At 44.3% G+C, this 115,343-nt stretch carries 85 protein-coding genes and 1 tRNA gene (2 of these 86 cut by a window edge); 40 read left to right on the forward strand and 46 right to left on the reverse strand.

Translation table 11 applies throughout. The features are described from left to right. Window positions 1–1,143, forward strand: partial view of a RagB/SusD family nutrient uptake outer membrane protein gene (locus tag AC1DFM_RS24295; RefSeq protein ID WP_477079363.1) — the 3' portion only. Its footprint begins 459 nt before the window's first position; the window shows 1,143 of its 1,602 coding nt (coding positions 460–1,602); its start codon lies off the left edge, out of view; it ends in the stop codon at window positions 1,141–1,143. Further along, window positions 1,130–2,611 carry a sialate O-acetylesterase gene (locus AC1DFM_RS24300; RefSeq protein ID WP_477079364.1) on the forward strand — a complete coding sequence of 494 codons (1,482 nt, stop codon included), beginning with the start codon at window positions 1,130–1,132 and terminating at the stop codon, window positions 2,609–2,611. Before AC1DFM_RS24295 ends, AC1DFM_RS24300 begins: the two co-directional genes overlap by 14 nt. A 69-nt stretch (window positions 2,612–2,680) precedes the next feature. On the opposite strand, the gene AC1DFM_RS24305 is transcribed toward AC1DFM_RS24300, so the two are convergent. The 5 genes from AC1DFM_RS24305 to AC1DFM_RS24325 all read right to left on the reverse strand — a co-directional run bounded on the left by AC1DFM_RS24305 (window position 2,681) and on the right by AC1DFM_RS24325 (window position 8,396). Continuing rightward, entirely contained in the window at window positions 2,681–3,130 is a 450-nt protein-coding gene (locus AC1DFM_RS24305; protein ID WP_477079365.1) for an SRPBCC family protein, read from the reverse strand. A 101-nt stretch (window positions 3,131–3,231) separates the two neighbouring features. Then, the gene (locus AC1DFM_RS24310) at window positions 3,232–4,959 is read right to left on the reverse strand and encodes a hypothetical protein (protein WP_477079366.1); all 1,728 of its coding nucleotides are present in this window, start codon (window positions 4,957–4,959) and stop codon (window positions 3,232–3,234) included. Between the two features lie 127 nt (window positions 4,960–5,086). After that, complete coding sequence (locus tag AC1DFM_RS24315; protein ID WP_477079367.1) at window positions 5,087–5,497, reverse strand: hypothetical protein; 411 nt, start codon at window positions 5,495–5,497, stop codon at window positions 5,087–5,089. A gap of 23 nt (window positions 5,498–5,520) precedes the next feature. Then, complete coding sequence (locus tag AC1DFM_RS24320; RefSeq protein ID WP_477079368.1) at window positions 5,521–5,934, reverse strand: hypothetical protein; 414 nt, start codon at window positions 5,932–5,934, stop codon at window positions 5,521–5,523. 65 nt (window positions 5,935–5,999) lie between these two features. After that, window positions 6,000–8,396 (reverse strand): ABC transporter permease, encoded by a 2,397-nt coding sequence (locus AC1DFM_RS24325; RefSeq protein ID WP_477079369.1) that lies wholly within the window; start codon window positions 8,394–8,396, stop codon window positions 6,000–6,002. 228 nt (window positions 8,397–8,624) lie between these two features. On the opposite strand from AC1DFM_RS24325, the gene AC1DFM_RS24330 reads away from it, so the two are divergent. Beyond that, window positions 8,625–9,557 (forward strand): hypothetical protein, encoded by a 933-nt coding sequence (locus AC1DFM_RS24330; protein WP_477079370.1) that lies wholly within the window; start codon window positions 8,625–8,627, stop codon window positions 9,555–9,557. Window positions 9,558–9,672: 115 nt separating this feature from the next. Here the strand turns inward: AC1DFM_RS24330 and AC1DFM_RS24335 are convergent, their stop codons facing one another. The 4 genes from AC1DFM_RS24335 to AC1DFM_RS24350 form a co-directional block, all read right to left on the reverse strand. Next, window positions 9,673–10,866, reverse strand: coding sequence for an exo-beta-N-acetylmuramidase NamZ family protein (locus AC1DFM_RS24335; protein ID WP_477079371.1), 1,194 nt, complete (start codon window positions 10,864–10,866; stop codon window positions 9,673–9,675). Window positions 10,867–10,956: 90 nt separating this feature from the next. Then, window positions 10,957–11,316: a hypothetical protein gene (locus tag AC1DFM_RS24340; RefSeq protein WP_477079372.1), complete on the reverse strand. Its 360-nt coding sequence runs from the start codon at window positions 11,314–11,316 to the stop codon at window positions 10,957–10,959. Between the two features lie 134 nt (window positions 11,317–11,450). Then, complete coding sequence (locus AC1DFM_RS24345) at window positions 11,451–11,819, reverse strand: hypothetical protein (protein WP_477079373.1); 369 nt, start codon at window positions 11,817–11,819, stop codon at window positions 11,451–11,453. Window positions 11,820–11,829: 10 nt separating this feature from the next. Beyond that, window positions 11,830–12,102, reverse strand: a complete 273-nt coding sequence (locus tag AC1DFM_RS24350) for a hypothetical protein (RefSeq protein ID WP_477079374.1) — start codon at window positions 12,100–12,102, stop codon at window positions 11,830–11,832. Between the two features lie 107 nt (window positions 12,103–12,209). On the opposite strand from AC1DFM_RS24350, the gene AC1DFM_RS24355 reads away from it, so the two are divergent. Beyond that, window positions 12,210–12,734: a DUF4240 domain-containing protein gene (locus tag AC1DFM_RS24355; protein WP_477079375.1), complete on the forward strand. Its 525-nt coding sequence runs from the start codon at window positions 12,210–12,212 to the stop codon at window positions 12,732–12,734. Between the two features lie 79 nt (window positions 12,735–12,813). Here the strand turns inward: AC1DFM_RS24355 and AC1DFM_RS24360 are convergent, their stop codons facing one another. Beyond that, complete coding sequence (locus AC1DFM_RS24360; protein WP_477079376.1) at window positions 12,814–14,190, reverse strand: alpha/beta fold hydrolase; 1,377 nt, start codon at window positions 14,188–14,190, stop codon at window positions 12,814–12,816. Between the two features lie 74 nt (window positions 14,191–14,264). On the opposite strand from AC1DFM_RS24360, the gene AC1DFM_RS24365 reads away from it, so the two are divergent. Further along, the gene (locus AC1DFM_RS24365) at window positions 14,265–14,936 is read left to right on the forward strand and encodes an ArsR/SmtB family transcription factor (protein WP_477079377.1); all 672 of its coding nucleotides are present in this window, start codon (window positions 14,265–14,267) and stop codon (window positions 14,934–14,936) included. Between the two features lie 62 nt (window positions 14,937–14,998). On the opposite strand, the gene AC1DFM_RS24370 is transcribed toward AC1DFM_RS24365, so the two are convergent. After that, window positions 14,999–15,718, reverse strand: a complete 720-nt coding sequence (locus AC1DFM_RS24370; protein WP_477079378.1) for a LytR/AlgR family response regulator transcription factor — start codon at window positions 15,716–15,718, stop codon at window positions 14,999–15,001. A gap of 12 nt (window positions 15,719–15,730) precedes the next feature. Continuing rightward, on the reverse strand, window positions 15,731–16,786 hold the full coding sequence (locus tag AC1DFM_RS24375; RefSeq protein WP_477079379.1) for a sensor histidine kinase: 1,056 nt from the start codon (window positions 16,784–16,786) through the stop codon (window positions 15,731–15,733). A gap of 288 nt (window positions 16,787–17,074) precedes the next feature. Between AC1DFM_RS24375 and AC1DFM_RS24380 the strand changes: the two genes are divergently transcribed. The 7 genes from AC1DFM_RS24380 (at window position 17,075) to AC1DFM_RS24410 (ending at window position 23,388) form a co-directional block, all read left to right on the forward strand. Next, window positions 17,075–17,980, forward strand: coding sequence for a hypothetical protein (locus tag AC1DFM_RS24380; RefSeq protein WP_477079380.1), 906 nt, complete (start codon window positions 17,075–17,077; stop codon window positions 17,978–17,980). A gap of 118 nt (window positions 17,981–18,098) precedes the next feature. Then, window positions 18,099–19,157: a hypothetical protein gene (locus AC1DFM_RS24385; protein ID WP_477079381.1), complete on the forward strand. Its 1,059-nt coding sequence runs from the start codon at window positions 18,099–18,101 to the stop codon at window positions 19,155–19,157. Between the two features lie 118 nt (window positions 19,158–19,275). Continuing rightward, window positions 19,276–19,845, forward strand: coding sequence for a Crp/Fnr family transcriptional regulator (locus AC1DFM_RS24390; RefSeq protein WP_477079382.1), 570 nt, complete (start codon window positions 19,276–19,278; stop codon window positions 19,843–19,845). Window positions 19,846–19,926: 81 nt separating this feature from the next. Then, window positions 19,927–20,433, forward strand: a complete 507-nt coding sequence (locus tag AC1DFM_RS24395) for a cupin domain-containing protein (protein ID WP_477079383.1) — start codon at window positions 19,927–19,929, stop codon at window positions 20,431–20,433. A gap of 212 nt (window positions 20,434–20,645) precedes the next feature. After that, window positions 20,646–21,644, forward strand: coding sequence for a hypothetical protein (locus AC1DFM_RS24400; RefSeq protein WP_477079384.1), 999 nt, complete (start codon window positions 20,646–20,648; stop codon window positions 21,642–21,644). A gap of 130 nt (window positions 21,645–21,774) precedes the next feature. Next, window positions 21,775–22,968, forward strand: coding sequence for a macrolide family glycosyltransferase (locus AC1DFM_RS24405; protein WP_477079385.1), 1,194 nt, complete (start codon window positions 21,775–21,777; stop codon window positions 22,966–22,968). A 39-nt stretch (window positions 22,969–23,007) separates the two neighbouring features. Beyond that, window positions 23,008–23,388, forward strand: coding sequence for a nuclear transport factor 2 family protein (locus AC1DFM_RS24410; RefSeq protein WP_477079386.1), 381 nt, complete (start codon window positions 23,008–23,010; stop codon window positions 23,386–23,388). A 102-nt stretch (window positions 23,389–23,490) separates the two neighbouring features. Here AC1DFM_RS24410 and AC1DFM_RS24415 read toward each other — a convergent pair whose 3' ends face one another. The 5 genes from AC1DFM_RS24415 to AC1DFM_RS24435 all read right to left on the reverse strand — a co-directional run bounded on the left by AC1DFM_RS24415 (window position 23,491) and on the right by AC1DFM_RS24435 (window position 30,331). Further along, window positions 23,491–24,717: a hypothetical protein gene (locus AC1DFM_RS24415; protein ID WP_477079387.1), complete on the reverse strand. Its 1,227-nt coding sequence runs from the start codon at window positions 24,715–24,717 to the stop codon at window positions 23,491–23,493. Window positions 24,718–24,739: 22 nt separating this feature from the next. Continuing rightward, window positions 24,740–25,186, reverse strand: coding sequence for a hypothetical protein (locus tag AC1DFM_RS24420; protein ID WP_477079388.1), 447 nt, complete (start codon window positions 25,184–25,186; stop codon window positions 24,740–24,742). A gap of 329 nt (window positions 25,187–25,515) precedes the next feature. Further along, on the reverse strand, window positions 25,516–28,656 hold the full coding sequence (locus AC1DFM_RS24425; protein WP_477079389.1) for an efflux RND transporter permease subunit: 3,141 nt from the start codon (window positions 28,654–28,656) through the stop codon (window positions 25,516–25,518). Window positions 28,657–28,735: 79 nt separating this feature from the next. Further along, entirely contained in the window at window positions 28,736–29,866 is a 1,131-nt protein-coding gene (locus tag AC1DFM_RS24430; RefSeq protein WP_477079390.1) for an efflux RND transporter periplasmic adaptor subunit, read from the reverse strand. Between the two features lie 177 nt (window positions 29,867–30,043). Next, window positions 30,044–30,331, reverse strand: coding sequence for an ArsR/SmtB family transcription factor (locus tag AC1DFM_RS24435; protein ID WP_477079391.1), 288 nt, complete (start codon window positions 30,329–30,331; stop codon window positions 30,044–30,046). A 452-nt stretch (window positions 30,332–30,783) separates the two neighbouring features. Between AC1DFM_RS24435 and AC1DFM_RS24440 the strand changes: the two genes are divergently transcribed. The 8 genes from AC1DFM_RS24440 (at window position 30,784) to AC1DFM_RS24475 (ending at window position 46,694) form a co-directional block, all read left to right on the forward strand. Next, the gene (locus AC1DFM_RS24440; protein ID WP_477079392.1) at window positions 30,784–33,939 is read left to right on the forward strand and encodes a SusC/RagA family TonB-linked outer membrane protein; all 3,156 of its coding nucleotides are present in this window, start codon (window positions 30,784–30,786) and stop codon (window positions 33,937–33,939) included. Window positions 33,940–33,981: 42 nt separating this feature from the next. Further along, the gene (locus tag AC1DFM_RS24445) at window positions 33,982–35,868 is read left to right on the forward strand and encodes a RagB/SusD family nutrient uptake outer membrane protein (RefSeq protein WP_477079393.1); all 1,887 of its coding nucleotides are present in this window, start codon (window positions 33,982–33,984) and stop codon (window positions 35,866–35,868) included. A gap of 24 nt (window positions 35,869–35,892) precedes the next feature. Continuing rightward, a complete protein-coding gene (locus AC1DFM_RS24450; protein ID WP_477079394.1) occupies window positions 35,893–37,080 on the forward strand; it encodes a DUF5000 domain-containing lipoprotein in 1,188 nt (395 codons plus the stop codon). Window positions 37,081–37,104: 24 nt separating this feature from the next. Beyond that, a complete protein-coding gene (locus AC1DFM_RS24455; RefSeq protein ID WP_477079395.1) occupies window positions 37,105–37,785 on the forward strand; it encodes a DUF4998 domain-containing protein in 681 nt (226 codons plus the stop codon). Window positions 37,786–37,888: 103 nt separating this feature from the next. After that, on the forward strand, window positions 37,889–39,880 hold the full coding sequence (locus AC1DFM_RS24460) for a family 20 glycosylhydrolase (protein ID WP_477079396.1): 1,992 nt from the start codon (window positions 37,889–37,891) through the stop codon (window positions 39,878–39,880). A gap of 21 nt (window positions 39,881–39,901) precedes the next feature. Beyond that, window positions 39,902–41,776 carry a family 20 glycosylhydrolase gene (locus AC1DFM_RS24465; RefSeq protein WP_477079397.1) on the forward strand — a complete coding sequence of 625 codons (1,875 nt, stop codon included), beginning with the start codon at window positions 39,902–39,904 and terminating at the stop codon, window positions 41,774–41,776. A 9-nt stretch (window positions 41,777–41,785) separates the two neighbouring features. Further along, entirely contained in the window at window positions 41,786–44,545 is a 2,760-nt protein-coding gene (locus AC1DFM_RS24470) for a glycoside hydrolase family 78 protein (RefSeq protein ID WP_477079398.1), read from the forward strand. A 190-nt stretch (window positions 44,546–44,735) separates the two neighbouring features. Beyond that, window positions 44,736–46,694 (forward strand): Kelch repeat-containing protein, encoded by a 1,959-nt coding sequence (locus AC1DFM_RS24475; protein ID WP_477079399.1) that lies wholly within the window; start codon window positions 44,736–44,738, stop codon window positions 46,692–46,694. Window positions 46,695–47,201: 507 nt separating this feature from the next. On the opposite strand, the gene AC1DFM_RS24480 is transcribed toward AC1DFM_RS24475, so the two are convergent. From AC1DFM_RS24480 to AC1DFM_RS24520, 9 genes are all read right to left on the reverse strand, one after another. Continuing rightward, window positions 47,202–49,955 carry a family 78 glycoside hydrolase catalytic domain gene (locus tag AC1DFM_RS24480; RefSeq protein WP_477079400.1) on the reverse strand — a complete coding sequence of 918 codons (2,754 nt, stop codon included), beginning with the start codon at window positions 49,953–49,955 and terminating at the stop codon, window positions 47,202–47,204. Then, window positions 49,955–51,874, reverse strand: coding sequence for a family 20 glycosylhydrolase (locus AC1DFM_RS24485; protein WP_477079401.1), 1,920 nt, complete (start codon window positions 51,872–51,874; stop codon window positions 49,955–49,957). The genes AC1DFM_RS24480 and AC1DFM_RS24485 overlap by 1 nt, the downstream gene beginning before the upstream one ends. A gap of 72 nt (window positions 51,875–51,946) precedes the next feature. Beyond that, the gene (locus AC1DFM_RS24490) at window positions 51,947–53,971 is read right to left on the reverse strand and encodes a family 20 glycosylhydrolase (RefSeq protein ID WP_477079402.1); all 2,025 of its coding nucleotides are present in this window, start codon (window positions 53,969–53,971) and stop codon (window positions 51,947–51,949) included. A 42-nt stretch (window positions 53,972–54,013) separates the two neighbouring features. Then, entirely contained in the window at window positions 54,014–55,102 is a 1,089-nt protein-coding gene (locus AC1DFM_RS24495) for a DUF4998 domain-containing protein (RefSeq protein ID WP_477079403.1), read from the reverse strand. A 28-nt stretch (window positions 55,103–55,130) separates the two neighbouring features. After that, window positions 55,131–56,324 (reverse strand): DUF5000 domain-containing lipoprotein, encoded by a 1,194-nt coding sequence (locus tag AC1DFM_RS24500; RefSeq protein WP_477079404.1) that lies wholly within the window; start codon window positions 56,322–56,324, stop codon window positions 55,131–55,133. 26 nt (window positions 56,325–56,350) lie between these two features. Then, a complete protein-coding gene (locus AC1DFM_RS24505) occupies window positions 56,351–58,234 on the reverse strand; it encodes a RagB/SusD family nutrient uptake outer membrane protein (RefSeq protein WP_477079405.1) in 1,884 nt (627 codons plus the stop codon). A gap of 14 nt (window positions 58,235–58,248) precedes the next feature. Beyond that, on the reverse strand, window positions 58,249–61,404 hold the full coding sequence (locus AC1DFM_RS24510; RefSeq protein ID WP_477079406.1) for a SusC/RagA family TonB-linked outer membrane protein: 3,156 nt from the start codon (window positions 61,402–61,404) through the stop codon (window positions 58,249–58,251). A 749-nt stretch (window positions 61,405–62,153) separates the two neighbouring features. Next, complete coding sequence (locus AC1DFM_RS24515) at window positions 62,154–62,609, reverse strand: SMI1/KNR4 family protein (protein ID WP_477079407.1); 456 nt, start codon at window positions 62,607–62,609, stop codon at window positions 62,154–62,156. Window positions 62,610–62,871: 262 nt separating this feature from the next. Continuing rightward, window positions 62,872–63,606, reverse strand: a complete 735-nt coding sequence (locus AC1DFM_RS24520) for an SDR family oxidoreductase (protein WP_477079408.1) — start codon at window positions 63,604–63,606, stop codon at window positions 62,872–62,874. Between the two features lie 124 nt (window positions 63,607–63,730). On the opposite strand from AC1DFM_RS24520, the gene AC1DFM_RS24525 reads away from it, so the two are divergent. Beyond that, window positions 63,731–64,051, forward strand: coding sequence for a winged helix-turn-helix transcriptional regulator (locus AC1DFM_RS24525; RefSeq protein WP_477079409.1), 321 nt, complete (start codon window positions 63,731–63,733; stop codon window positions 64,049–64,051). Between the two features lie 142 nt (window positions 64,052–64,193). Here AC1DFM_RS24525 and AC1DFM_RS24530 read toward each other — a convergent pair whose 3' ends face one another. Both AC1DFM_RS24530 and AC1DFM_RS24535 read right to left on the reverse strand, forming a co-directional pair. After that, entirely contained in the window at window positions 64,194–64,766 is a 573-nt protein-coding gene (locus AC1DFM_RS24530) for a hypothetical protein (RefSeq protein ID WP_477079410.1), read from the reverse strand. Window positions 64,767–64,924: 158 nt separating this feature from the next. After that, window positions 64,925–65,545, reverse strand: coding sequence for a hypothetical protein (locus tag AC1DFM_RS24535; RefSeq protein WP_477079411.1), 621 nt, complete (start codon window positions 65,543–65,545; stop codon window positions 64,925–64,927). 1,301 nt (window positions 65,546–66,846) lie between these two features. Between AC1DFM_RS24535 and AC1DFM_RS24540 the strand changes: the two genes are divergently transcribed. The 9 genes from AC1DFM_RS24540 (at window position 66,847) to AC1DFM_RS24580 (ending at window position 77,669) form a co-directional block, all read left to right on the forward strand. Further along, window positions 66,847–67,032 (forward strand): hypothetical protein, encoded by a 186-nt coding sequence (locus AC1DFM_RS24540; protein ID WP_477079412.1) that lies wholly within the window; start codon window positions 66,847–66,849, stop codon window positions 67,030–67,032. 89 nt (window positions 67,033–67,121) lie between these two features. Next, window positions 67,122–68,108 carry a grasp-with-spasm system ATP-grasp peptide maturase gene (gene gwsG / locus AC1DFM_RS24545; protein ID WP_477079413.1) on the forward strand — a complete coding sequence of 329 codons (987 nt, stop codon included), beginning with the start codon at window positions 67,122–67,124 and terminating at the stop codon, window positions 68,106–68,108. Between the two features lie 237 nt (window positions 68,109–68,345). Further along, window positions 68,346–69,392: a grasp-with-spasm system SPASM domain peptide maturase gene (gene gwsS, locus AC1DFM_RS24550; RefSeq protein WP_477079414.1), complete on the forward strand. Its 1,047-nt coding sequence runs from the start codon at window positions 68,346–68,348 to the stop codon at window positions 69,390–69,392. Between the two features lie 48 nt (window positions 69,393–69,440). Continuing rightward, entirely contained in the window at window positions 69,441–70,304 is an 864-nt protein-coding gene (locus tag AC1DFM_RS24555) for a DUF6624 domain-containing protein (RefSeq protein WP_477079415.1), read from the forward strand. Window positions 70,305–70,323: 19 nt separating this feature from the next. Further along, entirely contained in the window at window positions 70,324–71,439 is a 1,116-nt protein-coding gene (locus AC1DFM_RS24560; RefSeq protein WP_477079416.1) for a glycoside hydrolase family protein, read from the forward strand. A 16-nt stretch (window positions 71,440–71,455) separates the two neighbouring features. After that, window positions 71,456–73,171: a hypothetical protein gene (locus AC1DFM_RS24565; RefSeq protein WP_477079417.1), complete on the forward strand. Its 1,716-nt coding sequence runs from the start codon at window positions 71,456–71,458 to the stop codon at window positions 73,169–73,171. Between the two features lie 3 nt (window positions 73,172–73,174). After that, a complete protein-coding gene (locus AC1DFM_RS24570; protein ID WP_477079418.1) occupies window positions 73,175–75,388 on the forward strand; it encodes a peptidase domain-containing ABC transporter in 2,214 nt (737 codons plus the stop codon). Between the two features lie 12 nt (window positions 75,389–75,400). After that, a complete protein-coding gene (locus AC1DFM_RS24575; RefSeq protein ID WP_477079419.1) occupies window positions 75,401–76,744 on the forward strand; it encodes an HlyD family secretion protein in 1,344 nt (447 codons plus the stop codon). A 13-nt stretch (window positions 76,745–76,757) separates the two neighbouring features. Next, a complete protein-coding gene (locus AC1DFM_RS24580; RefSeq protein WP_477079420.1) occupies window positions 76,758–77,669 on the forward strand; it encodes a glycosyltransferase family 2 protein in 912 nt (303 codons plus the stop codon). Between the two features lie 3 nt (window positions 77,670–77,672). Here AC1DFM_RS24580 and AC1DFM_RS24585 read toward each other — a convergent pair whose 3' ends face one another. Continuing rightward, a complete protein-coding gene (locus AC1DFM_RS24585; protein ID WP_477079421.1) occupies window positions 77,673–78,545 on the reverse strand; it encodes a beta-1,6-N-acetylglucosaminyltransferase in 873 nt (290 codons plus the stop codon). A 239-nt stretch (window positions 78,546–78,784) separates the two neighbouring features. On the opposite strand from AC1DFM_RS24585, the gene AC1DFM_RS24590 reads away from it, so the two are divergent. Then, the gene (locus tag AC1DFM_RS24590) at window positions 78,785–81,991 is read left to right on the forward strand and encodes a reprolysin-like metallopeptidase (protein ID WP_477079422.1); all 3,207 of its coding nucleotides are present in this window, start codon (window positions 78,785–78,787) and stop codon (window positions 81,989–81,991) included. A gap of 288 nt (window positions 81,992–82,279) precedes the next feature. Here AC1DFM_RS24590 and AC1DFM_RS24595 read toward each other — a convergent pair whose 3' ends face one another. Then, entirely contained in the window at window positions 82,280–82,708 is a 429-nt protein-coding gene (locus AC1DFM_RS24595; RefSeq protein ID WP_477079423.1) for a nuclear transport factor 2 family protein, read from the reverse strand. Between the two features lie 513 nt (window positions 82,709–83,221). Between AC1DFM_RS24595 and AC1DFM_RS24600 the strand changes: the two genes are divergently transcribed. From AC1DFM_RS24600 to AC1DFM_RS24610, 3 genes are all read left to right on the forward strand, one after another. After that, a complete protein-coding gene (locus tag AC1DFM_RS24600) occupies window positions 83,222–87,073 on the forward strand; it encodes a hybrid sensor histidine kinase/response regulator transcription factor (RefSeq protein WP_477079424.1) in 3,852 nt (1,283 codons plus the stop codon). Between the two features lie 392 nt (window positions 87,074–87,465). Next, entirely contained in the window at window positions 87,466–90,651 is a 3,186-nt protein-coding gene (locus AC1DFM_RS24605; protein WP_477079425.1) for a SusC/RagA family TonB-linked outer membrane protein, read from the forward strand. A gap of 24 nt (window positions 90,652–90,675) precedes the next feature. After that, the gene (locus tag AC1DFM_RS24610) at window positions 90,676–92,280 is read left to right on the forward strand and encodes a RagB/SusD family nutrient uptake outer membrane protein (RefSeq protein ID WP_477079426.1); all 1,605 of its coding nucleotides are present in this window, start codon (window positions 90,676–90,678) and stop codon (window positions 92,278–92,280) included. 842 nt (window positions 92,281–93,122) lie between these two features. Here AC1DFM_RS24610 and AC1DFM_RS24615 read toward each other — a convergent pair. Continuing rightward, on the reverse strand, window positions 93,123–93,836 hold the full coding sequence (locus AC1DFM_RS24615) for a Crp/Fnr family transcriptional regulator (RefSeq protein WP_477079427.1): 714 nt from the start codon (window positions 93,834–93,836) through the stop codon (window positions 93,123–93,125). A gap of 95 nt (window positions 93,837–93,931) precedes the next feature. Between AC1DFM_RS24615 and AC1DFM_RS24620 the strand changes: the two genes are divergently transcribed. Genes AC1DFM_RS24620 through AC1DFM_RS24640 form a run of 5 tightly spaced genes read left to right on the forward strand, consistent with a single transcriptional unit; the run spans window position 93,932 to window position 97,405 of the window. Continuing rightward, window positions 93,932–94,336 (forward strand): biotin/lipoyl attachment domain-containing protein, encoded by a 405-nt coding sequence (locus AC1DFM_RS24620; RefSeq protein ID WP_477079428.1) that lies wholly within the window; start codon window positions 93,932–93,934, stop codon window positions 94,334–94,336. Between the two features lie 12 nt (window positions 94,337–94,348). After that, window positions 94,349–94,945 (forward strand): methyltransferase, encoded by a 597-nt coding sequence (locus AC1DFM_RS24625; RefSeq protein ID WP_477079429.1) that lies wholly within the window; start codon window positions 94,349–94,351, stop codon window positions 94,943–94,945. A gap of 39 nt (window positions 94,946–94,984) precedes the next feature. Further along, the gene (locus AC1DFM_RS24630) at window positions 94,985–95,269 is read left to right on the forward strand and encodes a hypothetical protein (protein WP_477079430.1); all 285 of its coding nucleotides are present in this window, start codon (window positions 94,985–94,987) and stop codon (window positions 95,267–95,269) included. Next, entirely contained in the window at window positions 95,269–95,685 is a 417-nt protein-coding gene (locus tag AC1DFM_RS24635; RefSeq protein ID WP_477079431.1) for a DUF983 domain-containing protein, read from the forward strand. The genes AC1DFM_RS24630 and AC1DFM_RS24635 overlap by 1 nt, the downstream gene beginning before the upstream one ends. Window positions 95,686–95,728: 43 nt before the next feature. Beyond that, a complete protein-coding gene (locus AC1DFM_RS24640) occupies window positions 95,729–97,405 on the forward strand; it encodes a SulP family inorganic anion transporter (protein ID WP_477079432.1) in 1,677 nt (558 codons plus the stop codon). 671 nt (window positions 97,406–98,076) lie between these two features. Here the strand turns inward: AC1DFM_RS24640 and gcvT are convergent. The 3 genes from gcvT to AC1DFM_RS24655 form a co-directional block, all read right to left on the reverse strand. Continuing rightward, entirely contained in the window at window positions 98,077–99,168 is a 1,092-nt protein-coding gene (gcvT, locus tag AC1DFM_RS24645) for a glycine cleavage system aminomethyltransferase GcvT (RefSeq protein WP_477079433.1), read from the reverse strand. A gap of 71 nt (window positions 99,169–99,239) precedes the next feature. Further along, window positions 99,240–99,614: a glycine cleavage system protein GcvH gene (gene gcvH, locus AC1DFM_RS24650; RefSeq protein ID WP_477079434.1), complete on the reverse strand. Its 375-nt coding sequence runs from the start codon at window positions 99,612–99,614 to the stop codon at window positions 99,240–99,242. Between the two features lie 165 nt (window positions 99,615–99,779). Further along, entirely contained in the window at window positions 99,780–100,397 is a 618-nt protein-coding gene (locus AC1DFM_RS24655; RefSeq protein WP_477079435.1) for a methyltransferase domain-containing protein, read from the reverse strand. Between the two features lie 165 nt (window positions 100,398–100,562). Between AC1DFM_RS24655 and AC1DFM_RS24660 the strand changes: the two genes are divergently transcribed. Next, a complete protein-coding gene (locus AC1DFM_RS24660) occupies window positions 100,563–101,270 on the forward strand; it encodes a Crp/Fnr family transcriptional regulator (protein WP_477079436.1) in 708 nt (235 codons plus the stop codon). A 27-nt stretch (window positions 101,271–101,297) separates the two neighbouring features. Here the strand turns inward: AC1DFM_RS24660 and AC1DFM_RS24665 are convergent, their stop codons facing one another. The 12 genes from AC1DFM_RS24665 to AC1DFM_RS24720 form a co-directional block, all read right to left on the reverse strand. Then, window positions 101,298–102,050 (reverse strand): YoaK family protein, encoded by a 753-nt coding sequence (locus AC1DFM_RS24665; RefSeq protein WP_477079437.1) that lies wholly within the window; start codon window positions 102,048–102,050, stop codon window positions 101,298–101,300. 54 nt (window positions 102,051–102,104) lie between these two features. After that, on the reverse strand, window positions 102,105–102,365 hold the full coding sequence (locus tag AC1DFM_RS24670; RefSeq protein WP_477079438.1) for a hypothetical protein: 261 nt from the start codon (window positions 102,363–102,365) through the stop codon (window positions 102,105–102,107). 39 nt (window positions 102,366–102,404) lie between these two features. After that, window positions 102,405–103,001 (reverse strand): class I SAM-dependent methyltransferase, encoded by a 597-nt coding sequence (locus tag AC1DFM_RS24675; protein ID WP_477079439.1) that lies wholly within the window; start codon window positions 102,999–103,001, stop codon window positions 102,405–102,407. Window positions 103,002–103,429: 428 nt separating this feature from the next. Next, window positions 103,430–104,230 carry a class I SAM-dependent methyltransferase gene (locus AC1DFM_RS24680; protein ID WP_477079440.1) on the reverse strand — a complete coding sequence of 267 codons (801 nt, stop codon included), beginning with the start codon at window positions 104,228–104,230 and terminating at the stop codon, window positions 103,430–103,432. A gap of 31 nt (window positions 104,231–104,261) precedes the next feature. Beyond that, window positions 104,262–104,696, reverse strand: coding sequence for a SufE family protein (locus tag AC1DFM_RS24685; RefSeq protein ID WP_477079441.1), 435 nt, complete (start codon window positions 104,694–104,696; stop codon window positions 104,262–104,264). Window positions 104,697–104,725: 29 nt separating this feature from the next. Continuing rightward, window positions 104,726–105,991: an aminotransferase class V-fold PLP-dependent enzyme gene (locus tag AC1DFM_RS24690; protein ID WP_477079442.1), complete on the reverse strand. Its 1,266-nt coding sequence runs from the start codon at window positions 105,989–105,991 to the stop codon at window positions 104,726–104,728. Between the two features lie 1,402 nt (window positions 105,992–107,393). Beyond that, window positions 107,394–107,750, reverse strand: coding sequence for an Arm DNA-binding domain-containing protein (locus AC1DFM_RS24695; protein ID WP_477079443.1), 357 nt, complete (start codon window positions 107,748–107,750; stop codon window positions 107,394–107,396). A gap of 260 nt (window positions 107,751–108,010) precedes the next feature. Next, a tRNA-Lys gene (locus tag AC1DFM_RS24700) sits at window positions 108,011–108,086 on the reverse strand. An 87-nt stretch (window positions 108,087–108,173) separates the two neighbouring features. Beyond that, complete coding sequence (locus AC1DFM_RS24705; RefSeq protein ID WP_477079444.1) at window positions 108,174–110,630, reverse strand: glutaminase family protein; 2,457 nt, start codon at window positions 110,628–110,630, stop codon at window positions 108,174–108,176. A gap of 344 nt (window positions 110,631–110,974) precedes the next feature. Further along, complete coding sequence (locus AC1DFM_RS24710; protein ID WP_477079445.1) at window positions 110,975–112,267, reverse strand: hypothetical protein; 1,293 nt, start codon at window positions 112,265–112,267, stop codon at window positions 110,975–110,977. Window positions 112,268–112,397: 130 nt separating this feature from the next. Further along, window positions 112,398–114,698 (reverse strand): family 20 glycosylhydrolase, encoded by a 2,301-nt coding sequence (locus tag AC1DFM_RS24715; protein WP_477079446.1) that lies wholly within the window; start codon window positions 114,696–114,698, stop codon window positions 112,398–112,400. Window positions 114,699–114,822: 124 nt separating this feature from the next. Then, window positions 114,823–115,343: the 3' portion of a pseudouridine synthase gene (locus AC1DFM_RS24720; protein ID WP_477079447.1), read on the reverse strand. Its footprint extends 85 nt past the window's final position; the window shows 521 of its 606 coding nt (coding positions 86–606); its start codon lies off the right edge, out of view — the gene reads right to left on this strand; it ends in the stop codon at window positions 114,823–114,825.

Here is a 115,343-nt window from a genome sequence, read left to right on the forward strand (position 1 = left end):
CTGCATTTAGTTACTTTATGGGGAGATGTACCACTCTATACCGATTATCAAACCACCCTTCACAACAACTACTTGTCACGCAGCGCCGCCGCTGATGTATGGAAGCAAATTGAAAAAGACCTGACAGAAGCCGAAGCCACCACAGAATTACCCACCGTATACCCCACCGCAGAATTGGGCCGCGCTACCAAAGGCGCCGTGATTGCGCTGCTTGGCAAAACCTATCTGTACCAGAAAAAATGGGCGCAGGCACAAGCCTCGTTTGAAAAGCTGATGGGATCACCGTATGCATACAAACTGGACCCTTCCTTCGATAACGTTTTCAGTACCACCAATCAGAACACACCGGAAAGTATTTTCCAGATCATGAATCAGCAATGGACGGATTGGGGTGTTGGCTCTCCCTACTACATGTTTGGCAATGGCGCAGAACAGGTAGGTAAACAAACACATACCGGCCGCGCCATGGAATACGGCTGGAACGACTGGAAAAACGTATACATCAGCAATGCAGCAGTGAAAGCATTCACCTATGCCAGCCCTGTTGATGGATTACCTTATACTGATCCCCGTGCCCAATCTACCTTCTATGGCACTGCTGCCTCCGGCGGTGAAACCATGTATTGCCAGCAATGCGCTACCGGTGCAAAGCCCTATCCTTTTGATGCCACCGATCCACAAGGTGATTATCGTTGGAAGAAATATGAATATTATAACCTCGTAGAAAAATATGGTGATCCTAAAAGTCCGATTAACGGACAAGTGATCCGTTTGGCGGATGTGATGCTGATGCTGGCAGAAGCATATATCCAGCAAAACAATACCGGTAACGCTCCACTGGCACTGATAGATAGTGTACGTTCCCGCTCCCATGCCCTCCTGTATACTACGCTGGGCGATAAAAACAACGCGATGAAAATATTAATGCGCGAACGGCAGCTGGAATTATGCGGAGAACAAAGCCGGTATTTCGACCTGCTGAGATGGGGCATTATCAAACAAACCATCAATGCGGAAAAAGGCGCAGAACCCGGCACAGGCACACAACCTTTCGAGGATAAAAACGTACTGCTCCCTATACCGGATATCGAGAAAAACTACAATCCTAACGTTGCGAAAGACATCAAAAATGGCTGGAACTAATTCTTTCTTCAAAAAAGCAAGCCTGTTACTGGCGGTGGTATTTTACACCACAGCAACAGCAGCGGAAATAAAACTGCCACACCTGTTTTCAGATAACATGGTATTACAACGGAACGCGCCTATCCCCATCTGGGGGTGGGCGGCTGCCGGTGAAAAAATCACCATCCGGTTTAATAAGCAGGTAAAAACGATTAAAGCCGGAAAGGACGGCAACTGGCAACTACAACTCCACGCAGAAGCAGCCGGCGGCCCTTACGAATTGGTTGTAAAAGGCAACAATGAATTACTGGTAAAGAATGTGCTGGTGGGTGAAGTATGGGTATGCTCCGGCCAGTCGAACATGGAATTTCCACTCAGGAATGCCCAGAATAATGCGGAAGAAATTAAAGCAGCGAACTATCCCGAAATCAGGGAAATCACGGTACCAAAAAATACGGCCCTGACCCCACAGGCAGATATCCTGCCTGCCACATGGAAGGTATGTAGTCCGGATACAGCCGGCTCATTCAGTGCAGTAGCTTATTTCTTTGCCCGCARATTACAGCAGGAGTTGAAAGTGCCCATAGGCCTCATTCACAGCAGCTGGGGCGGTACCAATGTAGAAACGTGGACCAGCCAGGAGGCCTTATCCACTGATCCCGACTTCAAAGAACTTCCCGCCATTGCAGCCGATAAATTAAAAGTGGGCCTTCCATCCAAAGCAGCCCCGAATAGCTTTCCATCGCTGTTATTTAATGCGATGTTGTCGCCCTTGATTCCCTATGGCATCCGGGGAGCGATCTGGTACCAGGGAGAAGCCAACTGCGAACGTGCCTTTCAATACCGCCGCACGTTTCCGCTGATGATTGCCGACTGGCGGCAACGCTGGCACCTGGGCGATTTTCCGTTTTATTTTGTTCAGTTATCTTCCTTCAATCCCAGTCGCCAGATGCGATTAACCGGCAGCGCCTGGGCGGAATTAAGAGAAGCACAGCTACTTACGCTATCCGTTCCTCATACAGGCATGGCCGTTACTACGGATATCGGTAATCCCGCAGATGTACATCCTACCAACAAGCAAGACGTAGGCCTTCGGTTAGCGCTCAATGCATTGCAGCAAACCTATGGCATGAACGTAGTGCCAGGGGGGCCGTTGTATGCATCCATCTCCCTAAAAGATGCTACAGCAGTACTACATTTCACCAATACCGGTGGCGGGCTTACGATACAAAACCGATATGGTTACCTCCAGGGATTTCAGATAGCTGGCGCTGATCAGCAATTTAAATGGGCAAAAGCATATGTACAAGGCGATAGTGTAATGGTATACAACGAAACTATTTCCCATCCCGCAGCAGTGAGATACGGCTGGACAGACGACGCCATGGAAGCCAATTTATACAATAAAGAAGGCTTACCGGCAGCGCCCTTCCGAACAGATCATTGGGAAGGAGTCACCACCGCCAAAAAGTATATTATCGTAAAATAAATAAGGATACTATTACAAGAAAGCCCGCGTTGATCGCGGGCTTTCTTGTAATAGTATTATCTGATGGTACTAGTTCCAGTTGTCGATTTTAACATCATTTGGAGAAGGCTGTCCTTTTCCTGTTTCTATCAAAGACTTCAGACTCATTAAAAACAGGGCCCATTTAGTGCTGCAGTGATGTATAAACTCCACAGGCTCTGCCCAGCCAAGGTTTCTAAAGAGTACGATGACATAGTCGCCGTCCTGTTTCAGCTCAAAGCTGATGGTGGTAACCAGCCACTCCTGCGGACCTTCTACTACCTGCCATTCCACAAATTTAGATGGTTCCAGCTTATTTACTTTCATACCAATGTTTCCGTTTTCTCCAAACCCGAATGTAATGGTATTACCCACCTGATTACCTTCTCCTGTTGTGTCGGAAGTCCACCAGCCTGCAAGCCCTTTCTCTGTGGTCAATGCGCGGTATACCTCATCTATTGAGGATGTTTTAATTCCAACCCGATGTAAGATATTTGCCATAACTATTTATTTTTTTCAAAAGTACTCGCTAATATAGTGTTTCACCCGGTGCGCATTGGACAAGATAAAGGGGGGAATTGGACAATTTATACTGCAGACATTTACTGAGGAGTATGCAGTACGGACGATGAGGTGAGCTCCATATCTGCATAACGCCACGCGGCATCAAATGCAGACTTCGCCTGTTGTGCCTCCGCGATTTTATGCTGCGCTATCAGGGATTTGTAGAGTCCCATCAATGCCCATCCATTATTTCTCCATGTCTGCAAATCCTTTCGGTACACGGTTTCCGCGTCGCTGAATTTATCCGCATCCAGGAGTACCGCACCCAGATAATGTCTGACAGAAAAAAACCAGTCGGGTGGTTCATTATAATTCAGTTTATCTTCCATGGCCACCGCCTCCTGCAGCAAGGTAATAGCAGCATCAGTATGTTGTTGTTGCGCCGCCATTCCTGCGGATAATACTTTCAGGGCTATTTGCACCAGGTCGGCAGTGGTGTTGATATTCCAGATAGTGAGGTGGCGAAGGGTCGTGTCCGATGCCAGTGTTTTCAAAGTAGCCAGTTCCCTTTCTGCATCTGCTACCTGATGCTTTCCCAGGAATGCCATCCCTCTTGCGTAACGCCAGATAGCCTGCAKATACACCAGGTCTTCCGCCGGGGAAGGAATGGCCAGAATAGTATCCCACATGCCTAATTTCACCGCCACGTAATAGGGTATTGTATAGTAATGCTGTAAGGTGCCCCAGCCCGGTAAACGCATGATATCAGCGGAGGTATGCTCCTGCAATTTTTTCGCCGCCTTCCACGCCAGCGCAGAGTCGCCCTCCAACGTAGCAGCTGCCGCCAGGAAATGATAATTGTGCGGAGAATAGCCCAGTGGGTAAGCTCCCTGCGCATGACAGGTTACCGCGTAATTACTATCCACCTCCACTGCACGTATATTCGCTAACGTAGCCAGGTGATAGTCGCCGGTATTGATATAGATATGCGACGGCATGTGTAGTAAATGTCCTGCTCCCGGTATCAGCGTATCCAGCAGCCGCGCACTTGCCAATCCCTTTTCCGGCGTGGCAGACGCCTCTACAGCATGAATATAGTAATGATGTGCACCCGGATGTTTGGGATTCACTTTAATCAGGTGTTCCAGTACCGCCAGTAACGCCGGTGTCCAGGCACGGGGTTGTTTTGTTTTCATGTCATACAGATCCCATGGATGAAGATCCATCAACGCCTCTGCATACAATGCGCCAATATCCGGGTCAGTAGAATATTGATCATATACTTCCTTCATTGCGGCGGCAAAGGCAATATCCAAGGGCTTCCTATCCGCTGGCGCCGGCATTGCATAACGGGCGGCCAATGCCTGGATGAGCGCCTTTTCCTTTGGTGTACATCCGGCACTTAACGACTTTGCTTTCACCACAGCATCATAGGCCCGCTGGAAGTTGTCTTCTTCCATACCTGCATTATAATTAGGCCCCAATACATATCCATATCCCCAGTAAGCCATGGCACAAGTGCTGTCCAGGCGGGAGGCTTCATAAAAAGACCGCGCCGCCTCTGCATGATTGAAACCATACATTAGCATCATTCCCTGGTTGAAATATTCCCGCGCGGCTGGATTATTTGTTGACACCGGGAAATCGATCCCTTTCAGGCCGGTTAATTTGGGCGCTTTTTTACCGGAGGAGTACCAGGCTTTATCCGTTGTTTTAGCTACATAACAGCGGAGGTCCGGGGTTTTCTTATCAGTGCCTGTTTTAGCGTTGTTATTACACGCCAGCAGGAATAAAATAGCAATAAGTGACAGGTAGTTCGTTTTCATCAGCAGCTTATTTGATTGATTATTATTCAATAAGCTCTGCATTACCTGGAGCGCGTGATGACAGAATAGGTTGTGTATTTTTTAGCCTGTTACTAATGTACGAAATCTGGAGGAAAATGAATATCGCTCAGCCATTAAAATATCCGCTCAAAAGAAAATAGCCGGTACCAATTACCAACAGATCTGCTCCTAGCACCATCAGGGTTAATGGCCACGCAAAGAACTTCCCATAGCTAAGATGCCATACTGTTTCGGGCTTGCCCGGAATGAAGACAAAATTTCTGGTGGCACCAATCTTCCATGTCGGAAATGCCGACCCACCTGTATGCTTATACGTAATTTTTTTCCGCTGACTGGTATAAATCTCAAAAACGGGATAGTAAAACGCTCCGTCCTCATCTTCTCTCTTTTCCAATTCAACAACAGTTCCCTCCACCCGTTCTCCTTTCTTTAAAAAGGCCAGCCTGTTCTTCATCCCCGCTATGGCAGCGGCCAACAACAAACTACCAACGATGATAAAAATGGAATAAATAATCATCTGCTTAGATTTTCCTGATTGCTTTAGAAATAACTTTCATTGACCTCCTTTATTCGTGGCTGGAGAATAAAATATCCTCCGCCAACAATCAATAAAGGAATGGCAAGTGCCATCAGGACTATGGTCCAGTTGAAGAGCCAGAAATAACTCATCATCCGGACTTCTTCCGGGTTCTCCCGATCATACAAAAAAGTGGCCTGTTCTCTTATATCCCATGCCGGAGGATTACTGGCCGCGGGAAGTTCATAAACGACCGGGAGATGTTCTTTTATTTTTATTTCAAAAACAGGAGAATAGGCTCCGTCATCTGCTTCCAATGAAACGACTGTGCCAATGGCTTTTTCACTTTTACCGATGAAATTAATAGTCTGCTTTAACAGGCTTAATGATATCACCAATAAAATAAGACCAGTTAACAAATATAGCTTGTACCACATAGGTTATATTGAACTACCCGTACAATTTGATAATGAGTAATTCCAATCCAAGATAACACAATATCTTATTCCATCTTCAAACTCTTCACCGGATTCGCTACTGCTGCTTTTACTGCCCGGTACCCCACCGTGAGCCACGCAATCATCTCTGCTATCAAAATAGTAGATAAGAAGAGACCTACACCAATATGTATTCTATAGGCGAAGTGCTGTAACCATTGATGCATGAAGTAATAAGCCAGCGGGGCCGCGATTAAAAATGCTATACCAATAAGTACAGTAAATTCTTTAGAGATCAGATAAACAATATTTGCAACGGAAGCCCCCAGTACTTTCCTCACACCTACTTCTTTGGTACGTCGTATTACCATAAACGTAACAAAGCCGTACAAACCAAGACAGGAAATAAATATAGCGATGCCCGCAAATACCTTATACAATTGAGAGAGCTGATTTTCCTGTTCGTAAAAGCTGGCAATCTTATCATCCATAAACTCGTACTCAAAAATAAAATCGGGATAGGCTTTCGTCCAAATCCGCTCAATGGTGGCCAGGGCTTCTTTTGTACGTTGCGGTTGTATTTTAATATTAATTAACCGATACACCATTTTGAAAGAACCCAGTACGATAGGTGTCATTTCTGTTTTCAATGAATTGCCGTTAAAATTCTTTACTACCCCCACAATAGGCGCCACCATATCACCATCAAAAAAAGTTATTTTTTTCCCGATGATGTCTTCAGGATGATGAAATCCTAATTTTTTCATCATCAGCTCATTTATCACAAATCCATTGACGGAATCAGCGCGTTGATAGGGCGCACCGCCAATAAACTGAATATGATAGGTGTTGAAGTAGTCTGCGTCTGCCCATTTAAACTCGGTTTTGAAGCCTGATTTCTTCGAGGCATTATCGAATTTAAAATCACTGTCCCATCCTGCTTTATCTATCGGACTGAACGCGCTTAAACTCACATTTTCTATTCCGGTCTGTTGTAATAGTTCCAGCTTTAGTGCATCCATTTTGGACTTCGGAGCGCCATCATTTGCCATGGGCACTGTAACGATGGCGGCTTTGTCGAAACCCATCGGCGCATTATGGAAAAAGTTCATCTGGCTTACAACAACTAACGTCCCCATTATTAACGCCTGTGTTGTTGCAAACTGAAAAACCACCAACACTTTTCTTACCGCAACTCCACCTACTTTGTTGCTGGTAAATTTACTTTTCAGTGCAGTAATGGGGTCAAATCCTGATAGTACCATTGCTGGATATATACCGGATAACAGCGTAACAGCTATCAATACACTACATAAGAATGTTATCAAAGAAAAACCGGGTTGTATTTCCAGTGGTGTTTGTAATAGATCATTCAAAAACGGCAATGTTATATACGCGAGCAAAACTGCCATCACAACGGAACACATGGTAATTAGCAATGTTTCATTCAGGAATTGCATCACTAATTGTTGTTTACTACTACCCAATACTTTTCTGATCCCTACTTCTTTTGAGCGACTTACTGACTGTGCTGTTGCCAGGTTGATAAAATTTATACAGGCTACCAGCAACAGAAACAGGCCGATTAAACTTAAGGCAGTAATCAATTCTTTGCTGAATGTACTACGTCTGTAAGTACCAAACTCGCCTTCGTAGTGTATTCCATTCAATGGCTGTAATATATAGCCCTGATTAGCATATTCAACTGGGCTATGTTTCTTTACAAAAGTGCTGAGGTCATTGTTAAACTGGGAGGCAGTGGTATTTTTCGGGAGTACGAGGAAGGTGTTTAATGATCCGTCGAGGCCCGCCCAATCGGTTAACATATCTTCGTGATTGGCGCTTTTAAAAGAAAACACTACGCCCAGAGGGAAATCTGTATTGGCAGGAATATCCTTTAGGATGCCCGTAACTCTACAGAGCTGTCCTTCCTGTTGAATGAATTTGCCTACGGCGGTATGCCAGTCGCCGAAATATCTATTGGCTGTTGCCTGCGTCAGTACTGCAGTATTGGGCTCCGACAAAGCCGTTTTCGGGTTTCCTTCCACGAAAGGGAAATTGAATAGGTCGAAAAATTCGGGCTCCGCAAAGAATACATTCTCCTTAAACTTTTTCTGCGACGCGTTTCCTTTATCATTCGGCACAGTAATTTGTCTATTCTCTCTTCCATATATACGGGCCACGTGTTCCAGTTGGGGATAGTCGAGCCGCAAAGCATCGGCTACCGGAAAAGCGCTGGCTTTCGAATAATTCATCCCTTCCGGCGTTTTTACGGCCGATACCACTCTAAAAATGCGCTCCTTATTTTGATGAAAATTATCAAAGCTGGTTTCATATTGAATGAGTAAATAGATAAGCAAACAGGCAGCAATGCCTACTGCTAACCCAATACTATTAATGGCAACATAGGACTTATTATTACGTAAATTTTGCCAGGCGGTTTTCAAATAGTTTTTCAACATAACAGGTGAAATATTAAAGTTGAGCAAGAACGACGGGCAAGGCGCCAAGAAAAATGCCACTTACTTAATTTTCATATAATCAATTATATATAGATAAATATAAATAAAACGTGTACGTTTTTGATACAGCAATTGTTCACTTATGTTATCAATTCGTTAATCCAATTCTTATAATACCGATCACACGAATCAAAATACTATTCAAGCGTTATTTAGCATAAAAAATAAATGGATACATTTCTAGGTACTTTGGCAGGAATAATTTTTGGCGGATTCATTTCATTTTGTGTAAGTCGGTTTTATTACAAAAAAAGTATTAAAAAGAAGCAGATCTCTTGTTTCGTAGACTTTTTAAGCGAAATATTAACAGACATAGCTCCCGATATCAAGCAAAAACTAGTCGTTGACTACGCGGGTCAGAAAGTAGAAAGCCTTTACCAGGTGCAGTTCATCATAGCCAATGACGGTGATTATTCCATAAAAGATATTATAAAACCGTTGACGCTTAAAATACCAGACAAAGCGGTAGTACTAGATGCTAATATTTTAAGTATTGAGCCCGGTGGACGACAGGTAAACCTGGAGGTCATTCAAAATAACAATGGATTTGAAGTCGAATTTAATTTTCCTTTGTTGAACTCGGGAGAGTATTTCATTGCCAAACTTCTCATAAAAGGCAATATACCCAGACAAATGGGAACCAAAGAGGGAATTGAAAAGAGGTTTCTATCTCCTCAATTCTTTGAATTTTTGCCATATGATCCATTTATCTTCACTATTACCGCAGATGAGCTACCTCCGGAAATAATAAGTAAACGGCTTCCATCTGATTATATAGAAACTTCTCATACGGGAATTGATAAATCAATTTTTGTTTGTATCGCTATTATTGGAACGATGGCGTCTACTTTAGGTTATCTCTTATATAGTTTAAAAAATCTGCAACCAGATTTATTTCTATTCTCTATCAGTAGTTTTTTATCCAATTTTTCTTTACTGAAATTCTGTATAATAATTTACTGGATTATAGCCCTGGTACTTGCTGTGCTTACCGTAGCTATCCCTGTATGGGAACTTGGGAATGTAAAACTGAAAAGGCAAAAGAAATTCAAGGTCTCCAGAAAAATAGGAACTTACAAGCCTATGCATCTGTTAGATTAACATCAGTGTCCGAGGAAAACTATTAAAAAAACAATCAAATAACCATGTAATTATCTACCGTGGGAAATGACCAGCCGGGTGGAAGTATATGTTTATGATTTTTAGACAGGAAATACTAATACAGTAAATAAGGCATGATCCGCTCCTGCCAATCCTCCGGATTCGTATAGCGGGGAATGTCTTCATTCCCGTTTTGGCCTCCCCCCAACACCAGAGCCTCCGCCTCTCTTAATCCTGTTAGCAGATCAAGATGCCGGCCCCCGCTATGATTTACATAGGTAGGGTAAGATGCCCAGGCAAAGGAATCAGGATGCAGCTGTTGAATAAGACGAATCAGTAACCAGCCATATGCCACCGGTTTGAAAACAGCCGGATCAGTTACATGCACCATGATTCCCTGACATTTTTGCCCCGCATACTTTCCTTCTGCCGGCTTAAAATGGATCGGCCGGGCCAATGCACCTTCGGGATATAATTCATTTAAACGTATAGCCGTGTGGGTACCATCCATCCAGGGAGCGCCCGCCACGCGGAATGGGGTTGCGGTTCCTCTCCCCTCGCTCACATTAGTGGCCTCCAGCAATCCCAGGCCTGGGTATAGTAATGCTGACTCAAAATCTGGTATAGCCGGAGAAGTAGGCACAAAGGAAGACGCCCATTGCGGATAGAATAAACTCCGCTCCCAGTTGTGACAATGGATGATCTCTAACCGGAGCGTATTTTCGTGTAAGATCCCGTTATTCCGGGTTGATTTAAAATACAACGCCAACTCCGCCAGTGTGCAGCTATGCCTGATGGGAATACTCCATCTGCCTATAAAGCTACTGCAATGCTGTTCATCCAGCAATGGACCTTCTGCCAGATTTAACCTACCTGATAAAGGATTGGGCCTGTCGGCGATGACCAACTGCTTACCATGTAGCGCGCAGGCTTCCATTACATGGGTCATCGTCCATAGATAGGTATAGAAGCGGCAACCGATATCGGGGATATCAAATAGTACGATGTCTAACTCCGCCAGATCTGTTTGATCAGGCGCCAGCTTACCACCATACAGACTTGTAACCGGAAGACCTGTTAACAGATCGGTTTCATCCTTCATTTCAGCTCCATCTACACCAGTTGTATCCAGGCCATGTTCCGGAGAAAATAATCGGGTGACCCCGAAACCCGCTTCCAGCAATGCCTGCCGCACAGGTTTGAAATTTACCGTACAAGCAGCATGATTTGTTACCAAACCAATCCTGCTGTTTTTCCATGCAGGTGGATGCGCCAGTAATATATCGATACCTGATAGCACTGTGTTCATTGATTATTTAAATGATGGATTAAAGCCAGCTAAATCTTCGGATTTAATGTATTCCCTGCAAATGAAAACAACTACATCTCTAAAAAATATTTATAAAATACCTGGAAAATCTACCTTAATTTTCTCCAGCAATATACGATAACGTTCATAGGGAAACTCTTCTTCCCGTTCTTTCGCAAAACCTTTCTGCGTCAACAAATGGTATGCTTTTTTCAGCTGATAAAATAGCGTCACCAGCAGTTGCTTCAGTTGAATTTCAAAGGTTACTATTTTTTTATAGCCGGCACCGTACTGATCGTCGGCGCTCCCTAATTCCATAGAGATGATATGCCGTTCGGTTTTTTCTCTTGTTACCCGAAGGATACTCCAGCCGGGCTCTTCAAACCATTCCAGGATGATTTCATCTTCATTATTTAATAATGCCAGCAACATATTTGTGATGTCGTACATAGGGCTGCTCAATACACTCGATATAACAATCCTATGACTTACGCCATTAATGTCAAGCAAAAAATCAGTCCACCCATGCTTGCGTAGCGTCAGCAAAAAATCAATATTATCTTCCATATTAGTTTGAATATACATCAATAGTTTTCCATCTCCCATTCGCGGTCAATCCGATCTATATCTACATCCTGATACTTAATCAATTCCTTGTCAAAAACCCTGTTCTCAGGGTCCAGGATGGTACAAAGTGTATCATCTATTTCAGTGATGTTTTCCTTAATAACTGAATTTAATTTATGCTGTAAAAACCAGCCATAATGCAGTGCTACAGAAAATCCCTCCAACATTCCGGTAACGGGAAAAGTGGCATTATAGATCTCTTGCCTATACCCGAACAGATTCTGGAACAACCAACGAACATCAAAACGTTTTAAACGACTGTCAGATAAATCGGAGTAATCAGGAAGCACTAATGCAAGTGCTTTATCCTGTAATCCTTTATACAATTCAGCCGGCTTATCTTGTGTGAATTCCCCTAGAGATAAATACTGAAAATCGGTATACTTTTTTAAATAGTTTATCCTGCTGCTTTCCTGCCATCATCAGTTGCATCATTTTTAACGGATTCACCGATTTCTTTGAAACCCCAAATGCTTCTGCTAATACCCGTATCTGATCCAGCCTGGTTTGGGCTGGTTTGCTGTCAATCCTGTCGGGGCCATTCCATAAATGTCCGTAATCGAGTATTTTATAAAGGAGATCCCTGGCCGTAATAGTTGTATTTTCCATATACAATGATAAAAAAATTACACTATGTTTTGTAAATCCGTCTGTCTTACATTTAACAACCCCTAAAAATATTTCCTACATTCGACAACAAAGAAATATAGATGATCATGGAAAGAAAGACCTTCTGGGAAATCATTGAGAAATCCTTGCTAGTAGCATCAGAACAACAGGAAAATGAAATTCAAAAATTACTTTTGGCGTTTTCCTTAGATGATATTGTTCAGTTCGAAATCATTTTAAGAGAGTTAATCAATGAACTCGATGACTATAAAGTAATGGGGATTCTGAAAATTATGGATGGCTATGTGAGCGACGATTCTTACATATATTTTAGATGCTGGCTAATTGGCAGCGGCAAAAAAATATTTGATATCGCGCTGGAAAGTCCTGACGACATCGCTGCTTTTGTTGATCAATCCACCTTTCCGGACTTTGAGAGTCTTCTCTATGTTGCTGACGAGGCTTATCTGCAAAAAAGTGGTGTAGCAGAAGATGATGAAAATCTCCCCCGTGACGTTGCATATAGCAAAGGACTGGACTATGATCACGGCGCTCCTCCTACCAAAGGAACCGACTGGGAAGAAGAAGATCTGCCACAACTTTATCCGGCACTCTGGAAAATTTATAACTGATTTCTACTAATTTCCTTTTATCAATTAAAGCGTAAAGCACCTACGTGGATAGCAGATGCTTCACGCTTTAATTGATCACTTACTTCTTCCCATGAAAAGACTGGCTATCCGCCGGCACTTCCCGCCGGTCAAACATGCCATAGTCCCGTATCACTTGTGCTACCCGCAGGCGATAGTCTTTAAACACAGACTCCCGCCCTTTTAACTGCGCTGCGCGATGCATTTCCATATTTCGCCATGCTTCAATGGCTTTTTCATCTGTCCAGAAAGACAAAGACAATATCTTCTCCGGATGATAAATACTCTGGAATCGCTCAATAGAAATGAATCCCTTTATCTTCTCCAGTTCTGGTTTAAGCGCAGCTGCGATGTCCAGGTATTCCTGTTTGTGCCCATCAGCGGGCGTTACTTCAAAAATAACGGCGATGGCGTGTTGGTTGGGCTGCTTTCCTTCCTGTAGGAAATGAGTCACCTCCGTTTGCAATTGCAATCGGCTTTCCTCCAGATGCATCACATGCGTTCCTTTTTCAATCACTACGTATTTCTTACCGGGCGCATTTTTGAGGGAAGAGAATAGTTTTTCTGCGTCCTGGTTACTGGGATAATCATCCCATTCTCCCCGGATAATCAGTGTGGGCACCCTTATTTCTTTGGGATCATAGTAGGCATCGTTATGTGATAGTGCCGCGATATCCATAAAGGGGCCGGCTGGAAACCGTACACTATCCGAGTGGAATTTTGCGGCAAGCGGATCAGATTGCAACCAGGCAGTTCCCCAGGTATCGAAGATTTCCGGCGCGAGGCKGCACGCTTCTCCGGCAGGCGTGCCCTCTTTCATAAGCGTAATACGTTGTGCAGGCGTCAGCGATTCATATGGCTGCATTATTTTTTCCCAGGTAGCAGTATCCGGTCTGGCGGTGATAGCGGCAAATAAAACCAGCTTTGCAATTTTATCCGGATACTTCGATGCGTACAAGGCTGCCACAGATCCGCCCCAGGAATGACCTATTAAATAGACTTTGTTTTTCCCTGTTTGCTGTAAAATAAAGTCCACTGCTTTCGCTATATCCTGATAAACGCTGACGGCCCTGCCCGGAGGTGCATCTGTAGTGGTGTTGGTCAACATTTCMGGATAGCGGTCGGCGTAACCGTAGCCTAAAAAGTCCAGGGCAAAAACATGGAAACCGTTTTCCTTTAAATGATCCATCCAGGAAGCATGACTCATCCGGAATCCAGCGGCAAGCGCCGATGGAAACGAAGCGCCGTGTATAAACAATACCGGGTAATCATTTGATAGTACGGAAGGCTTTGCCTCCAGTAACGCCAGATTTAACCCCGGAATATGGCTGGCGGTTTTTAGAATAGGATAACTGTTCATATGCATGGTATCTTTTAATTGTGCTTGTGTAATGTGCTGATAGAATAAAAAGGTCAGTAAAAGGATAACTTTTTTCATATACTTATTTTAGACACTAAAGGTGATTAAACGCTACCTTTAATACTTCATTTAGTACTTAACTATGAATGCTGATGGAAACACAAATTGGTCAAATTGCTTCCTTGATTGGGGACCCGGTAAGGGCAGTCATTTTATGGACATTGCTGGATGGCAGGGCGTATACTGCTACTGAGCTGGCCATCAGCACCAATACATCTCCTCAGAATATCAGCATGCACCTGGGGAAACTCATACAGGCAGATTTACTGATAGCGGAAAAACAAGGCAGGCACCGGTATTACCGGTTTTCCAGGCAGGAAGTGGCGTATGCTATTGAAGCTATTGCCCATCTTATTCCCAATGAGAAACAAAAAAAGATGGTCAGCCATCAGCATAATGCCGCTATTGCACATTGCAGAACATGTTATGATCACCTCGCAGGAAAAATAGGCGTTTCCATTGCGGATAGCTTATTGAAACAACGGATGCTCCTCCAGAAAGCAGACCTCTTTGAGCTAAGTTCCAAAGGAGAGAAATATATGGGACAGCTGGGCATTAATTTACCGGAACTCAGGCAACAACGGCGCATTTTTTTAAGACCTTGTCTCGACTGGACAGAGCGGCGTTATCATATTGCAGGTGCTCTCGGCGCCGCTTTACTGGACCTGATGCTGGCGGACGACTGGATAAGAAGAACACATCAATCGAGGGCCATTGTTGTTACTGCCAGAGGAGAGAAAAAGATGCAGGAACATTTTGGTTAAACGGGAATACTAAAGAGACATCCCCAGGTGATCATCTATCTGATATTCCTCCTCTATCCTATTTATTTACTCAGTAACCGTTTATTGACTACCTGCATTAATAAGTCGCGCTGACTGCGACTTACCGGCAGTGTATGCCCTCCTGCCTGTACCATATTGCTATCGAGCTTACTTATCTGATGCAGATTCACTATATACGATTTATGTATTCGCAGAAAACTATCTGCCGGCAATTGTTGCTCTACATTTTTAAACGTCAGGTAAGCGATAATTTTAGTATGAATTGTTTGGATCAATACATAGTTCTGCATACTCTCCACGAAGAGGATATCTGACAACATCACTTTTTCGTATACCTGTTTATGTTTTACAAAGATGTAGTCCTGCACTGGCTGATTAGCAGGTACCACCGGCTGCTGGCGGGCGCTAAAATAATCCTGGGCCTTTAGCACCGATTGGGTAAAGCGTTGCAGGGAAAGTGGTTTTAGCAGATAGTCCAGTACATTGAGCCGGAAACCATCCAGTGCGTAATCCAGATAAGCGGTCACCAGGATCGTCATGGGCGGCGTGGACAATGTTTCCAGCAGATGCAGCCCACYCATTTTGGGCATATTGATATCGAGGAACATCAGGTCTACAGGGGTGGTTTCCAGCGTTTCGCGTGCCGATGCTACATTATTGCAGGCAGCTACCAATGACAGAAAGTCAAATGTTTGGATATACTTTTTTAATCCTTCCCGGGCAAGTGCTTCATCGTCGACAATGATACATTTAATTTCCATAAGCAGTTTTTATCAGATAACATTGATTGTCATTTCCAGATAAGCAAAAAACACGTCGCCGGTGTCTTCTACGCTAAGTGTGTGCTGGCCGGGGTATAAGAGGGCTAATCGTTTCCGCAAGTTAACCAGTCCTATTCCTTTGGAGCGGGGAATTATTTCGGGCGCGTCCGAACCGGGCTCTTTACTGTTTTTGACAATGAAAAACAGGGTCTGCTCTTCCAGTAAAAGATCTATACTGATAAAGTTAGGCCGGTCAGTAAACTGTGATATATGTTTGAAAGCATTTTCTACAAAAGGCGTCAATATCAGCGGAGAAATATAGTACAGCGGCAGATTGGCATCCCAGTGGCAGGTTATTTCCAGTTCATTACAGCGCCGTTTATTTTCTACGTTAACATAGTTCTGAAGGTAGTTCACTTCCTGTTGCAGCGATACAACCGGCTTAGAGGTATCATAAAGCTGGTAGCGCAACATATCGGAAAACTCCAGCACCATGTCTGCCGCCTGGCCGGCATCCTTTTCAATCAGTACATGGATGCTGTTCATCATGTTGAACATGAAATGTGGGTTCAACTGGTCGCGCAGCAACGTCAGCTCTGCTTCCAGGTGAGTAGTACGGAGCTGTTCGTGGTCGATCACCGCTTTCGCATACTCCTGGTAAAAGAKGATACCACAGATAGTGCCACTGGTAAAAAGCATCCCTATAAAGTATCCGGGAAACATGGATTGCAAACCACACATCTGTGGAACCGCCATTACCTTCCTCACACTATTACATATAGTCGGCAAACTTAAATACACGGTGATCAGGCTGGTCAGGAAGCAAACAACGATGACCAGTAACGCAAACAAAAGCATTTTACGTTGCCTTATAAAAAATGGGAGCAACCAGTAACAGAGTAAAAAGGTACATAGCGTACCTGGAATGGATTCCATCAGTCCCAGCTGAAATGCTTCCGTGTTATTAAGTCCCTGCATACGCACCTGCAAAAAGGTCAGCACCATATCCATTGCCCAGATAATGAGGATGACAGGCCAGGTTTTTATCAAAAAGAATGGCTTGGGCATCAGTCAATTTTAATGCAAAAAAGTAAAAAAAAACCATATAAGGACGCGATACCACAAATACATAACATGCTTTTAGTGCAGATCGTATAGTATTTCGGCACATTAGTCAGCAATTACGGTAAGATGATCAAAATTCATATAGACGGGAAGATATTCTCTTTTTCTTTGCACCTGTAAATCGGAAACCACAAACAAGGGAGGAACACCACTCCCGGTTTTGTACTATGCCCTGGTAGCTTGTCATACTAAACAAACCATTTGTCTCAGTAAAAACCTAAACTACAATTTATGAAACATTGCAACATGGAGCGAATCATGCACGCTTCCAAGCTATCTGGGGCCCTACTAGGTCTTGCGCTATTAGCAGGATCAGCCTGCAACAAAGTACCACTGCCTGAAGATGGTCATGGTGACGGCGGGAACAACACACCAGCCACCCCTGCTCCCGGATTACTTACCCGCATTGAAATGGGGGGCGCCCAGGGACTTGTTATGCAGATCAGTTACAACCAACTACGTCTGCCTTTAGTCATTCTTCAATATGCCAACAAACTGTTAGTCGCAAAAGATTCAGTGGTTTATGACAGCAACGGTAAGTTGCAAAAAGTGTTAAACTACACGCCCGATTTCATCTCCGCAGGAAAATTCGAGCTGTCATCAACTACAAAATTTGAGTGGGATGCTAAAGGTAATATCTCCCGGAAAACAAGTACTGATCAGGAAACAGGTGCTTTGGAAGAAGAGAATAAATATGCCTATGACGCCAGCGGCAATCTGACTACACTGACTACAACCGCCGGTGGTGGCACTAACCTGAAATTTGTGGCCACCTACACCTGGAACCAGAAGAACATTAAAAAGGAAGTCCTGACTGATGGCGCAAAGGTATTATCTAATTTGTCTGTCGCCGCTTTTGATCAACATCCTACCTACATCACCCATTCACTGCTGCGTTATTTACTGGAGGGCGATGAGCATGTAGTATTCAGCGATCAAAATCCGCTGGAAATCCGGAAGGCGCAATATGTTACTTATAATGGCAAACAGGACTCCATTATCACGGTGCAAAAGAATACTTATGAATATAACAGCGGTAATCGTCCGGTAAAAGTGGCGTCTACGAGCATCACTACCAGCCCTGGTAGTACGCAGACGACTGTTAAGGGTAATATTAGCTATGAATATAGTAAGTAAGCAAATAGTATAGTGACAGGAGCATCCGGATAACCGGATGCTCCTGATTATTTTAATAGATACAAGTTGGCAGAAATATCCTTTGTGCCTTACCTTTGCGGCTGTACAAACGTAATACATGAGTCAATTTCCGCATATAAACCTGCCTTTAAAGCACCAGTTAACATTTACTGCTAACCCGGTAAACGTAGTACCATTGCCGAATGGAGAGATCCTGATGAACTTTGCCAGTCAGCCGCTGATCACAAAGCTGAATGCTAATCTGGAAATAGTATGGGAGAAAATTATCCAGGGAAAACATACAAATTATGTAAGCAGTAAGCTGTCGGCCTCTTCTGATGGCCGCCTGATGGCAATTGCAGGCATGACCGATATACGTATTCTTGATGCAGAAGGAAACACAGTACTACATACCATAGAACATGGTTCCTGGGGCTGGTTCCTGGGCGCCGCCTGCTATTTCAGCCAGGATAATAAACACATCTGGTACGTATTGCCCGGTGATGAAAATGAAACAGATGAGGTACAAGTGATGGACGTGGCTACTTTTGAAGTAACGGCTTCTTTCCCCCTGCTGGAAAGCCAACAATACACGTATGCCTTTCATGCTACACCAGATAAGGATATCCTGCTGTTAGAAGCGGCTGCCGGCCAGGAAGATACGATCCAGATGCAGTTACAACTGAACAATGGCGCTATCTCCATGACGGAACTGTCCCAATGTGAGAATGTAATCCTGGGCAACTTTGCCCCCTCCGGAAAAGAATTTGTGACAGCGCCTCATTATGATGGTCCATTGGAAATTTATTCCTTTCCTGAAATCGCTAAAATAGCAGAGCAGGATCAGGTAGCTATTTTCGATGGCAGTAAAGACTACCCAGCTGCCGAACCGGATAATATCAACTATACCGTATTTTTTGTAGATGATCACCATATTCTGATTGTTTCTCAGTTTGGCAGGTTGCTGCTACTCGACAGAAAAGACCTCCGTTGCAAAGCAGAAGTGATGCCCGAGGGAATTGAATTCAAAGCCTATGATCTGGAAGGCAATCCTACTACCAACCCGGATTATATCTTTGACTACAGCAGTAATATTATTAACGTGATGATGGTGCACAACAAACTGTTGCTCACTACCGGCGACGGCCAATTGCGCAGCTACGACCTGCCGGTATGATAAAAAGTAACTGCGGCTCCCGGGAGAGCCGCAGTTACCCGCCCAATACGACGGGTGAACGAAAAAAAGTCCTCTGTCACCCATGACTTGAAGACTTTTTGTTTCTACATTTACGCCTATGAACAACTTCTGGGAAAAAGTGTCAATATATCACCCGCTATCAGCCGAAACCCGGCAGGCATGGGGAAATATCATTACCAGCCGCACCTATAAACGCCATGAAACTTTAGTAGCGGAAGGTCAGGTTCCGCGACTGGTAGCATTTGTAGTGAAGGGCCTCTTCTCACAGTACTTTACCGCACCTAACGGAGACGTGGTGATCAAACGTTTTTTCCYGGAAACATTTCTGGCCGCATCTGTGAGCGCTATGCTGACTAAAAGCCCCAGCCAGTTCACGATCCGGGCGTTAGAGAACACCACCGTGCTGGAATATCAATTCGATGAATTTAAAAAGCTGATAACGATTTATCCTGATCTGGCAGCGTTATACATCCGCTACCTGGAAATACACTGGGTATTGGAAAAGGAACCCCAGGAAATATCTCTACGCTATGATACCGCCAAAAGCCGGTATGCCGCCTTTCTGGAACAATTCCCTGCGCTGGAGCCCCGCCTGAAACAGCACGAAATAGCCTCCTATCTTGGCATTACACCCACACAACTAAGTCGTATTCGTGCGGAACGATAACTTTTTTTGAAAGTCTCAACATATGTAAATGTTTTTCCTGTTGGCTTACCGGAATTTTGTCTTCATAAAAACAACACACTTATGAAAAAGATAGATTACATGGAAGACCAACTCGACAATAAAGCCACTGTACATCACGCCGGCAAAGGAGAACGTCTGGAAGTAGGCGGAGCCTCCTTCGTATTTAAAGTGACCAGCGAAATGTCCAACAGCCAGCTGGGCGTATATGAGATCACGTTACCCCCACATACTGTTGGCGCCAAACTACATTACCACCGTTTTATGGATGAAACGTTTATAGTGAACAAAGGCGTGCTCACCGTATATGCCGGCGAAGACACACATCACCTGGAACCCGGATCAGTAGCGTATGTACCACGTTTTACCCCACACGGCTTTGCTAATGATACTGATGAACAGGTAGTGCTCACCCTTCTCTTCAACCCCGCAGAAAAAAGAGAAGGCTTCTTCCGCGGGCTGGTGGATATCCTCAGCGAGCAACCCATTGACCCTACAAAATTCCTGAAGCTGTATAATAAATATGACACCTTTCCGGTAGATGTCAGTAATATGTTACCGGGGAAATGATAACAACGGCAGCGTAATACCAGTCTTGAATGCTATTACGCTGCTTTTGCTATTATTCGTTTCTAAGAGTAGTCATATTCATTTTGAAATTTTACTTATCTTTCATCTCTTTACTACAAAACAAAAATTTATAACATCAGCTCTTACTAAATCTCTTTTACTTCTTCTAATCACTCCCGACAATCACTTACCTGACAATATAATATATGCTTATGCGCAACACGATTTTCATGCTGATGCTGTTAATCTGCAGCACTGCTAAATCGCAATCTATTCCCCCGGGCATGAACGGTGTACCCGCCTGGTTTGCTGCCTGGGACTTTATTAGTCAAAATAAATTCGGTTCATCTCCTACCATTCCGACCATCTTCCTATACGATGATTCGTTGTATTATACTACCAGTTCCCTGGCAGCAAGCGACCAACCCTTCTCTGCTCCGGGCCCGGGTGGGAAACTAATGAAATGGTATACCGGCGCCCACAAAGGAACATTACGCATCCCGGATGGGCAATCAGTTCCACTGGGGCTCATGTCTTTTGCAGCATCAGATTCAACGGGGCATCCCTTCTTCGTCATGGCCGCTCCCGGCTTCTGGAAAAACGCCGGCGTACAAAGCAAGGAATTGGGCCTGGAAAAGCTTATTACCGCTGTATTCTTACATGAATTCGCGCATACCCGTCAACAGCAAGGAATGGGCGCCACGGTAACCGCTATTGAGCAAAAGCATCCTTTCCGCGATCCTCCGCTTTCAGATGATATCGTTCAACATCTTTTCCAAAAAGACAGCGTATATGTGGAGAGATGGAAAAAAGAAACCGACCTTTTTTACCAGGCGGCGTTTCATCCGGACCAGCGCACCGCCAAAAAATTGACCTGCGATGCGCTGCAACTGTTGCACCAACGGCAAATCAATTATTTCACTGGTGACAAAACTATTTTACGGGAGCTGGACGACATCTTTCTTACCATGGAAGGACTGGGACAGTTTTCAGGTTTTTACTGGCTGCAGCATCCTGCTGGTGCAGGATTTCCTTATGCCACTGCGGTAGAAGGAATGCGGCGTAAACGAAACCAGTGGTCTCAGGAAGAAGGACTGGGCATGTTCCTTATCCTCGACAAAATAGGCCTTAAAAACTGGGAACAGGATGTATTCTCCGATCATCCGAAAACAATTGTGCAACAGCTTCACACGGCTTGCGGCTGCCGGTAAGAGAAATTTGAATTGGGACGGCAGGTTAAATAATGAATAAGTGCGACAAAACGTGTCCCGTAATGGATATTTTTTGGAACAATTAATATAGATTTGGGAAAGATATCACTCCCATATTGGACTATAAGATATGCCCACTTACGCTTTTTTCAATGTTTCCGCATATGGCCATATAAACCCAACGCTCCCGATTGTGGCAGAGCTAAGCAAACGTGGACATACCGTTTACTATTTTATCGGCGAATCATTCGCTGATGCTATAAAAAAAGCAGGCGGTATTCCGGTTATATTAGCAGGCACGTCACGAACGCCACACACAACGCCACCGGGGGACAAAGAGATTGCGCTTTTACCGTTTTTAATGGCGCGTGAATCGCCACGTGTGGTACCGGAAATAGTGGAGCAATTAAAAAGCATTCAACCTGACTGCATTGTTTTCAATACCATGTTGCTGTCGGTCAGACTTGCCGCACGGATATTACAAATACCCACGGTCGGGTTTCGGCCATTTCATAGTGCCAGGGAGCAGCAAAAAAAGATGGAAACTTTTACCGATCCAAATTTCAAATCACTTGCAGATGCTGCCCATCAAGCTATTAAATCCGTCACAACATCATACCAACTTCCGGATCTTACCCTTTCCGAAGTGTTTTCAGAAGTACCCGGACTAACGCTGGTATTTCTACCAAAAGCCTTTCAGGTGGATGCCGCACAATTTGACGAACGCTTTTTATTTGTAGGGCCATCCTTTATAGAACCGCCACCAATGGCCTGGCCGGTGGCCTCCAACAATGACACACCCGTCATCAAGGTCTATATTTCGCTGGGAACGCTACGAAATAATGAACCTGATTTTTACCGAATGTGTTTTCGGGCTTTTGCAGCACAGGAATGGAGTGTAGTCATGTCCGTGGGAGATCAGATCGACTTATCTGCGCTGGCACCTATTCCCGATAATTTTGTTGTAAAGCCTTCCATCCCTCAGACTGCGCTACTACCACAGGTAGATGTTTTCGTTACCCACGGTGGCTTGAACAGCACTATGGAAAGCCTGTATTACGGCGTTCCGTTGGTGGTGCTACCATCCATACAGGAACAGGTAAGAACAGCAGAACGGGTAAAGGATTTGCACCTCGGCCTTGTTCCCGACCGTACAAATTTCACTGCTGAAGCGCTTCGTGAGGCTGTTACCACCGTATTCGAAAGCGAATCAATCAAACAGGCGATAGAAAAGATAAAAGACTCCATCCGTAGCGCAGGCGGCTATTTGCGTGCTACTGATGCTATTGTTGCATTCCAGAGAAAGATGTATCTTAACAGTTGAGAAGAAATTAGATTAATTTATAACCAAAAAGAAAAAACCATGGAAACATTAGCAAAAAAAATCGACGTAGAAGACGAAAAAAATTTGATCCAACTTACGCTTAACGACTATCTCCAGGGCCGCCCGGTAATCGATATGGAAAGGCTCGGTAGAGCGTTTCACCCGGAGGCATACATCAGGACTGTCATCGAGGGAAAGTTGGTTCAGTGGACACTGGCTCAATATCTTGACCTCGTTGCCAAAGCAACCGTACAGGAATGCCAGCCCGAACTCCTTTCCTATACCTGGGATGGAGACACCGGATCTGCCCACGTACAATTGACTTTTGACACCTTTCGGTTCATCGACCGGTTTAACCTGATAAAGCTAGACGGGAAATGGCTGATTATGGACAAGGTCTCTTATAGACAAGAATTATAGTAAGCCGTTATTAGGTAAACGTTATAAAGAAACCGCCGGGTGGCGGTTTCTTTATTTTATAAAACCTTGTAGCAGCTAATGCGATATATCGTACCCCGGGGATTAGAAGCGCCAGGTGGCTCCTATACTGAGCCTGAAATTATTTTGAGTAGCGCTGGAAAAGAAAGTAGGCATGTAATCTGCCTGAAGCAAACGGATGCCAAATGCTTTACTCAATGGCCAATCCAGTGCTACACCGATATTTGGTGTGAATGAATGCTGGGTAGTGCGGTCACTGTTGAATCCACTGGATGTAAATTTATAGGAGTAGGTTGAAATGCCGAATAACGCATGCGTTGAAAAAATAAGACGCGGATGGGGCGTAGTAATTGGCAGGTACGTAATCCCCGCTGTTATATTCCATTGCTGGTAGTGGGTTGTAAATTCATTTTGTTTATCATTATGAAAATAAATGCCCACATCCAGGGTAGCACCAATCTTTGGCGTAAAAAAACGGGTATACTCTCCGGTACCCCCAAAGCTGCCATAATGGAGATCTTTATCGCCAAAGTGTACATAACTGGGTCCTATAAAAATCAGGTTCTTTGGAAAATAATTTAAATGATAATTATTACGATGAGGAGGGCAACAAGCCTCCGGACAATTGTTTAAACCTGCTTTTTTCACTACATCCAGGATATTGTCGCAGGATAGTTCGGGGGTCAGGGTGGCCATCAGGTCATTTTCATGACCGGAGCAGGGTTGGCCACAACGTATCTGTGCGGCAGTGGCGGTACAACAGTCACCCCCATCCGGATCAGGAGGAGGCACACAACTAACCTCCACCCTGGATGTTTGTGTGATAGTATCATACACCCGGGAGCAGTATTGATCCTTTAATCCAGCCAGGTGCAATACTTCATGGCAATAAGTTCTTGGAGGCTCATTCCTTCGCCAGGTACCCGTTTTCGGGCCACCATTTGGCGTGCCAATATGTGCATTGGAAGGCAGTCCGTCGTTATCGATCATCGTGATATGGTGAAACGATTTTTTATCATCGTCGCTGAGCGTAGACCATTTCTTCACATTAACATGACTGAGTACCTGACAACCATTGGATGCATCATTTTCACAGGGTATGACACATTTTTTAGCATAACATGCCTCCAGCTGCTCACGCACAGCAATTACATCCGCATCTGTTCCATCTATCCCAATCTGCAGTATAACATGTACTGTACAACCATTGTCTTTATCACGTTCTACCGTGGTAGCATGATTTTGAACGGCACAACTCTGTACCAGCAAAAACCCGGCAAATGTTAATGCCAGGAAAAGTATGTACTTCATGGTAAATTATTTTGGGGAGAGGTTATTGACCGTAATTAATCCTTATGCCACGCGGTGCGAGAATGGAATTGAGCTGTGCAACAAGCTCACGAACAGCAGGAATATCTGTATTCAACAATTCTACACTATGCTTTTGGCCTGCGCTGTTCAATGATAAAAAGATACCGGCGCCATCTGCAAGGTCTCCATTATACTTCTCTCGGAGATTAAAGAAACCTACCTGCTTCGCCTTGTCTAAAAAAGACGATAGCTGGGATACCGGAATGTCGAATGAAGAAGAATCCTTTACCGGCCCTTGTATATCCTTCAAATAGAATACACAATGTCCCTGCTGGTCGATAAACAGGTTTTGATTGGTTCCCCACGGTGCGCGGGAACCGGCATTTACCTGCACCACTACCTGCGACCTGGCAGTGATGGCAATAAAGATGCTTCCCAGGATTAAAATGCCTTTCATGTGCTTAATCATAGCAAACAGTTGATCGTAAGTGAATAGTAAGGGGGATAATTGGGGTAATGATATAAAAGCTCCTACTAAGATTAACAGCAAAAAAACAGAAAAGTTTACCTAAAAACAGGTTATTACAACAATCTTATTTACTACCTAAACATAATTTGCATTCCTATCTATTCAAACATTCGTAATTCAGCATTTTCAGAGGAAACACAGCACCGTAGAGGATATAAAAACAATTCTATTTTTAAATTATTATATACTTTTTATAACTGACCTGATATTAACATAATAACAAAAGTTGACAGCCACACATACTGTCAACTTTTGTTACTATGTACGTTTTATCTTACCTCAGGTGTAACTTTTTCATGCAGATAACGGAACACCACAAATAATACCGGTATGATAAAAAGGCCCAGCACCACGCCGCTCAGCATTCCCCCGGCGGCGCCCACACTAATAGAATGGTTCCCCTGAGCCGCAGGCCCTGTAGCGCGCATCATCGGAATCATTCCGGCTATAAAAGCGACAGAAGTCATGATAATTGGCCGTATCCTTGCCCGTGCGGCTTGTATGGCCGATGATACCAACGACTTCCCTGTCTGCCGGCGTTGTAATGCATACTCTACTATCAGGATGGCGTTCTTTGCCAACAACCCAATCAGCATGATCAAAGCTACCTGCACATAAATATTGTTATCAATGCCAGCCATCCGGATAGCCACAAACACGCCGATCACGCCTGTTGGCACTGACAACAGCACTGCCAGCGGCATAATATAACTGTTGTACTGGGCTGCCAGCAGGAAATACACAAACATCAGCGATAACAGGAAAATACCAACCGCCTGGCCACCAGAGGCTATTTCTTCTTTCGTCACACCGGAGTATTCATAGTCGAAACCAGCAGGCAATTGCTGCGCCACCTCACCCACTGCCCGGATCGCATCACCGGTGCTATAGCCGGGTTTAGGCATGGCTATTATACCAATGCTGTTAAAAAGATTGTACCGGGTGATGGTTTCAGGGCCCAACACCTTTCGTAGCTCCACCAGCGAATGAATAGGTACCATTTCCTGCATCGCATTTTTTACGTATATCCCTTCCAGTGAGTAAGCCCCGGAACGGTCTTCCTTTCCTGCCTGTACCATCACCCTGAAATATTTTCCGAAGCGATTAAAATCAGATACCTGCACACTTCCGAAATAGGCCTGCATCGTTTGCAGGATATCCTTCTCACTTACCTGCAACTGCGCTGCTTTATCATCGTCTATCTGCATGTCCAGCTGGGGATAGTCGGCGCGGAAAGAAGTAAACGCCATCGCAATCTCTTTTCTTTTGTTAAGCGCTTCGAGGAATTTCCCGGACACCTCTCCAAATTTATCCAGGGAGCCGCCCGTTCTGTCCTGCAGTACAACATCCAGGCCTTCCACATTGCCAAATCCAGCTACCGTGGGTAGTGTAAAAACGATGAATTGCGCCCCCTTTACGGCTTTCAGACGCTGCCGCATCTCGTTCATGATGTCATTGACACTATTATTAGGGCCTCGCTCACCGTCTTTTTTAGGCATATAAAACGTGGCGCCAGAAGAAGGACTGGTAGCCCCGGTGAAGATATTGACACCCGAAACAACGTTAAATATCTTCCTGGACTCCATCGGTCGTATGGCATCTGCCACCTCCTTCAGCACCGCTTCCGTTCTGTGCAGGGAAGAACCTGGAGGCAGGTTTACCGCCACCACACAAAAGCCGATATCTTCAGAAGGGATAAAGCCGGTGGGCGTTCTACGCATCAGTATCACCATGCTTACTATCACCAACAATAATCCTGTAAGACTGGCCCATTTATGTTTTATCAGCCACTGTAAAGCTTGCCCATAGCGACTGGTCATTCTTTCAAACCCGGTATTAAAACCCGTGAAGAAGCGTTGCTTAAAAGTAGTCGCCGGCCCTTTGACCGCAGTTTTCTTAAGAAATAATGCACTCAGCGCCGGACTCAATGTCAGCGCATTTACGGCGGAAATAAAAATCGCGATAGCCAGTGTAAAGGCAAACTGGCGGTAAAACACGCCTGCGGAACCTTTCATGAATCCTACCGGTAAAAAAACCGCTGCCATCACCAGGGTAATAGAAATGATAGCGCCGGTAATTTCATGCATGGCCGAGAAGGTGGCCTCGCGCGGCGACAATGTTTCGTGTTCCAGCTTGGCATGAATAGCCTCCACCACCACAATAGCATCATCCACTACAATCCCGATCGCCAATACCAGTGCAAACAATGTTAACAGGTTGATGGAAAACCCAAACATCAGCATAAAAAAGAAAGTGCCGAGAATAGCCACCGGCACTGCAATAGCAGGGATAAGCGTGGAACGGAAGTCCTGCAAAAACAGGAACACCACGAGAAACACCAGTATAAAAGCTTCTATTAGTGTATGTATTACCTGGTCTATCGACTGATCCAGCATTTCCTTAGTATGGAGTAATGTTTGCTGATGCAACCCTTCAGGAAACTTCTTTTCCGCCCTTCGCATGAGTTCCTCCACCTGTATCTGTATTTCCCGGGCATTGGAGCCGGGCAGCTGCCACACGCGGAAAGTGATAGCGGGTCTGTCTACAACATCCGCGGGTATGCCATTCAGCGTATTAAAGCTGCCATAGGTATAAGATCCCAATACTACTTTGGCGATATCTTTTAATCGTAGTAAGGTACCGTCGGGATTGGTGCGGATCACCATATTTTCATAGTCTTCCGGCCGGCTGTATTTCCCTTGATATCTGATCACGTATTCAAAAGCAACGGGGCTGCTTTCGCCGACACGGCCGGGTGCAGCTTCCAGATTTTTGTTTTGGATAACCGTCATCACTTCCTGCGGCGTGATACCATACGTCGCCATTTGCACAGGATTCAGCCATATTCTCATGGCATAATCATGATTGCTACCATATACGTCTACATCACCTACACCGGCGATACGACGTATTTCCGGGATAATATTGATCTGGGCGTAGTTAGTCATGAAGGTGGGATCATAACCTTTATTTTCATCACCATACAGGTTGAGCACCATCAACAGACCATTCTGCGCCTTCCGGGTGGTGATGCCTGCCTGCACTACTTCCGGTGGCAGTGAGCCGGTAGCCGAAGCGACTCTGTTCTGCACGTTTACAGCTGCAATATCAGGGTCTGTACCCAGTTTAAAATAGACGGTAATGGCGAGTGAGCCATCATTACTGGAAGATGAGCTCATGTAGATCATGTCTTCCACGCCATTGATGGCTTCTTCCAATGGCGGTGCTACCGAACGTAATAAGGTGCCTGCATTTGCTCCGGGATAATAAGCCCTTACCTGGACCATTGGCGGCGCGATATCCGGGAAACGTTCTATAGGCAGACTTTTCAGTCCCACCACGCCCAGTATCACCAGGAGAATAGAAACAACGGTGGCCAGCACTGGTCTTTCAATGAATTTTCTAAACATCGTTTATTTTTTTGAAGACAATAAGGGTCCTTGTCAGGATGCTTTGTTCCTGACAATCGAATGTTACGGCGAGAAGTGATTACCGGGCTTGTGCCACCGGTGCTGATACCGGGAGAATTTTCATCCCTTCCTGCAGGGTTTCGAGGTTCTCCAATACGATCCTGCTCCCCTTCTCAAGGCCCTCGCTGATGAGATAGTGATTGCCGACGGTGCCGGAAATGGTGATCGCTCGTTTATGTACCCTGCTGCTGTCGTCTACGGCAAAAACAAAAGTCTTATCCTGCACATCCAGTGTGGCAGCCTGGGGAATAGTAAGCGCCTGTTGGTCGGTAAACTGCAGCCTTATTTTTCCGGTGTTGCCGGAGCGCAGCAAGCGTTCTTTATTCGGGAAGGTGGCCCTGACTGTGATGGCGCCAGTGGTTTTATTAAAGGCGCTATTGACCATATCCAGCTGCCCTGGCGAAGTATATTCTTCCCCACCGGCCAATGTGAGGTATACGAGTGGTGCGCTACGCAGCTTCTCTTCGATATTGCTGCCGGGAAGATGTTGCTTCCATGTAACAAATTCTCTTTCGCTCAGGGAGAAATAGACATGCACTTGTCGTATATCCGATAACGTTGTCAGCTCTGCTACATCATTGACAGCCAGCAAACTACCGGCTTTCTTATTGAGGCGTCCGATATAGCCGCTGAATGGTGCGCTGATGATGGTATACCCCAGGTTGATGGTGGCATCCGCCACTTGTGCCTCGGCTTCTTTCCTCCTGGCCAGGGCGAGATCGTGATGGACGATAGCGGTTTTGAGTTGTTGGTCGGACACCACGTTATTTTCTACCAGCGGAGTTATTTTCTCTATGTCCAGCTGTGTATTGGCTACCGCCGCCCTGGCTGCCAGCAGTCCGGCATTAGCCTTATTCAGTTGTTCCCGGTAAGTGAAATCCTGTATCTTAAAAAGTGGCTGACCGGCAGCTACTAAGGTCCCTTCATCGACATAAATTTTTTCCAGCACCCCACTTACCTGGGGCCTTATTTCCACGTCGGCGCCCCCTTCTACGGTGGCAGGATATTCGTTGCGGATGGTGGTAGCACCGCTGCCCACCCTGGCTACTTTCAGCGATGGTATCGTTGTGGGCGCAGCAGTTTGCTCTCCCGATGAGCATGCAGATAGCAGCACTACCAGGCATGGTAGTGTAAAAGCAGTTGTTTTCATAAAAAATGTTTATTTTCTTTCAGCATGTTCAACAAATCGATATATATCGATTAGTTGAACATATAAGCATCTATTTTTAAGATAATAAAAAACTATAAATCTATAAATATCGATTGGTTATCTACAAAAATATCCATCGATAAAACGAAATGTATCGATGGATTATTGCTTAAAAAATCAGTAAACGAAACTGTTCAGATAAAAAGCATATTCGCCAAATGATTCCTTATTGATTCTGTATTTGGTATTACGTCCGTCTTTTTCAAAAAAGAGTAGGTCAGCATCCACCAGCTGCTTTAAATGATGGGAAACAGTGGATTGCGCGAGATTAAACATTTCTATCAGCTCCATACACACCATCCAGTCATTCTTCTTTTTGATAGCTTCCACTATTTTAAGGCGGCATGGATCTCCCAATGCTTTACTCATCCGCTCCAGTTTTCTGCTATCGATGCGCTTGTTCATGCCTGCAATATTAATCGATAATTATCGATTTAAAAAATCATTTATACATCTCCCTACATCCCTATCCAAACAGGTGGTGTTTTTTCCTTTCTCTCCTCAAAAATGGTCAAAAAAGTGCAGGTAATATCTTCTAAAGTGTTGGTTTGTTCGCCTTATTTAAAAGAATTTTGCTTTATACAATCCATAGATATCCGCTATCAACCGATGTTTCCGGTACTTCCCGATTGGCCTAACCAACGCCGGGGGTAGGCCGTTTGTGCCGGTCCGGCGAAGAAGTAAACCGGACGAAAGGCGACGGAACTGATAGCTAAATATTCGCCTGAAATAGTATAGAAAAATATATTGAATATCAACCGAAATAGATTTCAACACGCCTTTAATTGCCGGATACTGGCCACCGGCAACTGAAGATGCCTATCACCACTTACATTAAATGCAAACAGTAAAGCATAATGAAAAACTCGACGTTATTACTAACGCGCACCCTCTTTGTCTTCTTTAAAAAAAGTCCACGTTACAAGCAGTGCTTATTACTGCTGCTGATATTACTGCAAAGCTCCCGGCTATCCGCTCAGCAACGCAGTATCATCACCGGAACAGTGGCTTCATCAGACGACAATTCCTTCATTCCCGGCGTCACCATTCAGGTAATGGGCACCTCCCGGGGAACCACTACCAATGAGCAGGGGAAATATTTTATTGAGGCGCAAAACGGCGACTCCCTTATCTTTCGTTACGTCGGATACATTGAGAAACACATGAAAGTAGGAGTCCAAACTACTTTAAACATTACATTACAATCCGTATCCAGCCAACTGAAAGATGTGGTAGTAGTAGCTTTCGGCACAAAAAAAAGGAATGATGTAGTAGGCTCCGTTACCACCATCCGGCCGGCCGACCTGAAAGTGCCCTCCAGTAACCTGACCACCGCACTCGCCGGCAAAGCTGCCGGTGTGATCGCCTTCCAGCGAAGCGGGGAACCGGGTCAGGACAATGCGCAATTCTTTATCCGCGGCGTCACTACTTTCGGGTATAAGAAAGATCCATTGATACTCATCGATGGCGTGGAGCTCACCACTACCGATCTTGCCCGTCTCCAGGTAGATGATATCGCCAGCTTTTCTATATTGAAAGATGCCAGCGCCACTGCCTTGTATGGTTCACGGGCCGCCAACGGCGTGATCCTCGTCACTACCAAAGGAGGAGCCATCGGGAAAGCCCACCTGGCCTTTCGTATAGAAAATTCATTTTCTGCCCCCACCAGAAATATTGAACTCGCAGATCCGGTCACCTATATGAAACTGGGTAATGAAGCAGTGCTTACCCGCGATCCGCTAGGCATTCTCCCCTACTCCGAAGAGAAAATTGAGAATACCGCCGCAGGTACTAACCCGATCGCCTATCCGGCGAATGACTGGAGAAAAATCATGTTTAAAGATTATACCTCTAACCAACGCGCCAACCTGAGCGTAAGTGGCGGCGGCGGTGTGGCCAGGTATTATGTATCCGGCGCATTAAACCGCGATAATGGCCTCATGAAAGTAGACCATCGCAATAACTTCAATAACAATATCCGCCTGAATAGCTACAGCCTCCGGTCTAACGTGGATGTAAACCTCACCCGTACAACGGAAATGACGGTACGCCTTAGCGGCAACTTCGACGATTATACCGGCCCGCTCGATGGCGGCGCCACCATGTTCCAGAAGGTAATGCGCGCCAACCCCGTGTTGTTCCCGGCATTTTACCCTGTGGATGATGCACACCGCTATGTGAAGCATATTATGTTCGGTAACTACGATCAGGGCCAGTACATTAATCCGTATGCAGATATGGTGAAAGGTTATAAGAATTACTCCCGTTCCCTGATGCTGGCACAATTGGAACTAAAGCAGAACCTGAAAGCCATCACGCCAGGTTTGGTAGCCAGCGCCATGATGAATACCAACCGGACGTCGTACTTCGATGTAAGCCGCTATTACAACCCCTTCTGGTATAAACTGGATGCCTACGACAAATTATCAAACTCCATCTTTACGACTAATATCAATCCTAACGATGGTACGGAATACCTGGGCTATAACGAAGGCGGTAAAACAATCAGCACCTCCTTCTACCTGGAGTCCCGCCTGAACTACGACCGGAGCTTCGATAAAAGTGGCGTAAGCGGCATGGTGGTATTCATGGCGCAAAGTCGTCTGAACGCCAACGCCGGCGACCTGCAGCAGTCGCTCCCCTTCCGCAACCTGGGCTTATCCGGCAGGCTCACGTATGACTACGACAAGCGTTACTATGCAGAGTTCAACTTTGGGTACAACGGGTCTGAGCGGTTCGACAGGCACCACCGCTTCGGCTTCTTCCCCGCCTTCGGGGTGGCATGGACTGTTTCCAACGAGTCCTTCATGAAGCCCCTCAACAACGTGATCACGAATATGCGGTTCCGCGCTACCTATGGTATCATTGGAAATGATGCAATTGGTTCGCCGCAGGACAGGTTCTTCTATCTCTCGAATGTGAAGATGAATGACGGCGACAAAGGCGCGGTCTTTGGGCGTGATCCTGGCACCCTTTACAGCCTTCCCGGTATTTCCATCTCCCGGTATGCCAACTCCGATATCACCTGGGAAACCGCTAAACAACGGAACATTGCCCTGGATCTGGGGTTGTTCAACAAACTGAATTTTACGGCAGAATTCTATTCCCAATACCGCGATCATATTCTCATGACCCGGAAATCTATTCCCGAATCGGCGGGCTTTGCGGCTCCTGTTATGGCCAATGTGGGCGTAGCTACTGCTGGCGGGGTGGATTTGTCGCTCGACTATAAACAGTTTTTCCGGAATGATTTCTGGGCTGCTGTCATGGGCAACTTTACCTATGCCACCAGCAAATACAAAAACTACGAAGAGCCGAAATACGCAGAGGCATACCGGTATCGGGCAGGGCAGTCCATCAATCAGGCTTTCGGCTACATTGCAGAGAAGCTGTTTGTAGACGACGCAGAAGCACTCAACTCCCCCAAACAGAACTTCGGCCCCTACGGCGGCGGTGATATCAAATTCCTGGATGTAAACCATGACGGACAGATCACAGAAGCCGACATGGTACCTATCGGTCATCCTACCGTACCTGAAATCGTATATGGGTTCGGGTTTTCTATAGGCTATAAAAACCTGGACTTCTCCACATTTTTCCAGGGATTGGCCAACGAATCCTTCTGGATAGATCCTGATGCCACCTCTCCTTTTAACCAACAGAATCAATTGCTGAAGGCGTACGCAGATAGTCACTGGTCGGAGGAACATCAGGATGTACATGCACTCTGGCCCCGTTTGAGCCCCAGTACCAATTGGAACAATGCGCAGCCCAGCACCTGGTTCATGCGTGATGGCACCTTCCTCCGGCTGAAACAAATTGAACTGGGGTATACGCTACCGAAGCGCTGGCAGAAAAAGATGCATACCTCTTTATGCCGCATTTACCTCAATGCCACCAACCTGCTCAACTTCAGCAAGTTCACGCTGTGGGACGTGGAAATGGGTGGAAACGGCCTTGGATACCCGGTACAGCGCGTGGTGAACATAGGACTGAATATCAATTTTAATTAATCGCCGGCCTGCCACCGGATAAACCGATAAAACAATTTTACCATGAAAGATAGTGGAATTAAAAGGACTTGCTTATGGCTGATCTTATGCCTGTGCTGCTCCTGCTCTAAATTCCTGGACGTGGTACCCGATAATGTGGCCACCCTGGATAATGCTTTCACCTCCCGCATTCAGGCCAAGAAGTACCTGTTTACCTGCTACTCCTACCTCCCCAGAAATGGGGACTTCGACAACGACCCTGCTATGGTAGGTGGCGATGAACTGTGGAGATTTGCAACAGAAGGCGGATACTTCGGTATCGCGCAGGGATATCAGAATATCGTGTCGCCCATCGGCGACCGTTGGGCATATTATTTCAAGGCGATTCGCGACTGTAATATCTTCCTGGAAAACGTTGGCCAGGTACCCGATTTGAGCGAAATGGAAAGACGTAGATGGATCGCCGAAGCGCAATTCCTGAAAGGATATTATAACTTTTGCCTCGTCACCATGTACGGCCCCATTCCCCTGCTGAAAACCAACGTGCCGGTAAATGCGGAAGGCCACGAAATAAACAAGGGACGCGCACCATTGGACTCCTGCTTCGCTTACATGGTGTCATTGCTCAATGCATCTATCGGTGATCTGCCTCCTGTCATCGCAGATCCTGCCAATGAACTGGGACGTGTTACACAACCTATTGCCCTGGCCATAAAAGCAAAAGTATTGGTATATGCTGCCAGTCCCTTGTTCAACGGCAACACTGATCAGGGCGGCCTCAAAGGCCAGGAAGGGGTACAACTTTTCAATACCGTTTTCTCCAAAACAAAATGGGATTCCGCCGCTGCAGCCTGTAAACGCGCCATAGACGCCTGTCACCAGACAGGCATGCATCTTTACAAATACCATCCTGATTTTCAGATGTATCATCTTACAGATACCATCACCACACAACTGACCATCCGTAACAACCTTTGTGAAAGATGGAATAGTGGCATTATATGGGCCAATACACTCACCAATTCTACCAATCTCCAGTGGCTGATCTCTACTCCCTGGGACCCCGCCAATGCCGATATCACCTGGATTCGTGGCTGGCTATCGCCCCCACTGCATATCGCTGAAATGTTTTATAGCAACCATGGCGTCCCTATTTCGGAAGATAAAACGTACGACTACAACAACCGTTACACCTTGAAAATTGCCGGCGATAGCGACGCCCTCTACATACGGAAAGATTATACTACGGCCTATCTCAACTTCAACAGAGAACCACGGTTCTACGCCGATCTGGGATTCGATGGCGGCGTTATGTATGGCCAKGGAAGATATGACGACAGCAAACCCGGCGACCTCTTTTACCTGAAAGCTAAACACCACGAACAAAATGGCGGCGGCAAACCCAACTTCGGCACGGTGACTGGCTACTACCTGAAAAAACCTATTCACTTCCAAAACGTGATCGGCACCGGCAACGATTATTCAACAACCTATTATCCCTGGCCTATTATGCGACTATCAGCTTTATACCTGATGTATGCAGAGGCATTAAACGAATCCAGCGGACCAGTGGCCGAAGCACTGCAATACCTGGATCTGGTAAGAGATGGCGCAGGACTAAAATCGGTGGCCTACTCCTGGAGTACGTATTCTAACAACCCCGCAAAATATACCACCCAACGGGGTTTGAGAGATATCATCCACCAGGAAACGCTCATAGAACTGGCTTTCGAAGGCCCGCGTTTCTGGGATCTGCGTCGCTGGAAAGAAGCACAAACATTACTGAACCGGCCCATTAAAGGCTGGGATGTGAGTCAGGATCTGGCAGACACTTACTACAGGCCCAAAAACATTTTCAACCAGCAGTTTGGGTTAAAGAATTACTTCTGGCCTATCAGTGAAAATTCCCTTTCCATCGACAGAAGTTTAGTACAAAACACAGGTTGGTAAACCAGCTGCTTCAAAATCATTTGTATGAAATCATTGCAACATATTATCCTCTCCGCTCTTTTGCTCGGATGCTTGTCCTGTAAAAAAGATGGCCGGATCGAATACACAGATTCCAATGCACCGGCGCCTGCACAGATAAACAATGTACAGGTAACCGCTGTACCTGGCGGCGCGATTGTTACTTACAAACTGCCAACAGATCAACATCTGTCATATGTAAAAGCAGTATATGAAACCAGACCGGGCAACGTGCGGGAAACCAAAGCTTCCTATTTTACAGACACGCTGCATCTGACAGGCTTTGGTGATACCGCCCTTCATAAAGTGCAACTCTTCAGCGTTGGCAGAAATGAAAAAGCTTCTGCGCCGGTAGAGGTCTCCGTAAAACCATTATTGGCGCCGGTACTCACCACATTTGCTTCGCTGGCCATGGCCGCCACTTTCGGCGGTGTACAGATCTCTTTCCGGAATGATGCGAAGGATAACCTGGCCATCACCGTTATGCTCGACTCCACCGGACAAAATACCTGGACGACCATCAACACCTTTTACACCGCCGCTCCTTCCGGTAACTTTTCTGTCAGAGGATTCGATACTACCGCCAGAAGATTCGCCGTATTTGTAAGAGACCGGTGGAATAATAAATCGGATACGATGATCAAACCACTGAAACCCATATACGAAGTGTCCATTCCCAAAAACACCTGGAATCTGCTGAAGCTTCCTACCGATACCTGGCAAGCTTACTTCAACCTGACCATCGATCACTTGTGGGATAACAAGATCGATTGGTACGACAACGTATTTGCCTCTACCAATGCTTCCACAATACCACAGTGGTTCACCATTGATATCGGCCAAAAAGTAATCATCAGTCGTATCATTGAACACCAGTTCAGATATGATCACCTCTATGCCGGCGGTGCTGTAAAGAGATTTGAACTATGGGGCACCAATAATCCCAGCCCTGACGGCAGCTGGGCAAACTGGGAACTACTGGGCACCTTTAATTCGTTCAAACCTTCCGGGTTACCGATGGGCAACAACTCCGCCGAAGACATGAATTACGCCTGGTTCCATGGAGAAGATTTCACCTTCGATCATTTGGTGCCTGCCGTGCGGTATATACGTTTCAAAACACTGGAAGCATATGATTCACCAAGAGCGATCGTCATCGCAGAACTCGATCTATGGGGACAAATTGTACCCTGATCCGAAAATTTAAAATTACCCAACATGGAAAAAACAGCTTGTAATATTCTCCTGTTATATATGGCATTGCTGGCATTGACCGCCTGCAAAAAAATGGACAGCACCTATAGAAAATTTGTGGTACCGGATGGTATTTTCTACGCAGGAAAAGCCAATCAGCCACAGGTACATTCCGGGCGTAACCGGGTTAAGATCAACTGGCTGAGAAATGCAGATCCCAGCGTAGTGGCCGCAAAGGTTTTCTGGAACAACTACACGGATTCTATCGCCGTCGCCGTTCCGCCGACCGGAGATACCGTCAGTTGTATCATCCCTGATCTTCCGGAAAAAACTTACTCTTTTATCATCAAAACTTATGACGCCCTGGGCCACTCGTCCGTGCCCACAGAAGTATTCGGAACAAGCTACGGAGATATCTATCAATCAGGTTTGCTTAGCAGGATGATACTGGGAACCATGTATTATCCCGATTCAGTAGTGATCACCTGGAGCAGCGCAGATATCTCCAACGGCGCCTGTGCTACCCAGGTAAAATATACTAACGTGCTGGATATCGAACAGGTGAACAGTTTCCCGGTGAGTAGAAACACCTCCACCATCAAAGATATAAAGTCCGGTAGCCCCTTTCAGTACCGTACCGTTTTTCTACCGGACTCCATGAGCATTGATACCTTTTATACGGATTATGCTACCAGTAAACCATAGGAATTTATAGGAAGATAGATGCCACATCTGCTATACATCCATTCATCAGTTCAACGTTAAATTTTTTTAAGTGAAACAATGTATCAGGAAACCTTTTCGCCGTATGCCGGCTATCATTTTGTTGCTGTTAACCTATGGGCAGCTACAAGCCCTACAACATCCGGCAGTCATACCCCTGCCGCAATCGGTCACCTGGACAGCGGAGCAGTTTCCGTTGTCCAGATGCCGGGAAATAGTAGCCAGTGAAGATTCCCTCGTCATGCAGGCCCGGACACTGGCAGGGATACTGGCAACATATGGTGTGAAGGCGCCCATCAAATCTGCTGCCACCGGCGACTACACCATTCAGCTACAATTGAATCCTGTACCTGCTGATTATTTACAGGAAGAAGCCTACCATCTGCTGGTGACCGAAAAACGTGTAGTCGTTTCCGCGAATACGGCTCACGGCATTTTCAATGGGCTGCAAACATTATATCAGCTCATCACTGCACGCCATACCTTGCAAGGTTGTAACATCACAGACTATCCCGCCTACAGATGGCGAGGTTATATGGTAGATGTGGGACGGAACTTCCAATCTGTTACACAGCTGAAGCAGCAGATCGACATCATGGCCCGCTACAAAATAAATATTTTCCACTTCCACCTGACGGAGGACGTGGCCTGGAGGCTACAGGTGGCTGGGCATCCGGAGCTTACCAGCCCTGAAAGCATGACCCGGAATAAAGGACAGTTTTATTCCATAGCAGCCGTGAAAGAGCTGATTCAATATTGCAAGGACCGCTTTATCACCCTGGTGCCTGAAATAGATATTCCCGGTCACAGCACCGCTTTTCGAAAGGCTACCGGAGAAGACATGCAAAGTGAAAAAGGAAGCCGCATTATTGCTGAAGTGATCGATGAAGTGGCAGGCACTTACAATATTCCGTTTATCCATATCGGCGCCGACGAAGTAGGTATCAGCAACAAAGATTTATTGCCCCACATAGCGGAAATTATTCACCGGCATGGTAAAGAAGTAATTACCTGGGCGCCGGGTGGAGATCCTGGCAGCACCATCCGGCAAATGTGGCGGGACGAGAAGATCGGTAATCCGGCCATCAGGTATATCGATTCCCGTTCTCTTTATCTCAGCGACCTTGATCCGTTGAATAGCGTAGTCACTATTTTCAACCGGCAGATAGGTGAGCGTACACGGGGAGATGAAAGTATGCTGGGGGCGGAAATTTGCCTGTGGAGCGACCGTCGCGCTGCCCGGGAAACAGACCTGCTCTCGATGACACCTGTATATCCGTCCATGTTAGCTTTTGCAGAACGCAGCTGGCGGGGTGGTGGATATCCGGGAGTTATGTTTTATATTGGAGAAGATAGTTCTCAAAGGGCGAAAGACTTTGCCGCATTTGAAGCACGACTGCTGCTGCATAAACAGCAGTACTTTTCGCAGTTGCCCTTTCCGTATGTAAAACAAACCGGAATACATTGGAAACTATTTGGTCCATTTGAAAATAAAGGTGAGCTGACCACTACCTTCTGGCCTGAAGGAAAACAGGTGTCACTGGCCGACTCAACAGCGGCGCTGCGGGTTACCGGCGGTACCATCTGGCTTTGGCATACCCATTCTTTTATGGGCACCACTGGCTGGTTACCTGCACCCAAAGAAAATACTACCTGGTATGCGTTCACCCGTTTCTGGAGCAATAGTGATACCACGCTTACCCTGTTTACGGAGTTGAAAGATCTTTCCAGATCCGGTGCGGATGCCACCCCACCGGCAGGAGAATGGGACTATATGAAGAGCCGGATATGGCTGAACAATGCATTGATTCCACCACCGGTGTGGGCCGTGCCCGGCCGGGAAGCAGGGCGACTGGAAGACCCGCTCGTAAATGAAGGTTTCTCGTACCGGCCACCTACGACTGTAAAAGTGAAGAAAGGTTGGAACAGCTTACTGGTAAAACTTCCACTGAGCAGCTTCGACCCGATGAAAGACTGGCAACAACCGCCCAAGCTGATGTATACGGTGATCCCCGTACATCGCGAAAAGGGCATCAACTGGTATGAAAACAATACCCGGTTCCACCCCGGGAAATAAGCCCATAAAACCAGATTTACTATGAGACTTTACACCCTTTTAAAGCATCAAATCGTATACACCTTACCGTTGTTACTCACATTAACGGGCCTACGGAGTATGGCGCAGGCGCCGGACCGTTATGCCGGCACCATTCCTGCGCCATTGAAAGTACAATATCAAAGCGGCTCCTTTATCGTGAGCCGTCAGACTACCATAAAAAACGTTGGCTCCGCAGACAAGGCGGCCCAACTACTACGTACTTATCTGGATAAAGCAGGTACCGGAAAAGCTAACGTAATTGAACTAACCAGTAAAGGCGCGGAATCATTACCACCCGAAGGATATCAACTAACGATTACGCCCCAACGTATTACTGTTACCGGCAAAGGAGCCGGTCTTTTTTACGGCGTTCAATCACTGCTACAGCTGTTTCCGGTGGCCATCAACGGTAACGCTACACTTCCCTGCCTAACAATAGAAGATGCCCCGCGATTTGGTTACCGTGGCCTGATGCTGGATGTGTCCAGACATTTCTTCACCATACCAGAAGTGAAAGACCTGATAGACCTGATGGCGGCCTATAAACTCAACCGGTTCCACTGGCACCTGACAGACGACAACGGCTGGCGCGTAGAAATAAAAAAATATCCCAGGCTCACGTCTGTAGGCGCCTGGCGTGTTCCCCGCTACCTGCACTATGGCGCCAACGAAGACCCGCTACCCGGAGAAGCCGCCACCGACGGTGGTTTCTATACACAGGAAGAAATCCGGTCCGTTGTAAAATATGCCGCCGACCGGTATATACAGATACTGCCGGAAATAGATGTCCCAGGCCATAGCCTGGCTGCCATTGCGGCCTACCCGGAGCTTTCCTGCACCCAGGATACCAGTGCCAAAGTAAATCCTGGCACTAACTTCTCCCGTTGGTATGGCAACGGCAAATTTGAGATACTACTCGACAACACCCTCAATCCGGCCAATGAAAAAGTGTATCAGTTCCTCGACGATGTATTCACTGAAATAGCAGCGCTTTTTCCTTATGAATACATCCATATTGGCGGCGACGAATGTTATAAAGGATTCTGGGAGAAAAATGCCGGCGTACAGGCATTGATGAAAGAAAAACAACTTAAAAACAGCGAAGAAGTACAAAGCTATTTTACCAGCCGCATTGTTCAGCTGCTGAAGCAAAAAGGTAAGAAGGTGATTGGCTGGGATGAAATCCTGGAAGGTGGCCTTGCCAGTGATGCCGCCGTGATGAGCTGGAGAGGAGAAAACGGAGGTATTGAAGCCGCTAAATTGAAACATGAAGTGATTATGTCGCCTTCCACCAACGGGCTGTACTTCGATTACGGCCAATCCGCCGCAGACCTGCTGCCTGCCAGCGCCGGCGGGTCCTCCAAATTTTATGATTACGACCCTGTTCCCCACGCACTCACCACCAGTGAACAACCCTATATCCTGGGCGTACAAGGCAACATATGGACAGAATTCATCCTCACCGTTCAGAAGATCCAATACATGACGCTTCCCCGCTTAATGGCATTAGCGGAAATAGGTTGGACAGCTACTAATAATAAAGATTACCATAGTTTCTCTGAGAACAGGTTGCCTCAACATCTGGCAAAGTTCGATCAGCTGGGTTACAACTACCGGGTGCCCGTTGCCTTCCTTCCGGCAGATACAACGTTGAAGGGGGAACGTTTTTCCTTTCACCTGAAACCTGCCATACCAGGAGCTAAGATCTACTTTACCCTGGATGGCAGTACACCCGGCATCAACGATCGTGAATTTGTGAACGCGCCGGTGTTTATCATTCCTCCGGATGAAAAAAGAACCTTTCAGACCATTGTTGTTACGCCGTCAGGAAAACGAAGTGCAGTCACCAAGGTGGTTTTAGAAAATAAAAAGTAACGAGTATCCATGTTAAGATATATACTGGCAGCAGCATGCCTTCTCTGTGTGAACAATGTCAATGCTACCGGGAAAGACAGTACCCGCGTCATTCAGTTGAAATGCGACTATCAAAAAGACCCACTGGGAATAACAACTGCCAACCCCTATTTATCCTGGGAGTTGGCAGCTGCCGCACGCGGCGTACTGCAAACGGCTTATCAGATACTGGTATCAGATGATCCGGATCTGTTGCGGAAAAACACCGGTAACATCTGGGATTCCCGGCGTCAGGCCAGTGGCCAATCCATACAGATTCCTTTTTCCGGGCAACCACTGCAATCCACCAAAACTTATTACTGGAAAGTCAGGGTGTGGGACAACAAAGGACAAACCTCCTGGAGTGAGCCCGCGAAATGGAAAATGGGATTGCGCGATTACCCCGATTGGCATCACGCTGCCTGGATTGCATTTGAAGCGCTGGCGGGAGATAATCACCAGCAGCGTACTACCAATGCCAGCAGCCGGAACACATTGCCATTGTTACGCAAAGCATTTTCTGTGCAAAAACCGGTGAAACAGGCTACCCTGTATATCTCCGGATTGGGCCAGTTTGAGCTGAGTTTGAATGGCCATAAAGTGGGTGATCACTTCCTGGACCCGGGCTGGACACAATACGATAAAAAGACCCTCTATGTCACGTTCGACCTGACAGAACAAATCAACCAAGGCGGCAATGTACTGGGTGTTATGCTGGGCAACGGATTCTATCATATTCCCAAAGAGCGCTATCGCAAACTGGAAGGTACCTTCGGATATCCTAAACTGATATGCCGGCTGCTACTGGAATATGAAGATGGCAGCAGCGAAAACATCGTCAGTGATCCCACCTGGAAAACGGCATCAGGTCCAGTGGTTTACAGCAGCATTTACGGCGGGGAAGACTACAACGCAGCGCTGGAGCAGGCTGGCTGGGATCAATCTTTCTTCAATGACAACTCCTGGAAAACGGCCATCGTGGTAAGCGGTCCTACCAATCTGCAAAGCCAGCAGGCAGATCCCCTAAAGGTAATGGATACACTAAAACCAATAAAAGTATATCAACCGCGCCCCGGCGTATGGGTATATGACCTAGGTCAGAACGCCTCTGGCGTTCCGGCTGTTACCGTCACTGGCAGCAAAGGCAGCACCGTGAAAATAACACCCGGAGAGCTGGTGGCTGAAGATGGCGCTGTCACCCAACAGGCTTCCGGCGGTCCATGCCTCTACCAATACACATTGAAGGGAGTTGGCGCCGAACAATGGCATCCGCTGTTTTCGTACTATGGTTTCCGTTACCTCCAGGTAGAAGGGGCAGTACCAGCCGGGGAAAGCAATCCTTCTCACCTGCCCGAAATACAGACCATCGCAGGATGGCATACCCGCAATGCAGCGGCAACTACCGGAGATTTCAGCTGTTCTTATGAACTGTTCAACAGGATCTTCCGGCTGATCAACTGGGCCGTGAAAAGTAATATGGCCAGCGTATTCACAGATTGTCCGCATCGTGAAAAACTGGGATGGCTGGAAGAGGCACACCTGATGGGAAACGCCATCTCTTATAACTTCGATGTAGCCCGCCTGCTCCGCAAAATAACGGCCGACATGCGGGAGGCCCAACTTCCCAATGGCATGGTGCCTGATATTGCTCCGGAATACGTGGAATTTGTCGATGGCTTCCGGGATGCGCCTGAATTTGGCAGCGCCGCCGTAATAGTACCGTGGAATGCCTGGCGGTGGTACAACGATAAAGAAATACTCCGCGACAACTACCACATGATGCAGCGATACGTTTCCTACCTGAAAAGTAAATCAGTCAATGATACCATCTGCTTTGGGCTGGGTGACTGGTTCGATATAGGGCCCAACGGCGTAGGAGAATCGCAGAATACGCCCAAAGGCAATACCGCTACCGCATTCTACTACTACGATCTGAGCATCCTTGCCAAAACAGCCGCGGTACTGGGATACAACGATGATGCCCGCCGCTACCAGGCACAAATGGCTAAAGTAAAAACCGCGTTCAATCAATTCTTCTTCGATAAAAAAAACCAACAATACATCAGTGGCAGTCAGGCAGCCAATGCCTTACCGGTTTACATGGGATTGGTACCATTAACTGATAAAGCCGCTGTGATCAAGCACATTATTACAGATATTCAACAGCGGAATAATAGTATTACTGTTGGTGAAATCAGCCACAGCTTTCTGTTACGTGTACTGCAGTCCGCGGGAAAATCTGAATTGATTTATAAGATGAATGCCCGCACAGATGTGCCCGGATATGGTTACCAGCTGGAACATGGCGCTACCGCGCTAACGGAGTCCTGGCAGGCTTATCGTAATGTATCCAATAACCACCTGATGCTGGGCCACCTGATGGAATGGTTTTACAACACCATCGCAGGAATAGACCAGGCTGAAAACAGCAATGCCTTTAAACACATTATTATACATCCCCAGCCCGTTGGCGGCATTACCTTTGCGCAAGCCAGCTACCAATCTCTTTACGGCACTATCAGCAGTAAATGGAAACAACAGGACGGCCTGTTTGAGCTCACAACGGAGATACCCGGGAATACAACAGCTATGGTTTATCTACCGGTGTCTTCTGGCAATAACGTGTTTGTTGATGGTATACCGGTGAGTAAGGTGAAAGATGTTCGTTTGATGAGGAAAGAAGGGAAGCAGTGGGTGTATAGCATTGGTTCGGGGGTGTATCATTTTAGCGTTAGAGATGCGAAGCGGTAGATATATTCCATTTACAAAATAGCAAAACAGGCCTTCTGATGTAGATAGCAGCATCAACATATTTATCTTGCACCTGAAATGTGCCACCTATTGTGGCACATTTTTTTTACTTTTGCGGGGTCATACATACCTATATTTATTATTTATGTTAGCCAGGAAATGCCTTGTGCCCATCGGAATAATTATCTCGTTGGCTATTTCATGTAAACGGGATAGAAAGACAGATCTTTCTCCGTCCCCCATTAAATTGATAGTTACCACTGATACTTCGATCATCCCGGATATCGGCGGTGCGGAATTATATGGTTCACTTACCAATTACCAACAGGCATCAGATTATGGATTTGCCTATTCTACAGATAGCTTGCTCAAAATGTATCCGCGTTACGTAAGGCTTGGTAAACCAGGTAAAAATGGATCTTTCCATTTCAATATCAACAGGGATCTTGAAAAAGGAAAAAAGTACTTCTACCGCGCCTATGCAATACAGGATAGCTCCTTTGTACCGGGTGAAATCCGTTATTTTATTTCCAATGGAAGCAGGCCCCTGCGCCTTGATTCCATATCTCACCTACAGGCTCATATTGGAGATACCGTTGAGCTGTATGGCAAGGACCTGGATCAAAGCTATATCTATGTCGCATTTTCCGGTATCTATTCAAATATCGTTAAACGAAACGACACTGTGATCAGTTGTGTGGTACCTGCCGGGATGCCAACTGATAAACCGCTTATCAAGGTATCTAATTTCAGTCTACAAGACAGTCTGAAAGGTTTTCATCTTTACACCCCGATTATTACCGGTTTTACAGATCAGCAAACATTCCGGGATACCGTCGTTATCAAAGGCGAGCACTTTGACAAAAACTTAGAAGGAAACAAGGTCCTGTGGGGAAATATTCCGATGCAGGTAGTAACAGCAGAAAGAACAGAATTAAAAGTCATTATTCCGGATAACCTGGTCAAAGCCACTGATAAGCTGTTTGTTTCTGCGCAAATACAAACTGCGGCTGGCAAAGACAGTATTCACTTAAAGCGTCCTGAAATTATCGCCGTTCCGGCTTCCGGTGCCACTAATTCGCAAATAATCATTACAGGCAAATACTTCCATCCACTGTTATGGAGTAACAGGGTGACTATGGAAGATCAGAACACCACGCTCATCAGTGGCAGTACCACTGAGCTAAAAGCAACCGTTCCTTTTGGCCCCTTTCCAAGAAGAAAAGCTTGGGTAAAGGTAAAAGTAGTGGATATGGAAATTACCTACCCTATTTCATTTGAACTTACAGATCCCTGGCTGAGGGTAGCAAATCTTCCTTTCTGGTTTATCCGCGATCCGGGCTCATTTGTTATTAACGACCAGGCTTATCTACTGGTAAACGACAGAAAAACAGGTTCTTCTCCCTATTACATAGCAGCATTCCACCCAAAAGACTTTAGCTGGACTAGTCGACCTATTCCTGCTGAAATAGATGTTTCCCGAAGCGTAGTACTGGATAACGGTAAAAACGCATATGTATGTACCGGTGGTACCAATAATGCTTTATGGGAATATGCTCCTGGTACAAATACATGGAAAAGAAAAGCGGACTTCCCTGGCCCCATACGCTGGGGCGCCGCCTCCTTTGCCATTGGTAATAAATTATACATTGGCCTCGGTGTTATCCCTGATGTGTGGTCAATGAAGTACCTGGAAGATTTTTATGAATACAATACAGATACTGACAAATGGAGGAAAATTAGTTCAATTCCGGAACCTCAGCGACGCTCCGAAAGTAGCACCTTTGTTGTTAATGGGCAGGGGTATGTGCTCGGAGGTGTTAATGAAAGTTCCGAAAATGCCTGCTGGCGTTACAACCCGTCGCTCGACACATGGAGCAGAGTAGCCAATTTTCCGGGAGGAACTGTCAGCCTTAGTAAGGCTTTCGGTTTCAATGGGAAAGGGTATGTACTCCATCCGGATTACTATGAAAACTATGTAGTCAGCTTCTGTTGGGAATATAATCCACTCAATAACAGCTGGACAAAAGGCCACAATATTGATCACCTTAACTTTGCAGAAGGACCTTTTGCCTTTATACAAAACGGAAACGTATATGTCGGCGGAGGCACAACGCAGGTATTGACGCAATGGAATGGTAAAGACTAACCTTACGGATAAAAAATGAAAAAAATTACACTTAGATTTTGGCTGGTTAATCTTTTGATAAGTATTCTGTTATATTTTGCTTACAGGATTGCTATTAGCGAAACAAAAGAAACTGGCACCACTTTACTGGAAAAAATTTTTCATATTCTCGATATACTGTTAAACCTTGGTCTTTCAATTATATATCTTATTGTAATGACGTTTAGCGCTTTAACGTTCTTTCTGAATCTGATAGAAAAAATTAGAAATAATTACTTTTTGTCTTTTTTGACCTTTTCAGGAATACCGTTCATTTGCATTGTTTTTCTGGCGGTGAATGTTGCGGTGGATATTTACCGATACAACCAAAGTGTGCTAACAAAACTGTTGTTTTTTTCAGTAATCTATTTATCATGTACGATGATTGAATTTTTAATATTCAGAAGAAAGGTAAAGTCTATTCATCCAGACATCGCTTAGCATTGGTCATGCACAATACAAATATGTCCGCTCATCTATCGTCCCAGTCTATTTTACCACACTGAAATGGTACTTACCTGATCCGATCGCATAAACCGACTCCCCTCCTTCTTCCCGGAGAAACCGTATCTCCTTTATCTGGCTGATGGGCTTACCATCTGCCTGGATATGTTTAGATCCGGTAGTGGGCAGATAAACAGTAGCGGTAGTATTGACGGGGATTTCCACCGACAATTCAAATGTACGTTCATTTTTCCGCCAATCGCTGACAATGCGACCGTAAGGCGACTGATAACTGGCACGGGCGTACGTAACATCGCCGGCGGGCTGCGGATGAATTTCTATCTGCTTAAAGGCAATGCTGCCGGGCGCCTGACGGATGCCTGCCAGGCTGTTATAGAACCATTCCATCAGGTGCCCCAGCATCAGGTGATTGTTAGACACATAGCGATAAGCTTGCCAGGACTCCGTTAGCGCAGTAGCGCCATGGGCTATCTGATAGCCGTACCCGGGTACATCTGAGCGGGCATTCATCTTATAAATCAATTCAGATTTTCCGGCGGCCTGCAATACGCGTAACAAATAGCTATAGGCCACTTCACCGGTAGTCAGGCTATTATTTCGTTTAGTGATGTCCGTTACAATATTGTCTATCACGGCTTCTTTGTCTGCCGGCGCTACCAGCTCCATAAATACAGCCAGGGCATTGGAAGCTTGGCTACCGCCACCGTATTGCTTCGTGGTTTTGTCAAAGAAGTATTTATTAAACGCGTTCCTTACTTTCTCTTTCAGTTGTCCATACCCTTGAAGATCTTCCCGCTTTCCCAATACCTGCGCTGTTTTGGCGAGGATGCTCAGATCGTAGTAATAAAAAGCCGTGGCCGTAATACCTTTGGGCGTATTTTGAGATTCCCCTACGCCATTGGGTCCGATGTCGAACCAGTCGCCCAGGCCATAGCTGAGGGTATCATTCAATGATTTTTCCCGGAGATAATTCACGTATTGACGCATCATGGCGTAGTTCTCCTCCAGTATCCTCTTATCGCCATACCACAGATAAGCATTCCAGGGCACTATCACGGCTGCACTACCCCACTCCGGCGAATCCCGGAAGCCGCCCTGAAAAACAACATACTCCGGCGCAATGTCAGGCACCATGCCGTTGTCGAGCTGGGCATCCTGCATATCAGCAGTTATTTTCGGCAGTAACCTGGATACATTGAAATTATATTGAATGGCGTTGCCCATCAGGTGCGCTTCTTCCAGCCATCCCAATTTTTCGCGATGCGGGCAATCTGTAAATATGCTGACCATATTACTTTTCACCGCCCAGTTAATCAGGTTAAAAGTGCTGTTAAAAATATCGTTGGAGCAGATAAAGCTCCCCGCTGTAGCAGCAGCACTCCGGATATGAAGCCCCTGTACAGATTGCAGTACCGGCAAGTGCTGCGGGTTCTCCTCCGCAGCCGGCACGCCGCCTTCCACCTCCAGATAACGGAAACCATAGTACGAAAACCGGGGGCGCCATTTTTCCGTACCATTTCCATTAAGCGTATACTCGTATGTAGCAGGTCCACCGGAAGCTTGCTGCGTGACTAATCCGTTGTCATCCAGCAGTTCGCCAGGCGTTATTTTGATGAGGGCTCCTTTAAGGCCGGTAACGGTAAGATCCGGGATACCGGAAGCGTTTTGTCCGAGGTCATACACCCATACGCCCGGTTTAGGTTGCGTGATTTTTTTGGGTGCAAAAGTATCCATCACTTTTACCGGATCAGCCGTTTGTGGCTGGAGGTTTTCGGGACCGGTGACAGCCAACGCCGTCTTCCAGTGCTGGTCGTTGAATCCGGGGTGATTCCAGCCGGGTTGTTCCAGGTTGGCATCATAGTCTTCACCACCGTAAATGCTGCTGAATGTAATGGGACCAGGAGCCGTTTTCCAGGAGGAATCACTAACCAGATCTTCCGTGCTGCCATCCGCATATTCCAGCAACAGGCGGCAGATCATCTTAGGATAACCGAACGTACCTGATAATTTGCGGTAGCGCTCTTCCGGAATATGGTAAAACCCGTTGCCCAGCATTGCCCCCAGCGCATTGCTACCAGGCTGAATCAGCGTTGTCAGGTCGAAGGTGACGTAGAGAGAACGCTTGTCGTATTGCGTCCATCCCGGATCAAGGAAATGCCCTCCGATTTTCTGGCCGTTCAGGCTCATTTCAAACTGCCCCAGCCCGGATACGTACAGGGTGGCCTGTTTCAGGGTTTTCTTTACGGTAAATTCCTTTCGCAATAATGGCAGGGTATTCCGGCCTTTCACGATGGCGGTATTTCCCTGCACCTTCACCGTGGAGGGCAGCTCTTCATAAGCGATCCAGGTGGCGTCATGCCAGTCTTTTTTTTCGGGGAGCCCCATCTTCCACTGAGCGGGCTCGCTCCAGACAGAAACGTTTCCCTGATTATCCCAGACCTGCACAGACCAGTAATAGGTTTTAGCCGCCTGCAAAGGCTTTCCAGCATAGGCCACCTGAACAGACGTGGGACCCGCCTGTTTGTGCGAGTCCCAGATATTACCGGTATGTTGTTTTAATAAAGCCGGATCATCCGCCACCAGCACATGCCAGGCGGTTTGCATAACGCCTCGCTTAGCTGACACCAGCTCCCACGAAAACCGTGGGTGCGTGACCGTTATACCTAAAGGACGCTCCTGGTATTCACATTGCAAGTGCACCAGGGTGATATTATTGTCCGTTGCATTTATCTTTCCCGATACAAGTAATACCAGGAGGAGCAATTTACATTTCCTCATTATCTCTGCATATTGACATTAGACATCTCTACGTTTATTTTACTATACTCCAAAACGATCCTGCTTACCGTACTTCTTTTCCCGGAAGGTGTTATTTCAATCGCCTGGAACACCCGTTTTTCATTAGGTGGAACAACAAAACGCATGGAATTATCATACTCCTTGTCCGTGATATCCGGTACTTTTCCATTCAGGGTGAAGTAAATTTTAGCACCGGGAATAGATGGCTTCATCTTAAAGGAAAACGTTTCGCCGGTCATGGTCGTATCAGTAGGAAGGTACGGCGCAGGCACGCGGTAGTTATAGCCTAGCTTGTCGAACCGCGCGAGTTCCTTAGGCATCCTCATCTCTGAAAAGTTTTGATAGTCCTTATTTTTCATAGGCGTCCAGGCCATTTCTGATAATGCGAGTGTACGCAGCAGGATCATATAATGCATTCTGGGAATAGTGGCAATAAATTCTGTCCAGATATTTCCCTGCACGCCCAGGATAAATGGGCGCTCCTCTGGCGTCAGGCTCTTGGGAACCGGATCATAAGCATAGAGTGCAGGACGGCCGCCTCTATTGGCTGGCAGCAAATCAGCATTCGCTTCATTATAATCAAAATATAATCCGTTGGTAGAAGGAGACATGATCACTTCATGCTTCATTTTTGCGGCAGCAATACCCCCTTCTTCTCCTCTCCAGCTCATCACCGCTGCATCTTTTGCCAGTCCGCCTTCCAGTATTTCATCCCAGCCAATCGCCTTCTTACCTTTTTTCTTCAGCAACTGAACAATGCGGCCGGTAAAATAGCTCTGTACTTCGTCTGCCTTTTTGAAATTCATTTTTTGCATAAAAGCCTGTACGGCAGGATCTTTCTCCCAATACCCTTTAAAACATTCATCACCACCGATATGGATATATTCATAGGGAAATAATGCCGCTACTTCTGTAAACACCTTATCGAGGAATTGATATACATTTTCATCGATCGGATTCAGGGAGTTATCCAACAGCATTTCATATTTACCATTGTCGTACCACCTGGAAAAATTACTGCCGGGGTTTACCTGGGCACGGGCTTTTGTGCAGCACAGTTCAGGGTAAGCCGCAATGGCCGCCAGGCTGTGGCCCGGTACATCTATTTCAGGCAGTATCTGTATGTAGCGATCCGCCGCGTATTTTACCACGGCTTTGATTTCTTCCTGTGTATAGAAACCTCCATCAGTAGCTTCTTCACCGGGTCGAGGCGCCTCGTTGCTGCCATAACCGAGGTAGCGGGGTACGCGCCAGGCCCCTACTGTAGTGAGTTTCGGGAATTGTTTAATTTCTATGCGCCAGCCATTGTCATCGGTCAGATGCCAGTGGAAACGGTTCAACTTATACGCAGCCATCAGATCAATCAGGTCTTTTACTTCGGCTATGGTGAAAAAGTGACGGGACACATCGAGCATTACGCCACGATAACCAAAACGGGGATGGTCTTCAATAGCTACACAAGGCAGTTTAGCGGTAGGTGACGGATCAATAGGCAGCAGCTGGATCAGCGACTGAATACCATAAAAGAGCCCGGCATCTTTACCTACTATTCTTACACGTGTAGGTGTTACCGTTAGTTTGTACCCTTCTTTAGGCAGGCTCTCCGCCCCTTTACTGGTGAGTTCTATGACAGTAGCGGATGTAGCCGCGATAGTGTCCTGTTTGTTCTTTAACTTCCAGTTATGCTGCAGATAGCTGGTCAGAAAAACGACTGCTTTATCTGCGGGATTATCTGCTTTGATAATGGTTTGCTGGCTTAACGTAAAGCTACCTTCACTATGCTTTACGGCTACAGGCGCCGGAATAATACCGGCATAACGGTCCTGACTATTCGCAGGCAGAAAGGCTAACTGGCAGCTGATCAAAACCAGGCATGCCATACGGTTCAAGTGATTCATGCGTAAAAAGTGGGTTGTTGAAAAATAGTTATAAAACATAACGATGAAATTTTTTGCATGGCTATAAAAAGACTACTTCCCGGGTTGGAAAAGCACATCGTTGGCATACCAGTTCATTCCTTTTTCCTGATGTACAGGCACGATGGTAAACATTAATTTAGGTGGCAGCTGCCAGTCTTTGTCAGGATTAAACTGATCTATGGGTAAGCGGATCAGCAGGCTATTCCAGCCTTTTCTGACTTTTACGTTGGCGGGTGGCCGGTAGGAAAATCCTTCATCTACCAATGGATCATCCAGTCGTCCTACTTCCCTGCCCGGAATGGCCCATACCGGCGGCGCCAGTAAGGCGCCGTTTACCCAGATCCGGCTTTTCATATAATCCCATTCTCCTGCCGGCGGCGTGGCGTCGGCACCAGACCGGGAGAGATCCTTTAACTCTGTAAACATCGTGATGGTCGTATCGCGCGAACTCCAGAAACGGGTGAAAGCGTACCAGGTGGTATTTTCCCTGGGCGCCGGCACCCAGGCTTTTACTTTGTAGGTACCTTCAGGACCATGCGTATGCCATAACCAGACGGTACCTCCTGTAACGTGAAGCGCACCAACGGAGTCTTGTAGAGATGGTTGTACACCTTCCGGCCAGAAAGCTGTATTTAGTGCGCCGTTGTTATCAAAAGGACCGAATAGTTTCCAGTGTATATTGGATTGCTTTACATATTGAAAAGGCAACTGTGAAAAATAACGACGCTTATGATCTGTCAGTCGTTTTTCGAAAGCAACGAAATCCCTTGCCCGGGCGGAGGTATCATTGCCCATGTAAAATACGATGCCTGCGTTGCCGCCGCCTCGCCAGCTACGTTCTGAAAAGGCCAGCATAGCGGGATACACAGGTGTCATCAATAAAAGATCGGTTTCTTTTGCCACACGCCGGTCGCTCCACAAGCAAATCTCTGCTCCCAGCAGATGGGCGTTCCCTTTTGTCTGTTGTCCTATTTGCCGGTTAAAAATAGTGACCACACTATTCATCGGATCAAGGTCGCTCAGGTAGAGGAAACGGGAATCTATATACTGCACGTTTTGATTGTCGAGGTGTTCTTCTTTCCAAAGCTGGCGGATATTGCTGCTGGCGCCGGTGCCGCCGGGCGCCCAGGTAATCACCTCCATATGATGCTCCCTAATGGCCTTTGATACCTCCGGCAGCAACTGTTTGTTGGTGATGTCTACTTCATCTGCACCGATGTGCAGATAAGGTAGCGCATAGGTACTACATACTTCGTTGACAATATCCAACACGATGCGCTGACCTTTTTCGCTCTGCATATCTTCTCCGGTAGCCCGTTTAAAGGCGCTGCTATGGCCGGGTATATCAATTTCAGGAACCAGGGTGATATAACGATCCTTACAATACTGAATCAATTCTTTCATCTCTGCTTCGGTATAATATTTCCCTTTGTTGCGGGTCATATTTTCCGCGGCGGTGAGTGCCGGGTATTTTTTTATCTCCAGACGCCAGGCCACATCCTCTGTAAGATGAAAATGGAATACATTCAGTTTATACCGGCCCATGACATCAATCTGTTGTTTCAGGAGCGTGGGCGATTGGTAATTGCGGCCGGCATCTACCATATATCCGCGCCATTGATAGGCCGGATAATCCATTATATCACATCCTGGCAACGAGGGCCCTGTAAGCAGCTGATACAACGTTTGCAGGCCGTTAAAAATGCCATGAGGTTCATTGGCTGTGATGATCACCGCTTTGCCGGTGATCTGCAAATGATACGCCTCTTCCGGCAAAGCAGGCGCTGGTACTTTGCCCAGCTGCAGCCGTAGCTGGTATTCACCGGTAGTGGGTTGACTGATCCCCGTGGAAAATCCTTTTTCAGCGAGCAGCTGTTGCAGCAAGACCGCTTCTTTGCGCAAGCTTTCATCGCCCACTACAATTGTTTTGACTTTACCAAGTGGAAAACGCTGTCCATTCCATTTAACGGATTGCGGCAATGGAATCAACGCCGGCATTTGCTGCGCGGGTAACCGGAGTGCGCTTAACAACAATAAGAACATCGCACTGATTAGCCATTTATTTTTTTTATTCACTGTATAATAGATTAACATCAGAAAATAATGAGTATTGATTCATCAGAAACCATACGCGCTGATATCCCCTAATACGATGTACGACTGTGGTCCACTTAATCCAATGAACTTAAAATACCTGGCTTGTGGATGGGTCGGTATTTCATACGATTGTCCATCGTCAATCAGGCGATTAAAATTAAATGTCCCCACATCTGTCCAGGTGACATTATCGGTACTTACCTGCATCTTAAATGTATCGCAGGCCCGATCATCACCGGTTTTCCGGTATAACATGAAAGACGTAATCATGCTTTGCCGGCCCATATCCACTGTAAAGAAATGCGGATATTGAGAGTTCCCTACCCATGCATGCCAACGGGTATTCGGATTACCATCAATCATATTGGTCACCCGGTTTTCATCGCCGGGATGCTGACTTGAAAAATCTATGATCTTCCAGGACCCCGGGCTGAACAAAAATGGTTTGCTGGTGCTATAATCGGTGTAAAAAGTATCGATGCTTAATGAATCAGGAAGATATACCGTCCGGTACTGGTAAAGCGTACCAGGCTTCATATCCGTTATCACCGATGTTACATTGCTCACGGGAAAACTTTTCACCTGTTCTTTGCCGGATATCGCGGTATATTTTACCTGCATGGCGTAAGCGCCATTCGAAATATCTGCTCCACCCCATTTAATAGCTATTGAATCAGGATACAATACGCCTGCAATTACGGGGCGGACTAAGAGGCTGGATTGGTAGAAATCTCCATAACTGGCGCCAAATAATTCCACCGGCACAGATACATTTCCTTTTGAATCGTAAGTTTTGATGATAAAAGAATAGCTCTTCTCCGGTAAATTATTAATCGTATAAAAAATGGTATCTCCCGTAGGTGGAATAGTCACGGCTGCAGAGTCAGCATAATTATTCCAGAAAATTTTTGCACTGGCCACGTTGGGATCTGCTCCCCTCAGCCAGGAAATTTTCACCCTGTTCTGGCCGGCATACACGATGGGCTTGTTGGCCTTTCCCGGGTAAACGATACCGTCCACCACCACAAACTGCCGGTAAGTACTATCCATCTTTTTACAGGCCGCGAAAGCAACCGATAACAGGATCATGTAATAGCATATATTTTTCATCTTCCTTCTTTTTATCTTTTTAAAAAAACTATGGTACCAGTTGCCCCCAGAGATCCAGTTCCGCAATCACCACTTGCCCGGACATGCTATACGTTTCCAGCGTTTTAAACCGGAGATATCGCACAGGGGCCATCAGACTGCCTAGCGGAAAATCTTCCCCTTTCAGCCATGCATAGTTCAGATCTTCTGCAGTCGTTTGTCCCATCGGTAAACCGGAAGGTTTAAAGGAATTGAAAGTGCCCAACAATTGCCAGCTACCCCAGCTACCATCGGGGTTGGGATTATTGCTTCCCCATAACTCAAATTTTTTCACCGCAGAACCCGCGTAGAAGTGATCGGACTGCATCTGATGCTCCACAATACGACTCAGTACTACTTTTTTACCGAGATCGATCGTAAACCACTGTGGCAATACGGAATTATTAGTCGACGCGAAGATGCCGCCATATCCCTGGATGTTATTATCCCACAGATGTTCCAACGGAAAGCTTTCTGCTTCCTTCCAGGTATCTGTAGGAAGATGTACCGCACTCCAGGTGGTTTTAGGGATTTGTACTTCGTAAATAGGTTTCAGTGTTTTTATCAGGGTATCTGATTTATTATTCCACCGGTCTCTTACAAAAACCGCAAACGTTCTTGCGGTGGTATCAAAGCCTCTTACAGAATAATTACCTGCAGGGGCGCCGGTATAAAATGTATTGATCACATTCCAGGTGTGCTGGCCTGTAGAATCTACCATCACTGTGACCGCGAGATTATCTTTGGCATCATTCCGGAAAGCGATCTGAATACCGCCAAAAGTCGCGTCCATCCTAATGGAGGCAAAGGTGCTCAGCACAGCAGGCTGCAAGGGTTGTACCTGGATATTTACTGGAGCAGACGGCTTCTCATTCTTGCCTACACTGAATAATTGCACCGTATGTACAAGCGTGTCTCCGAATCCTACCAGCCGCAGGGTATCCGTAAAAGAAGATGCCTTTGCTTCTCTGAAAACCCCTTTTTGAATTTCATACACCGCCTTCACATAAGACAAATTCGGATCTACAGGAATTTTATAAGTTAATACAGCGCCGCCTGGCATGGCCACCACCTTTATCTGGCTAACGGGCGCCGGCGCAGGTGCATTAGGATCTGTAAAATCGATCCGGCCTTCTTCTTTATTGCAAGCCCAGCTAAAAACCATTACTAGCATGGCTATAATGAGATAACGTAGTTGTTTCATGTCGGTTATTTTTAGATCTGATGATATTACCAGCCCAGGTTCTGCACCAGACCTTTGTCGATAGAAAGTGAATATTCACTGATGGGCCAGAAATAATTTTTCAACCCGAAAGACTGGTTAAAAATGACTTTAGGGCGATAGTACGCTTCGGCTGTTTCCTGGATCAGATCCCAGCCTTTCACTGGCCTGTTGAATACTGTTTGTGCTTCTTTCCAGCGGCGCAGATCCCAAAAACGCTGTCCTTCAAATGCCAGTTCTATCAGGGTTTCCTGGTGAATAATATCCCGCATTCCTTTTTGCGTTGTATACTTCACGGGGTTATTGGAGTAAGTACTCCAGGAAGATTCCACGGATTTCAAACCTGCCTGATCCCGCACCTGATTCACATAGTTATATACTTCCGCACCAGGACCACCGGCTTCATTCAATGCTTCCGCATACATCAGATACAAAGCGGACAAGCGCATGATGGGCCATGGATAATAAGTAACAGAATAATCTCCAGTTGTACCGATCACATTCTGAAAGTGGATTGCTTTTTTCAAATAGTATCCGGTAATAGATCCGAAACCAGGTTTCCCAAATCCGCTTCGCTGCCGGTATTTTGCCTCGAGATAAAACAGGTCCAGAAAATTCTTGTCGTCATAGCGTCCCTGGCCGTACCAAACGCCGCCATCGAAACCCAGGTCGGCATAGAAACGTGGCTCCCGGTTGAAGTTCAGATACGCCGATGTATAATCTTTCCGCACGTATAATTCGTCTGCCGTTCCTGCTACCTTCAACGTATAGCGGTTAGCGTAATCCCAGGTTTTATCTTCTGAAATAGGTACCCCATTGTTGGTATAAAACAATTCGGCCATGTGCAGCGGTGGTGATAACAGGCCGCGAAAGGCGAAGTCTCTGCTGTTCGGATCAATAAAAGTGGTGATCATCTGCTGAAAGCCGGTGGAATTAGTTTGTGTATTCGCCCAGATAATCCCGCTGTTCCATCTCTCACAAAAACTATTTCTGATACTTAATTGTGTGATGATGGTATCAGAAAGCTGGTACTGCTGAAAATCGGGATGATATTTATAGAGCTTCAATCCCGCCTGCTGGCAGGCTGCTATCGCGGCTTTACAGGCAGCTACCGCCGAGTCCCATTTTACGGCCGAATAAGTTGGATTAAAGAGTTGGGTACCATTCCTGTTTTTGAGTCCTGCCTGGTCGGCATTCCCATTAAACAAAGGGCTGGCGGCATATACCATCACCTTCGCCTTCAGCGATAAGGCAATGGGTTGCGTAATACGTCCTAACTCATTAGTAGGATCGGTGATAGTAGCTGGCAGCTGACCGGTGGCGCCATTAATTAATTCCAGGATATAATTAAAGCCGGAATCTACGGGCGCGCGGGCAATATCGACGGCGCTGCCATCTGCCGTCACTGGCAAATTGGTTCTCATTAACGGGATGGGGCCATACATCATCATCAGATAGAAATTGTAGTACCCTTTGAGAAATTGTACTTCTGCCATCCAGCGTTTTCGTTCGGGTTCCAGCAGGTCGGGAACTTTGCCGATATTCTCCAGAAAAATATTGCAATCGCGGATGGCGCGGAAATAATAGCTCCACCGGTCTCCCAATGGCGTTACTACATTCTGGTATCCCTGGGCCATGCTAAAAAAGCCGGTTTCCGTAGCAAAGCGCCATAGCTCGTCGCCCCCTACCATGGCGGGATCATCGCCGATGTCGCCATTCTTCGGCATATAGGAATAACAGGTAAATAAATATTTCTTTGCTTCAATGCGGGTGGTAAAGGCATTGTCCAGTGTGGCTACGTTATCCGGCACCACATCGAGGAATTTGGCACAGGAAGGACAAGCCATTACCAGGAGCAGGAGCAGCGCCGTTATCAGTATATTCGCTTTCATTGTGTTGGTTGTTCTTAGTTAAAATTCAGGTTAAGCCCAATATTAAAGACCCTTTGAATCGGGTACYCCAGGCCATATCCACCCATTTCCACATCCCATAGTTTGAATTTGCTGAAAGTCAGCAGATTGGTGGCATTKAGATAAAAACGGCAGGTAGAAGTATGCAATTTCTTCTGCCAGCGTGCTGGAAGCGTATAACCTATTTCTACTTGTTTCAACCGCAGGAAAGCGCCATTGCGCATAAACCAGGTGCTGGTTTGCGTATTGTTTTGATTCACCTCCGGGCTTAAACGCGGCCATAGTGCGTGCACATTCTGGTGCTCTTCAGACCAGTGGTCGTCTGCATAAGCTTTCAGCAGTTGGTTCTGTCCGTCGAAAGGGGCTGTGGCCGCGGCATCTATCCAGAATGATTCATTACTGAGTCCCTGAAAAAAAGAAGAAAAGTCGAAATTTTTATAGCCAAGAGAGAACCCAAATCCATATATGACTTCCGGCACCGTAGGATTCCCGATCGCTACTTTATCTGCTTCCGTAATCTGCCCATCACGATTTACATCGAGGTACTTAATATCCCCGCCACCATAGGGACCGAAATTCTGCTTCGGTGAATTGGCGGCTTCCGCATCGTCTACAAAGAGTTTTTCAGCGATGTAACCAAACGTCTGATTGATAGAATAACCGGTATGATAGCGATAAGATTCGTTGTACCTGGGTTCTTCATAATTTTTATATTGACTGGTAGCATATGTAAAATTGGCCATCACAGACACCCACCAATCCTGCTTAAAAAATTGTTTATAGTCCATAGAAAGATCCACCCCTTGCGCTGTAGCCACGCCCACATTAGCTCTGATAGGCGCAGCAAAACCGGCAGCTTCCGGGATAGCGACACGATCCATCAGGATATGGTCGCGGTATTGGGAAAAATATTCTGCCGTAATATTCAGTTTGTTGAATAGTCCAAGATCCAGGGCAATATTCTTTTGTTTGGATGTTTCCCAGGTGATATCCGGGTTAGCATACCGGGAGATAGATATGCCGTTAAGGCTGTATAAAGTCCCCGGATCACGCCCAAAGGTGGCGCCTTTTTTATCGTTGTTCATATTTACATTCGAGAGATAAAAGAACCGGTCTTGTGACGAACCAATAGCATCATTACCGATAATACCGTAGGTACCTCTCAGTCGCATATTAGAGACGACAGATTTCAGCGGCTCAAAGAAATGTTCGTTAGATACCGTCCAGGCAAGACCTACAGATGGGAAAAATCCGAACCGGTGATGGCGGTCGAAACGTTCAGACCCATTATAACCAAAATTGATTTCTGTATAATAACGTTTATCATAAGCGTAGGTGGCCCTGCCTGACACGCCCATGTTCCTGAATGGGAGCGATTGCTGTAAGTCTCCGGCATTAGCATTCAGACGGTTTTGCGCCATAAACACCACCATACCACTTACATCGCTTTTATTAAAGCTGCGATCGTAATTCAACCTCCCCTCCAGGTAAAAAGACGTGCTGACTGTTTTCGCACCTTCATTATAGCCCAGGTACTCTGTACCGTCGTTAGGATTGATGTTGGTGATAAAATATTGGTTCGATAATTTATCGTAAGCATCCATCTTATACCAAAAAGGGTTGTAGAAGCGGCTTACATCAAAATACGAGGTACGGTTGGTATTTACCATGCCACTGGCCACCAGCCCGGGTGTAATGGCTTTCAGATTCTGCTTCAATTCAATTTGCGCCAGCATGAGGGATCTGGAATAATTTTTATATCCTTTCACCATATCAGCATATGGGTTGATATACTGTCCCACATCGTAATTGCCGAACATGATATGCTGTACATGTTGATGTGCTGCATCGATGGGAAAATAAGCGGGAAACAGCACCGGGTTAGACTTCATCACCTTCTGGTACATGGTAGCGCCGCCATCGAGCGGGCCGGTATAATCATCGAAGCTGCCGCTTAAACGCACCACCATTTCTGTGGTTTTAGTGATGTTGATATTGACATTGGAGCGCAGACTGTAGCTGTTTAAACGAATATTAGTATTGAAGTTATTCCGGTTATCTACTTTCATCAATCCGTTATCCCGGTTGTAGGCGCCGGAAACATAATACCGGGCAACACCTCCCCCTCCGCTCACCGCGAGGTTGAGGCGCTGATTCATGGTATAGTCTTTAAACATCAGCTTTCGCCAGTCGTTGGCCGGATAGGCAATAGGGTTACCGCCAGCAGCGGTATTCTCGATCTTTTCTTCGCTGTAGGGCAATGCGCCTAATGGATCGCGGGTCAGCACCGCTTCATTAGACAGTTTCATATAAGTGACCGGATCGGCCAGCTCAATATTTTTCGTGGGCGCTGAAAAGGAATTTTCTACCCGAAAAGCCAGATGAGCTTTTCCCACTGCGCCTTCTTTGGTAGTGACCAGGATCACGCCGTTGGCCGCCCTGGAGCCATATAGGGCAGTCGCGCTGGCATCTTTCAAAATAGAAAAGCTGGCGATATCATCCACCTGCAGGCGGGCGAGATCTGTAGTAGTTAATTCGATTCCATCTATCAGGATGAGTGGATCTTTTTTATACCCGAAGGTGGTCACCCCACGGATAAAAAACTGCGCATTATCCTGACCAGGTTCGCCACTGCGTTGAAAGGCAATAAGACCGGCAGCACGTCCGGCCAGTGCGGTGGTCAGGTTACTGGATGGTATTTTCAGATCGGCCGGCCGTATGGTGGTAACAGATCCTACCACATCATTCTTCTTCTTAGTCCCAAAGGCCATTACCACCACATCTTTCAATTGGCTCGATACAGATTGCAGGGTGATATTAATGACGGATTGAGATCCTACCCTGACATGCTTTTCTATAAAGCCGATATAACGAAAGATCAGCGAGTCGCCCGTTTGGGCATCCAGAAAATATCTGCCTTTCTCATTTGTGGTGGCGCCTTTACTGGTTCCTTTGACCAGTACCGTGACACCGGGAATCAGGGAATTATCATCTGAGGAGGCTACAATACCAGAAATAGTCATTCGTTGTTGTGCAGATGATAACGAACCCGATAGCAGTATGGCTGATAAAAGCCCATACCTTTTGCTGTTGAATGCCTGCCAGCATTGTGAAAAAAAGTAGTGTGTTTTTCTAAACGTAGAATTTCCCATAGCGCAACGCTATTTACAATTTGATGGAAGTGAAAAATGAATACTAAAACGAGCTGTTGATTCTATAACACAAAGCATCTCCACCACACCATGCAGTTACAGGTGATGACCGGTTTTTCAACCCATAAAAAAGTTCTCTGAAGTCAAATCTGACGAGAGATAAAAATGCTTAAAGTGGCCTGCCGACTACACGACCCGCACACTGCTTTGTTGTTACATGTGATTGTTTAAAAAGGATGACATATTTTGGTTGCTTCAAAACTTCCAGACTAAATTATTTCTGGTACGCAAGGGCCTGCACACATAGCGATAAGGAAGTTTTGGTATTTCTTCTGCTATTGTTCTTGTTCTGCACCATAGGTGCCTGTTCACTGTATAATTGATTCGTTTTGTGGTACTTTCTTCACTAAAACTGGTAGCAAATTAAATCAGAAATTCGTTCCCACCATCCTGCACCATCCTGTTCGGGAAATATGGGGTAGGGAAAATGGGGGCTTCTTTGCGAAGGGGCATAGTGATCTGAATAATCTCCGTCGAAATCAAATTGTATAAAAACGAACTACTAAAACTTAATATTAGGAATGGCGGCTTCGGTGCCTTACTTACTATTTCTATATCGGCCCTCAAGATGGTCTACTTTGTCAAATTGGCTATTCAAAATTTGATCCAACATATCATCGAACGAAACCTGTAGCCCTTTAGCCATGGGTCGCGCATCATGTATGCTCAAAGCGGGCATTGCGCCCAGATCAAATGGATGAATCTATTGATGCCTTATTTATCAATGTATCAAAACTGTCTTCCAATTGTTTTATCTCACCAGAGTCGTGCATGTATATCCAAACCGAAAAATCATCACTGGTATCTAAAAAAAGGATATCTCCATTATCTTCAGCAATGGAAACAAAGGAATATAAATGATCTGAAAACCTTCCTTGCATATTCCTTCCAGCCTTCTCATTTACTTCACTATATGATCTTATTAATTCCCATGCTTTCCTGTTTTCTGTTGCTCCGTCCACTACAGATAGTTCATTCAATCTTTTTTCTCCCCAAAAAAACCAGGAGACGCCTTCATCATCTGGAAATTCTTCCCAGAATTCATTGTAACTGACGTAACAATAATCATCAATGCTTCGTATGAGGCTTTTATACCTCTCTGGAAGGGTTTTACCAATTTTATGCTCAATTTCTTCAATGATCATTTGTTATGTTTATGAGTACGCAATTGTTAAATGAATTGTAGACAACATACAGCCTCCCGTTCCTCAATACATCTTTATAGCCCCGGGATAATTTTACCTAAATACACCTCGGAAACCCAGCGTACGAAATCATGGGCCCCGTCAAATCAGTCTTGTTGTTTGTTGGGAGTGCCCTGTTGCCACAATTTAATCAATCCATTGCTAAACTCAATAAACCTTGCAGCATCAGATTCTACAAGGCTTTAACTCGTCAGGAATATAGTTAAACAAGTAAGCTTCCTCCATCAACCACTATAATCTGACCGGTGGTAAAGCTTCCGCGCATGAGGTATAAATAAGCTTCGGCAATTTCATTTGCATTGCCGACCCTACCAGTCAATAACTTGCTTCCAATCTGACTAAACAATTGTTCTCTATCCCCCTCCGCCATACCGGATAAAAGGTTTGTCCTGAAAGTTCCTGCACATACCGCATTAACCCTTATTGGTGCAAGTTCGAAAGCCAGAGAGCGGGTAAGTCCTTCAATAGCACTGGCCATTGCAGCAATCACAGCAGTTCCTTTTCTCGGTCTTCTCCCGATGGCGCCGGTGGTTAATATAATTGATCCACCTTCGCGAATCAATGGCGCTCCATACTTTGCAGCCATCACGGAACCCCAGAAGCGCAGGTTTATCGATTGTTTTGCTTTGTCCATGTCCAAGGCCGACAGGCTACTGAAATTCAATGCATCGCCTGCAGTAAAAACAAGGTGATCAAACTCGCCCATTTCCTTAAAAAGCTGCTCAATCTGCTTTTCATCACCGAGATCTGCAATGAAACCTTTGCCCGTAGGCAGTAAGGATAAAGCGTCATTTACCCTTTGCTGGCTGCTGGAAACCACCACCACAGAAGCGCCTTCCTCTGATGCTGCTATTGCAGTAGCTAAGCCAAAACCGGATGTGCCGCCTAATAGGATCACTCTTTTGCCAGCCAAACCGTTCTCTCTTTTATTTTCCATGTCCTTGTTTGTTTGATTTTTATAGATCCAAAATTATCGGACATTTGCTATAGTCTTACTATCCGTTACCTTTAGTATAGTGACTATAATTATGGAGAAATTAAAAAGTAATTCAGAACCCAGCATGGAGAGGCAATTAGCACTGCAGGATGCTCTCGACTTATTGAAAGGCAAATGGAAAATACTTATTTTGAGAAGTTTGTACCTCTACGGAACGATTCGGTTTAAAGACCTGCTGGAAACTTCGAAAGGTATAACGCCCAAAGTGCTGTCGAAGGAATTACAGCAATTAGAGGAAAATTTGCTGATTACCCGAACAGTGAACAATACCAGACCTGTTACAGTATCTTATACACTTACCAATCATGCCATTGAAACCCTACCTGTCATTAATGCTTTGATTGAATTTGGATTGAAACACAGAAAGAAGATTATGTCCCATTGAACCTTGTTTGCTTTTTGCTCATACGACCATTGCCTTTCCTCCTCTTCAAGCTTGCAAATATCTATGTACAAATCATGGGGCGCAATTAAATTTGAACCAGTTTAAAGCCCAGTCTTACGACCCTTCAAACAAACATTCCACCTTATTCTTTCGAATAAACAAGTTCAATAGATACAATCTGATTTTTTGCGGCTTCTGGAAAATGCGCAGCACTTATTAGAAGATATAATCCCGTTTTTCTGCCAGAGGAATGCTTCCGAAGGTCAATATGGACGGGCGGAGGAGCTTTGTGCTCTCTGAACAATGGGGGTTCTGGATCTAGCGGCCCAAAGCGGTTCGTTAAGGCTTTAAAAGTAAGTTGCGTCCCTATGGCGCGGGGAAGCGAGATATAGATCCTATTCCTTTGCCTGGCATCACTTTCGTTGTGAAACGTTACCGAAACAACGGTATCTGGAACGTTCCTCCCCTGCTCTACCAGCATAATGGGTAGGTAAAGCGCAAAACTATCCGTTACCTTTTTTAGCTGATCAGTACTAAGCTGACTATCAGCAAAACGATTTGCAACGTTATCGATGTATACAAGAAGCTGATCGTTTGCACTCCTATTTGTATCCGGAATACCCGCGCTGGGATCAATCGTCTTCTTCGGGTTTGAAGAATGACAGGAAACGATCAGCATCAGTAAAAAATATAAGTAATACCCGGTCTTGTTCATGATAGCTAAATTTTAGGCGGTTGAGTATCCTTGAAAAAAACCTGGTTTCAGGATACTCCATCAAATTATGGCCATACGCTCACCATTGCAAATATGCTTTATGTTTCGCCGTTGACAAGCGGAAGTTATTAATTTACACTTCCTGGTTGTGAAGATCACTAAAAAAGCAATAACAAAATATAAATCAAAACCATTACCAGACCGGCGCCTACACACAGTTTGTTCTGCTGGTACTTTTTCAAGGCAATTATAAATAGGATCAGATTGAGCACCATAGCAAAGAAAATAGTCAACCCGCCTATTTTTTCTCCCAGCGTATACAGATAAAGTTCAGTTAAATACCCACTTTCAGAACGACTTTCACCATCCAGTTTCAAATAAACATATGGCATTGTCACCTCATCATTAATGCTTCTCTGATCTGTCCTGAGTATATAAAAAGATGCTTTCCTTTCTTCAGCGGGCCTAAGTTTAGGCTGTTCCCAATAGATATCAGGTATTACACCAGCTGGCGCAGGCAAATATATATCCTTTAACTTATCCTCTCTGAACATGCTGCCCAGCCCGGAAAAAGTTCTGCTTAAAGTAGCCTTAAACTCTTCAGTCTTCTGGATATACTCCGCATCAGACCTGGCTCCCCTGCTGACCTTCTTAGAGACATTCATGGTKGCGGTCATTTTCACCAACTGTTGATCCATCTCCTTCGTTTCCAATATCGTATAAATCAAAAACAAAACAGGTAACAACAAAGATGAGATAAGGCAAATGGTATATTTCATATGTAATTGCGGTTATAGATTCCAGCTAAATTTTTGGTATTATTCAAACTAACTGGTTAAATCAAAACATTGAGCCCGGCATAACTGTAATTCCATAAAAATTATCGCTAATAAAATAAAAAGTCTCCTCATGCTTATGAATCTACTTTATTTAACTGTAAAAATATCCTTTGCTTTTTAAAAGTAGCCACTGATTTATCAAATACACTTCTATKACGTCCTCAGGCTTGTACGTCAATCCGGGCGTTTCATAGAGCGGTTAATCGGGTTTACTCTTTTCTACCGGCCAACTACTGATCCAAATTTGTATTGCTCAGGATTAGCTTACTTTGTACCGTATTGTAATGAACTTATTACATAACACTTCAGACATACGAAACAGAATGAGTAAAAATATATTCCCGTAAATTTTGTAAGCCCAATAAAAAATATTTTTTTTTATTGAACTAATGTCTATATATTAGAAGTGTAATAAACAATCAAAACATTTGTAGCATTAGCGCAAATTGCGACTGTTCGTACGAAGCATTATTTAAAAGCCAAACTGATTTCCTTCAAATAATTTTCAGAGCACTAAGTAATTACCCAGTATAATCGACAAGACTATGAATAAAGGACCCGACAAGTTTGTATGTTAATTCTAAGTTTGTTCAGCCAGGATTTTATTTAATACAGGACCTTATTTACTAATTGCCATCCAACGTCAGCTTGAAATCATGTATCCAGCATGGTATTCCGTAGTTTGTTATTTTAATCTGCAAGATAGATAGTGGAATATTTGTTGTTGCAGTAAAGTAAAATATATTGAATAATAGTGAGCAAAACCCTTATCTCAAAAGAACAGCGAATGAAAAAAATACAAAGCCCTAATGGATCAGCAGATCCAAATTAAACCGCACCGGTACTGAATCATGCAGAAAAGGAGGTTGTATTCAAATAATGTATACCGATAACCCGGTAACAATATTACTATGCCCGACAAATATCCTCACAGATAATTTGATCAGTAATCCTTACTTTTTTTAGCAAAACAAAGTATCCTTAATCAGGGAACTAATCGACCCTATTACAAAAAATCAAATAATTACAACAAGGAACATCAAGTATATTCCTATCAAATTGTTGTGCCATAAACTATAGGAGATCACCACCTGTAGTATATAGAAAAAAGCTGCATTACTGCTAAACATCTTGCAGGGTTGGAGTTTGGAAGGTAGCGCTGTCTTCCGGATAACAACGATCATCCTTTAGCCTTTTGGGTTAAAAGGCATCTATTCTTTACATTTTAAAAAATCAAAATCATGAAGAAAATCAAATTAAAAGATTTAGACAGTTCCAAAGAAATTCTCTCTAACGAGAAATTGTCCCAGATTGTTGGTGGTTTATCTGCTGACGGAGATACCACATCTACTGGTCCTACTAAAACCAAACCAGCATTTGCTACTACCTTCAAGGAGAACGAATCTTTTGATGAAACTGAAGGATAATATCAGTTTAGGGCACATGGTATTTTACCATGTGCTCTTTTATTCTCCTTTACAAAAAACATTTGCAGTTATAAAACCCCTCATAAGATATGATAGTAATATTCGGGAGACTGGATGATGCCTCTACCGCATTTGTGGCAGAGTGGCTCCATGCCTTTGGCAAAGAGTATATTATTTTGAATACAGATGATGACCGGGCGAAGTTTATTACTTACGACATGCAGCAAAAGGAACTCATCTTTGAAAAAGAGGGCGTTGTATTTAACCTGCTGGATATAAAAGCAGCATGGATAAGGAGAACAGGTATATCAGAGAAATCATTTGGCACCAGTGGTAGGGAGCACAAAATTTTCTTCGAAGAAACTGATTTTGTGCAAAAGCACATTAAAATGGAAGCAGATATCCTGGTTGACTATCTCCATGATATCATTAGCCGGGAATGCAATACTATATTAGGTTCCAATAAATATGGGACCGTAAACAAACTAACCGTTCTTGACATAGCAAAAAGTTGTGGCCTGCATGTGCCGGACAGTTTTATTGTAACCAGTAAAGAACAGGTTAGTGATCTGCTTCAGCGCGGGTATAAGCTCATTACAAAATCAATTGGACAGGGTGTATACCGGATAAGAGATGAAGTGGCTTATTATTCCTATGTAGAAGAAATTGATGACCAGAATCTTGCACCACAATCCTCCCATTTCTTTCCATCCTGGATGCAGAAAAAGATAGAGAAAAAATATGAGCTGAGGGTATTTTATTTACTGGGCGAGTGTTACAGTATGGCCATCTTTTCACAGGAGAGTGAATTCACCGCTGTAGATTTCAGGAAATATACACCGGATGCTCCCAACAGGCATGTTCCTTTTGTATTACCCAAAGAGGTATCAGACAAGATAGATATGCTCATGAAGAAATTATATTTAAACACAGGATCATTGGATATAGTGGTGGATCTGCATGACAACTATGTTTTTCTGGAAGTGAACCCTGTAGGGCAGTTTGCCATGACTTCCTATCCGTGCAACTACTACCTGGAAAAGCGGGTGGCAGAATATTTATGCCGCGAAAATTGAGTAACGCAGAAATCTATTTTTCATCAAGGATAAATGATACACTTATGTCAGAAATGGAATTAATAAAAAAACTGGAGCTAAAAGAAGCTCAGCAAAGAGACCTCCCATTATTCTATAATTTCATTTCATATAACCTTTTTTTTGGTAAATCGGTAGCACGCTATCATTATAATGATCAGCATCAATATTTTGTGAACTATTATGCACCGGAAAAGCCAATCTCTAAAATCCTGAAGCATGAACATGAATAAACATCTTCCGGAGGACGTATACTTTTATCTATTTGCTGATTGTATCCTGACAAAAGGATATACCAGAACAATGATAACGGATACATCCCGAAAGGAATTACATTTTGTAGACAATAGTTATTATGAGGTGCTACTTTTGTGCCGCCAGCACAAAATCGGGGAAATAGTGGAAATGCTGGATACGGAAGATGATATATCCCGCTTAAAAATATTCCTGACTGAATTGTCAGATAAAGGGCTGGGCACATTTGTGCATGATATAAACCTGTTTCCGGAAATTGAAAAAGTATGGGACCATCCGTCAGTCATCACCAATGCTATAATAGACGTAAGAGATGTAGCACATGATTACGGAAAAATTTTCCGTGAACTGGACGAGCTGGGTTGTGAGGCTGTAGAGATGCGGATATACAAAGCTTTTTCTATCGGGGAAATGAGGTCTGTTCTGCTTAGCTCCGCCGGAAAACGATTCAGGCATTTACAACTGGTCACAAAATTTGCTGGCCCAGACTCTTCTCCGGAAGTACTAAAAGATCTTGTTGCTGAATTTACCTATCTGTTCATAACGGTACATACCACGCCGGAGGACGTGTGCCAGGCTTTTAATGATGTCATTGAGCGGGAACAAAGAATATACTATGTAAAGCAGCACATTGATTCAGACCAGTGTTGCGGGAATATTTACTTTGAAAGTTTCCGGATACCCAAGATTAAAAATATTTCAGAGAACCTTCTGTACAATGGTTGCCTGAACCGGAAAATAAGCGTAGATGAGCATGGCAATATCAAAAACTGCCCGTCGCTTCCAACAGTATACGGCAATGCCAGGACAGATTCTTTCAGAGATATTTTAGACAAGCAGGAATTCAGGTCGCCGTGGAAAATAAATAAGGACATGATTCTTGAATGTAGTGATTGTGAATACCGGGCCATCTGTACAGATTGCAGGGCTTTTATAAAAGATAGTAACAATATCCTTTCCAAGCCTGCCAAATGTGGTTATGACCCTTATACAGGTATTTGGAATCAATAGGTACTGCCAGAAATGTGTAGTATCTTATATGCTCATAAAACAAGCTAAATGAAATATACAATATTGTTGATCTCTACATTTTTTTATTTGACAATGAGTGCCCAACAACTGCCATCAAAGGAAAAAGCAAAAGTGATCTCAGATCTGGAAAAAGCTTATGACCTGGACCAGGGTACGCGTAAAAAATTTAACGACTGTGCTGCGGAGCATGGTGCCAACAATGATGCATGCAAAGCGTTCAGGAAAACCCTGGAAGCGCAGGATAGTGCGAACCAGCAGGTTGTTTTCAACATCTTCGAGAAATATGGCTGGATACCTGCTAACCGTGTTTCGAAGAAAGCCAGCAAGGCATTCTTTTATGTGCTGCAGCATGCACCCCTTGAAGCGCAAGCCAGATATGCCCATATGGTGGATACTGCATTTAACCGCAAAGAAATTTCACCGGTAGAATATGCTTTTTTTGTGGATAGGCTAAGAAGCAAACAAGGAAAAGCGCAGTTATACGGTACACAAACTGCCACCGATAATTTGGGTAATTCATATCTGTACCCTGTTGAAAACTGGCCGTTGGCCGATTCTCTCCGGGTGCAGTTAGGCGCACCACCACTCGACGAATTCCTGAAAACATCCGGACTTAGCTATCCTATGCTGCCTAAAACAGACTTCCGGGACCATGCTATCATCATCGGCCATATCTGGGGTACCAATAACAAGGGAATAGATAGTGTAAAGGTTTCTATCGCCTCCAAATATATTGGTGCATCTGATGCCAATGGCTTCTTTTTGTTGGAAATTGAGAAGAACATGACCGATAAAATCACGCTGACGCTTGTGAAACCAGGATTCAAAATTGTGACCTATCCCGTTGATGGCAATAAAGATTTTCATGAAATTTTTGTAATGCTTCGTTGATCCTCTAATTGTTGCTATCATGAGCTATAATATGTTAAACCCGGAGATTAATACAGCAACAGCTGATATAAAAACTGAAACAGACCCCTATCTGTTATCGGCGCTGGAAAACATTACAGCACATGTTTTAAACGACCTGCAGGCTACCAGGACTCCTTCATTAGGCAGTGGCATCGCAGGTATATTGCTGTTCCTCTCCTACTATAATAAACTATTTCCTCCTACAGCTACAGAGGAAGCAGCAATGGAAGCCGCAGAAAAGGCTTATGTAGATTATAAAAAGATGCAGCCCGGGAAAATGGCCAATTATCTATCAGGCGCGGGGGGTATAGTGGCTGTTTTCGAAAACATCACGAAACATGGCCTGCTTGAAACAGATGTAAAGGATGTGTTCCGGGACGTAGATGGGGCGGTGAGAAAACAGCTACTGCATGAAACAATGCATTCATTGAGCATTCAGCAGCCTATCCTTGGCGGTGGTATATATATGTGCGCCAGGCTCTGGGGCATGGATAATGTTTATACCAGCAACGTTATCAGGAACCAGGAGTCTCTGATTGCTGCAATAGATGGCATTAAAGCCGTTTTTAATACCACCAGCCGGACAAAAGCTTTAACCAGCAGCTATCTGAATAACCTCTCCAGCTGCCTCATATTACTCTGCAAGATTTCAGCAACCAATATTTACCCGGAGGTAACAGAAAAATTGACAAATGCCATCCTGCAATTCATTGAAGACCGGATACTTCCCCTTTCAGATAAGACGTGGCAAGGTAATACTGGAATAGCCAACATAAGTTATGCCTGCTGGCAGACGGGAAGACAACATGATAGCAACCTGCTACCACGGCTACTTTCAATACTGAAGGCTCAACTATCTCCACTAAAGGTCCCGGATCTTTCTTTTGAAAATATAAGACAGGTACAGCAACTGAACCGGCTTTATCATGGAACAGGTAATTCTGCGTTCAGATTACTGGCTGAAAAAAATATTTCAGTGCTCATAGATCGGTATAAAACAGCACCATATGCCTGTAATCCTGGTCTATCAGGCACTTCAGGGCTGGGCCTCTGCATATTATCCTACATTTCAAATACCTGTCTGGACTGGGATGAAGTAATGTCTGTCAGTTAAATTAAAAAGCTTTCCAATGATCTACATTTCTGCCCAACCTGACGCCAAATACTTTTTGTGGCAACTGGAAGTCCAGTTGGAGAATTTCAGGCGCGCCGGCATCCCTCCGGCGCAAATACACGTGCTTATTGGTTTCCATCCAGACACCGGGTTGAATAAAGCGTTCAATGAACTTATTACCAGTGGCAGGGCCAGATTTTTCCCTTATCCCGACGAGCGGCCGGCCGGCAATTACAAATCATCGATCCGTCCTCACCTGCTGAAAAAACATTTCCGGGAACATAGCTATTTGTCCCGTGAAACGATTTTCTATCACGATAGCGACATTATCTTCCGTGAGCGCATAAACGAAGGCTTGCTGGAGGCTGGGGATAGTTGTTTTTTGTCTGCCACCCCCTATATTTCAACAAAGATCATCAAGGCCCATGCAGGTGAAGATACATTGCATGAGCTATTGGCCCTGGTGGGTGTTTCGTCTGCTGTTGCAGAAGAAAACGAGCCTCATACCGGCGGCGCTCAATATGTCCTTAAAAACATTTCCTGGTCGTTCTGGGAGAAAGTGGAAACAGATTGCGAGAAGATCTTCAATTATATGACAGCATATAATGAGCGGCATGGGAAAGGACTTCAAGCCTGGTGCGCCGATATGTGGGCCATCCTGTGGAATAGCTGGCGGGAGGGCTTCTCCGTTAAAATACATCCCGAACTTGATTTCTGCTGGCCCGCAGATGATATCAGTTGCTGGTACAACACCAAAATACTACATAACACCGGCGTATTGTTGCATGAATCAGAAACACTTTTCTGCAAAGGATTGTATCTTACAGATCCTCCCTATTTCAACAATTTCTCATCCCTTTACAAAGACAAGTGTTCTGTGAAATTCGCTGAAGCTGTTGAACATTTTACCCTGCAGATAAAAAGAACAGACCTCAGGGATGTTACTTTTATATTTCCTGTACGTGTAAATTCCAACGATACCCTACAGAACCTGGATTTAGCTACCCGCTACATCAGTAAATATTTCAGTACTAATATTTTAATACTGGAGATTGATGATATCCCAAGGATAAACACCACAACACTGTTGTCCGATATCAAATATCTCTTCCTCCCCGATGAGCAGCGGGAATTTAATGCCGCACGGTTCCTGAATTCCTATACCGGAGAAATAGCAACCAAGGTGATAGCCATCTGTGAAGCAGATGCCATTGTTCCCTATGAACAGATAATGGAAGCCACCGGAACTATCAGGAACGGGGAAGCTGCGTTTGTATATCCTTTTAACAAGGAAGCCATTACTGTTAACCAACGTGGTATTGATAATTTACGAACAACACTGGACTATAACACGATTGCTGAAGTAACAAATAAATTATCCGGTACTGAGATCTCCTTTGGTGGCTGGTGTTTTATAAACAGAGAAGTGTATATCCTGGCCGGCATGGAAAATGAAAAAATAAGGCCATGGGGGTATTACAATAATATTGAACGGGCAAAACGGCTGAACATACTGGGATATGAAGAGAGTCGTGTAAATGGCAACTTTCTGCAACTCCCCCGGTATCAACATGCGGTTTCTGAGCAATCCGCTTCCAATCATCTAATCAACAACCTTAGGGAATACCTGGGCATCTGTAAGCTACGGAACAGAGAGTTAACTGATCACATCAGTACATGGGAACGGGCCGCTTTCAGCAGCCGCTTTAATAAAGATCAGACGCTTTCTTAAACTATGGGCAGGTTTTATTATTACAGGCAACTCAATGCCATGGATTGTGGTCCCACCTGCTTGCGCATGGTGGCGAAGTACTATGGCAGGCATTACAATGCAGACACGCTGCGACAAATGGCAGGTTTCAACAAAACCGGTGTTTCATTATTAGGCATCAGTGATACCGCAGAAAAAATCGGCTTCAGAACCAGAGGAACGAGAATTACTTTGCAACAGCTGGAGGAAGTACCGCATCCCTGTATACTACACTGGAACCAGAACCATTTTGTGGTGCTGACAAAGATCAGCAGGGCCGGTGTAAAAATTGCTGATCCTAATAAGGGACTTCTTTTATATACTCCCGCTGAATTCCTGAAACACTGGACTGCCGCCGAAAATGAAACGGGCAATGCTAAGGGCATCACATTGCTGCTGGAGCCTACTAATGCCTTCTACCAACAGGAAGGCGAAAAAGAAAATAAGTTGAGATGGTCACTGCTATTACAATACCTGAAACCAGTCAGATGGCAGACCATACAGATATTCATTGCCTTGATAATTACATCACTGCTGCAACTGATATTTCCCTTCTTAACGCAAAGTATTTTTGATACGGGTATCAATACACAGAACCTCCAATATGTGGTGATTGTGCTGATAGCACAATTGATGCTCACCTTCAGTCAAACGATCGTTGAATTCATCCGAAGCAGGTTGTTACTGAGAGTATCCAATATTATTAACCTGCAGATACTTTCTGACTTTTGGCTGAAATTGACACGACTACCGGTTTCGTATTTTGATATACATCGTACGGGTGATACCCTACAACGGATCGGAGATCACAAGCAGATACAGGATTTTCTCACCGGCACGGCATTAAACACACTTTTCTCTGTATTCACTTTTATTATCTACGCCATTGTTCTGATCATATACAATATAGAACTGTTCTTTGTTTTTTGTGGAGGTAGTATCCTATACTTTGTGTGGGTGCAGCTGTTCCTGAAATTCAGGAGAAAAATAAATTATCAGACCTTCCATCTGGCAGCTAAAGAAAATAATGCTGCCCTGCAGCTGATACAAGGCATGCAGGAGATCAGGCTTAATAATGCCGGGAAACAAAAACGCTGGGAATGGGAAAACATACAAGCCAATCTTTTCAACCTGAACTTTAAAAGCCTTAACTATAGCCAGGTACAGTCTGCCGGCGCTACTTTCATCAACCAGGTACAAAGTATTACCATCAGTTTCATTGTAGCCAAACTGGTGATGGATGGAAAGCTCACCTTTGGCGCCATGCTCGCTGTACAGTATATAATCGGGCAGCTGAACGGCCCGGTACAACAATGGGTTGGTTTTGTGCAGCGCTTCCAGGATGCAAAAATAAGTATGGAACGCCTGAACGAAATTCATCAGATGGAGGATGAAGAAGATACCAGAAAAAATTACATCAAACAACTCCCTGAAAAAAAGAATATCTGGCTGAACAATCTTTCATTCACCTATCCCGGCACAGGGAATGAGCCAGTACTGGAGAATATCGACCTGATGATCCCCGGGCATAAGATCACCGCCATTGTTGGTACCAGTGGTAGTGGAAAGACCACGCTGGTAAAGCTCCTGTTAAAAGTATATGATCAATACGAAGGTGAAATCAGGATAGGTGCCTCAAAAATGGATAACAAAGATGGATTAAAATTCGGAGTAATCGATCATCAGTACTGGAGAAGCAGGTGTGGTGCTGTACTGCAGGATGGGTATATCTTTAATGACACTATCGCCCGCAACATTGCCGTAGGGGAAGACGACATCGACTATCAGAAACTTGTACACAGCTGCCGGATCGCTAATATTCATTCATTCATAGAAGCTTTGCCCAATGCCTATCAAACCGAACTGGGCTCCGAAGGTACCGGCCTGAGTCAGGGACAGAAACAGCGTATACTGATCGCCAGAGCAGTGTATAAAGATCCTGAGTATTTATTCTTTGATGAGGCAACTAATGCGCTGGATGCCAATAATGAGAAAGAAATTGTGGGAAACCTGGAGAAATTCTTCAGAGGTAAAACGGTAGTAGTGGTGGCACATCGCCTAAGCACTGTTAAAGGCGCAGATAAAATTGTGGTCATTGATCATGGTAAAATTGTAGAAGAAGGAACACACGAAGAACTCAGCGCGTTGAAAGGAAAGTACTATGAACTGGTAAAAAATCAACTGGAACTGGGTAATTAAAAATTAACCGTTATGAGTGAACCAATAACTGAAAGCATTGAAGCGTCTCCTCATAAAAAAGAAGAGATACTAACGGGGCAAGGTTTTACCGGCAGATCGGAAGTAATACAGGAAATACTCAGCAGAAAGCCCAGCTTTATTGAGCAGTGGTCATTGCTGGTATTTTTGGGGCTGATCTTACTGTTGATTGCAGGAACATGGTTTGTAAAATATCCCGATATCGTTGAGGGGCAAGCTACCTTAACCGGTGAAAACTCACCGAAAGAAATCATTCCACAACAAACCGGTAAATTGATCGCCTTATTTGCAAAGAATAACCAAAATGTGAAAGAAGGGGAAGTATTGGGATGGCTGGAAAGCAGTGCTGATATGAAGGAAGTAATTGACCTGTCAGAGAAGCTGACAAAAGCGATGAACACTTCCGGAAAAGAAAATCCCCGGTCCATCTCCGGTTTATTTAGCCAGCGGTATATTCGCCTCGGAGAACTGCAGGCTAGCTATCAAACCTTTATTACAGCCTGGCAACAGTATAATGACTACCTCGTAAATGGCTTCTATTCCAGGAAGCGGGACATGCTCAACAGTGATATCATTTCATTAAACAAGATTATAGCGCAAACTTCCGCACAGAAAGGGCTGACACAGAAAGACAATGAACTGGCACAAAAAAGCTTTGAAATGAATGAAATGCTTTTCAGGGAAAAGGTAATTTCCGCTGAGGAATACCGCCAGGCAAAAAGAAAATTGCTTGACAATGAAAAGGCAATACCACAGGCAGATGTATCCATTATTTCCCGGCAAGATCAGATCAGGGATAAGCATAAGGAAATAGATCAACTAGACCATGATTTCCTACAACAGCAAACATTATTTGAACAAGCGTTATACACCTTAAAAAGCAATGTGGACGACTGGTTAAGGAAATTTACCTTACAAGCGCCTACAGATGGACAAGTCATATTTATACTCCCCTTGCAACAAAAGCAATACATCACCAAAGATAAACTGCTGGGATATGTGAACCCTACAGACAGCAAATTATTTGCGGAAGTGAGGCTATCCCAGCGCAACTTCGGTAAGCTCAGTACCGGTATGAGGGTACAGTTAAGATTTGAAGCTTATCCTTACCAGGAGGTTGGTTATGTTGGAGGAAGACTGGATTACATTTCAAAAGTTGCATTTGAGAATGAGTTTATAGGCACGGTACGGCTGGACAAAGGGCTCACCACCAACCAGGGCATCACCCTGCAATATAAGAACGGATTGAAAGCACAGGCTATTATTATTACGAAAGATATGAGGCTATTGGAAAGGCTGTACTACACGACCATGAAAATGGGAACAATCACCAAATAAATACGTCCAGGCAATGCTTCCCCGAATATCCGTTATACTACCAGTGTTCAATGCCGGGCAGTTTATTGAAGAAAGCATAGACTCTTTATTGGCCCAAACTTTCGGTGATTTTGAGCTGCTTATCATCAATGACGGAGCTACCGACAACACTAAAGAAATTATTCTTTCAAAAACAGACAAACGAATAGTTTATATCGAAAATGAAAGGAACCTGGGCCTTATTAAAACGCTGAACAAGGGCTTGTATTTCTCGAAGGGAGCATTTATTGCAAGAATGGATGCTGATGATGTTGCTTACCTCCAGCGCCTGGAAAAACAGGTAACGCACATGGAAAATGATGTAACGGTGGATGTATTGGGTACAGGAATTACTATGCTTGATACCCTTCAGCATGTAATACTCCCCTATTCAGCGGCACAGCATAAACTGTACCTCCTATCCAGGAATACGATTGCGCATCCTACAGTTATGATCAGAAGGAAGTCAATACAACAACAGCATCTTTATTACGACAAGGATGCCTTGTATGCGGAAGACTATAAATTATGGACAGACTGCAGTATCAGGGGTTTGAAAATAGAAAGCCTGGCAGAGCCCCTGCTCTATTACAGGAGCCATGCGAACCAGATCAGCTCTACCAGAGAGCTCCAGCAATACAAAACAACCGTGCTCATAAAGCTTTACTATGCCATGCATTATTTCCCGGAGCTGGTACGTAATAATGAAGAACTGTACATTGACCTGATATGTGGGAACAAACATACCCCCTATCCCCCTGAGGACACAGCACTCCTGGCTGACAGGCTGATTGCACAGAACAACAAAGACTGTTTTTTTGATAAGAAGGAGTTCCGTGGGCTTCTCAATGCCTCGTTGGATAATATCCTGAATAATGGCGCCAGGCAGCCCTCTCCTGCTGGCTGAAGTTTACTCAATAAGTCTTTCATCAATCCCTGATAGCAAAGAAGCGCTTTTAATGCTATCAAATTTCCTGGCAAATAAAGCATCCGGCATCTGCATTATTGCAGGAAAATCATCGATAGTTAATGTTCTGGGGAAATCCGGTCCGCTTTCAAAGTCGATATACCGGCAATTGGTGCCAGTAACCTTTGTTGCATACGGGGAGTTCATGATGATAGTTGGTATCAGCAATTCATCTGCCAGCAAAGTATGTTTAAAGAAATTTAGAATGTCGGGATTTTCTTCCAGATATTTATAAATGTATTTCGCGGGAGCATTCGGCAAGGTAAACCATAAAGAGCCTCCATAAGGTTGCAGGTTTGCCGGGAATACCCGCTTACTGTTTTCCCTTTCCTGCTGGCGGGCGAAGCGCATACTTTCTGCTAGTCCCAGCTGATCAACCAACCAATAGTATTCGATCCTGTCGCGGCCGGCGTTCCCACCCCAATGCATACTCGGAATAGGGAATACATCCATAAATATAGATTGCTTTTCCACATGGCCTTGCAGAAATTCATTGATCTGCCGGTTATTTTTCAAAGGATAGTCCTGTCCGCTCAATAAGGAAATATAATCATAATAATCATCTTCCACGCAGCTCTTTAACATGGTAATAATTGTTTCAATCAGCTTAAATCCGCCCCAGGTAATAGTATTCCTATCTTCGAAGAAACATATATTATCCGTATTATCGAGATCATTTTCAAAAGATTCCAGATTAAATTCAACCTTCTGATCGATGTGCAGGTAAAACGTGGTATTGGTATGATTCAGCTTATTTATCAGTCGTGCCAGATGTTGGAAATCGTAATAAGCTACTATTATATACGCGATCTTCATACAGGGTTACTATTTATTGTTCTTTTGTGAATGCTTATCGGCGATATCCAAGATAATTATAATTTCATAAATTATATTCCCAATCCTGGCCGCCTATTTAATCTTCAAATTTTCATTCATCCGATATTCTCTTCCCACAAATCCTGTGTGAGTATTGCAAACCAGTGCAATTAAAACCGCAGGGAGTTCAACTACATTTATAACGTTAACCATTTTGACAACTAAAATCTAAACTATCCATGAGAAAAGTCTTACTCTTCGCAACAGCATTGCTGTGCAGTACTGTATCATTTGCACAGGATTACTGGAGGTCACACACAGATGGCGCCAGAATTACCACCGACAAAGGCGTAGCCCGGCTTGCATTTCCGATTAACTTCAAATTATTTGACCTTAATTTGACTCCTTTGAGGAATGAAATATTTAAATCTGTCGGTAATAAGTCGGTACATTCAACAATTATCTCTTTGCCCAATGCAGACGGACAAATTGAGCAATTCGAAATTATAGAAGCTTCCAATTTCGAACCTGCATTGCAGGCTCAGTTTCCGGAAATAAGGGCATTCTCAGGAAAAGGCATTACCGATAAATATGCCACATTGAAGTTGAGCATTTCTCCGCAGGGGATACAAACGATGGTCTTCCGTACAGGGAAGGAAAATGAATTTATTGAACCTTATTCTGCAGACCACACGGTATACACCGTATTCAAAAAACAACCGAAGACTTTGCCGTGGAAGTGTACTACTCCGGAACAACGATTGGCAGCAAGTATAGGTAAGCAGTTACCTAACGTCACCGCAAGGTCAACCGGCGATATGAAAACAATGCGGCTGGCTCAATCAGTTACTGCCGAATACTCCAATTATTTTGGAGCCACCAGTGCTTCACAGGTTTCATTGGTGCTGGCGGCTGTCAATGCCACGCTTACCCGTTGTAATGGTGTTTATGAAAAGGACCTGGCCATCCATCTTAACCTGATCGCGGCAGCTCCCAATGTGTTTTATTATAATCCTGCAACAGATCCATATTCCGACGCCAGCTCGGGCGCAGGCGGAGCGTGGAACGGTGAGTTACAAAGTACCCTGACTTCTGTGATTGGTGCGGCGAATTATGATATTGGTCACCTCTTCGGTGCATCCGGCGGTGGCGGTAACGCCGGTTGCATAGGCTGTATTTGTGTCGACAATCAAAAAGGAAGCGGCTTTACTTCTCCTGCGGATAATATTCCACAGGGAGATAATTTCGATATCGATTATGTAGTGCATGAAGTAGGACACCAGTTAGGGGCTAACCATACTTTCTCCATGAGCAATGAAGGCACAGGTGTTAATGTGGAACCTGGTTCAGGTATTACTATTATGGGGTATGCCGGTATTACCAGCCAGGACATTGCACCACATTCTATTGATATTTATCACGCCGCCTCCATTGCACAAATCCAGTCTAATCTTTCCAGCAAGACTTGCCCAATAACTACCAGTATATCCAGCAATAACGCAACACCTGTTGCCAATGCCGGCGGTAATTTTACTATTCCTGTCAGTACCCCGTTTGTACTTACTGGTTCAGCTACTGATGCCAATKCCGGTGATGTACTGACTTATTGCTGGGAGCAAAATGATAATGCTTCCTCATCACAAACAGGAGCCAGTAGTGTGGCCAGTCCTACCAAAGCATCTGGTCCCAACTGGATATCATTTGCCMCTACCACCACACCAACAAGATACTTCCCCAAAATGGCGACCATTCTCGCAGGCGGATTAGTGTCTGGTCCGTTGCCAGGTGGTGATGCAGGAGCTAATACGGAAGCATTAAGTTCCGTTTCAAGAACATTGGGCTTCCGATTAACTGTAAGAGATAATGCCCCTTACAGTTCAACTGCGCCGGTAACTATCGGGCAGACCAATTTTGCGGATATGACAGTAACCGTTACCAGTTCATCAGGGCCTTTTTCTGTAACGGCTCCTAATACGGCTGTATCATGGGCCGGCAACTCATCACAAACGATCACATGGAGCGTTGCTAATACAACAGCGGCACCTGTTAGTTGCGCCAACGTAAAAATATCCATCTCTACAGATGGAGGCACTACATTCAGCACATTAGTGGCCAGCACACCTAATGACGGCAGTGAGGTAGTAACTATTCCTAATACTCCCACTACAACAGCAAGAATAAAGGTAGAAGCGGTAGGAAATATTTTCTTTGATATCTCCAATACCAACTTCACTATTACTTCCAGTTCATCCTGTGCCGCTCCTGCAGGTTTAATTGCTACAGCTATTACCACTACATCGGCTACTGTAGGATGGACAGCCGTAAGCGGCGCTGTATCATATAATGTAGATTATAAACCTACCTCTTCTTCTACGTGGATCAATGCCGCAACAGGAGCAACAGCTACTTCTTTGGGCTTAACAGGGCTTACAGCAGGAACTGCCTATGATTATAGAATAAGAACTAATTGCGCCGGTGACAGCAGCTCATATTCAGCTGCACAGTTTACTACCACAGGCACAGGCACTTGTAGTGCGCCCACTGGTTTAACCAGTTCCGCTGTAACCAGCACCGGGGCTACTCTTAGCTGGACAGCCGTAAGCGGTGCCCTGAATTATGATGTAGATTATAAACCTAATTCTTCCGGTACATGGATCAATGCCGTAACCGGCACTACTTCTATCTCTACTAATTTAAGCGGATTAACATCCGCCACATTATATGACTGGAGAGTGAGAACAAATTGTTCAGGCAGCGGCAGCAGTACATATACTACTGCACAGTTCACAACCTTAACTGCAACAGGCTGTTCAAATCCATTGGACAATTCAACCAATGGAACAATTTCGGGTGCCGCCACTATTCCATTTAATACTGATGTCACTGGTCTCATCAATCCGAGTGGAGATATTGATAATTATAAGTTTGTGATTACTACCCGCGGTACTATTACTATTACATTGGGCACATTGCCTGGCGATTACGACCTGAAACTGCTGAACAGTGCAGGTACACAGGTGGCTATTTCACAGGCAGGTGGCACCACCAGTGAAAGTATCTCCAGAACTGTTAATCCGGGTACCTATTATGCACAGGTGTATGGTTACAATGGAGCCAACAGTACTACCAATTGTTATACATTACGGGTACAATTAGGGACTGCCAGCCGCGGAAATGGTCTTATTACCAGCGAGGCACAAAAGGATGTGCAAAAAGTGGTGGTATATCCGAATCCTGCCAATAATATAGTCACCATTCAGCTTCCTGGTTTCAAAGGAAAATCAGATTTGAGTATGTTTGATGTGAATGGCCACGTGGTATTACAACGTGAAGTGACCGCGGTTAATACACAGCTTGATATCTCATCATTACCTCCAGGGGTTTATATAATAAGGATTAAGAATGGGGTAACGGAAGTGAATATGACGAAGATTATCAAACAATAAAGAGCACTCGATACCGAAAATACGGCGGACTCAATTGACTGGCGTAAAATGCAATACAGTATTGCATTTTACGCCAGTTTTTTTTAGCTCAGTCTAATGAATTTATTGCTAATCTGCGAAGCAGGGAACTACTTTTCCGAAACTAATCAATTATTGAATAATAACGTCTACCCGAAAAATTCTAAAGGAGTAAAACCCACTCTCCGACTTTGGAGCGGAAGCGCTAAAAGACAGGCTGTGATACAGTCTGTTATTATGAGACGCCCATTTGCTTTTGTTACTATATACTCAGGCCATTCTTTCCTGAATAGGTTTCAGCTGGTATGCTTTGTAAAAAAAGCGGTCTGCTTCATGCTGATCCGCTGCGAAATTCACGACTTCCATAATTTTGCCGTCCTGGATTTTCCACAGCAGACACCATAACATATCTACATTATTGCCGTCTTCCCGGTTGCTCCAGCCACGGTGGCAGTCAATCACGTAGTTGTCATTTACGCCCAATACAATAGGATCTGCCTTAAATCCGGATTCGCTTAGCTTTGAGAAGTAAGCAAGAACTTCTGTGATACCTACTTTGGTACCGCTCATTGGATGGTGCCCGGGAATCGTCCATTTAACGTCTTCTGCTACCACTTCTTTCATGGCTTCAGCGTCAAACTTGCTATAGGCTTCAAAAAATTTACCGATAATCTCGAGGTTAGGGTGTTGTTGGCTCATGGACAATGCTATTTTTTTTAATAATTAGTATAGGTGATCTCATAAAGATCAGATAAATACCATTTCCTTTTATATATATTTTGCTGAAGTTACAAAAAAGTAATATTGCAGACAGTGAAGCAGCGTGACGTCACTTAACATTGTTCAAACAAAATACAGAATGGCATTTAAGGCCAGTGACAATTAGCACCATTTAATCATTATGCTGCTAACCTCAACGCTCACCTTTCTATCGTTACTTATCTTTTCACACATTTACCACCAAAAACAAAAAAACCTTGTAGAATCATGGTCCGGCAAGTCAGCTATAAACATTATAAATATTTATAATATTGATATTCCGGTGAGAGAAATAAGCAGATCATCTGTTTGGCACTTGCCATTAATTGTCATATTAACAATTAATATTTGTTTTTTGGAAAGAAGTTCGTTTAATTTATAACGCACTTATTAATCGCGGGTATACTTTAATAGTATTACCTATTAAAAGTCCACGTTTTTAAAACTTATTAAATGAAAAGGGGAAGTCTGCTTGTTGCAGCAATGCTTTATGTAGCGGTTACTTTTGCTTCGCAGGTTAATTTTGTCAGTCTCAATAATACCTATGCCCTTGCCATCAGAGAAATGGCATCGGTATGCAAAGATGTGGATGGATTCATCTGGGCTTCATCCCGGATGGGGGTATTGCGGGTGGCAGAACCAGACTGCAGGATTTACCGTTTACCCTATGTTTCGGCGGATGTTATTTCTTTGAAACTAATGTATGGTGCCGGCATGCTGGTAGCCTATTCCAATAACGGTCAACTTTTCAGGTTCAATAAAAGGCTGGACAAATTTGAGCTGCTGATTGATCTTAGGGGGCCACTGAAAACCGGGCACCTTAGCGTCAATAATGCGGTAATAGACGAGGGCGGGGCTATCTGGGTGGCTTCGTCCATGGGATTACACAGATTTTATGATGGTAAGCTCCGGGCAATAGGCACGGAAGCCGACGAGATGTCGCGAGTGGCTATATCGGATAGCCATTTGCTCGCTGTAGTCCGCGGAAACGCACTATATACTATAGACAGGCGTACCTGTGAGCAGAAATACGTTTGTGGTAATATACCCAAAAACGTTTCGGCCCTGGTGTATGATAAAATTTCCAACAAGCTTTGGATCGGTACATTTTCAGATGGACTGATGTATTACGATTTTTCTGTAAAGAGTGCCGCTAAAAAGGTGAATATTGATTTGCCCCGGCAGCCGATTCTGGCAATTGCATTTAACACGGACGCTACAATGCTACTGGGAATGGACGGACAAGGTATCTGGGAGCTTTCAAGGTCGGGGGAAAAGATACTGCATCATTACAAGGAGGATATGAACGATCCTGAATCACTAAAAGGGAATGGGGTTTATGATATATTTTGTGATAGCAGCAGGATCTGGATCAGCACACTCACCGGAGGATTGTCTTACTTCGAACAGCATCCACCAGGCGCAGTACATATTGTGCATCAGATAAACAGCAAAAACTCTCTGGTAAATAATCATGTTAACAGCGTTTTACAGGATCATTTGGGCAATCTTTGGTTTGCTACTAACAATGGTATTTCCAGGTGGAACGAAAAGACCGATAAATGGCAGACCTTTTACGCAGATAGAAAAGAAGCGGTCGGTGCTTTCCTGGTACTGGCGGAAGATAGTACCGGTAAGATATGGGCGGGCACATACGGGGCAGGTGTATATGTACTTGATCCGGCTACCGGCAGGGAGCTGGCGCACTACGCAAACGAAAAAGGCAGTAACCGGCCTTTTAATAATTATGTATTTGATATTTATGTAGATAGTAACAAGGATATATGGTATGGTGGGGGCCTGGGTAATATTGTAAGATATGTCGCTGCTGAAAATAGCTTTAAAAAATATGACTATCAGCCTGTTTCTGCTTTCGCTGAGTTAAGCAATCATCAGCTGCTCATGGGATGTACCTATGGATTGGGGATCATGGACAAACATAATGGCGATAAACAGATTATTGTTGATGGGTTCCTGGTAAGCGATATTGTTTACTACAAAAACAAAGTATGGCTGGCCACTGCCGGAAACGGCGTACTGTCTTATGATATGGGCGATAAGTCGATACAGCATTTCAGCATGAATAATGGATTGCCGTCAGACTATGCCAACAGTATCATGGTAGCTGATTCGTTTATCTGGATAGGTACAGAAGGGGGCATCGCAAAATTAGACCCGCAGCGGCAGCAGGTACAGACATTTGCACATATTTCACCGATATACCGACTGGCTTGCAACAGGAATGCKTCTTCCATTCTGAAAGATGGTCGCATCATCATGGGCACCAATAACGGTGCAGTGTTGTTCCCGCCAGATATAACACAACCCAATGCCAGCAATGGCAGGATATTTCTGCAGGATCTTACAATTGCCGGCAGGTCCGTACATGACAGTCTTTCGCCACTAAGGGATATCGACCTCTCAAAATTAACCTCACTACAACTTAATTATTTACAGCACGACTTCTCATTTGAACTCGTGATACTGGACGCAGGTGTGTCCTGCTCCGCAATTGAATGGACGCTGGAAGGTTGGGACAAAGATTGGAATAAGTCTGGAGAAGGAAGGAAAATAAATTATAGTAATATTGCCCCTGGAGATTACAAATTAAAAATACATCTACTGGCCAATGGTGTAATTGTAGCAGAAAAAGTAATAGACCTCCGGATAATCCCCCCATTCTGGAAACGCTGGTGGTTTTATTCTGCCATTCTGCTGCTGTTGGTTACGGTGATGTACTTCGCCCTGCGATTATATACTGATAAACTGCAACGCAAACATACCGCAGATAAAATCCGCTTTTTTACCAACACGGCACATGAGATGAGAAACGCCCTCACACTGGTGAAGGCGCCAATAGAGGAACTTAAAAAAGAGATTTTTTCAGAGAAAGGTCACCAACACCTGCAACTGGCTACTGAGCAGATAAAAGAACTGACAAGGACTACTTCACGTTTACTCGACTTTCAAAAAGTAGATGCCGGCAAAGAAAAAGTCAATTTCAGCAGCGTGGATATTGTACTGCTAATTGCAGCCAGGAAAGCGCTGTTTGACGCCTGGGCCGCACAAGAAGAAATTGTTATCCGGTTTAATACGGATGTCAGACATTATACTTCAGCAGTAGATGTGCTGATGATGGAAAAAGTAGTCGATAACCTGATATCCAATGCCATAAAGTATGCGTACAGGAATAGTACTGTACTGCTCGTGTTTTCCGGCACCAAACAAAGCTGGGCACTGGAAGTAACAAACAAGGGAATAGGGATTGGCAGAAAAGCACAGCGTAGTATTTTTCGGGAATTCTATCGCAGCGAAAATGCAGTAAACGCCAGGATTACAGGTTCCGGTATCGGGTTGCTGCTTACCAAAAGTTATGTAAAATTGCATCGCGGAGAGATCTCTTTTGCCAGCCAGGAAAATGCGGGCGCATTATTCAAAATTGAAATCCCTTATGCTGAGATAGCTTCAGTAGAGGATCTGACGCCTCCACAGCAGGAATTAATGCATGAAATCGTCTCTGCCCCGTTATGGTCAGACGTGGATGCACCGGAACCTTTAAGCAAACTACGTGTATTCATCGCAGAGGATAATGAAAAATTACGGGCCTTCCTCCTTACTGCCTTGCAAGCAGAATTCCAGGTATTCACCGCAAATAACGGACAGGAGGCATGGCCACTCATCCGGAAAGAGCTGCCGGACCTTGTAATTTCCGATATATTAATGCCCGAAATGAACGGCCATGAACTCTGCCGGCTCATAAAGGCTACATTCGAAACCTCACATATCCCATTGATCTTGTTGTCGGCACTCAATTCCCAAACCGACCAGCTTTATGGCCTCGGACTGGGCGCTGATGATTACCTGACCAAACCTTTCGATATACCGTTGCTGGTCCAGAAAATTAAAACCATCGTGCGTAACAGAACGGTCATCAGGGAAAAAGCCCTTCGCCTGATTCAACCTGAAAATAATATTCCCATCCTGCAAAATGAGCACAACGACAAATTCGTGAAACAGGCGGTAATGGTAGTCCGCGACAACCTCGCCAACGCGGCGTTTGGAAAAGAAGAGTTTGCCACTGCCATGTTCGTCAGCTCCTCCCTGCTCTATAAAAAATTAAAAAGCCTTACCGGACAGTCGCCGGTAGATTTCATCAAATCTATCCGACTTAACCACGCACTCGGGTTACTGCAGTCCAGAAAACATAGTGTGATGGACATAAGCGAATTGTGCGGTTTTTCCAGTGTCAGCTATTTCAGTACTTCTTTCAAGAAATTTTATGGAAAATCTCCCGCAGAGGTATAATTGTCATTTTTACAATTAATCATAAAAAGATGCCTGCATTTGATATAAAATATATACCAGTTGTTTTATTAATTGTCTAAAATACATTTAATAAGATATCAGGTATCATTTCTTTACCCATGGCTGCATGGATCGTTTATCGACTATGAAACCTGCACTACATTCAAAGAATATTATCTAAAAGTTAAACCGAAATATCTGCTTTTGGATACTGTTGTTCATCATCCACGGTATATTTGTTTCATCACCCTTCCGGAGGGAATAAAGCGTTATGAAATACTTCTGATTTTATTTAATAGTCCCGTTATGAAACTATACGTCTCTCCTGTACGTACAAACTCAGGTGCGTATAAAGACCATACTATAGTGGGGTAAATACAACAATTTATTTTATGAAATTAGTGTTATCCAGCAGCCTGGCAGGCCCAGGTCATGCAAAATTCCACCTGAGGTTTGGTATTTCCACTACCTGCCGCCTTATGCTTGCTGCCTCCGTTTTACTATTGACCAGCAACACGCTCCGGGCAGAAGCAACCTATGCCACGGCGCCTACTGTAAACACCAGCAAGTTGATTGGGATTTCCGGGTCCATCAAAAATGAAAAAGGGGACCCGCTTGAAATGGCCAACGTCATGGTAAAAGGAACCTCCACCGGCGCCATTACTGACCGTGCTGGCAGATTTACTTTGAATGCTCCCAACACGCAGGCAACACTGATCGTTTCCCTCCTGGGATATCAAACACAGGAGATATCCCTCAATGGACGTACTGTGGTAGATGTTGTACTAATAGAAAACACCAAAGCCCTGAGCGAGGTAATAGTGATAGGATATGGTACCCAGAAAAAAGCAGACCTATCTTCCTCCATTGCAACAGTAAACCCTAAGGACCTGCTGAAGGTTCCCGGCGGTTTCCAGGCAGCCATGCAAAGCCAGGTGCCAGGCGTACAAATCACCGGCGATAAGATCAGGATCAGGGGAGTAGGATCTATCAACAATACAGACCCACTCTACGTAGTAGACGGTATGATCGGTGGTGCCATGCCGGACGAAAATAACATTGAAAGCATCCAGGTGCTGAAAGATGCCGCTTCCTGCGCCATCTATGGAGCCAGAGGTGCAAACGGCGTTGTGCTGGTAACCACCAAACGAGGCGCCGCCGGCAAAACAAAAATTGACTATAATGGCTATGGTGGTACCAAGGAGATGTCGCATAATGTTGGCCTCCTCAATGGTCAGCAACTGGCTGAACTGATCAACGAAGAAATGTATAACCAAAACCCTTCCCGCACAGATTACCTCCCTGCCTTGTCAGATCCCGCCAAAATCGGGAAAGGATATAACATGGTAGACGCCCTGCTGAGAACAGGRGGCTACCAGAAACATAACCTGGCCATTTCCGGCGGTAATGAAAATGCCCGCTTCCGCATCAATACCAACTACTCTACAGATAAGCCTGTGATCATAAAAGATGCTTATAAAAATTATGGCATTCAGTTCATATCCGATTTTACAAAGGGTAAGTTAAAAGCCGGTGAAACTTTTTCACTCAGCCGCAACCTCAGAAACTGGAGTAATAAAAATATTCTTGATGCACAGAAATGGTCTTCTACTTTACCGATCTACGACCCTAACAGCACTACAGGGTTCGCAGGAGCAGGTAACGGTACCGATGTGGCCAGCGCCCTGGCCAATGCCTACCTCAACTCCAATGAGTCTGAAACAATAGGCGCCAATGGTAATGGATGGGTGTCTTATGAATTTATTCCAGGCCTCCGCTATAAATTCAATATGGGTATCGACTTTTACAGGAACCGTACCCAGAATTATATCTCCGCCTACTCCGTAGGTCAATATCAGAACCACGATCCGGACGAACTCTCCATCTCCACTGCACAAAACAACAGGTATCTCTACGAAAACACCCTTTCATACGACCGCCAGATAAAAAAACATAACATCAGCGCACTGGCAGGTATCACCTCAGAAAATTCCGAATACCGCGCCGTAAACGCCGGCGCCAGATCGTTGCCAAGCCCCGATCTGCTGATCCTGGGCCTCACGCAGCTTTCCTCTTCACGTATCGTTGGATCAGGTGTAGGACGCACCGCCATGTACTCCCTATTAGGCCGGATCAACTATGCCTACGATAGTAAGTACATGCTCACCGCCAACTTCCGCCGCGATGCCTCCGCAAATTTCGGTAAGGCAAACAGATATGGTAACTTCCCTTCCTTCTCTGCAGCATGGAGAGTAAGCCAGGAAAACTTCATGAAATCCATACCTTTCATCTCCGACCTGAAAATCAGAGGCAGCTACGGAAAATTAGGCAACTCCGACATCAGTCCATATCAATATCAGAGTACGGTCAGCTTCGACCATGTATGGTATTATCTCAATGATGTAATGGTTACCGGCGCCCTCCCTGCCACACCGGCCAACCCAAATGTTAAATGGGAAAGCCAGAACTCCACGGACCTCGGTATCGACCTCTCCCTGTTTAATAATAAACTATCGGTAACGGTAGACTATTTCAATAAGAAAACCGCCGACATGCTGGTGAATGTTCCTATCTCCTACACCGCAGGATACCTGGACAATTTCCCGATATTGAACGCAGGCAGTATCAGTAACAAAGGATGGGAACTCCTCGTCAACTATAAAAATACTGTGGGGAAATTTACCTATGCCATAGGCGCCAACCTCTCAACGGTAAATAATAAAGTGTTAGGCCTGGGTAATGGTAATGAAATCCTTGCCGGGGGCGTAAACCCTGGTGGTGAAAACGTGACCCGTACCGCTGTTGGTAATTCCATCGGTCAGTTCTGGGGATACGTTACCGACGGTTTATACAAAACCAAAGAACAACTGGACGCCGATAAAGCCTTCGCTCCGAATGCTTCACTGGGCGACGTTCGCTTCGTAGACCGTAACCACGATGGCGTGATCAATGCTGCCGACAAAGCCTTTATCGGGAATCCTATCCCACGCTTCAGCGGTGGATTTACCACAGATGTCAGCTATGCTACAAAAGCCGGTACCTTCGATCTCTCTATGATGTGGCAGGGTTCCTACGGCAACGACATCTATAACAACAGCAAATACTGGGGAGAAGGTATGTACCACTATTATAACAACTTCTCCTCTACGCTCGACCGCTACCGCGCGGAAGACCTGGTATTTACCAACCCTGTCTCCGGCGTTAAAACCACCTACCCGAAAAATACAGCTACCAATATGCCACGTGCGGTGTTAGGAGATCCTAATAAAAATCTTCGTGTATCCGACAGGTTTATAGAAGACGGCTCCTACCTCCGGCTGAAAACCCTTACCATAGGCTATACGCTCCCGACATCTTTACTGAACAGGTATAAAATAGATTTCATCCGCTTCTACGTTGGCGGTAAAAATCTGTTCACGTTTACCAAATACTCAGGTTATGATCCTGAAGTGGCCTCCGACAACAGCTTAAGCAATGGCCGCTATAACCTGAACCGCGGTATAGATGCACAAACGCCATGGGGACTGACCTTTACCAATACCCGTGAATTCTTCTTCGGTATGCAGGTCTCCTTTTAGTCGTAAACCAATAAATGCTTTAAGATGAAAAAATTCAATGTATATACCTGCGCACTTGCTGCTGCAATGATGACCTACAGCTGCAAACCTGATATGGATCTTAATAACCCGCAGGAACTTTCCATAGACACCTATTATAAAACACCTGCCCAGCTGGAAGCGGCTGTTATCCCGGCATACCAGGCGCTCATCGGTAAAGTGCAGGGGGGTTACGCCCGCTCTTTTTACTTCGAACTGCTGGCTCCCGGTGATGACTTCAACCATACCTTTAAATGGGAACCTATGTACCAGGATACCTATAACACGCCTTCCAGCGATGGTCTGGCCTCCGGTAGCTGGAAAGATATGTGGAACGGTGTTTTCGCAGCCAATATAGCCATCGACAGGATCAATGCTTTTACAGGGCAAATAGATGATAAACAGAAATCAAGATTGTTGGGAGAAGCACATTTTCTCCGCGGCTTACTTTATATGCATCTGGTAATGCTGTTCGGTGAAACAGTTCCCCTGATCCAAACCCCTGTGAAAAGCAATGCGGATTACTACCCGACAAATTCCAAACCCGGCGAGATCTATGCACTTATCATCAGTGATTTTCAACAGGCGGCAGGCCTTCTCCCACTCAGAAGTGAATTGTACAGCAATGCCGCCTTCATAGGAAGGGCCACTAAAGGCGCTGCGCAATCCTACCTGGCAAAGGCTTATATGTACCGCCCTATACTGGAAGTTGGTAAGCCGGCAGAATTTGCGAAAGCACAGGAACAACTGAAAATTGTAATAGATAGTAAAGAATACAGCCTGGTAAATAATTTCCGTGACAACTCCCTGGAAGCAACTGAAAATAATCCCGAATCAGTTTTTGAAGTACAAATGCACAACGGGCCAGGATGGCTGGGCGATGATATGTCCGACTCCTGGAGATGGCAGGAGATCGGTATGTATGACGGTACCGGTGGAGCATGGTGGAACCTCGCACCTAACAAAAAAACATATAATGAATTCGAACCCGGTGATCCGCGTAAATATATGACGCTATTCTGCGACAACGGCGCCTTCTATACGCAGATCGATGGTAAAGTAACAGATTATAACTATTGGATGGCACATCTGGCTACCAACAAGGATCTATACGGTACACGCAAATACTGCCCGGATAAACAGACAGCCGACTTTGATGATGGCATCAACGACCGCCTCTTAAGATATGCAGACGTACTGCTATTATATGCCGAATGTCTCAATGAAGCAGGAAACGCGGCCAGCGCAAAACTATACATCAATATGGTCAGGCAGCGCGCTAATTTAGTGGTGCCCTCTGAACAACCGCAACTCTGGTATCAGCATTCGCCAGGTACCATCCCTGATGTAGACGGTCTTCTCGCAAAAGATACTACCATCAATGGTATCAGACTGAATAATATCAAAAATATTATTCAGCACGAAAGATTTGTAGAATTCTGTGGCGAATACCAGCGCTACTTCGACTTACTCCGATGGGGCATGGCTGATCCACAATGGCTGGCACCACTCATGGCTATAGGATGGACTCCCAAAGCGATGTACTATCCCTTTCCACAAGCCGAATTAGACAACAACAAAAACCTCACAGGAAATGCCATGAATCACTAATGGAATAGCAACGTGGAAAGCCGGTTTCTCATCAGTAGAGACCGGCTTTTTTAATTAAACGACAGCCAGATTTCATCCTTAAAAAAAGAAAACAAAAAATAACGCAATTTCGCGCTTTGATAGACTAACAAATAGACCCCAAAAAAAAACCACACTATCCGCAGGTTTCAAGTTTCTCAGGTGATCCCCTTGGGACTATATCAAAGGCTTATAAACCGCCGCTTTCAGGGTTATAAAAAGGTACTGTATCCTTTTTTATATCCTTTAAAATATAACAGTAACCTATATACGTTTAATACATGTTGGGGACCGGGAGTTTCAAAACATAAGAAACTGAGTGATTAACTCCTCCTCTATTCCGGTAAACCGGCAAAACTCTACTATCCTCACCAGATCACCCCTCTTTTTACCGTTGTCCTCACGGATCTGCTGCAGCATCTTTCTCGCGGTGCGTTCACTCCTGCCAGTAATATTTCGGATGTCTTTTGCATAAATCACTATGCGATTAGGCATTAATATGTGCGAATTCGGCATAATTGGAATGGAAATTTTTTTGGGTTAAAATGCCGGCTTAGTTTGGTGTGGTTAAATGCAAATTTACTGCATCCTGCGCAGATGTGAGCCTAACGGGCTTGGCTATTTGAAAGCCCTTATCGTTCCTTAAAATTACCTTACTCTCATTGAATGATTACTTCCAAAAATTTGCCCTATGAATTAATTGAGGAGAGTATGAAGAGAAGAAAGAAGAGGAATTCCAGAAAGGAGGGCTGCGTTATTAACTTGAAAATTCAGTTTTATGAATACTGAAAATGATAGCTTTGAATAGAATAAAAGTTATACACTTAGCCCATGCCACAACCTGATACCTTAATAAGTTGCTTTATGTCCTTGATACAAATCTTTCTACTATGTGATGTTAAAATGCCAGCAGCTTTAAACTCTGTTAAAAATCTAACAATATTCTCTTTTCCAGTACCCACCATATTGGCCAGATCGCTACGGGAAAGATTGATCATAATATCTTCCCCCGCTGCTGTTTCTTCTTTAAATTTTTCGCGTAACACAATTAATGTAATGGCGAGTCTCTCTTTAACAGAACGCTGTGCAAATATAGAAATACTATTTGCCAGTACTGTAAATTCATGACTGAGTGCTTTGAGTAATCTACGCGGCAGTACACTGGATCTTCCCATAATAGTCATAAAATCTTCTTTGGGGATGAATGCAATGACGCTTTCTTCTAATGTAGCAGCGGAATCAGGATAACGTTCATCCGCCAAAATAGCATGGTATCCGATTAATTCGCCCGCATTGGCAACATATATAATTTGTTCCCTGCCACTCTGATCAACTTGGTACTTCTTAACCTTCCCTTTTTTAATATAGAAAATGCCGGAGGCAACAGCTCCCTCCCGGAATATAACTTCCCCTTTACCATATCGCTGTTCCTGCATATGGGAATAGAGATCTGCACATTCATCCTCTGGCAGATTATTTAGGATGGACTGAGATTTAAAATTCCATTTATAAATTGGAAACAGACCGTCTAAACTCATAGCAACTGACTCATTGGGCTAAAAAGTGATTTTTTGCAGTTTTTTAATTGAAAAGTATCAATGAAACCAAATGCCACCAAAGGTACCTTTGCAATATGAAAATATCAACTATTTCTCGCCCAAGGATCAATTTCACAAATAATCATGAGTGGATTGACTTAAATGGTAGTGTTGGATTTGTAGGTGTCTCTGCACATAGACTGAAAGGGATCAAAAATATAGTTAATATAATATGGCATAATCCGAAAGGCATTATTGATAAAGGAACCCTTATTGCTGAAATCCACACCACTGACCAAGTTATACCTATACATGCTCCTCTGGGTTGCAAATATCTTGGTCAGAATCAAAAATTATCCGGGAATCTAAACCTTATATTGGAAAGTCCGCAGGACAATGGCTGGGTATTTTTCGTGACCCCCATGAAATTCCACAACCAAGATCCTCTTCTTTCACTTGAAAACTATCAAAAATTAATACGCTCCAAAATTGCTAATTGATTATCAATAATAATGGGAAACACCTTGATGAAACCTAACTGGTATCTGACTGATGCATCATTTGACTGGCTGTTTCCGGAAAGGATCCAGCAAATGTCAAAACGGCATTGGACCCCAATGGGAGTCGCAAAAAAGGCGGCCGCTTTCCTGGCCTCAGAAGGAGGCAAAAAGATCCTGGATATTGGAAGTGGTGTTGGGAAATTTGCCCTCATCGGTGCTCATTACTTCCCAGAATCATTTTTTCACGGTGTTGAGCAAAGGAGTGAGTTACATCATTATGCATTAGCAGCAAAAGAATACACGAAGACCGTTAATTCAGAATTTATAAATGGGAACTTCACACAAGTTGATCTCGCTGAATATGATCACTTTTATTTCTACAACGCCTTTTTCGAAAATTTAGACGCTAAAGATAGAATAGATCATCAGATTGATTATTCAACCAGTCTATATCAATATTATTCCCGGTACCTGTATAAGGAACTGGATAATAAGCCTGCAGGAACCAAGTTAACGACTTTCCGTAGCCTGGAAGATGAAGTTCCATCAAGTTACAGGCTGGTAGATACCTCTGAAGATTTCTTACTGAAAATGTGGATAAAGAAATGACAATTAGGCTGTTGCACATAAAATAAAATGCACTGAGATATGACAATGGATGAATATGTAACCACAATAATTGAACAAATTCAGGTGGCGAAAAATAACACGGAAGTGGAAAAGGTTATTCAGGTATCCATTACTAATATGACAGAGAAAAAGAAGAATGGATTTATAATACAGCGATGTCTTGACAAATTGCAGGTGGCATTAGCCGAAATACCGGCTCTTAATTGTAGTAGCGAACAATGGAGCTGTTACCGTTTTGCTCTTATCTGCATAAGAAATGCATCTGTTAAACATGTAGCTGAAGGCCAGAAGAAAATATTGTGATGAAGAAATCTAATTTTATTACAGGCATTTTAGAAAATAAATGCCCTCGTTGCAGAAAAGGAAAATTATTTAAAAATGATAACCCATACGAGCTAAAGAAAGTCCTGGATATGCACGATAACTGCCCCGTGTGTGATCAGCGAACGGAATTGGAAATAGGATTCTGGTATGGAACGGGATATGTCAGCTATGTGCTGGCAGTGATGTTTTCAATATTTAACTTAATATGGTATTGGTTGATTTTTGGTATAACCTGGAGAGATAACAGCATCTTTCATTGGCTGATAGTTAATGGGGTTATACTTACACTTGCGATGCCTTTATTAATGAGATTATCCCGGACGTTGTATCTGACCTTTTACGTAGGTCATGATCCTGAATCGGAAAATCGGAAGAAAAAAGAGGAATTATTATAAGTAACTAAGCCGCCGGAGGCAGCCCGTGTTTTAAGTATTTTTTATGTTCACACCTAAATTACTCGAAACATTAAAAGGATATACCCGCGTACAATTTGCGAGAGATTTACTTGCGGGCTTAATCGTTGGTATCGTCGCATTGCCGCTGGCTATTGCGTTTGCAATTGCTTCTGGAGTGTCCCCGGAAAAGGGACTTTATACAGCCGTTATAGCAGGTTTTATCATTTCCGCCGCAGGGGGCAGTAAGGTTCAAATAGGTGGTCCTACTGGAGCTTTTATAGTAATAGTTTATGGAATTGTACAACAATATGGGGTTAATGGCCTTATAATAGCCACTTTCATGGCTGGGATAATTCTCATTATTATGGGAATTGCGCGTTTAGGATCTGTGATAAAATTCATTCCGTATCCATTAATAGTAGGATTCACCGGCGGTATTGCTCTGGTAATATTTTCTTCACAAATAAAAGATTTCTTGGGTTTGAGCATAACAGTGATCCCCTCGGATTTTATTAAAAGGTGGATTGTATATGGTCAACATATTTCGTCTGTCAATTTTTATTCCCTGGCTATTGCCGTCTTTACCACACTGGTCGTTTTTTTATGGCCTAAAGTTACACACAGAATTCCGGGTTCATTAATCGCCATTATCCTTTCAACCCTGGCAACGGAATTGCTTCATTTACCGATAGATACGATTGGCAGCAGGTTTGGAAGTATCCCTACATCATTGCCTTCACCATCTTTACCCCATCTGGATTTTGATACTATTAAGCTCCTAATACAACCTGCTTTTACCATAGCATTACTGGGCGGTATTGAATCATTACTTTCAGCAGTTGTAGCTGATGGCATGATAGGGGGTAAACATAAAAGCAACATGGAATTAGTGGCGCAAGGAGTGGCCAACATATTTTCTTCTATATTTGGCGGAATCCCTGCCACCGGGGCGATTGCAAGAACTGCCACTAATATCAAAAATGGCGGCCGGACGCCTGTTGCCGGTATTGTTCATGCGTTAACACTATTGCTGATAATGCTTTTCATTGGCAAATGGGCAGCCCTTATACCAATGGCAACCTTGGCAGGTATCCTTGTAGTAATTACCTATAATATGAGTGAATGGCAGAATTTCATTGCGATAACAAAAGGCCCTAAGAGTGATGCAACTGTATTGATCGTTACTTTCTTACTCACAGTGATTATTGATCTTACAGTAGCTATAGAAATCGGGATGATATTGTCTGTATTTCTGTTTATGAGAAAAATGGCCCAGTTCAGCAATGTTAGTGTTATAACCAACCAGTTCAACGGCAACAAAACTAACGGGGATCTTCTATCTATATCCAATTTTACCATACCTCCCGGGGTAGAGGTATTTGAGATAACAGGTCCACTTTTCTTTGGTGCCGCATATAAGTTTAAAGATGCCAGTAAATTTATTGAAAGCACCCCACAGGTGCTGATCATAAGAATGAGGCAGGTGCCTATTATTGATGCCACCGGCATTCAGACACTCAAAGACGTAAATAAAGATATGCAGCACCGTGGTACAAAACTTATATTATCAGAAGTACTGACTAAAGAAGTATATGAAGAATTGAGAAAAGCACGGCTACTGTTCAATATCGGGAAAGCAAATGTGGTAGACACTTTCGCTAAATCAATTGAAAGAAGTAAAATAATTATATCAGACAGGCACGTAAAAGCAGGTAACTAAATTATCGCTATATCAGGAACCAACCGTTTATTTAATTTTCCCGGCAATACGTGCCGCATATTTGAAAGTTAGACAAAGAATGTATAGCGTCATAGATGACATCGCTATATATGATTTGATCATTAGGAAAGGAAGGGGTACATCTGTACTCCTTAATTCCGTCCACACTTTTCACATTGAAAAATTGTAATTGGTAATATAACGCGCCTGGAGCTTTTACGGACAGAACCTCATTTGAGAGAGAAGCTGTGGGAAAATGTCGAAAAACTTCAGCAGTKACTTACGAATAGAGGGTTTAATATAGGTACTACAAATTCGCCGGTTACCCCCGTTTACTTACAAGGTGATATTCCTGAAGCAAGCGCGATGTGCCTGGATTTGAGAAAGAACACCTTCCCTACTTTAATAGCACTAAACGAAGAGGCCGGTACGAATGACAGGTCAGCATTAAAGTATCAATTAACGCTCACTGAAAAATGGGGGATACAGTTACACTAAAGACATCCTAACGCCTTCCTGCCATCCCCGGCCCTGGCAGAATTCTACCATATTTAACCGCAGAAAATTTATACTAATCAGTATTTTATATTCCAGCAACCCCCATCTTGATTTATCTTTATATAAATCTGAGCCGATGAAACAGCACACCCTGTTATAAAAACACAGAGATATTATCTTATCTGAGTTTTTATAAATGGAGGGCGGCAGATTTTTGCCGCGCACATCTTATCTCTTATCTCTATGAAAATAGTGCTGCCCTCTGAAGCAAAATCACTATCAACATATCCCAAACCAATAGCTTTCTTTAGTGAAGGCGATTGCGTACCTGAAGTCACCTTTCCAATATGTACCCTGTTTGCGCTGTAAATTTTATAATGCTGTCGCGGAATACTTTTCTCCATCATCTCAAATCCAACCAACTTCCGGGCAAGGCCATTTGCCTTTTGCTTTTCAAGAAAATCATCCGCCGTAAATGCCTTATCAAATTTTATGATCCAGCCTAGTCCTGCTTCCAACGGTGAAGTTGAATCATCAATATCATTGCCGTATAAGCAATATCCCATCTCCAAACGTAAGGTATCCCTTGCGCCAAGACCTATTGGCTTTATATCAAATTGTTTTCCAGTATCAAAAATATGATGCCAGATCCTTGTGGCATCTTCATTAGGAAAATATAATTCAAAACCACCGGCTCCGGTATAACCGGTGTTCGAAATAATTACATTAGATACACCTCCAAATGTTGCTATTCTGAAACCATAATAGGGTATTTGAGATAAATTAATTGTAGTTAGCTTTTGTAAGGTAACCAACGCCATAGGGCCTTGTACCGCTAATAAAGAAATTTTACCTGAAACATCGTCTATCTCCGCGTTGAAAGTGTTCTTCAGCTTAATCCAACTGAGGTCTTTTTCTATATTTGATGCATTCACCACTAACATATAAGTGGTTGCATCCAATCTATATACCAGCAGATCATCCACTATTCCACCCATATCGTTGGTTAGGCAGGAATACTGTATCTTGCCATCCTCCAGCTTAGATACGTCATTGGTAGTTACCTGTTGGATTAAGGATAAAGCCTGTGGTCCTTTGACTATAATTTCTCCCATATGGGATACATCAAATACACCAACACCTTTCCTCACAGTTTCATGTTCAACATTTATTCCCTCATATTGAATTGGCATGTTATAACCGGCAAATGCTGCCATCTTCGCTCCCAATTGACGATGAATATCTGTCAACGCTGTATCTTTCATTTTATATATTAAAGTGTAATTAGAATTTATCTCCCCTTATATTATTATAGCTTCAGTAATCATAATTACTTCTATTGTATAAGATTCGTATACTGTTCGGCAGAAAGCAGGTGTGTTGTATCTATAGGTAGCTTAACCTGTACTTTGACAATCCAGCTACCGTAGGGGTCTTTATTTACCAGTTCAGGGGCATTTTCAAGTAGACTATTAACTTCCATCACCTTACCTGCAACCGGCATAAAAAGATCTGAAACTGTTTTAACTGCTTCAACTGTTCCAAAAACAGCTTCGGATTCAAGTGCCTTATTCGTAGTAGGAATGTCCAGGAAAACAATATCTCCCAGCTCTTTCTGTGCAAAATCCGAAATGCCTATATACGCAAACTCGCCATCAAAGCGAATCCATTCGTGATCTTTTGAATACAACAAATGCGTTGGGTAATACATGCTTATATTAAATTTTTAGTTTTGATTGGTGATTGGAATAATTGATCATTTTGGTGCTTAATTATAAGTGTAACAACTGTAGATTTCACGATCAATTCCTCGTATTTTATATTTCAGTTATCAAGTAAATGTATCAGGAAGCAGGTGATCAATGGCTGGTCAATTTTATAATTTGATCCAGAATTTCAGCAAATGATCTATATGTGTACCCACAATTTGATACCCATGTGGCGCCTCCGTTTCTGCACAATGATAGGTAACAAGTCGTGTACCCGCCGGCATTCTCTCAAGTTGGTGATATAAATACCTGTTATATTGATTATACAAAGTTCTTGAATAGGTAAGTTTATTGTCTATTTTATAAGTACCAGGGAGGTTTTCATAAAAGGAGTTGAAAAAGTAAAAATGATCATATTGCGTGAAATCCAACTCCATTAAGTTACCATGCATGTAAGTAACATTATTGAGCCCTGCCATTTCCTGAGCAATAGTTGCATAGCGTACCAGATCATGACGCTGTTCAATGCCATAAAAGAATGCCTCTGGATTGTAATATGATCCTCCCAGGCAAAACTTACCGGCCCCACTTCCTATATCCAATACCTTGACACCCGGAGATGCAGCTAGAAATTTGGATGCTTTCTGAACCACCTTTAGGGGGGTCCAGTGCTTTTGAGCCAACGCCTGTATGTAAAGCGGATAGAGATGATGGAAATTATCATCTGAATCAAACCACTTATCCAAATGTCCACGTAATGGAGTTGATGGTGATGTTAATGACATGTATTATGTTAAAATTTTTGGTTTACGATTGAAGTAGTAAGATTTCTTGAATGTAACTACCAGATTCATGCTGTAAAGGTATTTATCATTCAATCTCGCCGCGGTAAACTTTATCATCCTAAAAAGTGAGTTTTATCAATTTTAAAAATGCTAATTTTGTGTACTATGAGTATCAAGGGTATATTTCCAATAGATAAATGGGATTTCAAAAGTGAATCCATCCTTGCTGACTTGCCGCATGATGTTTATGAGCTGCTGACAGCCCATAAGAGTGAGCAGATATATAAAAAGAACGAGATCCTTTTTAGAGAAGGGGCCTATCCATCTGGTATATTTTACATAACCAAGGGAAAGGTCAAAAAATATAAGGTTGATAATGAAGGTAAAGAACAGATCATCTATTTGGCCAATACGGGGCAACTGATCGGGTATCATGCCATCTTATCAGAAGATCGGTATCCTGATTCTGCTGCCGTGATAGAAGAAAGTACCATAGCATTCATTCCTAAAGAGGATTTTTTGAATGCGCTAGACTATTCTCCTTTGCTTAACAACAGGCTACTCAAAACGTTAAGCCATGAATTTGCAGTACTGGCTAACAGCTTGACTATGTTTGCACAGAAAACAGTAAGGGAAAGACTGGCGTTGCAATTGATCGTTATACGGGAAAAGTATAAAGAGAATTATGTAGATGGTATGTCCATAGAAATAAATATAAGTCGTGAAGATTTAGCCAGTCTCGTTGGAACCGCCAGAGAAAATATCGTAAGGGTCTTGACTGAATTCAAAGAGGATGACATATTGGAAACGAAAGGCAGGAAAATTATGATAAAGGATGTCAGCGAGTTGATTAAAATAGCTAATTATAAGTAGATGTGCTCACCAAATTAATAAGTATTGTTATCTGTTTACCTCTAATGTTCTTTTATCCTGAATCATGATGCGATGTATCATTTTTGAAAACCTCCCGCGGAAAGCGTCATAAAATATCGCAACAACTAATACCGCTGCCGGTAAATAAAAAGTGAAGTACCTAAATTTCAAGAACATATATCCTCCTACAATTCCGCCTGTCAGAAAAAAGAATATGATAACAAGTCTCAGGATAATTTTTTTCCTGACAGGGGCAACGTCCTTTCCCTGCGCTGATATTAGTGTATACAGATCAATACCAAGATCTGTAAACATGCCGGTAAGGTGCGTAGTTCTAACCACATATCCGGAAATTGTTGACACCAAAGCATTTTGCATTCCCATTGCGAATAACAGGCTACCTGCAAAGTATTCCGTTTTGATAATTGACTGATCAAATGTGAATCCAAAGCTACCTACCAGTATAAGAATTGCGATCTCACTTACAATGGGTACTGCATAGCCAAATCTTTTGTTCTGGCCCGTTTTACCGGTACAAAAACTTGAAAAGAATGCTCCGGCAAGAAAAAGTATTAGCCATAAACCAACCATTCGTGCAGAGCGCAGATCTCCGGTTGCTAACGTATGTGCCAGCAATGCTGCGTGGCCAGTGACGTTAGTGGTTAATACCGAAAAGGCAAAAAAACCGGCGGTATTCACCATGCCTGCAGTAAAACATAAAAGCACTGCCAGTCGTAAATTATGCCGGTAATTTCTTTTTCTTCCTATATGACGCAGCATTTATTCATTTTATTGAAAATTTGACATCAGCATAATAAATCCCCAATATTAGTCTTATACCAATTCCATCATCGAATATTTTCTTAGGTACATACTGGCATATCGAAAACATCTCCATTGCGTACTATTCCAATTGATGGGTGATAGATTTTCAAGCCAGGCCTGCAATTCCGATACGAATGGCTTAATCATACCCGCATATTCCGTTTGCTCAATACCCGCTATTGCGACTGAGATAATTCTTTCCACCTGGCTATTATCCTGGGCCACTTTCAACTCATCAATCACTAACAATACATATTTATCTGCTTTCATTATTTCCGATTTTAACATCAAATCTTAATCATTTTCCTCCTATCTCTTTATCCACATTTTCAAAAGAAAATCCACCGTTGCATCTACCAACTGATAACTGGGTGGTATTTCGTCTTCTAGGCTATGGAATGTCACTAACCTGGTTCCTCCCGGTTTATTGTCTAATCCTTTGAACATATAACGGGAGTAATAATTATACAAGCCCGTGGAATATTCCATCTCCTGGTCAATTTGTCCGTCATCAACAAGATTTTCAAAAAAAGAATTATAAAAATAAAAGTGATCAAAGGCATCAAAATCTATCTGCGTAAAATTGCCATTAATGAATTCAACATTCCGGGCGGCTGTCAATTCTTTGGCGGCCTGCGCAAAATGATATAACTCTTTTCGTTGTTCCACACCATAAAATGTGGCTTCAGGAGATTGATGCCCTCCAATAAGGCAAAACTTGCCAACACCACTGCCAATATCAAGAATTTTCTTGCCCGATCCCGAAGTCAAAAATTTAGCAGATTTTCTTGCCACCTCCATGGGGGTCCAGTGCCGCTTGGATAATTGCTGTATCCTTTCCGGATACAACCAGTCAAATGCCGCATCATTCACATACCATGTTGCATTAGATATAATATTTTCCATGTTTATTGCTGACTATTTTAGAAAGAATATATTGTTGGCTGTTTGGAAACGGTTAACTGGATTAAGGGAAAAAAATGCGTGAGTCCATGCAATAGGAGTATTTTTGGGCACCTAAATAAGTATCCATTTTAAAACGTATTTTTCGTTGACAGCCTGTAAAGACGCTATTTAAAACAATCTATTCCATTGAATTAATAATGATATTACGCTCGCCTTGTCCATATTCATAACGTACTCCAGGTACTTACAGGCTCGTAACTGGAACGTAGTTTAGGCAGCAAAGTTACCAGAAGATTCATTCCGTTTAATTGATACTTTTCAATTTAAAAATTGCAAAAAGTCACTTTTTGATCAAATGAATGGATCTCAAGTTATCTCAATATGAACAATGTTTATTGAACTGGCGGATTTTGTTACCTTACCTTTTCTTAACTCGCAGTTATTACCAGTGCCTCAAGGGGAACAATAAGGTTGGATGCACCGTATTTTTTAGTTAATCTTTCCTCTAAAGCAACCATAAGGTCTGGTAACACATCTTTATTCCTCTCAATAATACCCGAATATACTGGTGTTCCTTGCAGCAATCCTTTAGCAGCATTTGCAGCGGTATCACTAAACCCATTTACCTTTACGACGCTAATGTCAATCTTTGAGAATCCACTTTCAGCCATATCTGATTTTATATCTTTGGGGTCATAATAGGAAAATGGAACATTATAAAAATCAGGTGCATCATTTCCGAAATAGTCATCCAATGCAACTGTAACCTCCTCTATAATGGGATTATTCGCCATACTATTCCATGTATTGAAAATGTATACGCCTCCTTTTTTTAAAACCCGAAATACTTCCTGGTATGATTTAGGTTTATTTTTGTAAAACATTACTCCAAACTGTCCAACCACACTATCAAACTTTCCGGCCTCATACGGTAACGCTATTGCATCGGCACATTCCCAGCTCAGACGATCATCCGCCCGTACCTTTTGTTTCGCCACCTCAAGCATTGCGGGGTTGATATCTGTGGCTAACAATAAGCCATCTGGTGTTAATACATTCAGCAAATGTTTGGTCAGTCTTCCGGTACCACAGGATAGTTCAAGTATACTTCTTCCCTGCGCCGGATTCAGTCGCCTTTTCATATCTATAGCATATGCTTCGAATAAAAGAGGACMTAAATACTCCTCATAATTAGAAGGAATATTACCCTGAAATAAATTGTCTCCCATTTTATTATTTTTAGTGATGACTAATTATTTTTTATAGACTACAGGTCGATTTTATGAATTTTCCCGTAGAAGCAATAGACTTAATCCCATTAATCATAGATAAGAAATTGTTTGTTTTGCTTGGGTTCAAATGGCTTTTTAAATCCAGTTTATCAATAAAATACAATTCGGATGACGCAATATCTTCCAACGATTGTCCCGATAAAACATAAATAATCATCCCAATCAATCCCTTAGTGATAGCAGCATTACTATCCGCCTCAATAAACAGTCGACCTTCCTTTACTTCGGTATACACCCAAACGGAGGCCTGACAACTAAGAATGAGATTATCATCCGTACGATAACTTTCGTGAAATGTGGGCAGCGCTTTGCCTATTGCAATGATGTGACTGTATTTACTCATCCAGGTATCATATTCTTCAAATGTTCCGATAAGCTGCTGCTGCCTTTCATCAATATTCATGTCGCATTATTTTGAGTCTTATAAAAAGATCAAGACCGCAATATATTTATCGCTATGGCGATTCCGTCTGCGAGCGCATCTACTTCTGTTCTGGTGTTGTATAGCGCAAAGGATGCCCTTACGGAACCTGGTATTTTTAAGACATTCATGAGCGGCTGTGTGCAATGGTGGCCTGTTCTAACGGCGATGCCTTGCTGGTTCAGCAATTCGCCAATATCTCCATTGTGCAATCCATCTATTACAAAAGAAATTGCACCGCTCCGATTAACCGAATTTCCAATAATCTTCAATCCTTCTATGACTTCTAATTTTCTCATAGCATAATCCATCAATCCATGCTCATAAGTACTAATATCAGCCATACCTAGACCACTCAGGTAGTTAAACGCCTCTCCCAAACTGATAGCTTCTGCGATAGGGGGTGTTCCTGCCTCGAACTTAAAAGGTAAATCATTAAAGGTTGTATTCGAAAAAGACACCTCTTTAATCATATCTCCCCCACCATAAAAAGGAGGTAACTGATCCAGCCAATAGCGTTTACCATATAATACACCAACACCTGTATTTGCATATACTTTGTGACCAGAAAAAACCAAAAAATCGACATCCAACACCTGCACATCGATTGGTATATGTGCGATCGCCTGCGCTGCATCAAGTAGTACCKGAATACCACGGGTGTGCGCCATCTGGATGATTTCCGATACGGGATTCACTGTCCCTAAAGTATTTGATACATATGCCAGCGAAACCAATTTAACGCTATCGTCAAATAATCGCTCGTATTCATCCAATATCAGCTCTCCTTTCTGATCAATCGGTATAACTTTTAGCCGCAGTCCCTTTTCTTCTCCAAATAATTGCCAGGGTACTATATTAGCGTGATGTTCCATTTCAGAAATAATGATGGAGTCGCCCGGCTTAATGAACTTCTTAACGAAAGAACCAGCGATCATATTAATGCCAGCTGTTGTACCAGCATTAAAAATAATTTCAGCGGCATGTTTAGCATTAATAAATGCTGCAATGACACTTCGCGCATTTTCATAAGACGCGGTTGCCAACTGACTTAATTTATGAGTTCCACGGTGAATGTTACTATTATAATGTAGATAGTATTCATCTACTGCTTTAATAACAGGAAGAGGTTTATGGGTAGTAGCGGCATTGTCGAGGTATACAAGTTTTGCGTCATTTACCACAGCTTGTAACACGGGAAAGTCCGATCGAATATTATCGATATTATTACCTATGGGATTATTCATCCAAGATGATTCATACTGAATTCTGTCCATAAATTATTGGTGGCTTTAAATTTAAAAATAGGCCCATTATCCAATAGGAGAATCAACTATTGAAATCACAGATTAAGGAATTACAGTTTTATTTCATTATTAATAATTAGAAAAACTAAGCCATTTCGCCAGTAATTATTCAATCATGTTGAAAAAATTGATACAATTATAAAATGCACCAACAGACTATAAAACCCATACATCAAACTTACAGTAATTCAATGCATTAAAAACACACTGGTAATTTTGTTTAATTTCAAATCAAAAATAAACGGATAAATTTCAGATGGGTATGACATTGAGAGATCAAACATGATTCTGGATATATTCCGTAATTCGTTTCCCCATCTATATTCCGAAGCAATAAATATTTTCCTGAAGAAAAACACAAATATCGGTGATTTTAAAAAACCAGATCCGCTTAATTCTTTTTTTAGTAGTACTGGAGACGTCATCTGACTCTATATAATAATTTTCCTGGAGCAGCCAATGGGATGATTGATAGAGCTATGGAATATTTCAATGGTACAAGAGGCACCAAATGCCAATAATCAATATTCGTTAACTTTATGTCGTTAAAAGCTCATCATATGAGAAAAACTATTCTATTCTTTCTCTGTCTGGCAAGTATCTCAAATATTGTTTATTGCCAACAAAAGAACAAACCCACAATTCCCTAGGAATTTATCGACGCGATATCAGCAGTTACGGGTAATCCAAGCTCTTCAGGGTACAATTCAATAGACATTTACACTATTGCAATTATTCTGAATTTTGATGGACGTATTCCTAATGTGCATTTTTCTGAAGGAATGCCGGATTATTTTAAAGACATTTTAATACATCAACTAAAGGAATCCAAAATTGGAAATGAGTCAGTTGAAAAATATTGGAAAAAATACTGTAAACTTAATGCAATCCATTCCCCAACCTGTGTAATGCAAACTGCTCTAATTCGATGTGATGAAACTGATTCTCTTAGAATTTTAGCAGCCGAATTGGAAAGCAAATTCAAACTTGCAATGAAGTTTAAAGAATCAGAGGACTTTACAAACGCTGATTTTTTGTTTATCTGGTTAGACCCAGTAATAAAACGACTTCCCAGAGAGAGCCGCGCCATTTAACATATGATTTTATCATACAACATGAAGCGTGTGATTCATATGCTATTATATTTAGGCCAGAATTAACTTCTCATCAACATCATCAATCATTCTCAACAAGGTTTCTGGTTTCATGATTATTTGGTTCGGACTTAGATCCTAATCGAACACACAACATTTCTACTGAAAAAGAATGTTTATCACCCTACTAATAGTGTCATCTTCTGGGGAGTTAAGTATCAAACTCCGCTGAAGATGACACTATTCGCAAGGTGCAAGTCCGCGACAGCGACATCAGGTTAAACAATCCGCTGCAATCCTACTCCAGGATCACATAAAGTCCGGGAATGTTCCGTAATTCCAGCGAAAGAATTTTTAACAGCAACGGCGGTTACCGGCTCTCCCGATGTAACCAAAAGGCTGTAATGTTTGTGTAGCTTAGCTTTCAGAGTGAGGAGCTGTCGGTTAATCGCCTGCGCTTCTTCGGAATTTCCTTTTACGGATTGAGTAGCAGCGTTCCATAATGAGGGGTTTACATACTGATACGTGGAAAGTTCTGCACGTTTGCCGCCTACGCTGAGACGTAGATAAATAGCGGGCTTATTGTTTTTAGAGCGGCTCTTATTGAGCCAGAAAAGAACAGAAAAACTGGTCATACAACACTTGTTTTAAGTTAACCAAAATTGTTTCAACTTCACTTATCCTGACATCACTTAACATTGGTCAAACACAACGCGGTGCAGCATTTGGGGTACATGTCGGTTAGCACAATTTAATAATTCTATTGCTAACCGCAACGCTCACTTTTCTACCCTTACTTATCTTTTCACATCTTTACCACTAAAAGCAAAAAAACCTTGTAGAATCAGCTTCTACAAGGTTTTAATTACGTTAGAGTACTTTGTTTCACTCCTGATGGTGATCCCCTTGGGACTCGAACCCAAGACCCATACATTAAAAGTGTATTGCTCTACCAACTGAGCTAGGGAATCATTCACCCCGTTTTGTTTAACGGAGTGCAAAGATAGTAATTTCTAAATTACTTCCAAATTCATTTTTAATTATTTATCTAAATTAGTTCACGGCGCCGCATTAAACTTCGTATCCAACAACTTCATATAGTACCCTCCTACCACGCTCCTGGCTTGAAATCCAACCTTACTGCCGTCAATAGTTTCATGCCAGTCGCTGAGTGGAACACGTGTAGGCGTTTGCGTTATATAAGTGTTTAGCGGCGCGATGAATGCATTGAAATCATCCCGGTTATCGGCTAGTACAGCGGTCCACATGATCCAATCTGATTTGGTGTAGGTCTTACGACTATCCAGTGGTAAGCCGAATTTTTGCTGGTGCATAAGATAAAAGTCGATTTCCTTTTTGTATACGGATTCAGGGAAGAGGTGGAAGTTCAGCACTTTGTCCCATACCATGTTATACTTTTGACTCCAGGTGTTTTTGCTTTCAAAAGCAAGACTGAAATGATCGCCATCGTCAGCGAGTTTAGTCCAGGCGGCGGCCATTTCTTTGGCGGCAGCTTCGTATTTATCAGCGATGGCCGTTTCGCCGGACATGCGTGCCAGCATGGCGTAGGAGCGAATACCGGCAATAGCTTTGAGCGAGAGATTGGTATTGCGCGCCAGGTGTCCTGCAAAATCATCGGTACATAATTGATTAGCGGGATCGAAGCCTTCTTTCATCAGGTATTCCGCCCAGGTGGTGAGTGTGGCCCAATGTTTTTTGGCGTAGTTGGCATTGCCTTCTGCACGGGCGATGGCAGCTGCCAGCACCAGCATATTCCCGGACTCCTCTACCGGCATGCCTTCGCCATAGGCTTGACCGTTAGCCAGCGGATAGGTGCCCAGGTCATGCGCGGCATAAGGCTTTGTGTATTTACCACTTTCAGAAAAATAGAAGATGCCGTTCATCATACCTTTCAACAGGTCCGGGTTGTAGAGCAGGTACAAAGGTGCGGACGGGTATGTAATATCTACGGTGTTGATGCAGCCGTTACTGAAATTTTCTTTGGAAAGAAACAGGATATCTCCCTGTGGACTCTTCACCAGTTTATGCGCAGACACAGATTGGCGATAGGCCAGCTCACATAATTTGGCATAAGCCTCTCCGCCAGCCTTGAGTACGTCGTTATGCAGTTGTGTATTGAAGGTGGTGCAGCGATCCAGAATAGCAGCATAATCACGATAGGCGGCATTCAATTGCAGATCGATGGTTTGAGTGGGATCATTCTTCCACCATGCTTTGAGATTGGTGTTGAAATATTGTAAGGCATACAGATCGTCGTAGCCCAGGAGAAACAGTTGCTCTTTAGGTGTGCTTCCGATGGCGCCCAGATTCACAACGGTATTCAACATCAGGTCTTTGTCGGCTTTGGTGTTACTGGCGGTGGTACCGTTTACAAATAGCTGCGCCGCATCGGTAGCGCGACAAATATACTGTTGCGGATGTGAAGCTGTAGGAGCGGCTACATACATGTAGCCCCAGTCGATGCGCAGGTCGTCGCCTTTCTTCTTTAAAACAGGCTGTTCTTTGGTACCTGCTTTTAAAACTGACAACTGACCGGAAGTATACCTGGCCGTGGTAACAGCCTGTGATGGCACATTTACGCATATACTGGAAGCCGCGCTGAAACAGAGCGCTACCTGGTGAGTGGCATTGTCATTAGCCGCCACCCGGTAAGAAATATAGGATACTGGCCGTGACAGCAAATTCAGATCATCCATCAATAACGGCGAAGTGAAGGTAAGGGTTAGGTTTACTTTACCACAGGTGAAGTCGTAGGCTGTTTGCGTGGCATTGATACGCACAGCGGTTTGGGTACCTTTCTCTATACTTTCGCCGGGAGTAGCAGATACGCGGGATATACCAGCATCCAGGAATGCGCCACCGGCGGTGTTGAGAATGTGAATCGCTAATACGTTGCCCTTGGGTTTCAATTTATTTTTTACGGCATCAGGGATCGGGTGATAAATGTATTTGTTCAGCCATCCCTCCAGGGCATATATATCTTCTCCGTTGAGGTATACTTTTATGTTATCATCGTGAGATATCTTTAAAAATAAGTCTGCAGATGATAAGTCGCCGGCATCGAATGTTCTCCTGGTCCAGAGGTCACGACTGTGCCATGGCGTGCCTCCCCTGCTTGCGTCGTCGCTGAAGGGCGCCTTCCCTGTTTTCCAGGCCTTATCATCATATTCCGGCTGCATCCAGTCGTTGCCCGGCGCTGTTTCCGTGTATTTTACCTGATAGGCATTTTCATCAGTGGTGGGCAACACGGTCTGGTATAGCAGTGCATTTTGTCCGAGTACACGGTAAGTAACACCATCTACCTTCACCAGGCCGGTGAGCGACTGTGCTGTGCCCGTCCAATGCGTGGTGGCGCTGCTGGTCAGGTCATCGGTGGTAGACCAGATACTAAAATAAGGATCATGTGTGATCAATGGATAGGCGGGCGCCTGTTGTTGCGCGGCCACACTGCTTCCTAAGCCAAGCAGTGCTAAGCATAAAAATGTTCTGAGCATAACGGGATTTAAAGCAATTAAGCGTACAAAGTACAATTATTGAATTTATTACATTTTTTTGAGCAAAAAGCACAAAGCGGAAAGCAAAAAGCTATTTTAGCGATTGACAAAAGCAAATAAGTAATTAAATACTCGCTCCTGTCAATCGCTAAAATAGCTTTTTGCTTTCCGCTTTGTGCTTTCTGCTCAAAAAAAAGCGTAGACCCTGCCAACGCCTTGGAGGCCCTGAGAAGCCTTGTCAGTACGTTTTTCAGATCTACGCGTATCTTAAATTAATTAAATTCGATACCAGTAAGGAGCGCAAAAATACACTTTTACATCAACTTCTACATTAAATATTCCCGTTATCCGGGAAAGAGTGTAAACCACTCCGGCCGCGACCGAATCAACACCGCAATGCCCCAAATCAATACTGCCATACCCAGTGCACCCCAGGCACGTTTATTTTTCCAACTCCAACCAAATATGGTGGGCATCTCCCAATATTTGATCAATACATATATCAACATCCCCCCCAGGCCGGCCCATGTAAATAACACCAACCCTAATTGCGCACCTGCCAATACCACGGTGAAAAGAAAGGCCAGTGTTATCAGTTGCAGCCACCAGTAATTTTTGCCAGCACTATGCAGCACATCTGCCACCGATATCAGCAGCAAAGTACCCATCAGCCCAAAGGTGAGTGTCAGCAGGGCTTCCTGCGGTACTATCGGCAAGCCTAATAGCCCTGCCCATATCACCAGGCAAACAACTACGTAAGCGGCTACACGCCGGTCCTTATCCCGCAGCCGCTCATAGGTGAAGGGCAGCAACAAGCGGCTTAATACCGCTTCCATCGGGCGTAAAAACGGCAACGCATATAATCCGATCATGACAGGCACCATCAGTTCATAACGATACCACACATCCGGGCATACCCTCGTGACCCCAAAAATCAAGACTGCCGTGAACAATGCCGGCAGCGATACATACAAAAACGACCGCTTCGCGCTATGATACTGATCAAAACAATCTTTGATCACATCCAGGTAATTCTTCACCTCATATTGACGTGTAAGGATGGCCGTTAGCTGCGCCCATACCAGCAGTAATCCCACGTGTATCACGCCGGTACGGAGTTCCATGCTGCCAATACCTGGTCCCCAATACACTCCAGCCAGACCGGCAACAAACAACTCCCAGGTAAGCATACGAGGCGAAAATAACCAGCGGAATAACGGGGAAAGGTACCGCAGCAACTTACGCCACAACGTAGGTACATATCTCCCTAATAACTGTACAATGGCAAAAGTTCCCACCAGTGCCGCTAACCCTATCAGTAACCGGGAAGCAGTAAATACGCCCCACAACGCCTGCAGACGGGAGGGCTTCTTCATGGTATAACTCAATTCGGTGTTGGCCAACAATTCAGCTGCCAGCAACTTCCCCTGCTCCGGCGAAATACTTCCCAGCTCCGGCTGATGCTGCCGCCAGAAACTATCTGCCGCCGCAACTCCCGCCCAGGTATTCAATGTTCCATACTGATATAATAACGTATGCTGCTCCTTCGTGAGAGAGGCTAACACCTTTGCCAGCGCAGCATCCGTGGCAAAAGTGGTGGAGCAGATGGTTAACAGTAACAATAGTATTTTTATCATGCGCATGCTCAAAAATAGCAAAAAGCAGAAAGCGAAAAGCAAAAAGCTATTGAAGCGTATGATAAGAGCGGGTAGTTAAATTATACTTCCGCTTATACCATACGCTTCAATAGCTTTTCGCTTTCTGCTCCTACAGTCCCGCGCCGAACCAACTATCCGGCACCGGCTGCAGTTTGCTGCCATTTATGCTGTACTCTACTTTAAGGGTATATCCCCCTCCTCCTTCTACAAATGCCAGCTTCACGGGATGCCAGCCTTTCTCCAGCGCTACCTGTCCACTCTTCTGGAATGGGGCATGCCAGCCATCATTGTTCACTACTTCCTGATCGTCGATATATAAGATGCCGCCGTCGTCTACGGTTACGTAGAAACTGTAAATGCCGGTAGCGGGGATGTTGATATAACCTTGTATGCGGGCGCCAAAAGCGCCACCGCCTTTGCCCATCCCTTCCGGTATGATCAGGTTGTTGACGCGTATGGTGCTATCTGATTGCGCTTTTATTTTAGTGACGCTTTTAAAGGCGCCGGTGTAATAGTCCAGCTTCAAACCAGGTCTGGCGTCTTTTACCACCGTAGGCTGACGGTAAGCTTCCTGGCGATAGTGCAGTGTATAAATATCACCGCGGTTACCAGCAGGACTGAAAGCCGCCAGCTTAATGGCTTGCGGCATGCTGATGGTATATTGCGCCGGTAATATGGTGCTGGTTTCCGTAGGGATACTGCCGTCGGTAGTATAACGGATAGTCATATCCGTTAGAGGCTTCTTCACTTCCAGGATACCTTTATCTACAAATACATTATCTTCTGTAAACCCATCCAGGTCTGGCAAACGGTAATGTACACCCAGCATATCCAAACGTTTGTATTGTTCGTTCAGGCGTTGCAGGTAGTCGTCGTAGTTGTTTTTATTGGTCCACAATACTTCTGCCAGAGCCGTCATCCGCGGCATAAACATGTAGTCGGCGCGTTTTTCGGAAGGAATATATTCCGTCCAGATATTGGCCTGAGCACCCATAATATGGCCCGCTTCTTCGGCGGTCAACCCTTTAGGAACAGGTTGGAAGTGATACACATTATAGATGGAATTACGATCCGGGGTACCATCAAAATAGAGGGGATTACCGGGCGTCATGATCACGGAGTTACCATGTCTGGCGGCCTTTACCGGGGCGTCTGGCACCCAGGAGCGCCAGTACATCAGCACTGCGGTAGGACTGATCCCTCCTTCCAGGATCTCATCCCAGCCAATGAGGGTTTTACCTTTGGAGTGGAAGAATTTCTCCATGCGCTTCACAAAATAGCTTTGCAGCTCCTCCACAGACTTCAGGTTGTTGGCCTTCATCACGTCCGCACAGGCTGGAGAAGCAGCCCAGCTGGCCTTTTCTACTTCGTCGGCGCCGAGGTGAATATATTTCGAAGGGAATAATGCGGCGATTTCGGTGAATACATCTTCTGCGAATGCAAAGGTGGACTCGTTACACGGACAGATAGGCGTAGAAAAGGTTTTGCCCCACCCTATTTCTCCGCTGCAAGCCAGAAATGGATACTGACGGATAGCTGCCATCATATGACCGGGCATATCTATTTCAGGAATAATTTCGATGTGCCGCGCTGCTGCATAACGAATAATGTCCTTCATTTGCTCCTGCGTATAGAAGCCACCATACAGGGTTTTACCATCTTTATGAATAATATGCGATGTGTCTATCGCCATATCCGGATTGGTAGCCGCCTTTTCCATGCAAACAGAGTCCTGATTGTTAAACTCACGCCAGGCGCCCTGCGTGGTCAGCAATGGATATTTTTTTATTTCAATGCGCCAGCCCTGATCATCGGTCAGATGCAGGTGCAGCTTATTCATTTTATATAAAGCCAGTAAGTCGATGAATTTTTTGAGATAATCTATGGAGAAGAAATGCCGCGATACATCCAGGTGCATGCCGCGCCACGCGTATACGGGATGGTCTTTGAGCTGCATAGCAGGTAACTCAATGCGCTTCAGATCCGGTGTGCGGGTGTCTTCTATGGAAGCCGGCATTAATTGCCGCAATGTTTGAATGGCCCGGAAAAAGCCTGCTGGTGATTTAGCGGTCATCAGTAACTCCGTACTGCTGATATCGAGCGTATAATCTTCCTCGCCTGTCAATGATGGATTCTGACGCAGTACAATCGCTCCTTTCGACGCTTTGGTAGCCGTAGGTAACGGTTTGCCCAAAGCGGCTGTCAGCAGCCCTTCCAGTTGCGCCGTTTCTATCATAAAGGCAGATGAATTGGCGGGCAATACCAGCTTCGTAGCCGGTGTGATCACAAAGGTGCCGGATTGCGGCACCAGTTGTTGCGGCCAGGGGATAATGGGGTAGCGCGACGACTGCGCAAAACTAATCTGAAACAGCAAGCATAACGCTCCTGCCAACCAACATTGTTTCCTCATAATAATCTCGTTAAAGCATGATTCCAAAGGGCAAACGTAATAAGAATCAACTCGTTAACCTAATGCGATCTTCGCCATTACTGTAGTAAAATTGACCTTGCGGCGGTAGCTATCTCCCTATATATTACTCGCTATCTTTATAATCATCAATTTTTAAGAGGGAGAAAAAAGTGTCTTCGGGTAACTCCTTCACTTCTCCCGGCTGCAAATCTCCCAGCAACAAATCTTCTATGGATACGCGGATCAGACGCTGACAACGGTGACTCACCGCTGCCACCATTTTCCGGACCTGGTGAAACTTTCCTTCCGTGAGCGTAATCAGCAACCAGGTATGTGGCGCGATGAACGGCAATTCATTGGGGCGGTTAAATAAACCGGCAGGACGCTCTACAATCTCTACCCGGCAAGGCGTGGTCACATAATTCAATGCGCCGGTAACCGGAATAGCTACACCTTCTCTGAGCCGCTGTAAGGTAGCGGTACTCATCACGCCCTTTACCTTTACGAGGTAAGTACGTTCATGCGGCGTTTTCCCCTGGAACAACAGCCGCGTTACTTTTTTATTGGTAGTGAGTATTAATAATCCTTCCGAATCATTATCCAGCCGCCCAATAGCATGGGTCCCTTCCGGAAAATTAAAGTCCA

It is taken from the genome of Chitinophaga sp. 05T412 (assembly GCF_056396465.1).

What these genes read in the sequence shown, in the direction of transcription:
- AC1DFM_RS24450 (WP_477079394.1), top strand. Translation starts at nt 35,893, where the DNA reads ATGAAATCATTGCAACATATTATCCTCTCCGCTCTTTTGCTCGGATGC.
- AC1DFM_RS24340 (WP_477079372.1), bottom strand. Translation starts at nt 11,316, where the DNA reads ATGTACGACATCACAAATATGTTGCTGGCATTATTAAATAATGAAGAT.
- AC1DFM_RS24465 (WP_477079397.1), top strand. Translation starts at nt 39,902, where the DNA reads ATGAGACTTTACACCCTTTTAAAGCATCAAATCGTATACACCTTACCG.
- AC1DFM_RS24570 (WP_477079418.1), top strand. Translation starts at nt 73,175, where the DNA reads ATGGGCAGGTTTTATTATTACAGGCAACTCAATGCCATGGATTGTGGT.
- AC1DFM_RS24410 (WP_477079386.1), top strand. Translation starts at nt 23,008, where the DNA reads ATGGAAACATTAGCAAAAAAAATCGACGTAGAAGACGAAAAAAATTTG.
- AC1DFM_RS24305 (WP_477079365.1), bottom strand. Translation starts at nt 3,130, where the DNA reads ATGGCAAATATCTTACATCGGGTTGGAATTAAAACATCCTCAATAGAT.
- AC1DFM_RS24530 (WP_477079410.1), bottom strand. Translation starts at nt 64,766, where the DNA reads ATGAACAAGACCGGGTATTACTTATATTTTTTACTGATGCTGATCGTT.
- AC1DFM_RS24425 (WP_477079389.1), bottom strand. Translation starts at nt 28,656, where the DNA reads ATGTTTAGAAAATTCATTGAAAGACCAGTGCTGGCCACCGTTGTTTCT.
- AC1DFM_RS24470 (WP_477079398.1), top strand. Translation starts at nt 41,786, where the DNA reads ATGTTAAGATATATACTGGCAGCAGCATGCCTTCTCTGTGTGAACAAT.
- AC1DFM_RS24580 (WP_477079420.1), top strand. Translation starts at nt 76,758, where the DNA reads ATGCTTCCCCGAATATCCGTTATACTACCAGTGTTCAATGCCGGGCAG.
- AC1DFM_RS24320 (WP_477079368.1), bottom strand. Translation starts at nt 5,934, where the DNA reads ATGTGGTACAAGCTATATTTGTTAACTGGTCTTATTTTATTGGTGATA.
- AC1DFM_RS24365 (WP_477079377.1), top strand. Translation starts at nt 14,265, where the DNA reads ATGGAAACACAAATTGGTCAAATTGCTTCCTTGATTGGGGACCCGGTA.
- AC1DFM_RS24620 (WP_477079428.1), top strand. Translation starts at nt 93,932, where the DNA reads ATGAAAATATCAACTATTTCTCGCCCAAGGATCAATTTCACAAATAAT.
- AC1DFM_RS24630 (WP_477079430.1), top strand. Translation starts at nt 94,985, where the DNA reads ATGACAATGGATGAATATGTAACCACAATAATTGAACAAATTCAGGTG.
- AC1DFM_RS24595 (WP_477079423.1), bottom strand. Translation starts at nt 82,708, where the DNA reads ATGAGCCAACAACACCCTAACCTCGAGATTATCGGTAAATTTTTTGAA.
- AC1DFM_RS24565 (WP_477079417.1), top strand. Translation starts at nt 71,456, where the DNA reads ATGATCTACATTTCTGCCCAACCTGACGCCAAATACTTTTTGTGGCAA.
- AC1DFM_RS24485 (WP_477079401.1), bottom strand. Translation starts at nt 51,874, where the DNA reads ATGAATCACTTGAACCGTATGGCATGCCTGGTTTTGATCAGCTGCCAG.
- AC1DFM_RS24585 (WP_477079421.1), bottom strand. Translation starts at nt 78,545, where the DNA reads ATGAAGATCGCGTATATAATAGTAGCTTATTACGATTTCCAACATCTG.
- AC1DFM_RS24505 (WP_477079405.1), bottom strand. Translation starts at nt 58,234, where the DNA reads ATGAAAGCGAATATACTGATAACGGCGCTGCTCCTGCTCCTGGTAATG.
- AC1DFM_RS24500 (WP_477079404.1), bottom strand. Translation starts at nt 56,324, where the DNA reads ATGAAACAACTACGTTATCTCATTATAGCCATGCTAGTAATGGTTTTT.
- AC1DFM_RS24385 (WP_477079381.1), top strand. Translation starts at nt 18,099, where the DNA reads ATGAGTCAATTTCCGCATATAAACCTGCCTTTAAAGCACCAGTTAACA.
- AC1DFM_RS24355 (WP_477079375.1), top strand. Translation starts at nt 12,210, where the DNA reads ATGGAAAGAAAGACCTTCTGGGAAATCATTGAGAAATCCTTGCTAGTA.
- AC1DFM_RS24335 (WP_477079371.1), bottom strand. Translation starts at nt 10,866, where the DNA reads ATGAACACAGTGCTATCAGGTATCGATATATTACTGGCGCATCCACCT.
- gwsG (WP_477079413.1), top strand. Translation starts at nt 67,122, where the DNA reads ATGATAGTAATATTCGGGAGACTGGATGATGCCTCTACCGCATTTGTG.
- AC1DFM_RS24670 (WP_477079438.1), bottom strand. Translation starts at nt 102,365, where the DNA reads ATGAAAGCAGATAAATATGTATTGTTAGTGATTGATGAGTTGAAAGTG.
- AC1DFM_RS24495 (WP_477079403.1), bottom strand. Translation starts at nt 55,102, where the DNA reads ATGAAAAATATATGCTATTACATGATCCTGTTATCGGTTGCTTTCGCG.
- AC1DFM_RS24380 (WP_477079380.1), top strand. Translation starts at nt 17,075, where the DNA reads ATGAAACATTGCAACATGGAGCGAATCATGCACGCTTCCAAGCTATCT.
- AC1DFM_RS24625 (WP_477079429.1), top strand. Translation starts at nt 94,349, where the DNA reads ATGGGAAACACCTTGATGAAACCTAACTGGTATCTGACTGATGCATCA.
- AC1DFM_RS24460 (WP_477079396.1), top strand. Translation starts at nt 37,889, where the DNA reads ATGCCGGCTATCATTTTGTTGCTGTTAACCTATGGGCAGCTACAAGCC.
- gwsS (WP_477079414.1), top strand. Translation starts at nt 68,346, where the DNA reads ATGAACATGAATAAACATCTTCCGGAGGACGTATACTTTTATCTATTT.
- AC1DFM_RS24440 (WP_477079392.1), top strand. Translation starts at nt 30,784, where the DNA reads ATGAAAAACTCGACGTTATTACTAACGCGCACCCTCTTTGTCTTCTTT.
- AC1DFM_RS24455 (WP_477079395.1), top strand. Translation starts at nt 37,105, where the DNA reads ATGGAAAAAACAGCTTGTAATATTCTCCTGTTATATATGGCATTGCTG.
- AC1DFM_RS24710 (WP_477079445.1), bottom strand. Translation starts at nt 112,267, where the DNA reads ATGATAAAAATACTATTGTTACTGTTAACCATCTGCTCCACCACTTTT.
- AC1DFM_RS24635 (WP_477079431.1), top strand. Translation starts at nt 95,269, where the DNA reads ATGAAGAAATCTAATTTTATTACAGGCATTTTAGAAAATAAATGCCCT.
- gcvH (WP_477079434.1), bottom strand. Translation starts at nt 99,614, where the DNA reads ATGTATTACCCAACGCATTTGTTGTATTCAAAAGATCACGAATGGATT.
- AC1DFM_RS24665 (WP_477079437.1), bottom strand. Translation starts at nt 102,050, where the DNA reads ATGCTGCGTCATATAGGAAGAAAAAGAAATTACCGGCATAATTTACGA.
- AC1DFM_RS24560 (WP_477079416.1), top strand. Translation starts at nt 70,324, where the DNA reads ATGAGCTATAATATGTTAAACCCGGAGATTAATACAGCAACAGCTGAT.
- AC1DFM_RS24350 (WP_477079374.1), bottom strand. Translation starts at nt 12,102, where the DNA reads ATGGAAAATACAACTATTACGGCCAGGGATCTCCTTTATAAAATACTC.
- AC1DFM_RS24395 (WP_477079383.1), top strand. Translation starts at nt 19,927, where the DNA reads ATGAAAAAGATAGATTACATGGAAGACCAACTCGACAATAAAGCCACT.
- AC1DFM_RS24430 (WP_477079390.1), bottom strand. Translation starts at nt 29,866, where the DNA reads ATGAAAACAACTGCTTTTACACTACCATGCCTGGTAGTGCTGCTATCT.
- AC1DFM_RS24520 (WP_477079408.1), bottom strand. Translation starts at nt 63,606, where the DNA reads ATGGAAAATAAAAGAGAGAACGGTTTGGCTGGCAAAAGAGTGATCCTA.
- AC1DFM_RS24705 (WP_477079444.1), bottom strand. Translation starts at nt 110,630, where the DNA reads ATGCTCAGAACATTTTTATGCTTAGCACTGCTTGGCTTAGGAAGCAGT.
- AC1DFM_RS24315 (WP_477079367.1), bottom strand. Translation starts at nt 5,497, where the DNA reads ATGATTATTTATTCCATTTTTATCATCGTTGGTAGTTTGTTGTTGGCC.
- AC1DFM_RS24540 (WP_477079412.1), top strand. Translation starts at nt 66,847, where the DNA reads ATGAAGAAAATCAAATTAAAAGATTTAGACAGTTCCAAAGAAATTCTC.
- AC1DFM_RS24685 (WP_477079441.1), bottom strand. Translation starts at nt 104,696, where the DNA reads ATGAATATTGATGAAAGGCAGCAGCAGCTTATCGGAACATTTGAAGAA.
- AC1DFM_RS24715 (WP_477079446.1), bottom strand. Translation starts at nt 114,698, where the DNA reads ATGAGGAAACAATGTTGGTTGGCAGGAGCGTTATGCTTGCTGTTTCAG.
- AC1DFM_RS24415 (WP_477079387.1), bottom strand. Translation starts at nt 24,717, where the DNA reads ATGAAGTACATACTTTTCCTGGCATTAACATTTGCCGGGTTTTTGCTG.
- AC1DFM_RS24525 (WP_477079409.1), top strand. Translation starts at nt 63,731, where the DNA reads ATGGAGAGGCAATTAGCACTGCAGGATGCTCTCGACTTATTGAAAGGC.
- AC1DFM_RS24405 (WP_477079385.1), top strand. Translation starts at nt 21,775, where the DNA reads ATGCCCACTTACGCTTTTTTCAATGTTTCCGCATATGGCCATATAAAC.
- AC1DFM_RS24575 (WP_477079419.1), top strand. Translation starts at nt 75,401, where the DNA reads ATGAGTGAACCAATAACTGAAAGCATTGAAGCGTCTCCTCATAAAAAA.
- AC1DFM_RS24555 (WP_477079415.1), top strand. Translation starts at nt 69,441, where the DNA reads ATGAAATATACAATATTGTTGATCTCTACATTTTTTTATTTGACAATG.
- AC1DFM_RS24675 (WP_477079439.1), bottom strand. Translation starts at nt 103,001, where the DNA reads ATGGAAAATATTATATCTAATGCAACATGGTATGTGAATGATGCGGCA.
- AC1DFM_RS24640 (WP_477079432.1), top strand. Translation starts at nt 95,729, where the DNA reads ATGTTCACACCTAAATTACTCGAAACATTAAAAGGATATACCCGCGTA.
- AC1DFM_RS24325 (WP_477079369.1), bottom strand. Translation starts at nt 8,396, where the DNA reads ATGTTGAAAAACTATTTGAAAACCGCCTGGCAAAATTTACGTAATAAT.
- AC1DFM_RS24400 (WP_477079384.1), top strand. Translation starts at nt 20,646, where the DNA reads ATGCGCAACACGATTTTCATGCTGATGCTGTTAATCTGCAGCACTGCT.
- AC1DFM_RS24655 (WP_477079435.1), bottom strand. Translation starts at nt 100,397, where the DNA reads ATGTCATTAACATCACCATCAACTCCATTACGTGGACATTTGGATAAG.
- AC1DFM_RS24610 (WP_477079426.1), top strand. Translation starts at nt 90,676, where the DNA reads ATGAAAAAATTCAATGTATATACCTGCGCACTTGCTGCTGCAATGATG.
- AC1DFM_RS24330 (WP_477079370.1), top strand. Translation starts at nt 8,625, where the DNA reads ATGGATACATTTCTAGGTACTTTGGCAGGAATAATTTTTGGCGGATTC.
- AC1DFM_RS24515 (WP_477079407.1), bottom strand. Translation starts at nt 62,609, where the DNA reads ATGATCATTGAAGAAATTGAGCATAAAATTGGTAAAACCCTTCCAGAG.
- AC1DFM_RS24695 (WP_477079443.1), bottom strand. Translation starts at nt 107,750, where the DNA reads ATGACCAGTTTTTCTGTTCTTTTCTGGCTCAATAAGAGCCGCTCTAAA.
- gcvT (WP_477079433.1), bottom strand. Translation starts at nt 99,168, where the DNA reads ATGAAAGATACAGCGTTGACAGATATTCATCGTCAATTGGGAGCGAAG.
- AC1DFM_RS24480 (WP_477079400.1), bottom strand. Translation starts at nt 49,955, where the DNA reads ATGAGGAAATGTAAATTGCTCCTCCTGGTATTACTTGTATCGGGAAAG.
- AC1DFM_RS24420 (WP_477079388.1), bottom strand. Translation starts at nt 25,186, where the DNA reads ATGATTAAGCACATGAAAGGCATTTTAATCCTGGGAAGCATCTTTATT.
- AC1DFM_RS24615 (WP_477079427.1), bottom strand. Translation starts at nt 93,836, where the DNA reads ATGAGTTTAGACGGTCTGTTTCCAATTTATAAATGGAATTTTAAATCT.
- AC1DFM_RS24660 (WP_477079436.1), top strand. Translation starts at nt 100,563, where the DNA reads ATGAGTATCAAGGGTATATTTCCAATAGATAAATGGGATTTCAAAAGT.
- AC1DFM_RS24435 (WP_477079391.1), bottom strand. Translation starts at nt 30,331, where the DNA reads ATGAACAAGCGCATCGATAGCAGAAAACTGGAGCGGATGAGTAAAGCA.